We start from the raw sequence: 91,691 nt of genomic DNA on the forward strand, positions 1-91,691 counted from the left end.
TGAGCTCGCCAGCGATGTTGCTCATTTAACCCACGGCCATCCTACGGGTTATTTAGCCTCTGGTGCATTTGCTGTGATCATTCAAGCGCTTCTCGAAAACCAATCCCTTGAGCAGGCTTGTCAGCTAGCGCTCTTTTTGCTTGCTGGTTACCCTGAGCATCAAGAAACCACAGCGGCCATTAACCTCGCCTTAACACTCAGTAAAACCAATATTCCTCCTCACCAAGCCATTATCACCCTCGGTGAAGGCTGGATTGCCGAAGAAGCGCTAGCTATTGGCATTTATTGCGCCTTGGTGGCGGATAACTTTAAAGACTTGATGTCCATAAGCGTATCCCACAGCGGTGATTCCGACTCCACCGGCTCAATCGCTGGTAATCTTTGGGGGGCGCAATACGGTTTAGTTGACTGCCCTAGCGAATGGCTTGAACAGCTTGAGCTGAAATCACTGATTGAAACTATAGCCACCGATTTAGCTGAATTTAGCGAGTGGAATATTGGGATGTATAGTAAAGATCAAGAGCTCGATGAGCGCATTTGGGAAACTTATCCTGGGCATTAAAACTGTTATTCGCACGTGAGTGGCTCGAAAAAAGGTGAGCGCTTCCAGACCACTAGAAGCGCTCGTTTTATTCTTACTTAACTTTTATTGTGTTATAGCTTGATACTGAGTTAAACAAGGGTTCACTTTGATAGCTCACTTGCTCGAAATCGATGCTATCTAGATCCACTTTGCGAACATTCATGTTGTCGTACGTTCTAAAGTAGTAGTCTTTATTGGCGATATCCACGACGTTAGAGTATGAAGTGAATTGCGGCGTATTTTCCGCAGCAAAGCGCCAGTATAAAGCTCCTTGTGGAATATCAACGGCGTTTATCATACTCCAAGCACGATTAACCGCATCAAAGTCCGACTTCACTAGCGATAAGTCCATTGTGTAGTTAAATGCCACCATTTTTTGGAAGCGTCCGATGGACGAATAATCAAAAGCGGCAAAATTCTCTTCCGACAATTGCGTCTTTGCATTGTCATAATCAGTGCCATCAATAAAGCTGTTAGCAAGCGCTACTTGAGTGTCGTAGCTTGGGTCATTCGTCATTACGCCTAACGTATTTTCGGTTATCACTGGGTAACCCGTGCCATCTAAATACTCCACTACAATGGCTTTGTTACCGTCGTTGAAGGCGTAGTGCATGCCAAGGTGCATACCGTCTACCACATCGTAGGCCGCAACCGCGACTTTTGTTGATTCCAGTATCTCAATGACTTCATCTACGGTTTTAGCTTGGCCAAGAACAAAACCGACAAGGTCTCCAGAGCGAATGTCGCCACTGCCTTCTGCTGCAAATTGCGCAGTAGCTAACGCTAGCGCTTCACCGCTTACGCCGTGCTCATTCAGCGCAGAGCTAAAAAGCTCTTCACCGTGGCTTATTCCAACGAATCCATATTCGCTCGTGAATTTACTAAAAGCGTGATTGCGCGGGACGATGGTCATTTGACCATTAAGCTCACCCGGCCACTCCATGGTGCGTCCAATAAAGGTGTCACCCTGTTCTGATTGAAAGTGAAAGTTGGTACAGGCCTGAGCTGCTGATATCGACATGGCTGCAATGGTTGTTGCAATACATAATTGAGCGATACTTTTCTTCATGGCTATCTCCTAGAGTCGTTCATAAACGGGTATTGGTTAATTCGGAGACTATTTTAAATGGGTTTTTAACTTTCTATGAATCGTATAGAATGGAAATAATCCTTCCATATGAAATTGCTTTGACGATGAATTATTCCTTTGATCAGCTGCAAGCCTTTATCACCAGTGTGGAACAAGGAAGCTTTAAAAAAGCCGCAATGCTTTTAGGTAAACACGCCACCACAGTTAGCCAGCAAGTCGCTATGTTAGAAATCGATACCGACCTTACTTTATTCGACCGCAAGGTACGAAAATTGGTATTAACAGAAAGTGGGGCTGGTTTTTATAAATATGCTAAACCGGTGCTAAACGAGCTAGAGCAGCTGCATGCCAAAGTCACCAGTATGACAGCTCTGGCGCCACAACAGCTGCGAGTAGGTATTGAAAATACGGTGCGTCACAACGACCTGCTAAATTGCGCCAAGCTCACCCAAGCCGCTTTTCCCGGCTTACAATTGTCGATTCATTCCGGCGATCCTTTGCAACTGGTTGAGCAACTAACACAACACCAAATAGACGTTGCCGTAAGCAACACCGTATTTCAGCAGTTTAGTGGCGTTGACAACAACCCAACATTTAATTTTGAGTTGGCCTGGATTGCTAGCAAAAGTTGGCTAGGTGGCGAGAGCACGATTGATTCCAATCAACTGCGTCAGCATACACAGCTTGTATATCAATATGTGAACCAATCCCCACAGCTTGCAGGACATATTTACAGTAATCACACCATGTCAGTGCAAACATTAGAAGATATCGTTGAGTTAGTAGGGCTCGATTGTGGATGGGCAATTGTACCAAAATACAGAGTACAACCATGGTTAGAACGCGGCGAAGTCTCTATATTCCAACCGAGTGACATTAAGCCTGTGTATTGGTATGCCGAGGTATTCACACTTCCTAATAGCGAACAAAACCCCGCAATTCAGCATTTTGTAGAGCACGTTAAAGAGCTTGCTGACCGATAGCCTTCAGCAAATGGGGACGTACCCCACTTATCCACAGGGGTACGTCCCTAGTCCATAATTAACTAGCAACCTGGTGCACAGGTTTTAACGCAGTCGCTATAGCGGCCTTTTTATCTAATTGGCCAGTAATAAAAGTCGCCATTAACGCACCAAGGATTACCAAAGCCCCAACCCAAGGTGTGGTCATAACTCCAGACTGAGCAACAATATGACCGCCTCCCCAAGAGCCTAGTGCAATGCCAACGTTGAAAGCTGCGATATTAAGGCCTGACGCTACATCTACAGCCTTGGGAGAATGCTTCTCTGCAATTCGAACCACGTACAACTGTAATGCTGGAACATTACCGAAAGCGAACGCTCCCCAAATCAAAATGGTGAGTACCGCTGCGATGGGACTATAAGCGGTAAAATTAAACGCTACCAATACCGCAGCCAAACCGACAAAAATGACCTTTAACGCGTTTACCGGCCCCATTTTGTCAGCCATCTTACCACCCCAGATATTGCCAATAGCAACGGATACGCCGTAAACCAGCATGATCAAACCGATAGCGCTTTCCCCAAAGCCAGTAACGGTTTGTAAGATAGGCGCTAGGTAGGTGAAGGTTACAAAAGTACCGCCATACCCTAACGCGGTAATGGCATATACGAGGAGTAATCTCGGCTGAGTGAGCACGCTAAGTTGTGATGACAAACTTGCGACTGGCGGTTGTTTAAGGTTATTTGGCACCAATAATGCGCTTCCAATTAAAGCGACTAACCCCAAGCCGGCAACAATCAAGAAAGTGGTTTGCCAGCCAAAGTGCTGCCCAATATAGGTTCCTAAAGGTACACCGGTCACCAATGCTACGGTGAGCCCGGTAAACATAATAGCAATGGCGCTGGCGGCTTTATCTTTAGCCACTAACCCTGTTGCTATGGTTGAGCCGATGGAGAAAAAGACACCATGGGCTAAACCGGTTAGGGTGCGGGCAATGATCAAGCTTGAGTAACTGGGCGCTTGCCATGCCATAAGATTACCAAGCACAAACAAAGTCATCACGGCTAAAAGTAGCTGTTTGCGTTTCCATTTACCGGTGAGCGCAGTTAATAACGGCGCTCCAATAGCCACCCCTAATGCGTATAGACTTACCAGCAAACCCGCTGAAGGTAGGGATACACCCAAATCTGACGCCATCGTAGGCAAAAGGCCTACAATAACGAATTCTGTGGTCCCTATTGCAAACGCACTCAAGGTTAACGCGAATAATGCTAACGGCATAAATAAGTCATCCAATTTTGAATATAAGAAAGTTGAAGCTCTGAACATTAAGTGGACGCATTATTCCTAAATTTAATCTTGTTAAAAACAGTGAAAATAACAAATAATTTTTGTAAATTATGCAAAGATATGTCGGGTAATTTTGGAGAATGATTGAATGAGAACTCGCTCTGATGATCTCGAAATCTTCTTAGCTGTTGCGGATCTTGGCAGCTTTTCCGCCGCGGCTAACATCCTGAACATTCAGGTCGCAAAAGTATCACGCTCCGTAAGCAAGTTAGAGATTCAGCTTAATACCTCGCTGTTCAATAGAACCACAAGGCGCGTTGAGCTTACCAATGAAGGCCGACTATTTGTGGATAAAATTCGGCAAGGAATTCAAATAATTGAGCACGCAGAGGAAGATATCGCTGCTTTGCAAACAAAGCCAAAAGGAAAGCTTAGGGTCGATGCAGCCAGTCCATTTGTACTGCATCAGTTAGTGCCATTGGTAGCTGAGTTTGGCTGCCAATATCCTGAAATCGAGTTAGAGCTTACTTCAAACGAAGGTTTTGTCGATCTCATCGAGAAGCGCACGGATGTCGCGATTAGAATAGGGCCTCTAGCAGATTCCACGTTACATGCAAAACCCTTAGGTACAAGCCGTTTGCATATTGTTGCGTCTCCAGACTATCTGGCTAAGCATGGAACCCCTTTGTTGGAGTCTGACTTAATACGCCACAAGTTGATTGGCTTTACCGAGCCCAAAACGCTGAATTATTGGCCGCTATCAGGCAAAAAAGAAATACAACCAAGTATCTCCTCGAGTAGCGGAGAGACGGTAAGAAAGCTCGCTTTGCTGGGCAACGGGATTGCGTGTTTATCCGGCTTTATGATCAATAAAGATATAGCCAAAGGGACACTCGTATCATTGCTCGAAGATCGTAAACTGCACAACACTGACCGAGAGAAAGTAAGTGCTGTATATTATCGTTCCTCTAATATTTCAAGTCGCATTGCAGTGTTCATCAACTTTATCGAATCCAGGCTAACGCTATAGCTAAATAATGAAGAACTGTGCCACACAAAGACAACACAAACTTGTTGCATCGACACACATCAACAAGTGAAGACTTATCAGATACTAAATTCATCGGATAACGGACTCGTTATCCAACCAAATCTCCCTTGCTAATGTGATTAGATTTATTTAGGCCTCAATTATTGAGGCCATTTTTTTGCCTGCGATTTATCCACAGGGGTACGTCCCCTCCGCAAACGGAGCAAGCGAAAAAGGGTACGTCCCCCAGCATTGATAGGCGCCACAAATCTTTAACAGTAGTTACAATCCAGTTAACAACTGCATCCTGATCACAGCAATTTTTGTTAAGCCAGATCACACCAAAAGTAAATTCTTGCAACTCGTCACTAACGTAACCCTTAACATTCGATGCTGTTCAAATATCCGCTCTAAAATTGCTCTGCCTTGACCGCGAGCCGCTTGTAATAAAGCCTGCCGCGACAATATTTTTCAGCATAAAAGCACTCGTTTGAACGGGTTTCAAACCAAAGTGCAAAAAATGAAATGATCATTTCCTATAAAGGGTAGAGAGTAATGAAGTCAACTCTAACTAAGTTATCCGTTGCGATCAGCGCAACCCTGTTATCCACCTCTGCATTAGCTAACTTCGATTTCGATCTTGGCAACGACCGTTCATTAAGCTTTGGCGGGTACGTAAAAGCCGATGCTCGCTATGTATCTGGTGACGTAGCCTATGGCGACCAATGGCTTGGTAACGGCACTGTACTTGCTGAAGATGCATCTCAGTTCCGTATTTTCGCTAACGAAACTCGACTGAACACCAAGTACACTGACGGTGACGTGAGCGGCTTTGTTGAAATGGACTTTTTCGGCGCGGGCGGCAACGAAGTCATTTCTAACTCTAAAGGGCCACGTTTACGTCATGCGTTCGTGAGCTATAAAGGCTTATTGGCTGGTCAAACTTGGACCACCTACATGAACACGAGTGCTATTGCTGAAACCGCTGATTTCGGTACCACCATGATGGGCATTTCTTTTGTTCGTCAAGGCCAAATCCGTTACACCATGGGCGCGTTCCAAGTCGCTTTGGAGAACCCTGAAAGCTACGGCGTTAACACCGACGCTTCTACACCAAAGCCTGATCCTAAGAACGACGGCCTGCCAGACGTTATTGGTAAATACACCTTAAACGCTGACTGGGGTAACATCTCGATTTCTGGTGTTGCGCGTCAGCTAAACACTGATGATGGCAAATCGCATACCACCATTGGCGGTGGTATTGCAGGTAAAATCAATACCTTCGGTAAAGATGACGTTCGCTTCCAGGCTCACTACGGCGAGCTAGGCCGCTATGTAGGTACAACGGTAGCACCGGATCTTTACAACGGTAAAGCAGAAACAACAACGGCCTTTAACGTTGCTTATCGCCATTTCTGGACCGAAACCATGCGCTCTACTGCCATCTACGGTTACGGTAAAACGGATGAAAGCAATCGCAAAAACACCCATTGGGCCGTTAACGTATTTGACAACCTAACGCCTAAACTCGCGGTTGGCTTTGAAGTTGGTGAAATGAACGTGAACGATCCGACTCAAGCGGTAAATAACGGCAAAGGCAGTTCATACTACGGTCAGTTCTCTATGAAGTACGCCTTCTAAGCGAACTTAGAAACCGTATGTACCAAAAAGCCTTTGCACAGTAGCAAAGGCTTTTTTATTGGCGGCAAGCGTAAACATTACGAGCTGGCAATTACCGCTTCTTTTTTATTTGCAATGGCAATCAAGACTAAACCAAATAAAGGAACAACAATCGCAGCGAACGGAATCATACCGGCGCCATATTGACTGTCCAGCACCGCACCACCTAAAAACCCACCAAATGCATTGGCTAGGTTAAACGCTGAGATATTAGCGGTACCCGCCAATTCTTGACCGTCACCGCCGTGATTCATTACCCGAAGCTGCATCGACGGAACGTTCGCAAACGCCGCAACACCAAACACAAATACCGCGGCCACAAAGGCGTAAGAATTACCTTCTAGCAAGCCCACCAAGACCAATGAAGCGATCATGGCACTCGCCCAAAACATGGAAGCTTTCGCTAGATTTTTATCGGCAGAGCGAGCCCCTAAACTGTTACCGAGAATTAACCCCAACCCAGCTACCACTAAAATCCAAGTCACAGCATTGCCTTCAAAGCCCGCAATGTGACTCGCAATCGGTGCGATATAGCCGTATAGGGTCATGAAGCCAGACCAAGCCAAAGCAGTAATAGCAAGACTCAATATTAACAACGGGTTTTTAAACGCCGCCAGTTGCTGCTTGACGTTTTTAGCTTCGGAGTGGCTATCACTGCGAATAGCGGTCAAAATAAATCCAAAAGCAATGATACCCAACACGGCTACAGTAATAAAAGTGCTGTGCCAACCGTACTGCAAACCCACCCAAGTGCCTGCAGGAACGCCCAGCACGTTGGCAAGCGTTAAGCCCGCGAACATTTGCCCAACAGCACGTCCTGCCATTTTTTCAGATACTAAACCGGTGGCGACCACGGCTCCAATGCCGTAGAACGGCCCTTGCACCAAACCGGTTATCGCTCGACTTAGCAGCAAGATTTCGTAGTTCGGAGCAAATACCGACATTAAATTGCCAACAATAAATAGCACCATCAATCCAAGGAGAATGCTTTTCTTGTTAAAGCGCGCCAAGTAGATGGTCAAGATGGGGCCCCCAATTACGATGGCGAGCGCATAGGCACTAATTAAGTAACCTGCTTGGCCTTCGGTAATGGTAAAAGCGTGGGCAATTTGAGGTAGTAGACCGGCTATCACAAACTCGGCGGTACCAATGGCGAAAGCTGATAAGGTCAAAATCCAGACCTGTAAAGGCATACGTTCGCTAGTCATAATTCATACTCATTCAATTCAAACTAATGAATCCAGTATATTATTTTTACTTTTTAAGATAATTACCCTATAAATAAAATAATTATTCCGAAAAAAGAAACAATGCACATGAACAAACTGGCGGATATGGCGCTATTTGTCACCATCATTAATCAAGGATCACTGGCAGCAGCCGGTAAAGAGCTGAATTTATCTCCTGCCCGAATGACTGCTCGCCTCCAAGCGCTCGAGCGCACACTAGGAGTTAAGCTAGTAAACCGCACTACTCGCCAACTCGCCATTACCGATGCCGGCAATATGTACTACCAGAGCTGTGTCGAGATACTCGAGCGCGTCTCTATGGCTGAGAGTCAATTACAACAAAACGTACAACAAGCTAAAGGAAGTTTGAAAATTGCAGCTCCCAAGGACTTAGGAAAGCAGTACATATTACCCTTATTGGATGCATTCGTTGAGAAGCATCCCCAAGTAATCCCTCACCTCTATTTCGACGATCACATCGACAACATAGCCAATGCGGGGGTTGACGTGCTGATTCGATACGGTGAAATGCCCGATAGCTCTTTTATTTCTAGAACCCTAGCGAAGAGCCAGCGATTGCTGTGTGCTTCGCCTAAATATTTAGCAAAGTATGGCACTCCAAAGCATCCTGTAGACTTGCACTCTCATCAGTGTATTGCCATGCTGCGAAGCCACGAAGAGTTGAGTAACTGGCATTTTCACAGCAGCGACAACAGCAGTCGGGTCACGCTGCAGCCCAATCGTTTTAGCGACGACGGTGAAATTGTTCGATTGTGGGCATTGCAAGGAAAAGGCATTGCACTTAAATCTAAACTCGATGTACAACAGGACATAGAACAAGGCCGCTTGCTTACCATTCTTGATGATTATATGACTGACTTTGACTTGTCCAAATCACAGTCCAGTGCCGATTTACACTTAGTGTACTTGAATCGTCAGTACCAACCCTACCGGATACAATTGTTCATACAATTCTTGGTAAAAGAGTTTCAACAAAGGTTTAAGATAAACAAATAGAACGGCGCAGCGATAAATATCATAACTCCGATAACGTTTCTCTAATCACTTTTACATGTGCTATGCACTTTGTGTGATCAATGGCGGGCAAATTAGACAATATTGAGCATTTTGCGAACTTTCATGGCACTATCTATGCAGAACAATACATTCATAATAAGCAACATCAACACTAGCAACGGAAAATAACAATGAGCGCTAATCAACAACCTCAGGCTAACGCCAATAGCGGTTTAGCACGAGTACTCGACGGCATTGAAAAAGTCGGTAATAAACTGCCCGATCCAGCCATTCTATTCTTAAGCCTAATGGTGGTAGTTTGGATTGTCTCCGCCTTACTTTCCTTCGTCTCGTTCAGCGAAATCGACCCAAGAACGGGTGAAGCGGTGGTTATTCACAATCAGCTTACCGCTGAGAGCTTAACCAACTTTTTAACCGGCATGGTAACGACCTTTACCTCATTCGCACCATTAGGTGTGGTGCTAGTTGCTATGCTTGGTGTTGGTGTCGCCGAGCATTCCGGTTTTATTAATACCGCCCTTAAAAAAATGCTCAAAGTAACTCCGCTTAAGCTGCTGACTCCTGCAGTTGTGATTGTGGGCATTCTTTCGCACACTGCAACCGATGCTGGCTACGTGGTTGTAATTCCACTATCTGGGGTAATTTTTTATGCCGTTGGTCGACACCCAATAGCCGGTATTATGGCGGCGTTCGCAGGCGTTTCAGGTGGTTTCTGTGCTAACTTCATTCCATCGGCAATTGATCCCTTGCTGCAGTCATTCACCCAAGCCGCTGCCCAAACACTTGATCCAACGGTACAGCTTAACCCGCTAAATAACTGGTTCTTCGCGGCGTCATCCACATTACCGATTGTGGCCATCATTTGGTACTTGACCGACAAAATCGTTGAGCCTCGCCTTAATAAAACCACACCATTAAATGACGATATTGATGCTCCAGCGTTTGAAGAAATATCGGAAAAAGAAAATAAAGCGTTCCGTTTAGCCAGTTTAGCCATGCTTGCCGCTATGGGGCTGGTGGTAGGTTTAGCATTGCCTGAAGGCTCGACATTGCGCGACGAAACCGGCTCATTGACCAACTTTACGTCACCCTTGATGCAAGCCATTGTGCCGCTTATCTTCATTTTCTTTGTTATTCCTGGCGTCGTATTTGGCTACGCCAACGGCACCTTTAAGTCGTCGGCGGACATCATTACCTCAATGAGCAAAGCAATGGAAGGCATGGCCGCATACATTGTCATGGCCTTCTTCTGCGCCCTCTTTATCGCAGCCTTCGCTCAATCGGATCTTGGGGTGTTATTGGCTGTAAAAGGCGCGAACTTCCTGCAATCTTTAGGTATGCCTGCTGGCGTAACGATTGTCGGTTTGGTCTTCTTGGTGGGCTTCGTTAACCTGTTTATGGGGTCAGCCTCCGCCAAATGGGCGCTTATTGGGCCGGTGCTTGTGCCAATGCTTATGGCACTGAACATTTCTCCGGATTTAGCACAGGCGGCTTATCGCATCGGTGACTCCTCCACCAACATTATTACTCCTCTAATGCCGTACTTCCCATTAGTGGTGGTTTATTGCCAGAAATACGTTAAGAGCACCGGCATTGGTACTTTGATTGCCGCAATGCTTCCTTACTCAATCGCCTTACTGATTGCTTGGACGGCTTGGCTACTTATCTACTGGACCATTGGTTTGCCACTTGGTCTCGGTGCAAGTTATACCTATGGCTTATAAATAGCCGCACAAAAAAGCGCCAATTGGCGCTTTTTTTATCGCTTTGCTAGGGCGTCAATGCTATTCCGTTTATACTGGCGCTCATTACCCGCTCCTCCATGAGTTGTTATGCAAGCTGCCATTCGCCAATATCCGCATTTTTTTGTAATCGCACTCATTTGCTTGATCCCTATCGTATCATCGCCGGTGGCGTTAATAGTGGGCATGGTGCTGGCACATTTGGGTTGGGCCCCGAAATCGGCGCAACTGGCAAAGCCAACGAAACTGTTATTATCAGTGTCTATTGTTGGCTTAGGTTTTGGTATCCATTTAGACAGCGCAATTGAGATGACGCAAACTCACCTTGGGTTAATCATCAGCTCGATTGTCGCGACCTTACTGTTGGCTTTTATACTGACTAAAACAATGAAAATAGACCCTAAAAGTGGCTATCTCATTGGCGCTGGCACGGCCATTTGCGGAGGTAGCGCTATCGCAGCAGTTGCACCCGCAATCGATGCTAAACAACAGCAAACAGCATTAGCATTAGCTACCGTATTTATTCTGAACTCCATTGCCTTATTTGTATTTCCGGTTGTTGGGCACTTGCTGGATCTATCGCAGCAACAATTTGGCATTTGGGCGGCTATCGCTATACACGACACTTCTTCGGTTGTAGGAGCGGCTTCTTCCTATGGCTCTGAAGCTCTGACAACCGCAACCACTGTCAAACTCGCCCGAGCATTGTGGATCATTCCATTGGCCTTTATCAGCGCATTATTATTTGGTGGCAGCAGAAATAAAATAAAAGTGCCGTGGTTCATTGGCTTCTACTGCCTAGCAATCGCCATTAGCTACTATTTCCCAGCAGCCGAGCAGGCATATCAATGGATATTCGAACTGTCAAAACGCTTATTAGTGGTGTGCTTAATGCTGATAGGCGCTGCAATTACCGTGCAACAGATGCGTCAAGCGGGTGGAAAAACCTTATTACTCGGGGTGATGTTATGGTTGGCCATCAGTTGCGGCTCACTCCTGTATATCATGCATCATTAACTCAGCTTGTCGCCACGGCTTTTCGCAGCCCTTAACCACAACAAATAGACCACACCGATAAAGCCCACCAGCTCGATAACGGCGCGAGTGAGATCCTGAGTAAAGTAGGCGGCAATAACCACGAACAACACCCAAGCTAACAATAAATAATCTAAGCTTTTGAGCAAAACGCCCTCGAACATATACCCTATTTAGCCAACATTATTAGCCCATGTTCTTAGGCTGCTCCAATAGTATTTTGCTCTAAGAAATAATGGATGGGTCTAAACAAGGCTTTCAGAACGATGGGTTGAGCTAGGTTGCTGCTTAGTAAACTGCATTACCGCAGCCCCATTTCAACGTCTTTAATCACAAAGTTGCCGCTGTAATCCGGGTGCGATTCTCCGTGTTTGTCGATTGCAAAATAAGCTTGTTCCGATAAGGTAAGCCCTTCGTAACCGGCGATCACCTGATAGAGCCACAGTTCACCGTCAAAAGGGTAGTTTTTCTGTTCTAAGAACGCCAGTGCAGAGGTGTTTTGGCCCGACTCAATGACATGGCAAAAATAATCGTCCACGGCCTGTTTTATGGGCTCGGCCTGCACGTTAATCAGCTGCTGTTGCTCGAGTTCAAAGGTTTGGGCTTTGCGTTTTTCCGACGAGTTTGCCAGCTCTGAAACCCGTTTTAATTTAGCGACAATCTCCAACAGTGATTGCTGATGATCGATTTCATTTACGTTGATCGCCGCTGGTTGTATAAATGACGTCGCTTGATTGAAAAGATCATTCGGTATGGGTTCAGCGGTATAATCTCGAATGCGGTAATCCGGATTTTGGCTCACAAACAGGGTGAATCCTTTCAGTAACTGGCTTCGTTCCAGATGTTCTCTAAACTGCCCTAATAACACCAACAGTCGACTTTGGGCCGAATTCAATTCATGGCTGACTTTAGCGTGACTGCGCTGCAAAGATACAATCAATAAACGGCGCAGCTCTCTATCGCTTCCGGCAAGCTCAGCCATTTCATCAAATCGAATCAACTCCAACTGATCAAGCAATTCGTCCACTTGGCTCTGAGCCAATTGGTTTTCACGGATTTTCGCTGAAACCGTCGCCACATAGCCAAACTCATTGTGAATTCGGTTCCATAAGCCTCGCACCGAGCGTTGCAAACTCTCCGTTAACCCGTAGCGAGCTTCCGCCAATTCTTCTAGAAAAATATCCGCTTCTCGATAACTGCTGCGATGAAGCGCCTCTTTATAGTTAGCCACTAAGGTGCGAATAACTGCCAATCGACTGCCAATATTCGCGTCAACCTGACGCCCTCGCTCATCCGCCAGTCCCGATTCCAGCAACTGTCGAACACTCCGGCGCAAGCGCAAATCTTCACCCGCTTCTGGGCGCCATAATATTTGCGCATCCATGAGTTTTTTTAGCTGAGACGGCGTTAATTCAAGCTCGGAAATATGACCATTAAGATAAGCCTTCATAATCACTTCAGCGTGATTACTCAGTATCTTAAGCAGTTGCACGCCGGCACCGTGAAGTGGGTGGCTCACAACAAATCTCCTTGAGTGGCTGAGGTTTCGGCTTGCTGGCTTAGCGCTAAGTGTTCATTTTCATCAATGTATTTAATGACATCGAACACATAATCAACTTTGCCGGTGGCGACAAAAATCTGCTTGTCATCATTGGGTTTGAGCAGATACCCCAGCTCAACTAAGCGCTTAAAAATCAGCTTTAACTGGGCATCGATGCTGGTCGCAGTGGAATTGAATAATGGATATCGGGCAATTTTAGCCAATGCTTCATTGAAGGCTGGGGTGTCCTCAATAACACCTTGCAGTTCATTCAGTCGGACCAGATCTCCTTCGCTCAGTGGTGCATTATGACCCAAGCTTTCTTGGACTAACACCAACCACTCCACCAGCGGCAGCAAGCTTGCCGAAATGTCTTTAAACTGCTGATTCAACGCTCGGCGCTCCGAACTGCCGATTTGCTGATAAGCGCAAAATAGCACATCGCCACTGCTACTCGAGGCAAGGGTCCGATTAAACAGGTTCAGCTGAGTCTCTATGTCCCGCTCATTAGCCGCAACTTGCAGATATTCAAACGACTCCTCGTCACTGGTACGACATATAAACTGCCCCGCTAATAGAGCTTCTAATACTTTGCCTTTGACGCTTTTCAATTTAGCGCTCCTTGCTCTTTCAATGCTCGCTTGGCCGCAATTCGTTGGCTGAGCTCACTCACAACAGGCTCCACCGTTTGCAATCGACGCGTTTGCTTATCGATAAGATAGCGATTATCAAACAAGTTCAGTACTTCAGATTCGGGGTTCGGGAAGGCACCGACAACGGTGATATTGTTGTTTTTACAAGCGTCGAATATCTTTTTAACGTTGTGATTAGCCAAGGTCCCTATTTCGTCAATGGGCCAATGAATGATCACTTGCGAGTCGCCTCTTAACAATCGAGTAAACGCCAGCAAGAACTTACATAAAATAAGATACGCCATACCATGACTGGAAGATTCGTTTAACTGCTTATCGGTGCGAATAAGCAGTTGGCTGTTACCCTCGGTCAAATGAAGCTCTACATCCAGTAATTGGCTAATGCCCGCTTGCGTTACCGCTCGACCTAATATGTCCAACACTCGCTTAATGCAATCGCCGTATTCTTGATCCGGCAATTGAGACTCGCTATGTAACAACCAATGCTCATGCAGCTTAGAGAATCGCTGCAACTCTGGCCAGAATTCGAGTTCGCTAATGCGTGAGCGGATGTTAACTGACGAATCGGAAACGCCCTCTAAGTACAACTCTTGCTCCACCGCTTGAGAAATTCTGCGGCTTTGCTGAGCAATCGCTTTATCAATATTCTGCAGAACAGAGTAATACTGACTTAAGGTATTCCCGAGATTTCGACCTTGAGTCCGCAAGGCTTCCCGTTTTTGTGGAATCAACTCATTAATAAGCTGCTCGAGGCGCGTGACCATAACTTCAATTTTAAGTCGTAACACCCCTAGCTCGTCGGTTTCATAGCAATCGCTGCGGCTGCGTTCCCAAAAATCAGCAAGGCTGGTGCCGGCTTTTAGACCAATTCGATTGTCAAAATTTCTCAAACTTTGCTCGAGCATATCGGTTAATTGCTGGTGCTCTCGATGCAACTGCTGAGCTTCAGAAATTCGCTGCGTTACGGTTTGCTTCTCAACATGCGCATCCTGAGCCAAATCCAATTTGCCTAACTTAGCGAGCAATTCATTAATCTGCAGCAAGGTTTCTTGAATGTGGGATATACGAGATTCCCATTGTGCAATGTTGCTTTTGGCAGTTGTCTGAGCGGCTTTGAATGCGGCCATACCTTGTTGTTGTTCGCTGTCGCATTGAGCGACTCGTTGTTTTGACTGAGCAAACGCTTGTTGCAACTCAGACTTTTGCTCGACAAAGGTATGTTGATACCAGCGGTTGAACTCAAAAACCGCTTCTCTGTATTGAATCGTGATATCGATATTTGCTTTAACTTCGGCGATTTGCTGCTTAAGTTCGGATATTGCGTTAGCATCCACATCTTTAGCCGCTAACTCTGCTTCAAACCACTGACTGATTTTTTTCCGTTGAGATTTGGCATTACTATTGTTCTCTTGATGCTGGCTTTCTAAATTATCAAGTTGAGCCTGAATGTCGCCACACACTTGCTGCCAATGTAACTGCAGGTCTAATTTCTGCTCGCCAAATTCTTGGGTTAATTGCTCTATTCGCTGTTGCTTTTGCTGCTCTACTTTAGACAAGGTCAGTTTCTGCGCATCAAACAAGGCTTCTGCTTGACGCTTACGCTGACGCAGCGCTTCACTGAGCTCGTGCTGCAGTTGCCGTTGAGCTTCTTGCAAACGTTGTCGTTCAGAGGTTTTCATCTGCAACGAGCTGCCAACTTTAGTGACCGCTTGTTGTTGCTGTCGTACCTCATCATTTAACTGTACAAGTGTCTGCTCCACTTCCTTTTGCGCATTTTCAGCCGCTTGCAGATCTTGGTTGGCAACCTCTAATTGCTGTGCCAGCTCTGCTTCCGAACGGGCAAAGGAGGGCTCCTCAATGTGCCCTAACTCCAGATGAACCCCGCCAAATGCAGCGACCTGCGGGCTATCACTATCAATCAGTACTGGACTAAGATCTTTGCGCTGCAACAACCTAGGATCGATGGCTTTTCCAAGTTGCTGTTGCCAACCAGGCGCTTGCTGACGTAAAAACTCCAACAAGGTACCATCACCTGGATACAACAAACTTTGAACCTGCTGTTGTTTGACGAGCGCTTGCTGGCTCTTATCTCGAGCAAAGTCCAGCTCCCGTTGTTGCAGCTGCTGTTTATCTTTTAATGTGCGCAAATCGGATTCTGCTTGATCAAACTCTTGTCGCAGTGCGTCCTCGTCAATACCGGCTTGGTCAACATTAGCTTGCATGACCTTGGCCTCGGTTTGCTCACTGGCAGTTGGTCCGGCAAGGCTGATTCCTGAACGCAGCCGTTCGAGCTCTAACTTGCTATTATGCAGCTGCTCGTCAAATTCTTGGTGGCAGGTTTGTAAGTGCTCACCTTGCTTGCTTAACAGCTCTTGTTGAGCATCAGCTGCTAACCCTTGTTGTTTGGTTAACTGCTGTTGAAAGCAATTTCGGTCTTTATTTAGCTTGTCCTGTTGCCGATTTAGCCGTTCGGCAACTTCCGCGACTCTCTGGTTATACGCGGCTTCAATGTCTTGATGCTGTTCGGTCAATAACGAGTAGTTTTGTTGCAAACCCTCAAGTTCACTCTGCCATTGGCCCAATTTATCTAAGTTCAGCTTATGGGTTTCTATGTCTTGATCTTGCCAATGGTCGTACTCAGCTTCGATTCGGTCCAGCGCCTTGTCGATGCTATGCTCGTCGGCTTTTGCGTCCGATAGGTTTTGCGACAGCTGGTTACGCTGCTCGTCCCAACTCTGCTCAAGCTGCTTTAATTGCGTTTTCGCGTCAGTATTTTGAGTCTCAGACTCGGTTTTATCGGTGATAAGCTGTTGTTTGTCTAACTCCAACTGATGGTATAGCTGTGCCAGTCGAGTTCGAGTTTGTAGGCGCTGCTGATTCTGCTGCTGAACATGAGTAAACTCTTGATTTAACACATCGAAGTCGCGAATGAGCTGGCACTCATTGATCCAACTATCCACTTGATTTCGGCTGAGTGTAGATACCGGAGTCTGCACCCCATCCTCTTCCAAAATAGCGGCAATCATTGCCTTGATGGTTTCCATCTTACCTTCACGACTATGGACGGCTCTTATGAGCTTTTCGATGTGTCGCAACGAATGATGGTTTTCGCTTAAACTGAAGGTTCGAGCCTGAGCTAATAAGTGGCGCTTATCAGAGCTGCGATTAAGGGTGGCGCGATCATTCTGAATAACACCGCGATACTCTTTATTATTGAGTAAGTTAGAACACTCAATTTTATTCGCTCTAAATCGCCTTACTACCTCGGCTGCTGCGATAGATTGAGCGCTACCAGTGATGTCTTTTTCAACAAAGTCCTCGAGTACAAAAGCACTGTCGACAAATCGATAGGCAACGCCATTACCCGATGCTGTAAGCACCGCCATACAGGTTTGCTCTGAACCTCGCTGATATTCATAAATGATAAAACTGGATTCGCGAGGCAAATACCAAGCTTGAAAGCTGTCTCGTGTGGCTGGCACGACTCGACTTGGAGCTTCACCATAAAACACCGGCAGCAAGCGTTGCAAAGTGGTTTTTCCTGAGGCGTTTGTACCACAAATATTGGTGTGACCGTTGACCTTGAGTTCGACCACGCCAGGCAAATGCGTATCGATGAGCAATATCCGTTTAAGACTAAGCATGTTGTCCATTCGTTATCATATGTTCTTTGTTTATCATACCGCGACCGACTAAATTTACTAGCAACAAGTGTGAGACCTTTGATCTTGGCTTGAGCTATCAAGTATCATCGAAACCATGGGTGACGACTGAGCGACCTGCAGTTAACAAAAAGTATAATAATGAACCTCAAATTTCTCTCAATGTTAGTAGTTGCAACCGCACTTATTCACCTCAGTGGATGTCGAGTGGTGCCTAAGCAAAAAGAATCGCCATTTGAATCCAGTTTTTCCACCAAAATACTGAGTAACGATGCCAAGTTATTTACGTACTCCATGTCGCTCATGAAACCCAAAAAAATCGTCAGTCGAACCGATTATTTTCTTTATCACCCTTCGCTCGAGTCCGTTGAAGAGCTGTTAGATACCAAAGTTGAGCGCATGCTCAGATTCAACCGATACTGTCGCAGTGGCTTTGTTGAAAATGATCGAGTAGTACTAAGTGATTACGCCTCCATTAAAGGCGAATGCAACGAAGCGGCTAATGAAGAAGATCGGAAGCGCTTTCCAAACATCAACAAACCAAGACGCTAGGTAAGTTAACGAAGTTTCGCCCATTTAGGTGATGGTTAAGCGAGGGTTCGCCCTCTACGCTTAATGTCTTTACCTTGGGGCGCTGCATGTCTCTTGCAACAATTATTACTCGCACGAATCAGGGCCTAGATGCCATCGCCGTTAAAGTCGAAGTCCATTTAAATAACGGTTTGCCCAGTTTCCACTTGGTAGGCTTACCTCAAACCACGGTGCGCGAGGCTAAAGAGCGGGTTCGTTCGGCAATATGCAATTCCGGTTTCAAGTTCCCACAACGACGAATTACGGTCAACTTGGCGCCGGCCGATATTCCCAAACAGGGCGGACGCTTTGATTTAGCCATAGCCATTGCCATATTGGTTGCATCTGAACAAATCACTGAAATTAAACACAACAATCTAGAATTCATTGGCGAGCTTGCATTAAGCGGCCTGTTACGAGGAACACCACACATTCTTCCCAGTGTTTTGGCGGCCCAATCCAGCAACAGTACCTTAGTGTTACCAGCGGCTAATCGAGGTGACGCCGAGTTAATCGGGTACTCAAAAGCACTGATGGCGGATAGTTTGCACAGTGTCGCCGAGTTTCTTCGCGGTGAGGCGAACTTGATTAAGCCTTCTCGCCGACAATCTGGAGTTCAGAATGCATCTAACTACCCAGATTTCAAAGACGTTATTGGGCAGCAAGTTGCTAAGTTCGCTCTGACCGTGGCTGCAGCTGGAGGGCATAACCTACTCATGTGCGGCTCCCCCGGTACTGGCAAAACCTTGATGGCTCATTGTCTAGCCGGAATATTGCCGCCTTTAGCGCTCCCCCGAGCACAGGAGGTAGCGGCAATTCATTCCATCGCCGATTTAGAACGGCAACCGCAGCAACTGTTGCAAGCACCTTTTCGGAGTCCGCACCACAACAGCTCTGCAGCGGCGCTGATTGGCGGAAGCAGTCCGCCAAAGCCCGGAGAAATATCGCTCGCCCATGGTGGTGTGTTGTTCTTAGATGAGTTGCCAGAGTTTCCACGGCGGGTGTTAGATTGCTTACGAGAGCCGTTAGAGTCTGGCGAAGTATTGATATCTAGAGCGCGCCACAAAGTAACTTATCCGGCTCAATTCCAACTGATTGCAGCCATGAACCCTAGCCCTTGTGGGCACACAGGTCAACACAGCCGCACCACCGACGATCAAATTCGCCGATATCTCAATCGACTTTCGGGCCCTTTACTCGATCGTTTTGACATTAGTGTCATGGTTAACAACCTCCCCAAAGGACAACTACTAGAAGCTCTAAAAGCTAATCAATCCCAAACAAGTAAAGAAATCGCAGAGCAAGTAGCATCTTGTCGCGCTCACCAGGTAAATCGCCAAGGTAAACTCAATGCCCAGCTTTCTAATAACGAGTTATTAGATTCGACTCACGTGTCCAATGCGGATTTAAAATTCTTAGAGGCCACCATGGACCAATTGCAGTTGTCTCTGCGCGCTTTTCACCGAATTTTGCGAGTAGCCAGAACCATCGCCGATCTGGAGCAACAACCGTCCATAAGCCGTCAACACATCATACAAGCGTTAAGCTTTCGGGCCATCGATAAATTAATGACAGACCTAATAACGTAAAAAAGGCAGCGATTTCGCTGCCTTTTTTCATGAAATAAGCTAAATCGCTTAGAATCGGTGGTTGTACTGAAGACCAGCAATAACTGCGGTAGTCTTAGTGGTTGCGGAAAGCGTACCTAAACTTCCGCCAGCAATTGGCTCAACCACATCGGTTGCTTCGCCGTTAATGTAAGTAATACCGAAGTCTAGGCTTGAGCTGTCGCTAAAGTGATAGCTCGCACCGGCAGAGTACCACCAGCGATTTGAATCAGGAATGCTGATAATGCGCTTGTCTTCTGGAATTGGGCTTGAGTCATAAGCAATACCGGCACGCAATACAACTTTTTGGTTCAACTCATAAGTACCACCAATGGCGTAACGCATGGCGTTATCCCAACCGTACTCGTTTTGATAAACAACGGCACCGTTATCACCAATGAAATCGATGGTTTTGAAGTCACTCCAACCGGTCCAGTTTACAGAGTAGTGCATTGCAAACTTGTCTGTTAGTTTGTGGTAACCAGCAAACTCTGCCATATCCGGTAGATTCAATTTAATTGAATTAACATCAATGGTGATTGGGCCCGCTTGTGGGTGCAGGGTTGAAATTTGTGCATCACCGTCGGCGGTGAAGTCGCTGCCTGTGCGGTACGTCAACGCGAAACGGTGGTTTTCGTTCACTTCATAAAGTGCGCCGAAATCGAACGCATAATCCCAACCTTCGCCTTTAAAGTCGACATCAAATGCATATACACCGTCAATGTCGGTCGGCGCGCTGCGCTTAAATTCGCCTTCACCATAAATCGCATTAACGCCCAAACCTAAGCTCAAACGCTCGGTCAACTTATAAGCAACTGAGGTATTCAAGTTAATGGTGTAAACACGGGTTTTTCCGCCAGTAAGACCTAGAGGCTTACCTAAACCTGGAAGCTCAACCGCGTTGTGGAAATCTTCAGAAAACTCAGTAGTGGTACCGAAGTTTGTATTCGCCGCGAAACCAACGGCTAAACGATCATTGATTGGCTGGATGTAATACAGATTAGGAACCGGAGTGGTTTGAGTTACATCGTTTTGATCAGCAACAGGGACTGCTTGAACTGGCACTGGCGCTTGATAGCTAATGCCCGTGACATCAGTAGTTGGCGCAATCACGTTAATACCGCCAGAAATTTCTGCCGATTCGAAACGAGTCATCGCCGCGGGGTTACGAGCAAGTACAGATGCGTTATCAGCGATAGCCGCTTCACCCGCGTTAGCACGGCCATTACCGGTGGCAGAATGGGTGGTCACTTGGAAGCCTGCCGCAGATGCGGTGAAGGTTGGTGCAGCAATCATAGCTACGCTTAACGCACTTAGTGCAAATAGTTTTCTCATCTTGTTAACGCCTCAAACAAATAAAGGTAGTAATTATTCTGTTGTAGTTTTATTGAGGCGCATACTACTGAGATTTCCTGACGGACTGGTACGATGAGCCACTTTTCGGCCAACAATGTATCGAAATAATGAGCAATGTCAACTTTTGGCGATATTTAGCAACATATTTACAACATTTAGTTGCGTTTTTGCTCAATACTTAGGCTTTAACACGACGTATCGCCCGATGAATTTTGCTGCTGAAGCATCCTTCGACAGCAAATTCACTTCAATGGTCAGTTCGAGTTTGCTTGGCAGTGGGGTGGAAATTGAAGAGAGCCCAGACGCTTTTACTGATGCAGCAGCCAGCGGTTTGGCGTCAGTAACTGGGCGTAAATATCGAATGTCTCCGTGAGCGAGAACAATATCGCCCTGCAGGTGCTGTTGCTTTAACTGCATCCACACCAACCCCCACCCTGTTAGCGTACATTGCGTATAAATACTGCCCGCAAACATGGTTTGGTGGAGATTCAGATTATTTGGGGCTAACTCAGCCTCGGTCGTTAAGCAGCTACCATCAAAGTTAAGAGTTCTCAGCCCCATAAAGCGGGACATAGGTATGGTATCGTGCCAAGTTGTTTGCAAACTTTGCAGCCATTGTTGGTAATCGTTTTGCATCGCTCTTAGCCGTAGGTTTTATGCTGTGAGTTGAAAAGTAACTGGCCCATCGTTTACCAGCGAAACTTTCATATCAGCCCCAAACTCGCCTGTGGCCACCTCGACCCCTTGCAATCGACAAAGCTCAACAAAATCTTGATAAGCCTGCATAGCTTGCTCCGGTTGCGCCGCTGACGAAAAGCTAGGGCGGAGCCCTTTGCGTGTATCGGCTGCCAACGTAAATTGCGAGACCACGAGTAGCTTGCCTGAAATTTGCTGCAGGTTGAGATTCATTTTGCCAGCATCATCTTCAAAAATTCGATAGTGCAGCACTTTATGGACTAACTTAGTCAAATTAGTCTGGTCGTCGTGCTTCTCTACACCTAGCAACACTAACAGCCCTTTATCGATTTCACCGATAACTTGCCCATCAACCATAACGGAGGCTTCTGATACCCGTTGGATTAACGCTATCATGCGCTTGTCTCTGTGTTTGACTCTGTGTTTGACTCTGTGTTTGACTCTGTGTTTGACTCTGTGTTTGACTCTGTGTTTGACTCTTGAGGCTCTTGTTCGCGCAATTCCTTTTTGAGGGTTTGCTCTCTAAAAAATGCTGGTAATGATGCCGTTATTTCACCACCAAAGAGTACGATAAGCCAAGAAATATAGACCCAAACAAATAGAATCGGGATGGCTGCCAAGGCGCCATAAATGGCCTCATAACTGGGGAAGTGGGTTACGTATAATGCAAACCCTTTCTTACCCAGCTCAAATAAAGTTGCCGCCACCGTTGCTCCAACTAAAGCATGCCAAAACTTCACTTTCATATTCGGCACCGCCATGTACAGCAAGATAAATGCCGCCACTGAAAACATGACCGGCACCTGCTTAACGGCAAAAGCGAACAACCCAGACAACTGCGTATCAGTGAACAGGTTGAGCGAAACCAAGTAACTGGTCGCCGCTAAACTCGAACCCATCAAAATAGGCCCAAGTGTCAGCACCATCCAATACATGGAAAAGGACACCACTATGGTTCTGGGCTTCTCGCTTCGAAAGATTTCATTCAGGGTTTTATCGATGGCAGAAATCAACAACAACGCAATGATCATTAAAGCCACGATACCAACCATACCGCCTTTGGTGGCGTTGGCGACAAACTGGCCAACGTGCAACTGTACGGTATCGCCTGATGCGGGAACGAAATTACCATAAATGAAGTCTTCAATAGAGCTTCGCACACCGGCAAAAACCGGAAAGGCTGATAACACTGACATGGTTACCGCGACCATCGGCACTAACGACAGTAGGGTTACGTAGGCCAGGTTGCCGGCGCGTACTTTAACCTGATCCCTAACCATTCGCTTCACCACATATACAGCAAACAAAGCAACGGATTCCAAGTTTTCTTTTACTACATCTAGGCTGATATTTTTCACAACGTTCCATCGAGTTGTCAGTTACCTAGTCCTAGAGTACCCTTGTTAACCAACACGTTACAATTATCAAGGAAGGTTTTTTATGTCGTCTCCTTCAAAACAAGGCTCAGCAGGCAATGTGATAGCGGCAATCGCGAGCTTTTTCATCCCGGGGCTGGGGCAGCTCGTTCAAGGTCGACTTCTGTCTGCGATCCTGTTCGCCGTCATCGCTTTTGGTGGATATGCTCTATATTGGATGTTATTTATACCGGCTATCATTGGTTTTATAGCCCATGTTTGGTCCATTATTGATGCTGCGCGTTATAAGGGGTAGTTATGAAACGTCAAGTGTTCGTTGGGTTAGTATTAGCCGTTGCCGCTACCGGCGTGCTCACTGGCTGCCAAAGCGCCTATTATGGCGCTTGGGAAAAAGTAGGGGTTCACAAGCGTGACATCATGGTGGATAGAGTTGAAGACGCCAGAGAAGCGCAACAAGACGCTCAAGAGGAATTCAATTCGGCTTTAGAAGAACTGCAAACCCTTCTTGGTAGTGATGGCGGTGATTTGCAGCGTGCTTACGAAAAAGCCGCTGACGAATATGAATCGGCCTACGACGCGGCCGAAAAAGTACGAGATCGCGTTGACGGCGTTGAAAGTGTCGCCACTGCTTTATTTGAAGAATGGCAGCAAGAAATCGGCGAAATCAGCAAAGCCTCATTGCGCTCAAGCAGCCAAAAACAACTCAGGGAAACGGAACGCAACTACCAACAAATGATCCGCAGCATGCGCCGCGCCGAATCAAAAATGGATCCGGTATTGACGACCATGAAAGACAACATGCTGTTTCTAAAGCATAACTTGAATGCTCGTACCGTTGGCTCAATTCAAGCCGAGTTTGATTCATTGAAACAAGACATCAACGGACTCATAAAGGAGATGAATGTCTCGATTGAAGAATCAAATCGCTTTATCGAATCAATGAAACAATAAAAACAGCAAGCGTTTACGATCAGCTATGATAAACTGCGCGACTTGTTTTAAGTGAGAGGCTCTCATGTCGGCAATTGGCACCCTTTACATAATGTCTGCTCCAAGTGGAGCTGGAAAATCGTCTTTGATTTCCGCCCTGTTATCATCGGACATCGGCAACGCATCGGTATCGGTATCCCATACCACTCGAGCGCCTCGCCCTGGTGAAATTGATGGCCAACATTATCACTTTGTTGACGTAGACACTTTTAAACAGCTCATCGAAGCCAACGAGTTTTTTGAATGGGCCGAAGTGTTCGGAAATTTCTATGGCACCTCTAAGGCGGCCATCGAAGTTCAGTTAGCATCTGGTACCGATGTGTTTTTGGATATCGATTGGCAGGGGGCGCAGCAGGTTAAAAAGCTGATGCCAGAAGCTCAAGGTGTCTTTATTCTGCCACCATCACGGGCAGAGCTAGAACGCCGTTTAATTGGTCGCGGTCAAGACTCCGACGAAGTCATCGCAGGTCGTATGGCTCAAGCAATTTCCGAAATGTCCCATTACAACGAGTACGATTTTATTTTGGTTAACGATGATTTTGATACCACGTTGAACCAACTTAGCGCAATTGTTATCGGACAAAGACAGCGAAAAGCTAGTCAAGTCGCAGCTTACAGTGATATGCTTAAGGATCTGTTGGCAGAGTAGCTAACATCGTGTACAATTTTGCGTCATTTTTACCCCCGATAATAGGAGTTCCCTATCCATGGCTCGCGTAACCGTTGAAGATGCAGTCGAAAAAATTGGTAACCGTTTTGATTTAATCTTGGTCGCCTCTCGTCGTGCTCGCCAAATTGCCGTTCAAGGCAAAGACCCAATGGTAGAGGAAGAAAACGATAAGCCAACCGTTTTGGCTTTACGTGAAATTGAAGAAGGCTTGGTAACAGCACAAACGCTGGATACCGATGAGCGTCAAGCGCTTCGTGAGAAAGAAGCCGCTGAGATTGCAGCCGTAGCAGCAATCGCAGAGGGGCGCACTCTGTAGTTTCAAAATAGGAGTATTATTGTTTGTACCTGTTTGAAAGCCTGAAGGAAACGGCAGCCAGCTACCTTGAACCTCAACAGGTTGAACTACTCCAACGCGCCTTCGTGGTTGCACGAGATGCCCACGAAGGACAAATGCGTTCCAGCGGTGACCCATACATTACCCATCCTGTCGCCGTTTCGCGAATACTCGCAGATATGAGACTCGACCATGAAACCCTCATGGCCGCGCTCTTGCACGACGTCATCGAAGACACCCCTGTTACTTTTGAAGAACTGGCAGACGACTTTGGACAAACCGTAGCGGAACTGGTTGAAGGGGTCTCCAAGCTCGACAAGCTCAAGTTTCGGGATCGGGAAGAAGCGCAAGCTGAAAATTTCCGCAAAATGATGATGGCCATGGTGCAAGACATCCGGGTCATTCTGATTAAGCTCGCCGATCGCACCCACAACATGCGCACTCTTGGTTCCTTGAGACCTGATAAACGTCGTCGTATCGCGCGTGAAACCATGGAAATCTACGCCCCAGTAGCCAATCGACTTGGTATTCATAACATCAAAAGTGAGCTGGAAGATTTGGGTTTTCAAGCGCATTACCCGATGCGCTATCGCGTATTAAAGGAAGTGGTGCAACGAGCTCGAGGCAACCGCAAAGAGCTGATGCAAAATATCAGTGATGAAGTGCGCGGAAGACTGGCTGAAAGCGGTATCGACGCAGAGGTGCTCGGTCGCGAGAAAAACTTGTTCTCCATTTATAAAAAAATGAAGAATAAAGAGCTGCAATTCCAAGAAGTCATGGATATCTATGCATTTCGCATCATAGTTAAGGATTTAGATACCTGTTATCGAGTCTTGGGTGCAATGCACGGTCTCTTCAAACCTCGTCCAGGTCGTTTTAAAGATTACATCGCCATACCAAAAACCAACGGCTATCAATCACTGCATACCTCTCTGTTAGGTCCACACGGTGTTCCGGTAGAGATCCAAATCCGAACGGAAGATATGGATCAAATGGCCGACAAAGGTGTTGCCGCGCATTGGTTATATAAAGACGGTGGCGAGCAAAGCAGTACCACATCGCAAATTCGCGCTCGCCAATGGATGCAAAGTTTGATTGATTTGCAGCAAAGTGCTGGTAACTCCTTCGAATTTGTCGAGAACGTGAAAACAGACTTGTTCCCTGACGAAATCTATGTTTTCACTCCGAACGGTCGAATCCTCGAATTACCAGTCGGTGCCACCGCGGTGGACTTTGCCTACCACGTTCACACCGATGTTGGAAATACCGCTGTTGGCGCAAAGGTTAATCGCATGGCCTATCCATTAAGCCAGCCTTTGATTTCAGGTCAAACCGTGGAAATCATTACCGCCAAAGGTGCTCGCCCTAACGCGGCTTGGCTAAACTTCGTGGTAACGGCAAAAGCGCGCGCTCGCATCCGCCAAGTTTTAAAAAGCGTCGAAGAGAAAGATGCCATTTCACTTGGCCGTCGTCTGCTCAATCATGCACTGGGTGATGCACACCTCGATGACATTGACCCGCAAATTTTACAACAAGTGATAGAGGATACTCGTCACGACAATTTCGACCATCTACTGGCCGATATTGGCTTGGGCAATGCCATGAGCATTTTAGTGGCGCAGCGTCTGCTTGGTGAGCACATCGATAGCAGCATTGAAGACGTGGAAGACAGCGGCAACTCGCTACCCATTCGCGGTGCCGAAGGCATGCTGGTTAGCTTCGCTAAGTGCTGTCGCCCCATACCCGGCGACCCGATTATGGCCCACGTTAGCCCCGGAAAAGGGCTGGTGGTGCATATGGAGTCTTGCGCCAACATTCGTGGCTACGAAGGTGAGCCCGATAAGTACACTCCGGTGCAATGGGCGCCAGGCGATCATGACATTGGTTATCAAGCCAATATGCGCATCGAAATCGTTAACCACCAAGGTACCTTAGCCAAAATAACTAAGATCATTGCCGAAGGTGAAGCCAACATTCACAGCCTAAATACCGAAGAAAAAGACAGTCGGGTGTATTTAATCAACGTGTTGGTAACCGTTAAGAACCGCATTCATTTGGCCAACGTTATGCGCCGCATCAGAATTCAACCCGAAGTGTTACGCATTTCTAGAAATAAGAGTTAAACCGGGCAAAAAAGCATGACTCCAGAACGTTTAGCGCGCATTAATTCCATGTTAGACAAGCGCCAAATCGACCTGACCGTGTGCATGGAGATGGTGCATAAATCAAATAATCTAGCAGCGGTATTACGTACTGCCGATGCCGTGGGGCTGTCTCAGATACACGCCGTGTGGCCAGAACAAGGTTATTACGTGTCTCGCAACACCTCCGGCGGTTCGTCCATGTGGGTTGATCTAAAAACCCACACAACCACGACCTCTGCAATCGAAAACTTGCGCGGCCAAGGAATGCAAATACTGGCAACCAATCTATCCGATAGCGCTGTGGACTTTCGTGAAATTGATTACACCAAACCCACTGCCATTTTAATGGGTAATGAGAAGGACGGTATCAGCGATGAAGCTTTAGCCTTGGCCGATCAAGATATCATCATCCCGATGGAAGGTATGGTGCAGTCTCTTAATGTCTCTGTTGCCACCGCTTTAATTTTGTATGAAGCTCAATTGCAACGCAAAAAAGCGGGCTTATACGAACAGCGCACCATCGACCAAGACACATGTCAGCGACTTCTTTTTGAAGGTGGTCACCCCATCTTTGCTAAAGCGTGTCGTCGTAAAGGACTTCCCTACCCCAAAGTCGATGAAAATGGGCAAATCGTAGCAAGTGAAGACTGGTGGCAAAAAATGCAAATGAGCCAGGATTCTTGGCAACACTTAGACGACGACAGTAGCGACTGACAGAGGTTAGACCTCTAACCTCCGAATTTATGCGGCTTTCAAGGCCTTTTATCTCTGTTTATTAACAACTTGCTAACGGACACATAACTGCATTATCCTTACAATTCGCCTCTATAATTAAGAATTTGTCTGTAGGTTGAGCTTTCAACTGTTGCGACAAACCAAAAAATTGCAAGGTATGAAGTGATGCAAGAAACTGTCAAGACTCCACTCGAAATGCTCGACCATTGGGTCGATGTTCAGGGCGATAAGATCTATTTACGCCAACCCATTAACGGTCAATATGTCGACTTTACTTGGCAGCAAGTAAAGCAAAAAGCACAACAACTCGCTGGCGGTTTGCGCCATTTAGGGTTAAAGCCCGGCGATAAAGTCGCCATACTTTCGAAAAACTGTGCCGAATGGTTCATCACAGATTTTGCCCTCATGATGGGCGGTTATGTGAGCGTGCCGATTTACCCCACCGCCAATGCATCCACCATTAGCTATGTCATCAAACACAGTGAAGCAAAAGCTGTGTTCGTTGGTAAGCTCGATTACTGGAAAGATCAGGAGCCTGGCGTCGGCGGCGATATTTTACGCTTGGCCATGCCTTACGACACCATGCCAGCACAATATCAATGGGATGCCCTGCTCTCGGTTGGCGAGCCGTTGACAGACTACCCATACCCCGAGCTCGACTCGCTGATGACATTGATTTACACCTCTGGCAGCACCGGTAACCCCAAAGGGGTGATGCACAGCTACGCAGGTTTTTGCCAAACGGCGGAGCAAGTGGGCAAACACCTAAACGGAAGCTCTGACGATCGCGTTCTTAGCTACCTGCCTTTGGCACATATCACTGAACGCACCTACATCCAAGGATCTTCGTTTTATATCGGCGGTACTGTTTCATTCGCCGAGTCATTAGATACTTTTGTTGACGATGTAAAGCGTGCTAAACCGACCCTGTTCTTATCGGTGCCTCGTCTGTGGACGGTCTTCCAACAAAATGTCATCGCCAAAATTGGCGCCACTAAGTTGAATGTTTTGCTGAGCATTCCAATTCTAGGCGGTATTGTTGCCAAAAAGATTAGAACGGAATTAGGGCTTAACCACGCTCGTGTTTTAGGTTGTGGCTCAGCGCCGGTTTCACCGCTGCTGCTGCAATGGTATCGACGCATCGGGATGAACATTACCGAAGCTTGGGGCATGTCTGAAAACTGCGCCTACGCCACGCTAAACTACCCGTTCCAAGCTAATAAGATTGGCACCGTAGGTAAAGCTGGTTTGAACTGCGACGTTAAAATCGGTGAAGGTGACGAGTTATTGTTTAAATCTCCGGGCAATATGCTTGGTTATTACAAACAACCGGAAGCGACTGCAGAGACCTTTACAGAAGACGGCTATTTGCGCACGGGCGATTGCGCGTCTATCGATGCAGATGGATACGTAAACATAACCGGACGAGTTAAAGATAACTTTAAGTCGGCTAAAGGAAAATACATCGCACCGGTTCCTATTGAGCGTAAACTCGCCCAAAACACCAACATTGAATTAATGTGTGTAATTGGCTCTGGACTGCCGCATCCGGTGGCATTGATTCAATTGTCGGATGCTGCTGCAAGTGCTGATCGAGAGACAATTCGTGCCTCGTTAAAAGAAACCATGGATTTGGTTAATCCAACCTTAGAATCCCACGAAATTCTCGATGCCATGGTGGTGGTTAGTGAGAAATGGGAAATTGAAAACGACGTGCTCACCCCAACCTTAAAGATTAAGCGTCACGTACTCGAGCAGCGATTCAATGAGCTTGTAGACGGCCAACGCAAAGCCGTAGTTAAGTGGCAAGATGAGCTTTAAATCTTAGCGCCACTAGCCATACCACCAAAGTCTGGTTAATATATGTATATGTTTACAGTGCTTTGGTGGTAACTACTTGCAGAGTTTAGATAATGTCGCCGTAACCGAACTCAAAGGGGTCGGCAATAAATTAGCTGAGAAACTCGAAAAGTTGGGCGTGAAAAGCGTCCAAGACCTGTTATTTCACCTGCCTTTACGCTATCAAGATCGCACCCGCATTACCCCGATTAATGATTTAATCAGTGGCAGCTACACCAGCATTGAAGGGGAGATCATTGGCTCCAATCTAAGCTATGGCCGTCGGCGTATGTTAACCGTGCAAGTCGCCGACGCTTCTGGGCGTATCACGCTGCGCTTTTTTAATTTTTCAAATGCCCAAAGAGAAGGACTCAAAAATGGGCTAACCATCCGCGCGTTTGGAGAAATCCGACGGGGCATGTCGAGCTTAGAGATCATTCATCCTGAGTATCGCTTACAACAAGAGCCTGCCGCCGACACATTAGAAGAAACCCTCACACCGGTATACCCTACTACAGAAGGCTTAAAGCAACTCAATTTAAGGAAGCTAACCGACCAAGCGTTAGCCCTGCTCACCGAAGAAAATTTGCATGAGTGGCTACCGCAAGCTTACCGGCCTAACTCATTATCTTTGGCTGCAGCGCTGCGATTGTTGCACCGACCTTTACCAGACGTGTCACTAGAGCAACTTGAAGCGGGAACACATCCGGCTCAGCATCGATTAGTACTTGAGGAGCTAACGGCTCATAGCTTAAGTATGATGCAACTGAAGCAAAAATCTCGTGCCCACCAAGCGGCGGTATTAACGCAAAACCAACAGCTGAGCCAAAGCCTGTTAAAACAACTCAGTTTTACCCCAACCAATGCTCAGCAGCGCGTGGTCAAAGAAATCAATAACGACCTTGCACAAGCCAATCCAATGATGCGTCTTGTTCAAGGTGACGTGGGTTCGGGGAAAACCTTAGTAGCGGCACTCGCAGCACTTACCTGTATTGGGTCAGGCAAGCAGGTCGCGCTTATGGCACCAACCGAGTTGTTGGCCGAACAACATGCGATTAACTTTCAACAATGGTTTGATGAGCTGGGCATCTCCATCGCTTGGCTCGCAGGCAAGCTTAAAACCAAACAACGCAATCAAGCGCTTGCCGATATCGCCAGCGGCGATGCTCGAATGGTGGTCGGTACCCACGCCATATTTCAAGAACAAGTGACGTTTAACGAATTGGGGCTTATTATCATCGATGAACAGCACCGCTTCGGTGTCCATCAGCGTTTGAGCCTAATCGATAAGGGAGCAAACCACGGTTACGTACCTCATCAACTGATTATGACCGCAACACCGATTCCGAGAACCCTAGCCATGACGGCTTACGCCGACTTGGATACCTCAATCATCGATGAGCTTCCTCCCGGTCGTACCCCGATAACCACCGTCGCCATCCCTAATACTCGGCGCCAGCAAATTATTGACCGCGTCCGTCAAGTAGCGCTTGAAGACAAGCGCCAAGTGTATTGGGTGTGCACGTTAATCGATGAATCCGAAGTGTTGTCATGCGAAGCCGCCGAAGATACCCACCAAGCTTTAATGGAAGCATTGCCAGAGCTTAACGTTGGTTTAGTCCATGGCCGAATGAAAGCCGCTGAAAAGCAGCAGGTTATGGAGAAATTTAAATCGGGAGAGCTGGACCTTTTAGTCGCAACTACTGTCATAGAAGTAGGTGTTGATGTTCCAAACGCCAGTTTAATGATTATTGAAAACCCAGAACGCTTAGGTTTAGCTCAACTGCATCAGCTTCGCGGACGAGTGGGGCGAGGCTCAGTAGCCAGCCATTGCGTACTCTTATATCAAGCCCCACTCTCACAAACAGCCACTAAACGGCTGGGGGTTCTAAGAGACAGTAACGATGGTTTTGTTATTGCGCAAAAAGATTTAGAGATTAGAGGTCCCGGCGAAGTGCTTGGAACCAAGCAAACCGGATTGGCCACCATGAAAGTGGCCGACTTGGTGCGAGACCAAGACCTAATACCAAACGCCCAAGAATTGGCGCAACGCTTAATTCAGGAGTACCCTGAGGTAGTAGCGCCATTGATCAAACGATGGTTGGGCAATCGTCAAATATACAGCCAAGCTTAGTTGCATAAATCAGGAGTATTCATGCAAACCAACCCAGAAGATCGATTAATACCACAAGCTGCCGGCCGTGGAGCCAATCAAATCGCAATCGTGGTGATTATCGCAGTAATCGCACTGTCTATTGCGGCTTACATATACTTTAGCAAAGACCAATCCACTCAAAATGAACCTGAGCCCATCATAGTCGAAACCACACTACCGCAAGAGCCCTTGCCTGTAGAAGCCGATATTACAGAGCCTGAAGAGCTCACAATTGAAGAGCCGGTGCAGCTGCCAGAAATCGCGCCTGAGGTGGAGCCACAACCGATTGAGCCGGTTAATCCTCTGCCGCCATTATCTGATAGCGATCAGTTCACCAAAGAAACCATTGAGTCTGTCGCAGACGGCATGACCTTCGATAGCTACTTGACCGACAATGCCGTGCTCAGAAAATTTGTGGTATTTGTTGATAACGTAGCCCAAGGCGAGCTTAATCATAAGGTTTCCCCCGTCAACGGACCTAAAGACAGCTTTAATGCCGTTGAGGTAAACAATCGAATTTACTTGGATCCCGATAGCTATCATCGTTATGATTTTTATGCGGAATTTCTCAATCAATTGGATGAGCAAGAAATAGGACAAGCCTTAATAGAGCTTAAACCTCTTATCAACGAAGCCTTTACAGAACTGGGGTACCAAGACGTTAGCTTTGATCAGCGTTTAGATAACGCCATCGAACAAATGTTAGCAGCTCCTGTCATAACAGGGGCCATAGAGCTCACCTCTGTGAGCGTCAATTATCAGTTCGCCGATCCCGAGCTAGAAGCCTTGCCGCCGGCCCAAAAATTAATGATTCGGATGGGTCCAGAAAACAGCGCTAAAGTAAAAGCCGCTCTAAAACGCTTAAAAGCACAGTTATAAGCGCCTCCCATTAATCATCGCCGCCAAACCATTTTTGAGCGGCGATGTTGCCTCTGAAACCCTTGTTAACAACTTTATATTTGACTTATTTTTCAATCTGGTGAATAAAGTTACAGACATTTAGCAAGGTAGAAAAAAATAATGAAAAAATCTTTTTTAGCAATTGCAGTAGCGTCGTTGCTCGCAGTAGGTTGCAGCACCGACAAACAAGTTTCTAACGACAGTGAAACCGTTTCTGCAGCAATCCCAGCAAAAGCAGAGTTGGGTAGCTTTGGGGTAGATTTAAGCGCTCGTAACTTGGCCGTTAAGCCGGGTGATGACTTCTTTATGTACGCCAGCGGTACTTGGTATGACAACTTTGAGATGCCGGCAGATAAAACCCGTTACGGAGCGTTCACCGCACTTGGCGAGCGCAGCGAAAAACGCGTTAAAGAAATCATTGACGATATCGCCTCGCGCAGCGATTTAAATGCCGAAGAGCAGCTGATAGCGGATTTTTATCAATCCTACATGGATACGGATACCATTAACGCTTTGGGGCTAAAACCTATCCAAGCGACGCTTGATCAAATTCAACAAGCCAATAATACCGATGATTTAACCAAACTTTTTGGTCAAGCTTGGTTAACCGGTACCAACTCGCCAATAGCCGGTGGTATGTGGTTCAACCGTCTTGATCCAAATAAATACGAATTATCCCTCGGCGCAAGTGGCCTAGGCTTACCTGATCGCTCCTACTATCTAGAAGAAGGTGAGCGTTTCGCCGGCATTCGAGATGCATATCTTGCCCATATGGCTACTATGTTAGCTTTTGCTGGCGAAAAAGACGCTGAGTCCAAAGCGAAAGCAATTTTGGATCTTGAAACTAAGATAGCTCAAGCGCAATGGCCTCGTGAAAAACGTCGTAACCGCGATCTCACCTTAAACCAAATAAAACGCGAAGATTTAGCTAACGAATATCCAAACTTTAATTGGGATTTGTTCTTCGCTCAAACCGGTTACAAGGTCCCTCAGCTTAACATGACCCAACCTGAGCCAATTAATGCCATGATCGGTTTAGTGAACAACGAGTCATTAGATACTTGGAAAGCTTACCTAACCTATCACACCATCAGTGGTAACGCGGGTTATTTAGCGGAAGATGTCTATCAGGCGAACTTCGACTTCTACGGCAAAACCTTAAGTGGTCAAGAACAGCCTCAGCCTCGCTGGAAACGTGCTGTGGCTGAAATGTCAGGCACTCAATCTCTAGGCTTCGCCATAGGCAAAGTATACGTCAACCGTTACTTCCCAGAGTCCTCGAAGAAGCAGATGGCGGAGTTGGTTGAGAATTTACGTAAAGCTTTGGGCGAACGCATCGATGGCTTAGACTGGATGAGTGCTGAGACTAAGGTGAATGCTCAAGCTAAGCTTGCCGCCTTTAACCCTAAAATTGGCTACCCGGATGTTTGGCAATCGTTTGATGGCTTAGAGCTGACCAACAAGGACTTACTCGGTAATGTTCAAAACATGCGTCAATTCTTCATGGCAGACAGTGTGGCTAAAGAGTTACAGAAAACCGACCGCAATCGTTGGGGCATGACACCGCAACGAGTGAATGCTTATTACAATAGCTCCTTTAATGAAATCGTATTTCCAGCCGCCATTTTACAACCGCCGTTTTTCGATCCTAATGCCGATCCGGCAGTGAACTATGGTGGCATTGGTGCTGTAATCGGTCATGAGATGGGACATGGCTTTGATGATCAAGGCTCTAAGTCTGACGCCAACGGTATTCAACGCAATTGGTGGACCGATGATGACAGAGCTGCTTTTGAAGCAAAAGCCGACGCGTTAGCCGCACAATACAGTAAGTACGAGCCTATTCCGGGCAACTTCGTTAACGGCCGCAATAGTTTAGGTGAGAACATTGGCGATGTAGGTGGTATTGCCATGGCCTACCATGCCTACCAACTAAGCCTTAACGGGAAAGAAGCGCCAATTATCGATGGTTTAACCGGTGACCAACGCTTCTTCCTTGCTTGGGCTCAAGTATGGAAAGAAAAGCGCACCGAGCAAAGCATGCTAAATCAGCTTCGTGCGGGTACTCATGCACCTGGCCGCTACCGCGCTTTAGCCCCTCGAAATCACGATGCTTGGTATAAAGCATTTGATGTGAAACCGGGCGACAAGCTTTATCTTCCAGAAGAAGAACGAGTCCGTATTTGGTAACTTAAATACGCACTAAAAAACCGCCATTGAGCCCAGCTTAATGGCGGTTTTTTTATACCTTATCAACCTCTAGAAAGCCATTTCCGGCACATGATCAGGTACTACGAGTTGCGCTTCTGTTTTCGCGATGATTTCTTCAACACTCACACCCGGCGCTCGCTCCACTAAATGAAACGCCCCTTCTTTAATTTCAAGATAAGCTAGGTCAGTAACCACTTTCTTAATACAGCCTGCACCGGTTAGAGGCAAAGTACACTGCGGCAGTATTTTTGAGTTACCCTTTTTATCCGCATGCATCATGGTGACAATGATGTTATCTGCACCAGCAACCAGATCCATTGCACCGCCCATGCCTTTAATGAGCTTTCCAGGTATCATCCACGAGGCAATATTGCCCTGTACATCCACTTCAAACGCACCTAACACGGTAAGGTCAACGTGACCTCCGCGGATCATGGCGAAACTCTCTGCGCTTGAAAAGAATGAGGCCCCCGTAACTGCCGTTACCGTTTGCTTGCCTGCATTGATTAAGTCCGGGTCTAACGTTTCCTCTGTCGGAAATTCACCCATGCCAAGCAAACCATTTTCAGACTGCAGCATCACTTCCATTCCCTCTGGAATGTAGTTGGCCACCAGTGTTGGAATACCAATGCCCAGATTTACGTAGTAACCGTCTTGCAGCTCCTGCGCCACCCGTTGCGCCAACTGTTCTCTTGATAATGCCATGTCTGTTACCCTGCCTTAATCGTGCGTTGCTCAATGCGTTTTTCAAACTGACCTTGGATCACTCGGTCAACGTAAATACCAGGCGTATGAATGTGGTTTGGATCCAACTCACCCGCAGCGACAATTTCTTCCACTTCCACCACAGTGACTTTTCCTGCTGTTGCCATCATGGGGTTAAAATTGGCAGCGGTATGACGAAATACTAGATTACCCATGGTATCGGCTTTCCAAGCCTTTACTAAGGCAAAATCCGCGCTAAGCGAAGGTTCGAGTACATAGTTACGACCATCAATTGTGCGAGTCTCTTTACCCTCAGCAACCGGAGTACCAAAGCCGGTTGCTGTGAAAAATGCGGGAATACCCGCGCCACCCGCTCGAATTTTCTCAGCAAGTGTTCCTTGAGGCGTCAAAATCACTTCCAGCTCACCGGATAGCATTTGTCGCTCAAATTCGGCATTTTCGCCGACGTAGGATGCAATCATGGTTTTAATTTGTCGATTTTGAAGCAATAGCCCCAATCCGAAATCATCAACGCCCGCATTATTTGAGATTGCGGTTAACCCTTTAATGGGCATTTGCGTCATGGTGTTAATAAGCCCTTCAGGAATACCGCATAACCCAAACCCGCCAACCATGATAGTCATGTCACTGCTGAGTCCTGCCAATGCTTCCTGATAATTGTTCACCACTTTATTTAAACCGGCCATTATCATTTCCTATTTTTTGTTGTTATTTGTTCGTCTTAGCCAACACTGCTTGGGCGACTTTGGAGCCATTTGAGCGGCCTAACGTTTTACAAATGCTGTCACCAGCTTTCGCCACCGCCAACAAATCGATGCCGGTTTGGTAGCCCTGTCCGTGCAACATGTAAAGCAAGTCTTCGGTAGCAAGGTTGCCACTGGCGCCCGCCGCGTATGGACACCCACCTAACCCGGCGACCGCTGAGTCAAAGCAGCGTATGCCCAAAGGCAAACAGGCATTGATATTGGCAAGGGCTTGTCCATAGGTATCGTGAAAGTGCAACGCAAGCGCCTCTACCGGCACCTGCTTGGCAACCGCGCTTACCATGGCGGCCGCCTTGTCCGGAGTACCCACGCCTATGGTGTCTCCAAGCGATATTTGATAGCAGCCTAGCTGATATAGCTGCGCCGCAACTCGAGCCACAGCTTCCAGCTCGACCTCACCTTCGTAAGGGCAGCCCAAGACACAAGATACGTATCCTCGAACGGGTAAATTGTGCTGCTTAGCTAAAGCCATTACCTCGCTGAACCTCTGAATGGATTCATCGATGCTGCAGTTGATGTTTTTTTGTGAAAAGCTCTCTGACGCGGAGGCAAAAATGGCCACTTCCGACGCTTTGGCATCAATGGCTGCTTGTAACCCCTTTAAATTAGGAGTGAGCGCCATGTAGTCAACCCCGTCAACCCGACATAACTGTTGAAACAGTGCGCCACTGTCCGCCATTTGCGGAACCCACTTAGGTGAAACAAAACTGCCCACTTCAATGTTTTTTATTCCGGCATCAACTAAAGACTCCACAAGCTCTTGTTTGGCCGCTAGCGGAACCGGCACTTCATTTTGCAGTCCATCTCGCGCGCCAACCTCAACTATGCGTACCTCGTTATTGGTCACGACTCACTCTCCTGCTCATAATCAACAGCAACCAATTGGGTGCCATCGTTTACCATATCGCCGACATTGCAATAGTACGCATTCACCACGCCCTCTCGTGCCGCAGTTATCGTATATTCCATCTTCATCGCTTCCATAATGACTAAACCATCACCGGCGGCAACCCGTTCTCCTGGAGCGCTCAGCAAGGTGACAATGGTTCCGTTCATCGGGGCGTTAAGGTGTTCATCGAAGCCGTCATCACCTCCTAGCGCGTCCCGATTGGGTTCGCAGAAGGTGAACGTCTGGTTGCCAACAAACAGCTGCAATTGGCCGTTCTTATAAAAAGCATCTGCTTTTACTTGGAAGCCGTCGATTTCACCCTGTAACTGATGTTGCTTAAGGGAGCCCGTTACCTGTACAACGCCGTCTTCAAGCACTAACTGCCATCCATCGTCCCTTTGAGTGAGTTGCAACCTATGCGTCTTGTTATCACTATCCACTACGGTTAACCACTGAGTCGCGGCATCGTTAAGCTGCCAACCCGTCAAACCTGACCAAGGAGAGTCCGAATCCTGTCCTTGCGCACTCATCGCTCTCGTTTGTTGTTGCTGCTTTAACGAAAAATATAACGCCGCCAATGGTAGCCCTAAGCTTTGATTCGCAATAGCGCAGCCGGCAAGCGTTGGCAGACCGTGCTCTTCGATAAAGGCGGTGGTCAGCTCTACCTCTGCAAAGCTCGGATGCTCAATAATTTCAGCTAGAAAGCTCAGGTTATTTGCCAAGCCACCAATTCGATATTGCTGCAACGCTTGACGCATACGAGCCAGAGCTTGGGGCCTGTCGGCACCGCTGGTAATTAATTTGGCAATCATAGGATCGTAAAATCGACTGATTTCATCCCCTTGTCGAACACCGGTATCCAGGCGAACATGCTCACTGGTGGTAGGCTCTACAAGAAGCTCGATGGTTCCAGTGCAAGGGAGAAACTCATGCTTTGGATCTTCAGCGTATACTCGAACTTCAATAGCGTGGCCGTTACAGCGAATTTGCGATTGTTGCAGCGGCAGAGTCTGTCCATTGGCGACTCTCAATTGCCACTCTACTAAATCTTGGCCGGAAGTCATTTCGGTGACCGGATGCTCCACCTGCAAGCGCGTATTCATTTCCATGAAATAGAATTCACCCCGACTGTCCAGCAGAAACTCCACCGTTCCCGCACCCCGGTAGTCAATGGCTAACGCAGCTTTAACCGCGGCTTCGCCCATGGCCTTGCGCAGTTCTGCTGATAGTCCCGGCGCAGGGGCTTCCTCGACCACCTTTTGATGCCTGCGCTGAATAGAGCAGTCTCGATCGCCTAAATAGACGGCATTACCAAAATTATCCGCAAATACTTGCACCTCAACGTGTCGAGGCTGCTTAATGAAGGCTTCCAGCAATAAGGTATCGTCACCAAAGCTTTGCATCGCTTCTCGTCGTGCGGCACTGATGCCATCGCTTAACTGAGCCGCATCATTGACCAGCCGCATGCCTTTACCGCCGCCTCCTAAAGCGGCCTTAACCATTAATGGGTAACCAATACCCGTTGCTTGCTCAAGCAAAACATCATCGCTTTGATCAGCACCATGGTATCCCGGAACCAAAGGAACGCCGGCATCGGCCATAATCGCTTTCGCCGCCGACTTACTGCCCATTAATTCTATGGATTTAGCACTGGGGCCAATAAATTGTATACCCGCTTGTTCGCAGGCCCGCGCAAACCCTGCATGCTCCGATAAAAAGCCATAGCCGGGATGAATGGCTTCAACGCCGCAGCGCTGTGCGCAGTCAATAATGGTTTGATATTGCAAATACGATTCACTGCTAGGGGCTGGGCCTATGCAAAAGGCTTCATCGGCCATGGCTACATGCTTGGCGCTTCGGTCCGCCTCCGAGAATACGGCTACCGTTGCAATTCCCATAGCGTTAGCCGTTTTAATGACCCGACAGGCAATCTCTCCGCGGTTGGCAATCAATATCTTAGAAAACATGCTAACACTCCTTGTTAGAGGTGAGTTCACCCCAGTTAGCTTGGCGACGCTCAAAAAATGCATTTAAGCCCATTTGACCTTCAGCGGATACTCGCGCACGGGCTATGGTTTCGGCGGTACGCAAAATTAGCCTATCGTCGAGCGGCTTGGTTTCTACGTCTTGCAGCAGAAGCTTAGTGGTGTGCATGGCCTGAGGGCCGTTGTTAATAAACGCATTTATAAAAGGCTTGGCTGCTTGCTCTAAGTCGTCATCAATCAGGTGAACCAACCCCAGCTCTAAAGCCATTTGGGCGTCGAACAGCTCTGCTGTTAGCATATAGCGCCGCGCAGCTCGCATTCCCATAGCGCGCACCACATAAGGACTAATAACCGCCGGAACAATGCCTAGTTTGACTTCGCTAAGGCAGAATTTGGCTTGAGAATTCGCAATCGCGACATCGCAACATGCTATCAAACCTAACGCACCACCGTAGGCAGGTCCTTGAACTAAGGCCAAAGTTGGTCTAGGAAAGCGGTCCAGCGCTTTCATCAATTGAGCGAGTTGCATCGAATCCGCCAAGTTCTCAGATTGACTCATCGCGGCTTGGCTTCGCATCCAATTTAAGTCGGCGCCAGAACTAAAACATTTGCCTTTAGCGCGCAAAACCAGTGCCTTACAGGTTTGAACTTGAACGTCATTTAACGCCTCAAGCAATTCAGAAATGGTGTTTGCATCAAACGCGTTGTGGGTCGCTTGCTTGGAGAGTACAAGCTCAACTAGGTTATCGTCACGCCAGCAAACTTCAATATCTTTATAAGCCATGATTACATCCTAAATACGCCAAATTGAGTGTCTTCAATCGGCGCATTCAAAGCTGCCGATAGCGCCAAGCCAACAACGCTTCTCGTCTGAGCCGGATCGATAACGCCGTCATCCCAAAGCCGAGCGCTGGCATAATATGGGTGACCTTCTTTTTCATACTGTTCGATGATGGTTTTTTTGAAAGCCTGTTGCTCTTCCAAGGTCCATTCAATGCCTTTGCGAGCATAACCATCGGCCTTAACCTGAGCTAACACATTGGCGGCTTGCTCGCCTCCCATAACGGAAACGCGGGCGTTAGGCCACATCCACATCATGGTTGGGTCGTACGCTCGACCGCACATTCCATAGTTTCCTGCTCCATAACTGCCACCAATGATGACAGTGAACTTAGGCACTTTAGCGCACGCCACTGCCGTTACCATTTTAGCTCCGTGCTTGGCGATGCCCTCATGCTCGTATTTTTGTCCGACCATAAATCCAGTGATGTTTTGCAAAAATAACAATGGAATATTGCGTTGGCAGCACAGCTCTATAAAGTGCGCGCCTTTTTGAGCGCTTTCGGAGAATAAAATGCCGTTATTAGCGACGATACCGATGGGGTATCCGTGTAAATTTGCGAACCCGGTTACTAACGTAGTGCCGTAGTGTTGTTTGAATTCATCGAACTGAGAATCATCAACGATGCGAGCGATAACTTCCTTAACGTCAAAAGGCTTTTTCAAATCGGTACCAACAATCCCATACAACTCCTGCGCATCAAACTTAGGCTCTTTGCTCGGAATTACTGGGATATTGGGTTGCTTGCTCTTATTCAGTCGAGCAATGCAACGGCGGGCAATGTGCAGCGCGTGTTCGTCGTTATCGGCATAATGATCTGCAACCCCTGATATTTTCGTATGCACGTCAGCACCGCCTAACGCTTCGGCGGAGACCTCTTCACCGGTCGCCGCTTTTACTAAAGGAGGTCCTGCTAGAAAAATACAGCCCTGCTCTTTAACGATAATCGATTCATCGCACATGGCCGGAACATAAGCCCCACCAGCGGTACAAAGGCCCATAACCACAGCTATTTGGGGGATGCCCATCGCAGACATGCGCGCCTGATTGAAGAAGATACGGCCAAAGTGGTCTTTGTCAGGAAAAACCTCATCCTGTCTCGGTAAGTTTGCACCACCAGAATCCACTAAGTAAATACAGGGTAAATGGCATTTCTGTGCAATTTCTTGAGCTCTAAGATGTTTTTTTACCGTCAATGGATAATAGGTACCGCCTTTTACCGTGGCATCATTGACCACAATCATGCATTCAACACCGCTCACACGACCAATACCGGCGATGACACCGGCGGCGGGCACCGCTTCATCATAAACCTCGTGAGCGGCAAATTGACCGATTTCTAAAAACGGCGAGCCGGGATCAATGAGCTCCGCTAATCGCTGTCGGGGTAACAGCTTACCTTTGCTTAGATGTCTCGCTTGGGCGGCTTCACCACCCCCTTGACAAATTTGAGCAACCGTAGCTTTCAATTGATTCACCACTAATTGCATATGCTCTTGTTTTTCTTGAAATTCTGGCGAGCTAGGTCGCACCTGACTGTTGAGTACGCTCAAACCAATACCTCTGAGTCTGTATTTTCATTATTTTTTTGATACGCATCACACTAACGGAAGTTTACGTAAAGGTAAAGCAGGCGCGAGTAATTGACGCGACAGCTCGTCGAAAAATAGTCTATGATGAGGAGGAATGGAGAGGATAACCCTATGCAACTGCTGTTTTGCCCCGAGGACATGCACTCGCAAAAAGTGCTGATAGCTTTGTATGAAAAGCTCGCTCAATTTGACAGCCAAGCTGTTGATATTCACGACCCAAGCGACATGCGTTTTCTTGCTCAAATCGATCCCTTTGCCAGCGTTCCATTATTGCAATTAAAACCAAACACTGTGGTGGCTCAAGCGACCATTATTATTGAGTTTTTAGATGAAGAGTTGCAGCAAGGCAGTCAATTAATTCCTCACGAGCCTAACCTTGCTAGAGAAGTGCGCTACCTTGACAGCATCATCCAGCAACATTTGTATGAGCCATTGCTGGAGCTAAAACGACAGCATCAACTCAAATTGCCACAGCAAAACCGCAGCACCATTCAGCAGTGCGAACACGCCATCAATTCCTGCCTTAGCGTTTTAGAGAACAGATTTGAAGCTAATTATTGGTCGGTTGCAGATGGCTTCAGCTTGGCCGATTGTACCCTCATACCAGCGCTGAGTTTAGCATGCAGCGTGTACCCTTTTAGTCACATGCATCAACTGAATCGGTACTGGCAACAAGTGAAGTTTCGCGGCTCTTATCAATTGCTGCAACAGCAGCTAAATGACATGAAGGGGTTCGAAAACCCCTTCATCGCCAGTTAGGTCCGTTACTACATATTGCTGTAGTTGGGGCCGCTTCCTCCCTCAGGCGTTACCCAAGTAATGTTCTGACTTGGATCCTTAATGTCACAGGTTTTGCAGTGAATGCAATTTTGACTGTTAATGACCAGTTGAGACTCACCGTTGTTTTCAACAATTTCGTAAACCCCCGCAGGGCAATACCGTTGCGCTGGCTCATCGAATTTCGCCAAATTGACGACAATGGGTATTTCGTTGTCCGCGAGTTTTAGATGATTAGGCTGATCTTCTTCGTGATAGGCGTTGGTTAAGTACACCGACGATAGCTTATCGAAACTCACTTTGCCATCGTACTTTGGGTAGTTAATGGGCTGAGCTTCAGAAGCGGTGAGCATGTTCGCGTGATCCGCCGAGTCATCCTTTAAGGTTAAGGGTAACTTGCCGCCAAACCAGTTTTGTTCCACGTAATTGAACGCACCGCCAAGTTTGGTTCCAAATTTATGTAAAGCGGCACCAAAATTTCGTGAGCGATACAATTCATCAAACAACCAACTGCTTTCGAACGCTTGCTGGTAGTCGAGGGGTGACTGGCTATCTTGCAAGGTCTTAAAAATACTTTCCGCTGCAATCATGCCACTTTTCATGGCCGTGTGGCTGCCTTTAATTTTCGAGAAGTTTAGCGTGCCGGCATTACAACCCACTAAGACACCACCTGGGAACTGCAATTGAGGCAAGGAGCTCAAGCCGCCTTTTGCGATAGCACGAGCGCCGTAACTGAGTCGCTCGCCGCCCTCTAGCACGGATTTTATCAAAGCGTGGCTTTTAAAGCGTTGAAACTCATCATAAGGGCTGACATGAGGATTGCGATAATTTAGATCTACGATTAAGCCCATCACAACTTGATTGTTTTCAATGTGATACAAATAGCCTCCACCAGATGCTTCACCTTCCAGTGGCCAACCGCCGGTATGAACGACCTTACCCAATTCGTGGTGAGCGCTATCAATGCTCCAAATCTCTTTGAATCCCAGACCATAGTGCTGCGGCATTTTTCCTTTATCGAGTTCAAATTGGGCGATTAATTGCTTGCCAAGATGGCCTCGACAGCCTTCTGCAAATACCGTTTGTTTTGCCAGTAATTCCATTCCAGCCATGAATCCGTCTTTTTCAGTGCCATCAGCGGCGATGCCCATATCGCCGGTTAGAATGCCGCGAACATGGCCGTGCTCATCTAACAGCAGCTCGCTGGCGGTAAACCCCGGAAAGATTTCGACACCAAGGGCTTCAGCTTGCTCCGCTAGCCAGCGACAAACGTTACCTAAACTAACAATGTAATTACCGTGGTTATGCATGGTTTTTGGAACCAGGCTATTACTAAATTTGGTGGCGTTGGTTTGAGAGTTGAGCAAATAGATTTCATCGCGAGTAACTTGAGTCGTTATCGGGGCCGATAGCTCCTGCCAGTTGGGAATGAGCTCATCCAGCGCTTTGGTTTCGAATACAGCCCCGGATAAAATGTGAGCCCCAACCTCAGAGCCTTTTTCAACAACACAAACGGACAGTTCTGTTTTTTGTTGTTGGGCTAATTGCATTAACCGAATCGCAGTTGATAAGCCGGAAGGACCTGCTCCGACAACAACAACATCAAACTCCATCGATTCCCTTTCCATGACCTTCTACCTCTTTTATACCCTGCTTTTACAGGTGTTCTATTTTTGTCGCTATACCATACCTGATTTCGCTGATTGTTACACTAAAGCAACAAGCGCCGACGACAAACAACGTCAAAACTGAAAAACCGTTTAAACGGTTTGGAACTGTGGGACGTATCAAAAATCAAAACAATTACCGCTGGTTCTAATTTAGCATTTCGCTATAATGAAACTATGACAGCTCTCCGAGCCTGCCCACCTAAGTCGACTCGATACGGTTCGCAGGCCGTGGCAACTAGCCACCAGGGATAGACAAGAAATGGTCTTTCCTCCCGGATAAATTGGAAAGGTGAACATGTCGCAACAACTACAAGATGGCTTTGGTCGTCGATTCCATTATCTTCGGTTATCCATTACCGACGTATGCAACTTTCGTTGCAGCTACTGCCTACCTGATGGCTACCGGCCAGAAGGTAAGTCAAAATTCCTCAGCTTTGACGAATTGCAGCGGGTGATGACCGCCTTTGCCAGCCTAGGTACGGAAAAAATTCGTATCACGGGTGGCGAGCCAACCATGCGCAGAGACTTCCTTGATATCGTTAAAGCGGCCGCCGCAACGCCGGGTATTAAAACGGTAGCGACAACCACAAACGGCTATCGTTTGAGCCAGAATGCACAACAATGGCGTGATGCAGGGTTAACCCAAATAAATATTTCGGTGGACAGTTTAGATCCGCGACAGTTTTACCAAATCACTGGTGAAAACAAATTAGATTCCATTATTCAAGGAATCGATGCCGCCCTTGCTGCCGGTTTTGAGCGCATCAAGCTCAACGCCGTATTACTGAAAGATCTGAATCACGATCAGTTGCCTCACTTTATTAATTGGATAAAGAGGCGACCCATTGATATTCGCTTTATTGAGCTCATGGAAACGGGATTGGGCAAAAGCTACTTTGAAAAACACCACATCAGTGGTGACGTTCTCAAACAGCAATTATTAGAACTTGGTTGGACGTTAGATCCAAGAGAAAAAACCGCAGGGCCCGCGGACAACTACTCACATCCAGAATACCAAGGCCGTATCGGCCTAATTATGCCCTACTCTGATGATTTTTGTGCCACCTGTAATCGACTAAGAGTGTCGGCTAAGGGGCAACTGCATTTATGCTTATTTACCGAGCACGGGATCGATTTACGGGATTTACTGCAAGACGATTTGCAGCAGCCACAGTTGATTCAACGTCTCGAAAATGCTTTGCAAACTAAGAAAGCAACCCATGACTTGCACTCAGGTGTGACTGGCGTTCGCCAGCATCTTGCCTCTATCGGCGGTTAGTAAATGGGATCTAATTAGCAGAATTTGATTTCTCTATACTTATAATTGACACGTTCTGTGCAGGAACAACTGCACCTTACCAGAAACCATAAGGACGACTGATGGCTCATTTATCTCAAGCCAATTTTGTACCGTTAAACATTGCCGTACTTACTCTATCGGACACCCGTACCCTAGAAACCGACAAATCCGGCCAGTTTTTGGTGGACTCATTACAGGCGGCGGGACATAAGCTCGCTGATCGTAAAATCATAAAAGACGACAAGTACGATATTCGTGCGGTACTGTCTCAATGGATAGCGTCCAACAACATTCAAGTAGTAATCACTACCGGCGGTACTGGTTTCACCCTTAGAGACAGCACTCCTGAAGCTGTCGCCCCTTTATTCGACAAGCAAATTGAAGGTTTTGGCGAACTGTTCCGCCACATTACCTTCACCGAATTAGGCACTTCTACGGTTCAATCCCGAGCCATCGGCGGAATGGCCAACGGCACTGCAGTATTCTGTCTGCCTGGGTCAACCGGTGCCTGCCGCACTGGCTGGAACAAGATTCTGGTTGAGCAGCTCGACTCCACCCACAAACCATGCAACTTTGTCACTCATCTGAAAACGGTAGCGGAATAATGGAACAAGCATTTACCCATTTAAATGCCGACGGCAATGCACACATGGTTGACGTTACCGAAAAGTCGGTAACCGAACGAGTAGCCATCGCCGAAGCGTCCATTACCATGTCGGCGCAAACCTTAGCCATGATAATGGAAGGCAGCCATCATAAAGGTGATGTGTTCGCAACCGCTCGCATCGCAGGTATTCAGGCCGCCAAGAAAACATCGGATTTAATTCCCTTATGTCATCCGTTGATGTTGACTAAAGTTGAAGTGGATTTATATCCAGACGTAGAAAACAACTCAGTTCGCATTGAAAGCCTATGCAAGCTATCGGGCAAGACCGGTGTTGAAATGGAAGCCTTAACTGCTGCATCAGTAGCGGCGCTTACCATCTACGACATGTGTAAGGCCGTTCAAAAAGATATGGTGATTGGTCCGGTTCGATTATTAGAAAAACGTGGCGGAAAATCCGGCCACTTTAAGGTGTAACATGATTAAGGTTTTATTTTTTGCGCAAGTTCGTGAGCGTTTAGGGCAAGCCAGCGTCGAAGTGGACGCTAGCCAAGTAAGCACCACGGAAGACCTGCGCCAACACTTGGCGAGCCAAAGTGAAAAATGGCAACTAGTTCTCGCTAACGATCAGTTGCTCGTGGCAGTAAATCAAGCGATTAGCAATTGGCAGAGCCCGGTTGCAGATGGTGACGAAGTGGCTTTCTTCCCGCCGGTGACCGGAGGTTAATATGATCCGTGTTCAGATCCAAGACTTCGATATTACTGCCGAATACAATCAACTTTCGGGCAACAACAGTGCTGGCGCTATCGTAACCTTCGTAGGCAAGGTACGTGATATGAACGATGGCAAGCCTGTCTCTACGCTAACCCTTGAACACTACCCGGGTATGACTGAAGCGGTACTGCAACAAATTGAGACCGAGGCCAGAGAACGCTGGCCATTGCTGGATGTAACCATCATTCACCGCGTGGGACCGTTAGAGCTTGGGGATCAAATTGTTTATATTGGTGTCAGTAGCGCCCATCGTGGTGCTGCGTTCGATGCTTGTGAGTACCTTATTGACTTTCTAAAAACTCGCGCCCCGTTTTGGAAGCTTGAAGGCAGCGAACATGAAAAGCACTGGGTTGAAGCAAAAGACGCTGACCAACAAAGGGCCGAAATGTGGCAGGAGTAATGGCAAAGTTAGCTAAACCGCTGGCCGCTTTAGCGTTACTGTTTAGCCTAACCACCAGCGCTCACGCAGAGAAGCTCACAATCGCCGTAGCAGCCAATTTTAAGCACACCATGGACGAGCTGGTTGCTCAATTTGAGGCCGACACGGGCCACCAAGTTACGGTAGCTACCGGATCAACGGGGGGCTTGTATACTCAAATATTGCATGGCGCTCCTTACGACCTGTTTTTCGCCGCAGATGCTGAGCGGCCGCAGCTGCTCGAACAACGCCAATTAATCGAACCGAATAGCCGTTTTACCTACGCTATTGGAATCTTAACCCTGTGGCAACCGCAACAGGAACCGAGTTTAGCCCTTTTAACCGATTGGTCTAAAAAGGTATCCATTGCTAACCCTAAAACAGCGCCTTACGGAGAAGCTGCGGCGCAAGTTCTGACCAAGCTCGGCTTGTTTCAGCAATATCAGCGTCGTTTAGTGAAAGGAAATAATATAGTTCAGGCGTATCAATATGTGGACAGCGGCAACGTTGAGCTTGGGTTTGTTTCTCTTTCGCAACTTACAGCAGCCGGTGTACGTGAGCATTACTATGTGATTCCCCAGCAATATTACCATCCGATTGAGCAACAGGCTGTCGTTCTTAAGCGCAGCAATCAATTAGCGCTTGCGACCCAATTTGCACACTTTGTTCAGCAAAATAAGGCCACAGTCATCGCTGCAGGCTACCGATTACCGGAGGGCAATTAATGTCCGCTGACTTTCAAGCACTCTACATCACGGTAAAATTGGCATTGGTCACGACCGTGCTGCTGCTTTTAGTTAGCCCGCCCATTGCTTGGTGGTTGGCCCACAGTAAAAATCGTTATAGAACCATCGCTGAGGCACTGGTGGCCTTGCCTTTAGTTCTGCCTCCCACCGTTTTAGGTTTTTATTTGTTGTTAGCCTTTTCTCCACAATATTTCCCCGGCGCCCTGTGGCAAGACATTAGCGGTCAATCTCTTGCGTTTTCTTTCACGGGCCTGGTTATTGGCTCAATGATTTACTCGTTGCCCTTTGTGGTTCAGCCTTTACAGTCCGGCTTTGCCACTCTGGGCGTAAAAGAATTAGAAGCCGGCGCAACCATGGGCATGAGCCGCTTGCAACGGTTTCGATACATAGTGGTCCCCATGACTAAGCGCAGCTTTATGCTGGCAGCGACGTTAGGGTTTGCCCATACCATGGGCGAGTTCGGTGTGGTGTTGATGATTGGTGGTAACATTCCCGGCGAAACCCAGGTTATTTCCATCGCCTTATTTGAACACGTTGAGGCGTTAGAGTATCAGCAGGCCCACATCATGGCCGGTGGCTTAATGGTGTTTAGCATGGTCTTACTCTTGTTTATATACGGCTACCTTAACCGCAGCCAAGGCAAACATCAGCAAACGAGGTTTTGGTAATGCAGCTGACTGTACACCTAGATCAATATTTTGGTCAGTTCCGGATAGAGCTGCAACTATGTATTAAGCTGCGAGGGATTATTGGCGTATTTGGCACCTCCGGTGCCGGTAAAACCAGCCTTTTTCGAGCCATTGCAGGCTTAAATCAAAGCGCTCCGAATCAACTCAGCCTGATCAAACTTGATGGCAACACATTAGAAGACAGTCAAAAGAAGGTCTTTGTAGAAGCCGAGCATCGTAATATCGGATTCGTTTTTCAAGACAGTCGTTTATTTAACCACCTAACGGTAGAGCAAAATCTGAGCTTGGCCATTAAAATCAGTCAACGCAAAGAGCCATTAATTTCGTATCAGGATGTGGTTCAAGGATGTGGCATCGAACCCTTATTAACCCAGTCTGCAGAAGGATTATCCGCCGGACAACGGCAGCGAGTCGCCATTGCTAGGGCGCTGCTTGGCTCTCCTAAATTGCTGCTGTTAGATGAGCCATTAGCTGCGCTCGATCACGACTCAAGGCAACACCTCGTCGCCTTTTTAAACCAAGTGAGCGAGCTCATACCTATGCTCTTTATTAGTCATTCGGTTTCCGAAACGCTTACGCTTTGTGATCCGTTAATCTTACTAGAAGGCGGGCGCATTAAAGCCATTGGTAGTCGAGAGCAGCTTGCAGAAACCTTGCCTAAACGTCGAGCTTCCGCGGTAGTTACTGAGTTTGATCCTGAAACCGGCAAGCTATGCTTGGATACCATTCCGGATTTATTGCCAGAGTTTAAACCCGGCCAGCGCATCGGCATAGTGGCTGAGCCATCGTGGCTCAAATCCCGCGAACTCACTCGCGACGATTAAGCATGCTCACCGTACTGCTGGATCACACCGATTTTGTGGTTATCAACAAACCCGCCAATGTTCATTTTCACAGTCAAGATGGCAACGCCGGCGTAGTCGCCCAGCTTTCTCAACAACTGAATTGCGCTTTGTATCCGGTCCATCGCCTCGACACCATGACCTCAGGGGTACTGTTAATTGCAAAGAGTTCGGAGGCAGCAGCTCATTTGGCAAGTCAGTTCGCAGAACAATCCACGAGCAAAATTTATATTGCACTTGCAATGGGTAAGCCAAAGAAAAAACAGGGACTCATTCAAGGCGATATGGTAAAAGCTCGGCGCAGCCAATGGAAACTCACCACTGGCAAGCAAAACCCTGCTGTTACTCAATTTTTCAGCCAAAGCGTGGCGCCAAAACTGCGCTGTTACCTACTTAAACCCCATACTGGAAAGACGCATCAACTTCGAGTCATGATGAAAAGCTTAGGGTGCGCCATCGTTGGTGATAGCCTTTATGGCAAAGCGTCGCACGACCGAGGTTATTTACACGCCTGGCAACTGAGTTTTAGCTACCACAACCAGCCATTTCGGGTGGTGGCGCCAATTGAAGTGACGAATGACCAATCGCTGTTTGCTTTAGACACCATCAAACAGCAAATGCAGCTTTGGTTAGACGAGCCACCGAAGTGGCCAAGCCTTTAGCGGTTTGAGCATACCGGACAATTGGCTTGCGGCGACAGCTTAAACTCGTTGAACTGCATGGTCATGGCATCAAGCATAATCACTCGCCCAGCCAAACTGGTGCCCATTTTGGTTATCAGCTTGATGGTTTCCAATGCTTGAAGACAACCGATGGTTCCCACAACGGGCGCCAAGATTCCTGACTCCACACACGTTAGATGTTGCTCACCAAACAAAGAGCTAAAGCACTGATAGCAAGGGCTTCCTTCGCTGTAATCAAACACAGTGATTAAGCCTTCCATTCGAATGGCGGCCGCAGAAACCAAAGGTTTTTTGGCGTCGAAGCACAGTCGGTTTAGCGTTTCTCGAACGCTCACGTTATCGGTGCAATCCACAACCAAATCGTGCTCAGCAACCAGCGTTGTAAAGCCGGCGTCATCCAATTGTTGATTAATGGCTTGAATCTCAATAAGCGGATTTAAGGTCTGCAGTGATTGTCGCGCCGATTCGACTTTCGCCATACCCACTCGAGCATCATGGTGCAATACTTGACGTTGCAGATTAGAAACCTCTACTGTGTCAAAATCGACCAAAGTTAATTGGCCTACGCCGGCGACCGCTAGATATTGGGCTGCGGGACAGCCAAGCCCTCCTAACCCCACAATGGCTACCCGAGCTTGCTTTAACGCCTCTTGACCGTCAATGTCCATGGCTTGTATGGAGATTTGTCGAGAATAGCGAACCAGCTCGTTATCGCTAAGAATTTCGTCTTGCACGTCGATTACTCCAATACTTGCTGATACGGTTCAATGGTGACGGTTTCACCTGCAGCAACGTTGCCCTGATCCATATCCAGAACAATAAAGCAGTTTGATACACTCATGGAGGTCAGCATTCCAGAGCCTTGGGCTCCGGTTGTCATTACTTGCAGTTTTCCCTGAGCATCGTAGCTGTATATGCCACGCTGATATTCCATACGCCCAGGCCGTTTACGAATGGCACAGGTAAGTGTGGCTGGCACCTTCAATACCGGTGGCGTTGGCAGACCTGCACGCTTCGCCAATATGGGTTGAACCAGTTTGTAATAAGTCACCATAGAAGACACGGGGTTACCAGGTAAGCCGCAAAACAACGCCTTGCCTATTTGACCAAAGGCAAAAGGCTTACCCGGTTTTATGGCAAGCTTCCAGAAGTTAATTTGTCCTACTTCGTCAAGAATCTGTTTGACGAAATCGGCATCGCCCACCGATACGCCACCGGAAGTAATGACAACGTCTGCCACCTCAGCTGCCTCTAGAAAAGCACTGCGAATTTTATCCGGATCATCGCTGATGACCCCGAGGTCGATGTAGTCGACATACGAGCGGCTCAACAGACCTTTGATGGCGTAGCGATTGGAGTCATAGATATCGCCGGGGTTCAGCTCGCTACCCACTGGCTTTAATTCGTCACCGGTGGAGAAAAAGGCTACGGTTAATCGACGGTAAACCGTAACCTTAGCGGCACCCACGGTGGCCAACACACCCATTTCAGGCGCGCCAATACGCACACCAGGCTGATAAATTACCTGGCCTTGACTTGCCTCTTCGCCTTTCGGGCGCACGTGGGCGCCTTGTGCATACGGTTGCTGCAACACAACACTGTTGCCATTCGCCTGTGCGTTCTCTTGCATCTGTACCGTATCGTATTGCTTAGGAATTTGCCCGCCCGTCATAATGCGAACGCAACTGCCCTTTGGCGTATCTCCCTCAAATGGGTGCCCCGCTAACGAGGTTCCTACCAAAGTTAATGGTTGTCCAGATTGCAAGTCTTGCCAACGACAAGCGTAACCATCCATTGCCGAATTATCGAAAGGAGGCAAGTCAATCAAGGAAACCACTGGCTGCGCTAAAATGCGCCCCATTGCGTCATCAAGACCAACTTGCTCTGTATCAGTGACCGCCGATACATGGGCTAAGATTTTCTCAAGCGCGAGATCCGGGCGCATCAGCCCCGGTTGCGAGCAACAATCAACACTGGCTTTAGGCATTTACTTTCCTACTTTGTCGTTGAGAATTCAGTTCAATGAACCATTATGCCAGTTTTGCTCATAGAGACTATGATCCGCTTGGCAACTTTCTCTATTAACGGTTTGCAAAATTAGCCTTGAATTCCACTGTGCCTTAATAAAGCATCAATTTGAGGCTCGCGACCTCTAAAGCCAACAAACAAATCCATGGCCTCTTCAGAGCCGCCTTTTTGCAAGATATTGGTTAAAAAGGCCTGTCCCGTCTCTTGGTTAAAAATGCCGTCTTCTTCGAATTTTGCGAAGGCATCTGCGGATAAAACTTCAGCCCATTTATAGCTGTAATAGCCTGCCGCATAGCCGCCAGCAAATATGTGGGAAAAGCTGGTCTGGAAGCGATTAAAATCCGGCGCTTTAATCACAGCAGTTTGTTCTCGGACGTCATTAAGTAACGCTTGAACATCCACTTTGGCGGCATGACTAAATTCATGGTGCAGTCGGAAATCAAATAAGGAAAATTCCAGTTGGCGCAACATCATCATGCCCGATTGGAAGTTTTTTGCCGCCAACATATTGTCTAATAACGCTTTTGGCAAAGGTTCCTTGGTTTCATAATGGCCAGAGATTATGGCTAATGCCTCTTCTTGGTAACACCAATTTTCTAGGAATTGACTGGGCAACTCTACCGCATCCCAGGCAACGCCGTTAATTCCAGACACACCGCTAACATCGATTTCAGACAACATGTGATGCAAACCATGGCCAAACTCATGGAATAAAGTGGTGACTTCATCGTGTGTAAATAAGGCAGGTTTACCATCTACTGGGCCATTAAAGTTGCAAGTTAAATAAGCCACGGGCTTTTGCAGCTTATTGTTGTATCGTAACCGGTCTCGGCAAACATCCATCCAAGCGCCGCCGCGCTTGTTTTGGCGGGCGTATAAGTCTAAGTAAAAGCTGCCTTTGAGTTGCTGGCTACTGTCGAAGATATCGAAAAAGCGAACGTCTTCATGCCAAACATCAACACCTGCACGCTCGGTAATCGTTAACCCAAACAGTTTATTGACGATGCTAAACATACCCTCAACCACGGTGTTCTCCGGGAAATACGGTCGCAGTTGTTCTTGATTAATTTGGTATCGATGCTGCTTCAACTTCTCGCCATAATAGGCGAAGTCCCACGGCTTAAGCTTAGAAGCTTGAAAGTGCTCTGCTGCGAATTCAGTGAGCTCGCTAAGCTCCTGTTGACCTTGGGGCAAGGATTTAGCGGCTAACTCATCGAGAAAACCAAGCACTTGTGCCGGTGACTGGGCCATCTTGGTTGCCAAGGACTTCTCGGCGTAATTAGTAAACCCGAGCAACTGAGCCAGTTCATTGCGTAATACAAGGGTCTCATCAATCAGTGGGCCGTTATCAAACTCATTAGCGTTAGGCCCTTGATCCGATGCTCTGGTAACGAAGGCTCGGTACATACGTTCACGCAAGTCAGTGTCATCGGCGTACATCATCACCGGCAAATAGCTTGGAAATTCTAAAGTAAATAACCAACCATCTTGTTCTCTCGATTGCGCTTGCGCTTTTGCTGCCGCGACGGCGGACTCAGGCAAGCCAGCCAATCGAGATTCGTCTGCAATCGACAAAGTAAAGGCTTGAGTAGCGTCTAATACATTGTTACTAAACTGACTCGACAACTCCGATAGACGCGTGACAATTTCGCCGTATCGCCGTTGCTGGCTTGCTGGTAGGCCTATGCCCGATAACTCAAAGTCGCGCAGCGCATTAGTAATGACTTTTTGTTGGGCGGTATTCAGCGTTGTAAATTCGGCACTGTTTTTAAGCTTTACATAGGCTTGGTACAAGCCCTGATGTTGACCGACAAAGGTCGAATATTCCGACAGCATGGGTAGACAAGCATCGTGGGCTTGACGCAATTCATCACTGCTAATTACCGAATTCATGTGGGAAATGGGTGACCATGCTTTTGATAACACATCATCAACAGCTTCTAACGGTGCAACGAGATTATCCCACGTAGGGTTTTGGTGAGAAACCACCTGCTCAATAACCGCTTTGCCTTGGGCAATGGCGTCCTCAACCGCTGGCTGAACGTGCTCTGGCTTAATGAGAGAAAAGAGGGGTAATGAATTTGCTTCAAGCAGTGGGTTGGCCATATAAGAGGTCTCTATAGTGTAGTTCGATTAACTTTAATAATGGGGTCAATCTCCCTTTTTTCAACGCTCGGCTTACAATTATTGATCCAGCCCAAAAAAACATCATTTATCTAAGCGTTAATAAGAATTGTTATTGATTGCATTTATTTACTCTTTTACCATCCACCCATACTGATAGAGAAGAGTTTTTTCGGAGTTCAAAATGCGCAATCAATTAGCATTTTCGATGGTTAGCGCTGCGCTGCTGCTAAGTCCTACTGCCAATGCATCACAGTGGCAACTTGACGCCGGTCTAGGTTGGGAAAGCAAATACGTATCCGAGGGTCGCAACAATTTAGATAAAGGCGGCATTGGCTGGGCCCACATCGGTGCAAATAAGGACGGGCTTAGCTTATTCGCTGACGTTGGTCGCGGCGATCAAACCAACTACACAGAATACAACTTAGGCATTGCTTACGGCATATCCGTTAGCGATCTTGATATCGAAGTGGGTTTTACCCGAATCGAAGAATATCCAGAGCGAGCAAATTCCTACAACGAACTGTCCGCAATCGCCAGTTATGGTCGCTACCATTGGTTAGTGCCTACCGTAGAATATCTGTATAACGCCAAAGAGGACGGCAGCTTCTTAACTCTAGGCTTAGAAAGCTATTGGGAGCTGTCTGAAAACTTAAGCATAACGCCTTATCTGTTTCAATCTTGGGATTACGGTTACGCCACCAAAGATCATAACGGCGATAACAACGTTCAATTCGGTGTAAACCTAGACTACGCTATTAGTGAACAATGGACGGTTAACGCTAACCTAAACCGCTCCATTGCCGGTGATGACATTAAAATCGAGCGCATCGATGAAGGCGAGACTTTGGACAATATCAATCAGACCTTTGGTGGTATATCCATTAGTTATTCGTTTTGATTGCAGTCACAGTGTAAATCTCTACAATGCAAGTTAAACAAGCGTTATGGAGTAACAACAACAAATGGCTAAACATTTTGACTATATCTGCCTCGGCGCAGGCAGTGGCGGTATCGCGTCGGCAAATCGAGCGGCGATGCGCGGCGCTAAAGTGGCTCTGATTGAAGCAAAGCACTTGGGCGGAACCTGCGTTAACGTTGGTTGCGTTCCTAAAAAAGTCATGTGGTATGGCGCTCAAGTTGCTGAAGCCATTAACTTATTTTCCAAAGACTATGGCTTTGACGTAAGCGTAAATGGCTTCAACTGGCAGACACTGGTGGATAACCGAGAAGCTTACATTGAGCGCATTCATGGTGCCTATGAACGTGGCCTGGCCAGCAACAAGATCACCCTCATTGAAGGCTATGGCAAATTTGTTAATAGCAATACCATTGAAGTTAATGGTGAACACTACAGCGCCGATCACATTACCATTGCAGTTGGCGGCACACCGGTCATCCCGTCAATCCCAGGCGCTGAACACGGTATCGATTCCAACGGCTTTTTTGAGCTAACAGAACAACCAAAACGTGTCGCGGTTGTTGGTGCCGGCTACATTGCGGTTGAGCTTGCTGGGGTGCTGCATTCGCTCGGCAGCGACACCCACTTAGTAGTTCGCAAACATTCACCGCTGCGTGATTTTGACCCTATGCTCAGCGAAACCTTAGTGGAATTAATGGCGGAGCATGGGCCGCAGTTGCATACCCACAGCGTTCCCGAATCGGTTGTTAAAAATAGCGACGGCTCGCTCACACTCAAACTGCAAAATGGCAACAGCCTTGACGTTGATTGCTTGATTTGGGCAATTGGACGACGTCCTTTGACCCAAGAAATCAACATTGAAGCGGCCAATGTAAAGCTGGATGACAAAGGCTTTGTTGAAGTAGATGCCTATCAGCAAACCTCACAACCGGGCGTGTATGCTGTTGGGGATATCATTCAAGGCGGCATTGAGCTTACGCCAGTGGCCGTAAAAGCCGGCCGTTTGCTGTCAGAACGTTTGTTCGGTGGTATGACCGATGCCAAAATGGATTACAGCCTCGTGCCTACAGTGGTCTTTAGCCATCCCGCCATTGGCACCATGGGATTAACGGAACCTCAGGCGGTGGAACAGTATGGAGAGGATAATATCAAAGTATATAACTCTTCCTTTGCCGCCATGTATAACGCCGTTACCGCTCACCGCCAATTAACGCGGATGAAGCTGATTTGTGCCGGACCTGATGAAAAAGTCGTAGGTATTCACGGCATCGGGTTTGGTATGGATGAAATATTACAAGGCTTCGGCGTGGCCATGAAAATGGGCGCAACCAAAGCCGATTTCGATGCCTGTGTTGCGATTCACCCCACCAGTGCTGAAGAGTTTGTAACCTTAAGATAATTAACAACAAAGGCCTTCGCCTCAGTGTTTCGGTTACCCGATAAAGTCGACCTCACGGTCGACTTTTTTGTATCACAAAATTGAATTGTTGAATTAGAGCTCAATACACATCTCAAAGTGTTTTTGACATATTTATTAGCGCTTACTAATATTTGGCGCAATCACAACCAATAAAATTATTACTAAGGAAGGTAGCAATGGAAACTATGGACAATTCTCTGGTTCCATATCTTCAAAAATGGCCGGTAATCGCAGCGTTATTATTATTGGCTTTTTCCAATCAAGTCAGGGCAACATTAGGGCCTGCGCCTGTCAATAATCCTAACCATACTGATGAGTTTTTCGAGATGTGTGAGTCTGCACGAGTGCCCCCACATAACGATTGCCTCCAATACTATGATTATCATGTTGAAGCACTAACTTATGGCGGTGAAACAAAAAACCAAGTAAGGCTATTCACCACAACTAAAAATTTTGGAACCGGTGTAATCATTGTAAGGTTCGAGATGGATTACCTAACCACCGGAATCAATACCGCCAATGAAAACTCTCCCAGTTCAATCAATATCGCTATCGATAAAACGGTACGCGATGTAACTCAAGCAATGCTTGATGGCTCAATGGTTAGCACAGCCAGTAACCTTCCTCAAACACCCGTCGCTCTATCTGCCTTTGGTGTTGCCGATCGTCTAAGAGACTTCTTAGACGACGTAGGCCGATTGAAAAACGCTCATGATTTCATGAAGTTGTTCAACTTTACTGCAGATAAAAGTATTCAATCGTTAATTATTATACCTTGCCCCAAGCTCGACTGTTTTATTTTACTGTATAACGGAGTCAATATAGATGGTGAACCGATGGTAACGATCCTTACCACGGTTAGCGAGTTTAACCCTGTCGTTGAAATTATTACCCAAAGTGCTGAGGTTAGAGAATCCATAGAGGATTCTCATTTTAATCTTTTTATGAGAGGAAATACCGATTGGATTTGCACGTCTAGAGTTCGATCAGAAGTCATTCCTTGCGAAAACAAAAAAATACAGAAGTGCTATAAGGTAACCTTGACATGGACCTGTTACGAGCAGGAATAATCACTTGCAACGACAATGTCTAAGCCATCGCTGACAATGTGACAGGTCAGCGATGGCTATACTTGATTTGAGCGATTCGCAGCTTAGCCTAAAAAGCGGTTCGCTTATAGCTGCGATATTCCGGCGTCCAAAAGTTATCTTCGATGGACTGTGCAAGTTCATCATCGCTCATTTGCTTGGCCACGCCTTGTTGCATGGCTACTTTAGCCACCGCGCTGGCAATGTGTTTGCTCACCGTATGAATATCTTCCAGGGGCGGCAACAGTGCGCCGGCACCATCTATTGCTAACGGCGAGCATTCCGCCAAAGCGCGACTCGAAGCCATCAGCATTTCATCGGTAACCCGAGACGCATTGACCGCCAATACACCCAGCCCAATGCCTGGGAAAATATAGCTATTATTACACTGAGCAATCGGCCGAATTTCGTCACCTAAAACCACCGGAGCAAAGGGGCTACCTGTGGCCACAAGCGCTTTACCTTCGGTCCAGTTGAGGATGTTTTCAGGCGTAGCTTCCACTCGACTGGTTGGATTGGATAACGGGAACACAATGGGGTGTTCGCAATGGCTGGCCATCGATTTAATTATGGTTTCGCTGAATAAACCGGGCGCCCCAGACACACCGATAAGTACCGTCGGCTTAGCGTTATTAACCACATCCAGTAGCGAAATATTGTCTTCCGACAATTGCCACTCTTTTAGAGCCTCAGTGGCTTGAGTAAGTTTTTGCTGAAAGTCCAAAAGGTTAGGCATGCCTTGTTGCAAAAGTCCCCAGCGATCCACCATAAAGATTTGACTGCGAGCTTGCGCATCCGTGATTCCCTCAGAAACCATTTGAGCGATAATAGCCTCAGCAATACCGCAACCGGCCGAACCCGCTCCAAGAAACGTAATGCGTTGCTGAGATAACTTGGTATCCGCCGCTTTACAAGCCGCCAGTAACGAGCCAACCGTAACCGCAGCAGTGCCTTGAATGTCATCGTTAAAGCAGCAAATTCTGTTCTTATAACGGTTTAGCAATGGCATGGCATTTTTCTGCGCAAAGTCTTCAAATTGAATAAGCGCCTCGGGCCAACGACGTTTGACCGCTTGAATGAATAGCTCAACAAATTCATCGTAATCTTCGCCACTGACGCGGTTGTTACGCCATCCCATGTACATAGGGTCTTGCAGTCGCTGTGGGTTATCGGTCCCCACATCAAGAACCACTGGCAAGGTGTAAGCCGGGCTAATGCCTCCGCAACCGGTATACAAGCTCAGCTTACCGATGGGAATCCCCATGCCACCAATGCCCTGATCACCCAGTCCGAGAATGCGTTCACCGTCGGTTACCACGATAATCTTGACGTTATGTCGATTAGAGTTATTCAATAAATCATCGATGCGGTGCCGATCAGGATAGGAGATAAACAAACCGCGATTACGACGATAAATTTCAGAAAATTGCTCACAAGCCGACCCTACTGTCGGAGTATAGATAATAGGCATCATCTCGGTTATGTGATTTTGCACTAATCGATAAAACAGGGTTTCGTTGGTGTCTTGAATATTCCGCAAATAGATGTGCTTATCGATGTCAGACGAAAAAGAAGTGAATTGCTGATAGGCTCGCGTTGCTTGTTCTTCAATAGTTTCAATGGCTTGTGGCAATAAACCTTCTAGGTTAAAAGAGTTACGCTCTTCAGCAGTAAAGGCACTGCCTTTATTTAACAACGAGGTTTCGAGTAACGCGGGGCCTGCGTAGGGAATATAAATCGGACGCTTAGTTTCCACAGCAATTTTCCTGTCCTGACAATAGTAAAGGCCAGTGTCATCACTGGCCAATAAGCAATGAGTAACCTAGAGATTAAGGCTACTCAGCGGTTTCCTGCATAATGGAAGTCGACTCTTCAGTGGCCATTGCCGCTAAATCTTTGTCTATCATGTATAAAGCGTGACCGTTGTCGCCGACCATTTCGATTTTATCGACAATGGATTTGAACAGTTTTTCTTCTTCGTGCTGCTCTGATACGTACCATTGTAAGAAGTTAAAGGTTGAATAATCTTGATTTGCAAACGCCTCATGCGCCAAGCCGTTGATGCACTTAGTGATCATTTGCTCATGTTCATAAGTAAAGGTGAACAAACCAAGCAAAGAATCGTACTCGGCTTGCGGCGCTTCAATAGCGCCTAGGATTGGCATTGCGCCAGTTTCACTGACATAAGTAAATAAACGGTGCATGTGCTCCATTTCTTCAGTGGCATGAGCTCGCAAGAACTCCGCCGCACCTTCATAACCTTTATCTTCGCACCAAGCACTCATTTGCAAATACAGGTTCGATGAGAAGAACTCAAGATTGATTTGCTCGTTAAGGCGGTTGACCATATTCTCTGACAGCATGAGATTTTGTCCTTGTTTAGTTTTAATGTTTAAAGTCGAACTAGCCGCATTGTTGATAATCGCTTTATTAAGATCAACCATTACATAGGCTCGCTCATTGCTTTAGGCTTACACAGTACTTTCTTTTTGGCGGCAGCCCGACCGCACTTAGTACAGATATACTTTGGATCAGACACAAGCGTAAGTAACAGTTCAAACTTGGTTTGATAGGCACTTTTACTCCACTTACAAATCGCCTTATCGCTCATTTAGGTACCTGACAATATTAATTACGTACGTATAAATCAAAACGGTTTTTCTTCGTCAAAATTTGTGTCGACGGCGGACAGTTTGCCATGGGTTCGGCATAATCCGGTCGTTTAACGACCACTCGCTTTGCCGCTACCGCCTTAGCGCTGGCTAATAATAAATCGGCATCGGTATCGGCTCCAACCAAATCTTGAAAAATCGCCATTTCTTTTTTGACTTGAGCCGATTTAGCACGGTGTGGGTACATTGGGTCTAAGTATACAACGTCGGCACTAGGCTGAGATAGCAAGAAATCAGTGGTTGATTGGACAACTAATCGTAAGCGCTGTTCAACCCAAACACCGATTTCTGGGTCCTCAATGGCCCGCATAAGACCATCGCTTAACAGCGCCGCAACCACAGGGTGTCGTTCCACCATAGTGACAAAGCAACCTAGGCTCGCCAGTACAAAGCTGTCGCGCCCTAAACCCGCCGTGCCATCAATGACCGAGGGAGTAGCCCCTTTTTTAAGCCCCACAGCTTTGGCGATCGCTTGGCCTCGACCGCCGCCAAACTTGCGCCGATGAGCTTGTGCTCCGCCAACAAAATCCACCAGCACCGGCGTCATCTTAGGTCGCAAACTGTGAGTCAAACCTAGTGCCTTGTTGTCGTATGCCAAGGTAAACGCTGAGCTGCCATCGTGCTCTAGCGAAAATTGATTGCACAAACGTTGCCTTTGGTCGTTTTCCATCGCCAGATTGACGCGAACTTTACTCACTAAGCACCTTCATTTTGAGAATTCTGTTGCGATAGTTTTGCCACAAACTACCATGAAACGGTTGTGGCTGGCATACTTGCTCCACGAATAATCGCTATGATAACAAATCAATGACATCAAAGTATTCTTTGTGGCTCGTGGCACTGTTGGTGGCCTTAGTGGAAACCATGCTGTTTGGCTTGGTGCAGAAATATCAACTGGACCTAGGCGAATGGCTCACTTTATTCCGCTTTATTAATCTGCTGGCGCTTTTTGCTGTGTTGGCGGCCATCTTAGTGGATGGAAAGGTTGCCAAAGTCACCGCCACCGTTATTGCTGCCATGTGCAGCGGCATTGGTCAGTTCTTTATTCATCTGCAGCAACGCACTAATCAACAAATCGTCCAGTTCCAACAAGCAACAAAGGTTGAAAGCGCAAGTTGCCCGCTCGACTTTGGCCAGCCTATCTACCCAAGTTGGCTAAGCTACAGTGGTGATTGCAGCAGCATTATTCGTGTTTTTGAAGTGAATATCACTTACTGGCTGATGCCTCTAAATGCATTAGCCATTCTTATTAGTCTAACTTTGCTTATTAGAGAATTTCGCCGCGCTCAGTAATGGAGTATTAATTCAGTTTCAGTTCAGGAAGGCTGAACTATAGTTAAAGCCAAGCAACCGTAAGACTATTCAATTGCTACTTTATGGCCCCTACCTTTGGGGCCATTTTTTTGGTCAATCACAAAATTAGAGTTTTCACTCAAAAAATTAGAGTTTTTACTTTAAATTTGAAAAAGACAGCTATATAATCGCCCTTGAGTCTTGTTATCCAGTCCTCAAATCTTGACTGGTATTAAATTATTCGCCGAAACCTTAGGTTTCGGCTTTTTTTTGGCTAACTGTCGGTGAGAGGCTCATCAGATTCGGGCTCTGATTCATACTCAGGTAGCTGATAATGTTGGTTTAACCACGAAATCAGTTGCGGCAGACCAAACTTCTTTAGCGATGAAAACACTTCGACTTGAACCAGATCTCCTACTTCTTCAAACTCTTTGCGAACCTTTAATAAGGTCGCCTTTCTAGCACCTTGCTTTAACTTGTCGCCTTTTGTGAGCAGCGCTAAAACAGGCAGTTGATTATGAATCGCCCAATCGATCATTTGTCTGTCCAGATCTTTTAAAGGATGCCGAATGTCCATTAACACCACGATACCGCCAAGAGACTCTCTATCCTGAAGGTACTCTGACAATGCCGCCTGCCATTTCTTCTTCAGATGAAGCGGTACTTGCGCAAAACCATAGCCTGGAAGGTCTATCAAGCGACGTTCAGCGTCCAGTTCGAAGACGTTTATCAATTGGGTTCGTCCCGGGGTTTTACTGGTTCGAGCCAAACTCTTTTGCTGGGTCAAGGTATTCAAAGCACTGGATTTACCGGCATTAGAGCGTCCAGCGAACGCAATTTCGATACCGGAGTCAGCGCCTAAATGGCGAATGTCTGGAGCACTGGTTAGAAATTTGGCTTGACGGAAGTCTATAGAATTGTCGACCACGGCGGACTCCAACTTAAATTTGTTTGAACAATGCTAAATCTGCGTTTCAGATGCTTACTTTTGACAAATTTAGTGTAAAATATGCCGCAGATCACGAAAATCCTATATTAACACGCTTACTAGCAAGCACGGTAAGCTCAAGATAATAATCTTAAGAAGAAGTTGGAAAGCAATGAAAAAGTTAGCCCTTACTTTATCAGTGATAGCAGCCATGTCTGCTCCAGTTATGGCTGCTGGCGATGCCGAAGCCGGTAAAACCAAGTCTGCCGTTTGCGCAGCTTGCCACGGACCTGATGGCAATAGCCCAATCAACATGTACCCTAAAATCGCCGGTCAACAAGAAGCGTACCTAAACAAGCAGTTGACTGAATTTCGCCTAGCCGGCAAAACCGGCGGCGCCCAAGGCCGCATGGATCCAATCATGCTGGGCATGGCCATGAACCTATCCGACCAAGACATTGCCGATCTATCGGCGTTTTATGCATCTCAAACCCAAAACGCTAACACCACAGCAACGGCTAACGAACATGGCCAAAACCTTTACATGGGTGGCGACGTCAATCGCGGCATTACCGCTTGTATTGCTTGCCACGGTCCTAAAGGCGAAGGTGTGCCATTAGCTGGGTTCCCTGCAGTTGCCGGTCAGCATGAAGCCTACACCAAAGCTCAACTCACCAAGTTCCGCGATGGTCAGCGCAACAACGATATTAATGGTATGATGCAAGATACCTCGAAGAAATTGACCGACGAAGACATCGATGCGTTGGCCAGTTACCTAGGTTCTTTAAACTAAGGTTAAAGCCATTAAATTCAATGGATAAAGCGGCTCATTCAGCCGCTTTATTTTTAGGAACAATTGTAGCTAGCCAACTTACCAAGTTTCGCTAATTTTTCATTAACATTCCCGCCCGCATAACGTGACCCGAATCACATCCTCAATTTCATGTGTAGTTTGTTTAAAGATGCGCACAACATTTACCACACAAGACTTACCCCCAAAGGGATAAGCTTGATCCAGATCACACGTGAATTTTAGACACCCTTGATATTATCCACAGTAGATTGGTGGCTTCTAGATTGAAGCAGACACCAACAAAACTAAAATTACATATGCAGGGTAAATCCTATGAACAAAAAACTATTATGGGCAGCAATGTTCTCCGCAGTGGCACTAGCCGGCTGTAACGGAAAAGACGGCGCACAAGGTCCTCAAGGACCTGAAGGTCCTGAAGGCCCAGAAGGCCCAGGTACAAATCCACCAGTTGCTGAGACTTTCGAAGTTGTTAATGCACAATTTGCGAACTTAGAGCTTGGCGACAACCAGTTAAGTGTTGAGTTCGAATTAACGAATGAAAACGATCACGTAATCACTCAGCTTAAGCGTGTAAGAGCTTATGTTGCACGAGTACAAGACGGTGGTCTTGGTGCATCTCATAATGGCGGTTATGGCTACGTGAATGGTGATGACACTACTGAAGGCGCGTCTTTAGAACAAACCGAAGACGGCATGTACAAGTTTACCACTCCTATTGCTTTAAGCGATAGCCAAGACCCACAAATCATTGTTCGCCTAGGTGGCGGCACTGATGGCATTCCATCGCAACGCCCTCTAGTACTGCGTACCTCATTCCATCGCAACGCCCTCTAGTACTGCGTACCTCAGAGATGCTCGCTAAATCAACTGATGATAAAGCTTGTATGACCTGTCACGTAGATTATGCAACAACCAGTGCTAAGCATGCTGGCTTTGTCGGTAGCTACTCAAACCTTATCGATGGCATGGCTGGCGAAATGGCGTTTGTAGACAGCTGTTTAGGTTGTCATAACCAAGTAACTAAGGGCGATGAAGCGTCTGAAGGTGGTTATGCTACCAACACCATGCAAAAAATTGGTCACATAAACCATCAGAAATTTTCTGTCGGTTTTGAAGTAACTAATTGTACCAGTTGTCATACAGCACCAATTACAAATACCGACCGTGGTTGTGTTGACTGTCACGGCGATAGCATGGCTACCGTTGCAACAAGCATGGATTGGGCGCAAGTTCATAGTGAAGTTGCAGAGCGTAAAGCGTTTATTGAGAATCACCCAATGACTGCGTCTTTGCGTGAAGAAGGTATCGATGGCGCTAATGGCTTCCCACGCTACTGCGTAGATATCGCTGTTAAAGACTTCGATATCAAACAAGCCGTAGACGAAGGCCGTTTAGAAAGCCCATCGTATCCTGGTGATCCAGAAAGTGGTATCTCTGCATACATTCATGGCTTCTATGAGCCAACAGGCATCATCAACTACCGTTACAGTCGTATGCGTGCTGGCACAACCTACGAGAATGCTATTAAGACTTATAATGCAGATGGCTCTGTAAGTATCTGTGCAGATACCGCTGAAATTCCTAGTAACATTAACGCTATGGGTTCTATTCGTTTAACGATTGATGGCGCTATTGGTGTGACTGGTTACACTGAAGCCTACAAACGTAAAATCGTAGTGAGCGATGACACCTGTATTACTTGCCACAATGCTGTTGATCACTATCATCGTGGAGGCTTTTTCGCTGAAGGCGGCCAAAGCTGTATAGCCTGTCACAATGCTGGCTATGCTAGAAATGCAGGCGCAGGATATGGGCCGATGGTTCACAGCCATCACTTCGGAGCCAAAGCTGCGGAAAAACAAGCAAATGGTCAAGCGACGTCACTAACAAAGCTCAACGGTGCTAATTGCGTAGCTTGTCATGCTGACGGTACTTTAAAACTGAATGAAGTTTCTTCGGCAATGCTTTTACGCCGCAATGATGTTCAAGACTCTAACATTACGGCTAACTGCCAAGGCTGTCATACTTCCGATGCTGCTGCGAGCCACATGACTTCTCAAGGAGGCCTGATTAGTGAACCTATATCTGGCTCTGCTCCAAGTTGGGAAGCAAGTTACAGCGAAAGCTGTGCGGTATGTCACGACCAAGGTAAAACCTACGGTATCGATAAATACCACAACCTTTAATCTCTTCGATTAAATGATGCTTAAGCCCCTCAAATGAGGGGCTTTTTTGTTGCTAAAACCTTTGTGTGAAAAGAACCATTCAATGTGTGTTCGATACTACTTAGTAGGTAACTGTCACAGTCTATTTTTTTCACCTTAATTAGAATCCGCGCAGGTTTAACTCCCACTACTTAAGTGTCGGAGTAAAACATTTTTTAATAACCAATTGCAGGGTTAAACGTTATGATGAAGAAAACACTACTGTGGGTAGCGCTGGCTACCGCTGTCGGCCTCGCTGGCTGTGGCGGCAAAGACGGTGCAGCCGGTCCCGCTGGACCACAAGGGCCTCAAGGACCTCAAGGACCAGAAGGTCCAGGTGCTCAGCCGCCTGCGGCTGAAGTAATTAACGACGTAAACGTCAATATTGTCAGCTATGACATGGGCGATCACGTTATTAGCTTCGACTTCCAAGTGACCAACGAGGAAGGTTTACCAATCACCACTCTTGATCGCGCATATGCAAAAGTTGCTAGCGATCAAGACGGCGGTTTGGGTACACCTCGTGATGGCGGTACTGGCTACTACAGTCACCTAAGCGGTCGCCATGGTCCTGAAATGACTGAAGGTGCTACCTTAGAGCAAGTTGCTCCTGGTGAGTATCAATTCTCAACACCAATCACCGTAACTCCGGATAGCGACCCATTGATCTCACTTCGTGTTGGTGGTGATAAAGTTCCAGCGTCTAAATTCCAAATTGTTCGTACATCGCAAACGTTTGCAAAAACCACCGCCGATGCTCAGTGTAATGCTTGCCACGTTGACTACACGTCAACCAACGCTAAACACGCCAGCTACGTAGGTGAATATTCGAACTTAATTGAAGATAAAGCCGGCCAACAAGCGTTTGTAGAAAGCTGCATGAATTGCCATAACCAGCTTCCTAAAAACAATGACGACCCAACTAAGGGCGGCTACGCCAGCAATACCATCCAACACCTAGCTCACACCAAGCATTTAGGTTTTGGTGCGGCATTTGATATCACTAACTGTTCAACTTGTCACGCTGCGCCCGTTGTTCAAACTGAACGCGGTTGTTCGGATTGCCACGACAATCAAGCGGCAGCAGTTAACACAGATATGGACTGGCGTTTGGTACACAAGTCAGTAGCTGCTCGCAAGGCGCTCTTGGCTGACAATGCGCTTACTGTAGTTACTGAAAACAACGCCGCTGGCGATTTTTGTAACGTGGTAACCGCACCCGATACCACCGATCTTGAAGCGCTATATGGTGACGGTTCTCACGATGGTGTGAACAGCTTCGTATACTTGAGCACTTATCTGCACAACTACGATGCGGCTAACAAGCGTTTCGTTGATCGCGCGCTAACCAGCCATAATGCACCTAAAACCGTTACCTTCCCGCAAAGCAATGTCATGAGCGTTTGTTGGAATCCACAGTACGTTACTAAGCGTGATGGTTATAGCATCGAAGGTTCGGTACGTATCTCATTAATGGACCCTCTAGGCGATGGCAAAGCGGTCATGCTGCACGCAAACTCTGCGGATGTTCGCAACGTTATGCCTGAAGGTGCTTGTACTAACTGTCATAATGGCTTTAATACCCTTGAAGACATTTTCCAGCAAGACAATGGCGACGGTACTGCGAAAGTAAAACCGCACAAGTTCTACGGTGGTGTTGATGATGGTGGTACCGGCTGTATCGCTTGTCACAATAACGGTATGACTCGCGGTGTTTCAGCAGGCTTTGGCCCAATGATCCATGATTTCCACTTTGGCGCTAAAGCCAAGGAACGTGCCGATTTCGAACGTTCAAGCGGTCAAATCTCTTCTCGCAGTCTCGCCTCAGCTGAAAAGCTAAACGGCGCTAATTGTAAGGCTTGTCACTCAAACGGTTCCATTGACCTAGACCAAGTGCCAGCCTTCACTATGATGACCAAAGCAGGCAATGGTAAATCGCCAATTTCTGCCAACTGCCAATCTTGTCACAGTTCAGATCAAGCACAGGCTCACATGCAAAGCCAAGGTGGGTTCTTCGATGGAACTAACGACAGCACGGTAAAAGCTGCAGAAAGTTGTGCGGTTTGTCATAGCGAAGGTTCAAGCTATGGCATCGAGAAGTACCACAACATCAAATAAGCTTGTCATCAGGCTTTAAGCGTAAAACCCTCCTATATTAGGAGGGTTTTTTATTTCCGCCTTAACGTCACGAATCATCAAAAAGATCAAATTTGTGATTCACTTAACAGTTGACTCTGAGTTTGTGATCGGATAAAACTAGTGCAACTCAAGTAAAGACACCGCTGTCTCGAATAATGATGAACAAGCTGTGCGGTATGTTTTACTCGGTAGTAAATATAAAAACAATAAACAACAATAAGATATAAATTAGGAACCTTAATTCCTCGAAAAGTGTGAAGCTTGTCGATTGATTATTTATCCTAAATCTATATAGTGAGGCCCATAGCTTTTGGCTATAAGAATGATGAATGGCCTCATTGCCATCATGGACGGACTTCAAAAAGGATAGTAATTTTCGGGAGTGAGAATTACGGCATAGGAAGCTAATAGCTAAGGATGCACCGGCAGGAAGCTCGTTATCATTGGATGGTATTGCTTTAATACGGATGGTTGTTTCGGCGTTAGGATGACGATTTATACTGAAGTGGTAAACTTCACGTTGTACCTATACCTGTTTGAGGTATATGGGAAATAATAAAGGCCATTAGGCCAATAACAAAAAAGCAGCACGGATAGCTAATAATAACAAGTTGGATTTAGGTGAGGATTGCCTAAGAAGATTAGACGGACTTTTGAATAGCTTATGATGTTAGCAAGCATCTAAATTACGAAGGCGACAGTTTATGAACTGTCGCCTTTTTTATATTTTACGCTTGAGTATAATGGGTTATCGATGGCCCGCTTAATGGATGGTTATGCCCAATTGCCCGCTTTGCCTGTATTCAGGTACTTTGCCTTATCACCAAGACAAAAAGCGCCATTTTTTTCAATGCCAACAATGTCGATTGGTCTTCGCTGACCCCAACAGTTTATTGCCTCCTCAGGCAGAAAAAAGTGTTTATCAGAACCATCAGAATACGCCAGAAGACAAAGGCTATCGCAAGTTTCTGTCGCGCCTTGCAGAGCCTCTCAAGGAGCGCTTACCGCTTTACCAAAATGGACTGGATTTTGGCTGTGGCCCCGGACCAACATTACATTTGATGTTAGAAGAGGCTCAACATACCGTATCAATCTATGACCCTTACTTTGCTCCTGACCGCCAAGTTTTGCGTCACAAATACGATTTTGTAACCTGCACTGAAGCCATCGAGCACTTTTACCGGCCAGGGCGAGAATGGCAACTCTTGTGTCAATTGTTAAAAGACAATGGTTGGTTAGCCATTATGACGAAGCTGGTTATAAACGAGGCGGCGTTTGCCAATTGGCACTATAAAAACGATCCTACCCACGTAAGCTTTTTCAGCCGTGAAACCTTTGAATATCTCGCAAAACGAGACGGTTTCTCTCTAGAATTTATTGGACAGGACGTTATTTTGATGCAAAAAACGTCTATTTCTGATATAAAGCGCCTCCCAAATTGAGAGTATTGCTATGTCACGTTCTAAAAAGTCACGTAAAATTAACGCTAATGGTCCTCGCCTTCAAGCTAAGGTGAAAGGAAAGAGCGCTCCAGAGTCAAAGAAGAAAGGACGCGGCCTTAAAGCGGGCAGCCGGGTTTCGAGCGCCGCCAAATCGACCGCGACCCAAAAAACCGCTGGCGCACTATCAGACCCAATGCATGGCAGTAAAAAGCCGGTATCGCTAGTGGCATCGAAACCAATCACGCAATCAAAGCTTCCGTTACAAGAGCGGCTAAACGAAACACCGCCAGAAACACGACTCATTCAGTTAGAAAACGACCCACGCCTTAATCGCTTATTAGACAAAGTGGATGCGGGTGCCAAGCTGTCAACCTTAGATAGAAAGTGGATGAACGAGCAATTAGATATCATCGCTGCCTTAATGGACCAACTTGGCATTGAAGTGGATGATGAAGAGCCACAAAATCCATCACTCAGCGACGAAGACCGTATGCTTTCAGAGTTCGATAGCGGCTTGGATGCATTGAATCAATTTCGCGAAGACAAACACGAATAATAATTCCCATAGCTAAGCTCGGTGATGTGCGCTAAAGCACAACTCCGAGCGACAATGCTGGTCATTTTCTTCGTTTTCTAACAAACTCCTCCTCAACTAAATGATTGTCGGTTTTGATACCTTGCTCAAAGATCATTGAGCAAAAATTCGGCATAATTTACCCATTGCTAAAACTACCAATATTTTAACGGAGGCAGGCCTTGCCTAGTTCGACACAGATTAGTTGGGATCAAGCCATGATCCAAAAGTACAACTACAGCGGACCACGATACACGTCTTACCCTACAGCGCTTGAATTCAATGAAGAGTTCACTGAGAACGATCTTCTCACTGCGATTGAAGGAAGTGACAGCCGCAAGTTGTCCATTTACCTGCACGTTCCGTTTTGCCATAAGCTTTGCTACTACTGCGGCTGTAATAAGATCGTTACTCGCCACCAGCACAAAGCGGACCAATACATTGAGTACTTGGCACAAGAAATCATCAAGCGCGCGCCTTTGTTTAAAGACTACACCGTAACCCAAATGCATTGGGGCGGCGGCACGCCAACCTTCTTAAGCGAAGAGCAGGTTGCTCGAGTAACTAAATTGCTTAAGCAAAACTTCCATTTCGCGGATGTGGGCGAATTCTCAATTGAGATTGATCCTCGCGAAATAGAAATGTCGATGCTAGACACGCTTAAAGCCGCGGGCTTTAATCGCATCTCTGTTGGTGTACAGGATTTCAATAAAGAAGTTCAAATTGCCACCAATCGTGAGCAAGATGAGCAATTCATCTTTGACTTAATCGGTAAAGCACGCGAGCTTGGGTTCGTGTCTACTAACGTCGATTTAATCTACGGTTTACCTCATCAAACGCCAGAAACGTTCGCAAAAACCATTGAGCGCATACTAGAGTTGTCGCCTGACCGCTTGTCCGTATTTAACTACGCTCACTTGCCGGATCGTTTTGCTGCACAGCGCAAAATAAAAGATGAGCATTTACCTTCTCCTCAGCAAAAGCTGGAAATTTTGCGTCAAACCATCGAAACATTAACCGGAGCCGGTTATCAGTTCATTGGTATGGACCACTTTGCGAAACCTGATGACGAGTTAGCCAAACTGCAGCGTGCCGGCAAGTTACACCGTAACTTCCAAGGCTACACCACTCAAGAAGAGTGTGACTTGCTTGGTTTAGGCGTATCGTCCATTAGTCAGATTGGCAATTGTTATGCGCAAAACCAGAAAGATTTACGCCCATACTACGAGTCAATCGATGAGCAAGGTCATGCATTGTGGAAAGGTTGCTCGCTAAATCAAGACGACAAAATACGTAGAAAAGTCATCAAGCAGTTGATTTGTCACTTTGAGCTAGATATGGCGGAAATTGATGAGCTATTCGGCTTAACCTTTGAAGAGTATTTTGCCGAAGATCTGAAATTGCTACAGACCTTTATTGATGACGAGTTAGTCACCTTAACCAATCGCAAACTAGCCATCAGCGAAACGGGACACCTGTTAATTCGCAATATTTGTATCTGTTTTGATGTCTACTACCGAGAAAAAGCTCGTCAACAACAGTTCTCTCGAGTGATTTAAACCTCTAGAAAACCGTATCCAAGGAAAAGCTCAGCAATAACGCTGAGCTTTTTTATGCAAAAAAACAATTCCTTCTGAAACACATTTAAACACCTAAATTTTTAATAAATATAAAGTTAAACATTTTCATCATGTTTTCAATGGACATATTTAAGCTAATAAAATGAATAAAATTGCCTTTTAAACAGGTGTTGGCATGGCGTAAAGACTTTACTTTGGGGTAAGCAACTTTTGCTTCACATCTAAGGAGAACGACCATGAATATCCGCCCACTTGCACTTGTCACCACCTTGGTTATTACCGCCCCTAACGCATTGGCTCAAGATCAAACCGCCCCAGCGTTATCACCGTATATTGAAACCGCGTTGATTGACGTTTGTAAAGCCGCCATGAGTGATAACGTATTACGTATGAATCGCACCATTCGCGGCTATCGACTTAAAACCAAAACCGTTGCTCTTAAGGTCATGTGTAATGGGGAGGACATTTCAACATTTGCATCTAACCAAGGCGCTTATCGCACATCAGAGCGATTAGAAAAAAGTGTCGGCCAAGTGGGCATTCAAGATATTGCCATGACCCAAAAGTATCAGGTGAATTTTGAACTTGATTAAGGTGTATAAATGGATTGCAACTGGAGTCGCTTACGCTGCTGGCTAAGCGACTCTTCGATATAATTCTGCCATTGTGAAAATCGGCTAGATTGTTGTAATTGCTGCAACGCTGGATGCGGACCACCATAGTTGACGTCGTGCCAGCATAACCAACCATCGGCCAAAGCTTGTTCAAAGGCTTGCTCCGCCGCAGCCGATTGTTGTAGTACAGTTAACGCTATCACATCTAAAACACCATACCCTGAGACCCCAACTCGATTAAATGGCTTAATTCGTTCTAATAGCCGTCGAGCTAATCGATGCGCTAATGCGTCATTGCCCAATTGATATTCGGTCCAGGCTAAATCCGCCATCACATAAGGCTTACGACCCAGTTGATGGCTAGCTTCGTCCTCTGTTAGCTCTAACGCCTGCGCCAACACCTGTTTAGCCGCCTTGAATTGGCCAGCAAGCATTAATAACCTTCCGTGCAAATATAAGGCTTCAAAACTGTGATTAAGTGCGGCATACATTTGAGCGATGTCTACCGCTTGATGATATTGCCCTTGCAGCAGCAACACCATGGCTCGGCGATAATAGTTTGCTTCCGATGATTCAATATTGGTATTGGCTAAATAGGTCTCAATGGCCCGCTCGGGTTGATTCAACGCGAATTGGCTATCGCCCATGAGGTATCGCCAGGGCTCAAAATTATCAGCCTCAGTCATCAACATAACAGCTTGATCGAACTGCCCTTGCCAAAAGTAAAGTCGTGTTAGCAGTTGTCTCCCGATATCGTAGTGCGGCAACATCGAAACCAAGTACTCAAGTTGGCGAATAGCATCTCCATTCTGGCCCATTTGGCTAGTCAAGCGAGCCTGTTGAAAGTTCGCTAACGGATAGCTAATGTTCGCATCTGTAGCTCGTCGATATTGTTGTAACGCCTCTTCAAATTTTCCTTGGGCGCGAAACATGTTGCCTAATACAACTCGAATTTCAGGGTCGTTCTCTCTTACCGCCAGCGCATTATTAAATGCCTCCAATGCCAAGTCATACTGCCTGAGGCGTCGATAATGCAACGCTTGTAGAAACTGAAAGCTGGTGCTTTGACCGTCCTCTACTTTCGCCTGTTGATAAATTTCACCCAGATTGGGTAACTGGAAGCTGGTTTCATAACTGCTTAATCGGTAATAGGTTATGGCTAATTCAGATAGCACTTCTCCTGATTGTGGGTAAGTAGAGCGGGCTCGCTGTAACAACTCTGCCGCATTAATAAGACTTAGGACAGGGTCAGTATCCATCGCCCGACGAGTACTGCGAGCTTGATTAAGCAGTGCCAGAACCTGAATTTCTGATACCGATAAACTGGCCATATCGAGGCTGCTTTCACTGCTTACTTGAATAAAACGGGCCACGGTTCGGCTCACTGAGTTAACCAATTGAGGCCAATCTTTTTCCTCACTTTCAAACGCCTGACTCCAAATAACTTCGCCGCTGTCGTACCGAGAAAAATGCACATTGATTACTATGCTTTGCTGCCCTCGAGTAACACTACCACTAATAGCAAAGCTTTGGTTTGCCGTAATCAGCGCGGTAGAGCGTTGCGATGTTTCAGAAACAATAACCGGTATTCTGCTGCCTCGTAGTTTCGCCAATTGAGTGAGCACTTGCTCTGACAACACATTAGCAATCGTTTGACTGTTATCGGCATCATCCATTCCAGAGAAGGGTTGCACAATCAAATTAATACTCTTATTGACGCTGACTTGCGGACTGGCTTCACTGCTTGCCCACCACCACACACCCGCAAAAATCATTGAGACCACCAGCAACACAAATACCGCCATGAGCCCCACTCTTAGCCGGTTGGTGGTTAACGGTGCGGCTGAAACAACGGGAGACTCAAACGGCAGTCGTTCCACCTGCAACATATAACCTTTTTTAGGCACGGTTTTTATGAGTTGATGCTGCTTGTCATCATCTTGCAATTGCTTTCTGAGAACTGAAATTGCTCGAGTAAGGCCTTCGTCACTGGCATAGGGGCGCGCCCATACCGCATCCAGCAATTGCTCTCGAGACACAACGTGATTGGCGTGTTTCGCTAGGAATACCAGTACATCCATAACCTTAGGTTCAAGATGTATCTCGGCTTGAGGCTCGGTCATATCGACCGGTGAAATCACAGAACGTTCGGGGTCGACACGCCATTGAGCTACGGTAAACGGGTCAGTCTGAAGCCCCATGATTCGCTCTATTGAAAGGTTAAGATTTAATTTTAGAACAGACTCAGGGTTTTGGTTGAAACAAGTGCAACGAATTGTGTTTGCAGTCGCCCATCAAAAAGCCTCATCGGCAATGGTCAATCAAGGCTGGATCGACCCTCAACGATGAGGCTTATATTATCACTCGATTAGAAGCTCGCTAATATCGCTTGAGGCATATATCGATTGTAACTTCCACTGCCAATCAAGTCGGCAGCGGCCTCTATATCAGGGGCAAAATAACGGTCTTTATCGTAGTAACTTACCAAAGTTCTCAACTCTGCTTTTGCTTCAGCAACTGCCTGACTCGGCTGCAATGGCTTTCTAAAATCAAGCCCTTGAGCAGCAGCAAGTAATTCGACAGCCAATACACCACGAGTATTTTGGGCCATATCGAATAAACGACGAGCTGCAAACGTTGCCATAGAAACATGATCTTCTTGGTTGGCGGACGTTGGCAGACTATCAACGGATCCAGGGTGCGCTAGGGTTTTGTTTTCAGAAGCCAGCGCCGCAGCGGTGACTTGAGCAATCATGAACCCTGAGTTCACGCCACCATTCTCAACCAGAAACGGTGGCAATTTCGACAAATTAGAATCGATCAGTAACGCGATTCGACGCTCCGCAAGAGCGCCAATTTCCGCGATGGCTAACGCTAAATTATCAGCGGCCATGGCAACCGGCTCTGCATGGAAGTTTCCGCCCGAAATAAAATCCTGTTCGGTATGGAACACTAATGGATTGTCTGTAACCCCGTTGGACTCAATCGCAAGCACTTCTGCCGCTTGCCTAATTTGTGTCAGGCACGCTCCCATCACTTGAGGTTGGCATCGCAGCGAATAAGGATCTTGAACTTTTTCGCAATCAAGGTGGCTGTCACAAATTTCGCTGCTATCACTCAACAGATGGCGAAACACAGCGGCGGCATCGATTTGCCCTTTTTGTCCACGAATGGCATGCACGCGGGCATCAAAAGGAGAACGCGAGCCCATGGCAGCTTCAACGCTCATAGCACCAATGACCGAACCGGCTGCATACAAGTCTTCGGCAAAGAACAGACCTTGCAGTGCTAACGCCGTCGATGCTTGAGTTCCATTAAGTAACGCAAGCCCTTCTTTGGCGGCAAGCTCGATTGGCTCTAAACCGGCAATGGCAAGACCTTCCTCGGCGGAAATGATCTCACCTTGGTAACTCACCTCTCCTTCTCCCAGCATGGGTAAGCACATGTGAGATAAGGGCGCTAGATCACCCGATGCCCCCACCGACCCTTTTTCCGGAATGCACGGGTAAACTTCCGCATTAAGCAGAGCAATCAAGAACTCTATCACTTGCAAACGAATGCCAGAAAAGCCGCGAGCTAATGAGTTAATTTTTAGCAACATCATTAGGCGTACAGTGGAGTCTTGCATGTAGTTGCCGATTCCTGCTGCGTGAGACAAAACGATGGAGCGTTGCAGCAGTTTTAGATCGTCATTGGCGATACGAGTATTGGCAAGCAAGCCAAAACCCGTATTGATACCATAGACAACCTGATCCTGTTGAATGACTTGCTGAACCATTTGCGCACTTGCTTCAATGTCTTTAAGAGCGCCTTCGTCTAACTTGATGCGAACTGGACCATGGTTGGCTTGACGCAGTTGGGCCAAACTTAGCTGTCCTGGAATTAACGTGAGTTGCAACATATTACTTATCTCCTAACATCGGCAGATCCAGGCCTTGCTCTTTGGCGCAATTTTTTGCAATGTCATAACCCGCATCAGCATGGCGCATTACGCCGGTTGCAGGGTCATTCCATAGCACTCTACTTACGCGTTTGGCTGCGGCTTCGGAACCGTCACAAACAATAACGACTCCAGAGTGCTGGCTATAACCCATGCCCACGCCACCGCCGTGGTGCAAGCTTACCCAAGTAGCGCCACCCGCAGTGTTAAGCAGCGCATTTAGCAATGGCCAGTCTGAAACAGCATCCGAGCCATCGAGCATAGCTTCTGTTTCTCGATTTGGACTCGCCACAGAGCCAGAGTCTAAGTGGTCGCGACCAATCACCACGGGTGCCGATAGTTCACCATCAGCAACCATTTGGTTGAATGCCTGTGCTAAACGAGCGCGATCCTTTAATCCAACCCAACAAATTCGTGCTGGCAGCCCTTGAAACGCTATTCGCTCACGGGCCATATCCAGCCAATTGTGCAGATGCGGGTCATCGGGAATTAATTCTTTTACTTTGGCATCGGTTTTATAAATGTCTTCTGGGTCGCCAGAGAGCGCAGCCCAACGAAACGGCCCAATACCTTCACAAAATAGCGGTCTAATATAAGCCGGTACGAACCCAGGGAAGTCAAAGGCATTAGTTACGCCTTCATCTAACGCCATCTGACGAATGTTATTACCATAGTCGGTGGTCGCCGAGCCGGCTTTCTGTAAATCAAGCATGGCTTGAACCTGTACTGCCATTGATTGCTTTGCGGCTTTAATTACCGCCGCTTCATCGCTGGCACGCATTTGCGTTGCTTTTTCAAGCGACCACCCCTGAGGCAAATAGCCATTTAATGGATCGTGTGCTGAGGTTTGGTCGGTCACTACATCCGGCACTATCCCACGACGCACAATTTCAGGGAACACATCAGCGGCGTTAGCCAGCAAGCCTACCGAAATGGCCTTGCCTTGCTTAGCAGCATCGTCTATCAATGACAGAGCTTCATCCAAGCTTTTCGCTTTTACGTCTACGTAGCGGGTACGTAAACGAAAATCGATGCGAGTCTCGTCGCATTCAACAGCTATGCAGCTAAAGCCGGCCATGGTAGCTGCTAGCGGCTGAGCGCCGCCCATGCCACCGAGTCCGCCCGTTAAAATCCAACGCCCTTTGGCATCACCGTTGAAATGTTTTTTGGCCATTGCCACAAAGGTTTCGTAAGTACCTTGAACAATGCCTTGAGTACCGATATAGATCCAAGAACCCGCCGTCATTTGACCGTACATCGCCAAACCGGCTTTATCCAGCTCATTAAAGTGTTCCCAATTCGCCCACGATGGAACCAAATTTGAGTTGGCAATCAGGACTCGAGGAGCATCGCTGTGAGTCTTAAACACGCCAACCGGCTTACCCGACTGCACAAGTAACGTTTCGTCGTCTTCCATGCGCTGCAACGTTGCCACAATTTTATCGTAGCATTCCCAATCTCTTGCGGCGCGACCAATGCCACCGTATACCACCAAATCTTCCGGACGCTCCGCCACATCGGGATGCAAATTGTTCATTAACATTCGCATTGGCGCTTCAGTTAGCCAAGATTTACAACTCAACTGGCTGCCGGTGGGAGCCTTTATCACACGCGATGGGTCGTGACGCTTATCTTTGGAAGCTGTGTTCATGCTACTACTCCAATTAAAATTATTCGTTAATATGCAACTCACCACCGACTCGGTAGCGGCTGCCAGGATGGGTTAATAGAGCAAAACTCACGACACCTTGAGAACTCCAAGTGCGGCGAGCGATTTGCAAGCAAGGTTCGTTTAACTTGATCGTTAAGTGTTGGGCCATTTCGTTATCAGCGGCAATGGCTTCAATGGTATGAGTAGCCTGAGTCAATGGTGCTACTCGAGAAAGATAGTGATGTGGCGTTTGTATGCGAAAATCTTGTTCCGTGTACTGTGGGACTAGGCGCGCGTTGACGTAACGTTGTTCAAGCTGAATAGGGTAGCCGTCTTCGCAATGAACCAGTTCACTGTATCCAACCAAACTCTCAGGCTCCACACCCAGCACTACGGCAATTTTAGCACTCGCAGGTCGCGTTTCTAAACTGAGCTGAAGCACGCTGTAGCCATGGCCTCGCTCGTTAATTTCATCCGCAATATTACGAATTTCAAGTAACGACGACTGGCTTTTCAATTCAGCGACAAAGGTACCCAAGCCTTGCGTTCGTACCAAGGTTCCTTGCTGACACAGTTCTGTTAACGCCCGTCGAGCCGTCATGCGGCTGCAAGCAAATTGTTTTGCCAACTGGTTTTCCGAAGGTACTTGGCAATATTCCAACCACTTACCCGCTTCAATCTGGCTGCAAATGTATTGCTTAATTTCGATAAATTTAGGCAAACTCATGCTATTGTTTCTCTGCTTTGATATGCTCAATCACATTGCTTGTATATACAACCACGTTCGCAGAAGGAAATCAAATGGACTGGGACCAACTCTGGATAGACGTTAACTTAGCCACGATGGATCCAAATCAACCCAATCGTTATGGTGCAATTTACAACGGAGCTATTGCCATAAAAGACGGCAAGATAGCTTGGCTAGGAGAGCGCAAAGATTTACCGGCATTTGATATGCATAAAGTGGCCATCCATAAGGGGAATAATCAATGGATGACCCCCGGGCTCATCGATTGCCATACCCACTTAGTGTTCGCAGGGAACCGTGCAGACGAATTTGAGCAGCGACTACTGGGCGCCAGCTACCAAGAATTAGCTCAACAAGGAGCTGGCATCCTCTCCACTGTGCGGGCAACACGAGCTGCTGAAGAAGAGGAACTGTTCGACGTTTCTCGAAAACGCTTGAATACCCTAATGCAAGAAGGGGTTACTCATGTGGAAATTAAGTCAGGCTATGGCTTAGATTTAGCATCGGAACTTAAGACTCTTAAAGTTGCTCGTTATTTAGGCGAAGTGCATCCTGTAACGGTTTCTACGACGTTTCTAGGTGCCCACGCGTTGCCGCCAGAATATGCAGGCAAACCTCAAAAATACATCGATTTCGTGTGCCAAGCGATGCTACCGGAGGTCGCTAAACAACAACTTGCCGATGCTGTAGACGTGTTTTGCGAAAACGTTGGGTTTGACTTAGCACAGAGCAAGCAAGTACTGGAGGCTGCCAAAGCCCTTGGCTTGCAAACCAAAATTCACGCGGAGCAACTCTCGAATATGGGGGCAAGCGCAATGGCGGCCAATTTAGGAGCGCTGTCGAGCGACCATATTGAGTTTCTCGACGAAACAGGTGTCAAAGCACTCGCTGATAACGCCAGTGTTGCAGTGCTGTTACCCGGGGCGTTTTACTTCTTACGCGAAACACAGCTGCCGCCCATTGACTTGCTTCGCCGGCACAAGGTGCCAATGGCATTGGCTTCAGATTTTAACCCCGGAACCAGCCCGTTATGCTCACTTAAACTCATGCTTAACCTAGGGTGCACTTTGTTTCGATTAACGCCAGAAGAAGCACTTGCAGGCATCACTCGCAACGCCGCTCAAGCGCTCGGTGTTGGTGAGCGAAAAGGTATGCTGCGAGTTGGCATGGAGGCGGATCTGGCAATGTGGGATATCGATAGCCCCGCCGATTTGAGCTACAGCTACGGGGTTAATCCGTTAACCCAATTATGCATCCAAGGCCAATTGCAAATTAGCTAAGCTGCTGTAATTGCGCTCTTATTGCCACTGGAATTGGAGCGCTTTTATTAGCCTGATAATCAAAATGGACCATAGTCGTTTTTTGTAACGCGAATTGCTTGTCATCCTGAAATAATGCTTGGCTGACTTCAAATGACGCGTTTCCTAATTTACTGACCCAGGTTTCAACTCTAATTTCTCGACCAAAATAACTGGGTGCGTTCAGTTGCACCTCGTAACCCGCAACAATTAGATTCCATTGTTCGATGTTCATGCCTGGATTAAAAATCTCGAATATAGGTTCGCGAGCCGCCTCACACCATACTGGTATTACCGTATTGTTAATGTGGGCTAGCGCATCGGTATCATTGAATCTTGGTTTTATTTTTTCTATTAAACGACTCACAGGCTTGTCCTTGTTATCTAAACGCGATGAGGTTACCACAGCAACATCAGCTCACCAACTCTCAAGCATTTTGCTAAGCTAGTGCAAGAAAAAGTAATTGTTACAACTGTAATTTTACTTAAAGTCTGTGTGTGTCATGATAGAAACTAATAACAACCCGTCATAAAGTGACCTAGAGGATTTCATGGAATGAGAGCCATAATTCTGCCATTACTACTGCTGTTACCGTCTCTAGCTGTTGCGGAGAATATTGATACGCAGTCGTGTTACGTTGATGGCCTGTCAGAGAAGCTCGAATGCGGTTCAGTGTCGGTGCCGTTGGACTACCAAAACCCCGACGAGCAGCAGATCGACATTCACTACCTTATTTTGCCCGCCATCAAACCACAAGCTGGACAACCGCCGTTGTTGGCGATATCTGGCGGGCCAGGACAGTCAGCAATTGATAGTGCGAGACTGTTTAATCAAGTGTTTAGCCGAGTGCGTCAAACCCGAGACATACTGCTAATCGATCAACGCGGTACCGGCCGCTCTGCCCATATGGGCTGTTCCGACTCAACGTTAGCGCAAGCCTTGGCGATTGATGACCGCAAACAAGACCTTGTTCTAGAAACTCAAAAATGCTTTGAGCAATTACCTTATCCAACTCAATTTTTTGATACGGAGAGCGGTGTCAGAGACTTTGAGAAAGTTCGCTTAGCATTAGGCTACCCCAGTGTTCATTTATACGGTATTTCCTATGGCACCCGTGTTGCTCAGGTGTATCTGACTCTGTTTCCACAAAGCGTATTAACCACGACCTTAGATGGTGTGGTGCCAATGCAACAATCAGTCATTGCCATTGGGCACTCCATTGAACGCGGTTTTAATTTGGTCATGCAAGATTGCCAAGAAAATTTAGACTGTAATCGCCAATACCCCAATTTAGCGGGTCAGTTTAAAGCTCTGAAAGCCCAATTGGCAAAGAAGCCAGCCACGCTCAAAGTAGCTGACCCATTAACGGCAGAGCCGCGTTCACTGATTCTTACTCAAGCTAAGTTGCTCGGAGCGCTGCGAATTGGCATGTATAGTCCGAGCACTCGTGCACTTATACCTTACGTCATCGATCAAGCCGCCCAAGGAAACTACAACCCGATTACTGGTTTTATTAGTATGACCTTCGGTGCTGGCGAATTGGCAATGGGCATGCACACAGCTGTTATTTGTGGAGAGGATTACCCTCGCCTCGACGACGCCCTAAAAGCGAGCATGAGCGACAGTTACATTGCTTCAGAAATGATAAAAATGTTTGATGTCGCTTGCCCAATGTGGGACATGCCAAAGGCTGACCCTCAATATTCCAATGCCGTTGCGACCGATAAGCCGGTATTGTTACTCTCTGGCGAACTTGACCCGGCAACCCCGCCTAGTTGGGGTGAAATGGCTAAGGAACGTTTAACCAATGGTCGCCACATTATCAGCCCCTACGCAAGTCACGGAGTGGCGATGCAAACCTGTGCCGGTCGTATAATCGCAGACTTTATTGAAACTCAATCCCACTCTGGCTTAGATACCGAGTGCATGGATAATGACACCCGCCGCAGCTTTTATTTAAACGCCAACAGCACCGAACCCAACTCCACCAAGGAAGAACAATAACATGATAGAAATCAATGACCTTTCGAAAAAGATTGGTGATGTTCAGGCCTTAGACAAGCTAACGTTCACCGCTCAGGATGGACACATCACTGGCATACTCGGCCCCAATGGTGCGGGCAAAACAACGTGTTTGCGGGTACTTTTTGACCTACTCAAAGCAGACTCTGGACAAGCCTTGGTTGATAGCATTGATGTGGCAAAGAGCCCTATAAAAGCCAAACGAGCATTGGGGTTATTTCCCGATCCTTTTGGTTTATATGAGCGGTTAACGCCACGAGAGTACATCTCCTTTTTTGCCGGTATCAACGGTTTGTCCTCCAAACAAGCTAAACAAGCGACGCAAGAGGTAATCGAATCACTTAAACTTGAAGACATCGCCGACCGCCGATGCAAAGGGTTCTCTCAAGGCCAGAGAATGAAAACCGCGCTGGCACAAGCCATCGTTCACAAACCGAAAAACATCGTTCTCGACGAACCCACTCGAGGGTTAGATGTCATGAGTACTCGCGTTCTTCGGCGAATACTGGCGGACTTAAGAGAACAGGGGCATTGCGTCGTGTTTTCAAGTCACGTCATGCAGGAAGTGGCGGCGCTGTGCGATAACGTCATCCTAATGTCTAAAGGCAGAGTGGTCGCTCAAGGATCGCCGCAACAGCTTATCGAGCAATCGGGAGAGCAGAACTTAGAGGACGCCTTTATCAAACTGATAGGCAGTGACGAAGGAATTGCCGCATGAGACAACTATTGATCATCCTTAAAAAGGAATTGGTGGATGCCATCCGAGATAAACGGTCGGTCATGGCTGGGCTTTACTATTCCATTGGTACCCCCCTCATTATTAGCCTTTTGTTTATGGTGCTTATCGGTAAGGTGACTGCGCCTGATACATTAAGACTAACGATTATCGAGCCTGAAAGAGCTCCTGATTTGGTGCGCTATTTGACAGCACATAACATTGAGCATTCTTCCGATAGCACCAAAAAGGACATCGAGATCAGTTTTTCAGAAAACTATGCACAACAGTTGAATCAAGGGCTACCTGCAGAAGTGTTTGTGAAGGCCGACTTTTCGGACAATGAATTGCAACAAGCTTTGAGTCGTATTAGGCGCACAATGGATGGATATGCCCACGAAATTGGACGGCTACGACTGGTGGCTCGGGGAGTCGACCCCAGAGTCACCCAAGTGCTCGATGTGCAACAGCAAGATACTGCCAAAGCGGTTGCCAGAGGTGGTTTCATCTTAGGTATGGCCATATTCATCATGATTTATTCGGTGTTTATATCCGGAATGAACCTGGCGATTGACACCAGTGCCGGAGAGCGCGAACGTGACTCGTTAGGACTTATGCTCAGTCAACCTGTGACGCCAATGACCATTACTTGGGCGAAAGTCTTGTGTGTTACCTTGTTCGCGATGCTGGGACTGGTGTTGACGATAGTATGCTCCAAAATTGCCTATACCTTTGTTCCTTGGCACGAATTGGGGTTCGACGTGAATATTAATTCCGATTTAGTCATCGCAATGTTCATTGTTGGTATCCCCATTTCGCTCATGGCTGCGAGCATGCAACTGTTTGTATCCTTTATGGCCAAAACATTTAAAGAAGCTCAAAGCTATTTAACCATCGTGTTATTTGTCCCTCTTGCTTTGGCCATGACAGCGAACTACGAGATAGCGCCGCACGTATTGAAATGGTTGCCGGTATCAGGACAGCAACAAGCATTAATGGCACTGGTAAAAGGTCAAGAGCTGCCCATCCTGGAATTGGCCGTCGCCTCAGGCATCACATTGGTGATAGCTTTGGTGCTAACGTTCGCCATCAATCGGCTGCTTAAAAGCGAAAAAGTAGTCTTCGGACTTTGACGAAAGTCCACTCCTTGCCTAGGGTTATAGCGTTACGTTCTAAAGTGTTATAACCCGCTCCCAGAAGTATGCTGTTGGGAAGAAACCCTTAAGGAGTCGGATATGTCTAACCTATCCCGTGCATTAGGGTTAACGATGGCTGTTTCGTTAACCTTAATCAGTTTTCTAAGTATCGCAGAAGAGTCATCACTTGCTCGGGTGTACACCCTTCAAGTCAGCTATGACCAGCAACCTGATTTCGAAAAAGCGTTCAAAGATCACATTGCTTGGCGCAAAAAAGCTGAAGATCCTTGGCAATGGATGGCGTATCAAGTCATTGACGGCGAAGGTATTGGTAACTACATCGTGCGCAGTGGCAACCACAAATGGGCCGATTTTTCTGCCAGTGACGAATTTGGCAAAAAAAGTGCTAAACAATGGCGAGAAGGCCCAGCTAAATATGTCGCGCGGGTAAGTAGCCACACGACCACCACATGGCAAGATACCATTAATTGGCCAGAAGAAAATTTTGATCCTCAATTTTTCCAGATTAACGAGTATCGAGTCAAAATTGGCAAAATGGAGCAGCTACACCAAGCAGCCAGAGAAATGCATAAAGCCATTATGGAGCACAAATGGCCAGTAAATTATGCCTTTGTGCAAATAGACTCCGGCGGCCCAGCAAATCAAGTGACTTTGGTGCTACCGTATCTGTCTTGGAGTGCTATGGAACAGCCAGAAGTGAAACTGCAAGAGGTGCTAGTGAAGACGTATGGAGAAGAGAAAGCTGCTGATATTCTCGGTCGTTGGAGTGATGCGGTCTTAGAAATTAATACTTTTATGCTTAGGAAGCGTGGCGACTTAGTGGAGTAAATTTGTTTGGGCGGAGAACATACTCCGCCCTTAACTGATTATTTACCCTGATAGAAAATTCGGTAAATAACCCCGGCAGCGTCATCGGAGACCAGCAAAGCACCATCTGGCATTTGCATAATATCGGCTGGACGTCCCCAGGCTTCTTCTCCTTGCAACCAGCCGCTGGCAAACTCATCCACACTGACCACTTTATCGCCCTCTAAAACGACATTGCGCACTCGGTAACCGACTTTGCTGGAACGATTCCACGAGCCATGCTCAGCGATAAAAATGCTATGTTGGTACTGCTTAGGAAAGTGCTCAGATCGATAAAAGGTCATTCCAAGCGGCGCTACGTGTGCTCCGAGCTTAACTTTAGGTGCGACAAACTCACTGGCTTCGCGCCCCTTGCCAAACTCAGGATCTTTAACATCCCCTGCGTGGTAAAAAGGGTAGCCAAAGTGCTGACCCGGCTTACTCAGTTGGTTCAGTTCGCAATCAGGGATATCGTCTCCCATATGATCACGGCCATTATCAGTAAACCACAACTGACCGGTAACTGGGTGAAAGTCAAAACCGACACTGTTGCGCACGCCTAAGGCTAGGTCCGTGGTAGTGTTGTTGGTTAAATCAAGACTCATAATTTTAGAATAGCGCTCTCCAGCATCACAAATATTGCACGGAGCGCCTATCGGTATTATCAGGTGCCCTTGTGAATCAAATTTTAGGTATTTCCATCCATGATGGACATCATCTGGCAGTTCATCGAAAACCACCGTTGGCTCAGGTATGCGTGGCCAGTTTTTTTCTATAGCTTCATATTTTAAAATTTTGCTGATATCGGCTACGTAAAGATCACCTTTGTAAAAAGCAATTCCGGAAGGCATGGTCAATCCCGAATCAATAACCGTAACCTGTTTTGCCATTCGGCTATCCACACCGGCCAAACCACCGCCAGTCACCCCGTAGACTTTGCCCGTACGACGACTGCCAACAAACAGCATGCCTTCATCACCTAAAGCCATTTGCCGAGCGTTTTCAATGTCATCGACAAACACTTCTATTTTGAAGCCATCTGGCAAAGTTATTGTGTCTAATGGCAAATCAGATGCAGCAAGCGCAGAACTATAAGTGAGTACAAAAATAAGCAGAAATCGGGTCATAACAGTTTTCCTTAACAAGTAATCTCAACAGAATATCGTTAATATCGATTGCTTTCTAGTCAGCTATCGCTGAAGCCAAAAGATTGCCTTCGCTCACTAAAATCGATAGTTTGCAAAGTAATTAGATATTATTAGTTGGCCATACATGATCATAACAACTGAGCGATTACATTATTTATGGGCAGTGGCAGAAACAGGATCTTTTTCGGCCGCTGGCAGAAAGTTAGGCTACAGCCCTGCGGCAGTCCAACAAGCTATTCAAGCTTTTGAATACGATATTGACGCCAAACTGTTTGAACGAGACCCGGGGAAAAAGCCAACGCTGACCGAACTGGGAAAAAAGTTCTACCTGCAAGCGCTTGATATATTGCCAAAACTTGAGGGCTTGGAAAAATTTGCTCTCGATGTAGCTCAGGGGCAGGAAGCACAGCTACGAGTTGCACTTCATAGCTTCACCCTCTGTGGACAGTATCAAGATGCTATTGTCGCCCTGCAAAAACACTTTCCTACGCTCGAATTAATCCTGCTAGATGCGGATTATGCTGTTTTATCATGCGACAAAACTCGCATCACCAATTACCCTCACCTTCCCTTAGCCGATATCATCCTTTCCCCTGGAAGACTGCGCAGCGATCACGGCGGCTATGATCATATTATCGGTAGAATTCACTGGCGAATTGTTGCTTCAAACAAACATCCACTGAGTCACATAGCATCGACGTTGTCGATAGACGACCTCAACTTACATACTCAGCTTTTTCCTTCTCCCGGAGTTATCTTTACCGAAGAGCTAAATGAAGGCATTCGCCTAAGTAACAAACTCATTCGCTATAGCCATTTTTACCAATTACAATCGTTTTTGTTGTCAGGTTTGGGGTTTGCCGTGATACCAGACCAACTTGCGCGCCCTCTAGCCGAACAAGGCCAACTAACGATTCTTGAGTTGGATTTTGATGACGGAGCCATCAATTGGGGAATCGAACTTGCTTGGGCTCCTAATTTAGGAAAAGCCGGCAGCTGGCTGGTAGAGCAACTGCAAAAGCCCCCCCAAACCTCAAACCTTAAACCTTAAACTTTAAACTTTAGCTATAAGGTATTAAAAATCCTCACTTGTATGATTTATGGATAATGTCCTTAAACCAGAGCATTAACCATAAATACAGGTGATTACTATGAAAAAATCGATTATCAGTTTTGCGCTAAGCGCAATCTTGTTATCTCAAACCGCGACCTTGGCACAGGCACAAATACAGCCGTCCAACCCTTATGCGACGGCCGCTGAATTGGGCTTGATGGAAGGCTTTCCAGTTCCAGCTGACAAACAAGTGACAAAAGCCAACGCATTGCAAACAGCGCCATTTAACCGTTGGTCTTATCAGCACATGCGAATGTTTTACCCCAGTGCTGACATTCCTGCATCCCAGAAGCCGGTGGATCTTGAACATGTCATCGATACCAACCTTGCCAAGCAAGTATCTGTGCAAAATGCAGCGGGAGAAACTAGAAGTTTTGACGAGTATATGACCGAAACTTGGGGAGATGCGATTGTTGTCATTAAAGGCGACAGAGTAATCTTCGAGGACTACCGTAACGGCATGACAGCAAACCAGCCCCACCAAATGATGTCAGTAACCAAATCTTTTGGTGGGCTGTTAGCATTAATGAATATACATGAGGGGCAGTATAGTGAATCACAGTATGTAGGTGACATTATCCCTGAATTACGCAATTCATCTGCGTTTGGTAGTGCAACTGTTGGGCAAGTACTTGATATGACCAACTCTATGGACTTCAGGGAAGATTATGCCGACCCAACATCTGGCATTAGGACATATGGCGCCGTTTTAGGTTGGACTGAGAAGATGGAGGGCGTAGATTATCCCACAAGCTTATACAGCTATTTGCCCACTCTTAACGCTGAGCAGGAACACCAACATGGGGAAGTATTTCACTACCAAACCGCAAAAACAGACGTGGTGAATTGGATAAATAACCGAGTAACTCAACAGTCATTTCAAGTAGACATGCACGACAAGCTATGGAGCAAGTTGGGCACAGAAGGAGAAACCTATGTTCTGCTTGATAATAACGCTACTTTAGTGGCCGGAGGCGGTTTGAATGCCACTACGGAAAACCTAGCAAAGTTTGCAACCATGATGCTAAACGATGGTCGCTTTAACGGTCAGGAAGTGGTTGCTAAATCGGTGATCGACTCTATTGCCGCCGGTGGTGATAAATCAGCCTACGCTAAAGGCCCTAATGCTTCGGAAAACATGCCTGGTGGCGAGTGGAGCTACCGAGCACAGTGGTGGGTAAGCCATACACCTGGCCATGAAGCGTTTATGGCCATTGGTATCCATGGACAGTGGGTGTACATAGATCGTGAACGTGACGTCGCTATTGTTAAAGTATCATCGGCACCAGAGTCCTACTCTAAAGCACAAGAGCTTTATGACTTGAATGCCCTTAGAGCCATCGTCGATTACGTTAGCGCTAACTAATAACCATAATAGGTAAACAATGAGCCTCATCCGAGCTATCGATGAGGCTTTTCTTTGCGAGACTGTTTGGATAATTTTGACAGGTAAACGGTTACTTTTTGCTTTGGTAGCGTCGATAATTTCAAAAGTTCATTAAAGCTAGGTTGTTCGACTCCACTTTGAAGAGTGACCTCTTCCAACAGCTTCATCCAGAGGTGAGCGGTCATTTGTGCATCGGCAAGAGCTCGGTGAAAGACGCCATCAGAGGGCAGGCCTTTAAAACGAACCAGTGTACTTAACTTGTGATTCGGAGCATCTTGAAACAATCTCCGCGAAGTAAGCAAGGTACAGCCAATCGAACCGGTATAATCATAGTTTATTCGAGCAAACTCCGCCTCTAAAAATTTGCGATCAAAACTCGCATTATGCGCCAACAGGTTGTAGCCAGCTATGAACTCAGCGAATTCCGCCATCACCACCTCACAGGGTGGTGCATTGACTAACATACTGTTACTGATGCCGGTAAAGCTTTCGATAAACGATGATACCGCCCGTCCGGGATTCATTAACCCTTGGAAGGTGTCAACCACTTCTCCTTCCACCAGTTTGACGGCTCCAATTTCAATGGCTCGATCGCCTTGTTCGGGAGATAGTCCGGTAGTTTCAAAATCGAATACCACCACTGTGGCCGCTTTCTGATTGTTTAGTGGTGGCGTTGCCTTCATCGAATTAAAACGATTTTGGGGCATAGCCTGTAACCGCTTCTAACTTCAGCTCACGGCCAAGGGCTGTTAACGGATGGACAACGACCAAGCCTTTCACTCGCTTTTTCAATGCCCCCATATCTGCTTGTTCCGCTTTGGTTAATTCACGATGAAACTTTAACTATGATATTTGCTCGCCTTTAGCGCCGAGTTGTTTACCTTGCTTCTGTTTTAATGACGTAATCTTTTTATTAAGCTTTTTTATGTCCTGCTCGACACGCGCGCTTACGTCTAGCGCTTCAGCACGATTGGCGGCGGTCAATTTATGACGTAATTTGTCTAACTGATTGTGAGCTTTTTGCAGCTCGTCTTTGACGCTCATAGTAAGCCTTATATAATCGATAGGTAAGCTAGAATATTAGCAGTTAAACCAAACAGCTACTTGCTAAAATGCCAGAGAACAGAAGTGAAACATTTTTTACAACATGTTAGCAGCTGCAGGAATCGTACTGCCTAAAAGCCATCCATTATACCTATTCCAACCTTAACCTTCCGTGATTGACATCATAATAAAACAATCGTTTTTCCCGATAATTCCAATCGAATTAATCAGTTATAAGTCAAACAGGTAAGTCAGTACACTGACGCCAGAAGAATAAACCTACTTTTTATACGTATTTAAACACTAAGGTGTCTCATGACTAAACTGCACTCAATCGCAATTGTTATCAGCGCGGTATTGGCCGCTCCTTTATCCGCTGCACAAGAGCCCATTCAAGTAATAGAGCCTGCAAAAATTACCGCCCCTGAAAAAGTTGAGCTCGGCAAGATGTTGTTCTTTGAACCCCGCCTGTCTAAATCTGGCTTTATCTCCTGTAATTCTTGCCACAACCTATCTTTAGGCGGCGTTGATGCTCTTACTACTTCTATTGGCCATGAATGGCAGGAAGGTCCAATCAACTCTCCTACCGTATTGAATGCCGAATACCAACTGGCGCAGTTTTGGGATGGTCGCGCCAAAGATTTACAAGAGCAAGCGGCGGGCCCTATTGCTAATCCAAAAGAGATGGGCTTTACTCATGAGCTAGCGGTAACCACCATTGCCTCAATGCCAGCATATCAGGCTCGTTTTGAAGCTATCTACGGTAAAGACTCAGTAAATATTGATAATATTACTAATGCCATTGCCGAATTTGAGAAAACCTTAGTAACCCCTAACAGCCCATTCGACTTGTACTTGAAAGGCGATAGCAACGCAATCAGTGCCAGCGCGAAAGCGGGTTACCAGTTGTTCAAAGATAAAGGTTGTTCAACCTGTCACAACGGACCAGCTGTCGGTGGAACCATGTATATGAAAATGGGCCTAATCAAGCCATTTCATACCGATAACCCTGCTGAAGGTCGTGTCGCTGTAACGGGTAATGAAGCTGATAGAAATGTATTTAAAGTACCAACACTGCGCAATATCGAACTCACCTATCCGTACTTCCATGATGGACAAACTTGGACACTAGAAGAGGCTGTAAATACAATGGCTGATATCCAACTTGCTAAGTCATTAACTGATGAGCAAACAGCTGACCTTGTTGAGTTTTTGAAGTCTCTTACGGGAGAGCAACCGCAGATCACCCTGCCGATTTTGCCGCCATCTAATGCAAATACACCACGTCCGGTGCCTTTTACAAAGTAATCTCGTAGTCGCAACAATAGCTAACTAGCAGCCTTCGGGCTGCTTTTTTGATCCAACGATTTAGATCTTGTCTGCTAGGCTTAACGTATAGAGGTTACATACCTACGAGAGGTCGACAAGATGAGATGTACTACCAAACATGCTATTCAATTGTTATCTGGTTGCCTACTTGTCACTTCTTTGAGCGCATTGAGCTACCCTGAATATCAACAAGATTCAGCGCATCGCAGCCTCATTTATTTTGCCCCGAGCTACGATGAGTCCGTGGCTGAGTTTGAACATCAAGCTGAGATCCATAAATGCGTATTAACGGCTCGCAACACTCGCGTATTAATTGTCACCCCAGAAACCAATGAAAGGCTCTACAACAGTTACCATAATTTTGACTGGAACCAACTGAAAGCCTCTTACCAAATTCAAGAAGATGATTACACCTTAATTCTTGTTGGATCGAACGGCAACGAAACACAAAGATGGCAGCAGCCGGATTGGGAAGAGTTGTTTTCCTTATTGGATTCAACCAGTACTGAAGTTGCAAAAGACGTTCAACGTCTAAAGCGTTGCAGCGCTTGATACTGTGCACTTGACGCTTCCTAGGACTTTGACATTGATTCACTGGACAGAGGTTAGGCCTAGCAAGGAATGACCGCGAGGGCAGGTCGAGGACGGTGCCCTAGGCGGTCACCAGTAACGAAAAAGGGCCTCCCTTTCGGGAAGCCCTTATTCATTATTTAAAGCCTGGCGGTGTCCAGGACAACATCATAGATGTTGTCCGTTCCGACCTGAGATTGCTCAGCCGCAATCTCCGAGCGGTCTCCACCCTACTATCACATGATATGTGGCGCCTACGGCGCACTATTTATTTTCCCATGTGAGAGCACATCATCAAATTTGAAGCATAAAAAAACCCCCGTCAAAGACGGGGGCATTTTTATATTTAAAGCCTGGCGGTGACCTACTCTCACATGGGGAAACCCCACACTACCATCGGCGCTATTGCGTTTCACTGCTGAGTTCGGAATGGGATCAGGTGGGTCCACAACGCTATGGC

Annotated in this window: 85 protein-coding genes, 1 rRNA gene and 1 riboswitch (1 of these 87 only partly in view); of the genes, 50 read left to right on the plus strand and 36 right to left on the minus strand. The window is 46.8% G+C overall.

What is annotated here, in order from left to right; genetic code table 11:
• A protein-coding gene (locus tag CLC91_RS13305) for an ADP-ribosylglycohydrolase family protein (RefSeq protein WP_095499391.1) crosses the window boundary here: on the plus strand, positions 1-562 show its 3' portion. Its footprint begins 533 nt before the window's first position; 562 of the gene's 1,095 nt are visible here — the last part of the coding sequence; its start codon lies off the left edge, out of view; the stop codon is at positions 560-562.
• 73 nt (positions 563-635) lie between these two features.
• Here CLC91_RS13305 and CLC91_RS13310 read toward each other — a convergent pair whose 3' ends face one another.
• Positions 636-1,652 carry a linear amide C-N hydrolase gene (locus CLC91_RS13310; protein ID WP_095499392.1) on the minus strand — a complete coding sequence of 339 codons (1,017 nt, stop codon included), beginning with the start codon at positions 1,650-1,652 and terminating at the stop codon, positions 636-638.
• Positions 1,653-1,777: 125 nt separating this feature from the next.
• On the opposite strand from CLC91_RS13310, the gene CLC91_RS13315 reads away from it, so the two are divergent.
• Positions 1,778-2,656, plus strand: coding sequence for a LysR family transcriptional regulator (locus CLC91_RS13315; RefSeq protein WP_158220747.1), 879 nt, complete (start codon positions 1,778-1,780; stop codon positions 2,654-2,656).
• Between the two features lie 58 nt (positions 2,657-2,714).
• Here the strand turns inward: CLC91_RS13315 and CLC91_RS13320 are convergent, their stop codons facing one another.
• The gene (locus tag CLC91_RS13320) at positions 2,715-3,917 is read right to left on the minus strand and encodes an MFS transporter (RefSeq protein WP_095499471.1); all 1,203 of its coding nucleotides are present in this window, start codon (positions 3,915-3,917) and stop codon (positions 2,715-2,717) included.
• A 157-nt stretch (positions 3,918-4,074) separates the two neighbouring features.
• On the opposite strand from CLC91_RS13320, the gene CLC91_RS13325 reads away from it, so the two are divergent.
• The gene (locus CLC91_RS13325) at positions 4,075-4,956 is read left to right on the plus strand and encodes a LysR family transcriptional regulator (protein WP_095499394.1); all 882 of its coding nucleotides are present in this window, start codon (positions 4,075-4,077) and stop codon (positions 4,954-4,956) included.
• A gap of 555 nt (positions 4,957-5,511) precedes the next feature.
• Entirely contained in the window at positions 5,512-6,597 is a 1,086-nt protein-coding gene (locus CLC91_RS13330) for a DcaP family trimeric outer membrane transporter (protein ID WP_095499395.1), read from the plus strand.
• Positions 6,598-6,674: 77 nt separating this feature from the next.
• Here CLC91_RS13330 and CLC91_RS13335 read toward each other — a convergent pair whose 3' ends face one another.
• Entirely contained in the window at positions 6,675-7,844 is a 1,170-nt protein-coding gene (locus CLC91_RS13335; RefSeq protein ID WP_095499396.1) for an MFS transporter, read from the minus strand.
• A gap of 108 nt (positions 7,845-7,952) precedes the next feature.
• Here CLC91_RS13335 and CLC91_RS13340 point away from each other — a divergent pair, with 108 nt between their 5' ends.
• The 3 genes from CLC91_RS13340 (at position 7,953) to CLC91_RS13350 (ending at position 11,662) form a co-directional block, all read left to right on the plus strand.
• Positions 7,953-8,882, plus strand: a complete 930-nt coding sequence (locus CLC91_RS13340) for a LysR family transcriptional regulator (protein WP_095499397.1) — start codon at positions 7,953-7,955, stop codon at positions 8,880-8,882.
• Positions 8,883-9,073: 191 nt separating this feature from the next.
• A complete protein-coding gene (locus CLC91_RS13345; RefSeq protein ID WP_095499398.1) occupies positions 9,074-10,627 on the plus strand; it encodes an AbgT family transporter in 1,554 nt (517 codons plus the stop codon).
• A gap of 108 nt (positions 10,628-10,735) precedes the next feature.
• Positions 10,736-11,662, plus strand: coding sequence for a YeiH family protein (locus CLC91_RS13350; RefSeq protein WP_095499399.1), 927 nt, complete (start codon positions 10,736-10,738; stop codon positions 11,660-11,662).
• On the opposite strand, the gene CLC91_RS15000 is transcribed toward CLC91_RS13350, so the two are convergent.
• The 4 genes from CLC91_RS15000 to CLC91_RS13370 form a co-directional block, all read right to left on the minus strand.
• Positions 11,659-11,829, minus strand: a complete 171-nt coding sequence (locus tag CLC91_RS15000) for a hypothetical protein (RefSeq protein WP_158220748.1) — start codon at positions 11,827-11,829, stop codon at positions 11,659-11,661. The two genes, CLC91_RS13350 and CLC91_RS15000, sit on opposite strands and share 4 nt — an antisense overlap.
• A gap of 152 nt (positions 11,830-11,981) precedes the next feature.
• On the minus strand, positions 11,982-13,199 hold the full coding sequence (locus CLC91_RS13360) for a phosphoenolpyruvate carboxylase (RefSeq protein WP_095499401.1): 1,218 nt from the start codon (positions 13,197-13,199) through the stop codon (positions 11,982-11,984).
• Positions 13,196-13,831, minus strand: a complete 636-nt coding sequence (locus CLC91_RS13365; RefSeq protein ID WP_179287582.1) for a hypothetical protein — start codon at positions 13,829-13,831, stop codon at positions 13,196-13,198. Before CLC91_RS13365 ends, CLC91_RS13360 begins: the two co-directional genes overlap by 4 nt.
• Positions 13,828-17,517 carry an ATP-binding protein gene (locus tag CLC91_RS13370; protein WP_158220749.1) on the minus strand — a complete coding sequence of 1,230 codons (3,690 nt, stop codon included), beginning with the start codon at positions 17,515-17,517 and terminating at the stop codon, positions 13,828-13,830. Before CLC91_RS13370 ends, CLC91_RS13365 begins: the two co-directional genes overlap by 4 nt.
• A gap of 159 nt (positions 17,518-17,676) precedes the next feature.
• On the opposite strand from CLC91_RS13370, the gene CLC91_RS13375 reads away from it, so the two are divergent.
• Complete coding sequence (locus CLC91_RS13375) at positions 17,677-18,087, plus strand: hypothetical protein (RefSeq protein ID WP_095499404.1); 411 nt, start codon at positions 17,677-17,679, stop codon at positions 18,085-18,087.
• A gap of 86 nt (positions 18,088-18,173) precedes the next feature.
• A complete protein-coding gene (locus CLC91_RS13380) occupies positions 18,174-19,694 on the plus strand; it encodes a YifB family Mg chelatase-like AAA ATPase (RefSeq protein WP_095499405.1) in 1,521 nt (506 codons plus the stop codon).
• A gap of 48 nt (positions 19,695-19,742) precedes the next feature.
• Here the strand turns inward: CLC91_RS13380 and CLC91_RS13385 are convergent, their stop codons facing one another.
• The 4 genes from CLC91_RS13385 to CLC91_RS13400 all read right to left on the minus strand — a co-directional run bounded on the left by CLC91_RS13385 (position 19,743) and on the right by CLC91_RS13400 (position 23,143).
• Positions 19,743-21,047, minus strand: a complete 1,305-nt coding sequence (locus CLC91_RS13385) for an OmpP1/FadL family transporter (protein WP_095499406.1) — start codon at positions 21,045-21,047, stop codon at positions 19,743-19,745.
• A 192-nt stretch (positions 21,048-21,239) separates the two neighbouring features.
• The gene (locus CLC91_RS13390; protein ID WP_095499407.1) at positions 21,240-21,704 is read right to left on the minus strand and encodes a YiiD C-terminal domain-containing protein; all 465 of its coding nucleotides are present in this window, start codon (positions 21,702-21,704) and stop codon (positions 21,240-21,242) included.
• Positions 21,705-21,722: 18 nt separating this feature from the next.
• Positions 21,723-22,160, minus strand: coding sequence for a D-aminoacyl-tRNA deacylase (dtd, locus tag CLC91_RS13395; protein WP_095499408.1), 438 nt, complete (start codon positions 22,158-22,160; stop codon positions 21,723-21,725).
• Complete coding sequence (locus CLC91_RS13400; protein WP_456299451.1) at positions 22,157-23,143, minus strand: virulence factor BrkB family protein; 987 nt, start codon at positions 23,141-23,143, stop codon at positions 22,157-22,159. Before CLC91_RS13400 ends, dtd begins: the two co-directional genes overlap by 4 nt.
• 61 nt (positions 23,144-23,204) lie before the next feature.
• On the opposite strand from CLC91_RS13400, the gene CLC91_RS13405 reads away from it, so the two are divergent.
• The 10 genes from CLC91_RS13405 to CLC91_RS13450 all read left to right on the plus strand — a co-directional run bounded on the left by CLC91_RS13405 (position 23,205) and on the right by CLC91_RS13450 (position 35,097).
• Positions 23,205-23,435, plus strand: coding sequence for a hypothetical protein (locus tag CLC91_RS13405; protein ID WP_095499410.1), 231 nt, complete (start codon positions 23,205-23,207; stop codon positions 23,433-23,435).
• A 2-nt stretch (positions 23,436-23,437) separates the two neighbouring features.
• Positions 23,438-24,091 (plus strand): DUF2959 domain-containing protein, encoded by a 654-nt coding sequence (locus tag CLC91_RS13410; RefSeq protein ID WP_095499411.1) that lies wholly within the window; start codon positions 23,438-23,440, stop codon positions 24,089-24,091.
• Between the two features lie 64 nt (positions 24,092-24,155).
• On the plus strand, positions 24,156-24,779 hold the full coding sequence (gmk, locus tag CLC91_RS13415; protein WP_095500553.1) for a guanylate kinase: 624 nt from the start codon (positions 24,156-24,158) through the stop codon (positions 24,777-24,779).
• Positions 24,780-24,837: 58 nt separating this feature from the next.
• A complete protein-coding gene (rpoZ, locus tag CLC91_RS13420) occupies positions 24,838-25,116 on the plus strand; it encodes a DNA-directed RNA polymerase subunit omega (RefSeq protein ID WP_095499413.1) in 279 nt (92 codons plus the stop codon).
• Between the two features lie 23 nt (positions 25,117-25,139).
• The gene (spoT, locus tag CLC91_RS13425) at positions 25,140-27,257 is read left to right on the plus strand and encodes a bifunctional GTP diphosphokinase/guanosine-3',5'-bis pyrophosphate 3'-pyrophosphohydrolase (RefSeq protein ID WP_095499414.1); all 2,118 of its coding nucleotides are present in this window, start codon (positions 25,140-25,142) and stop codon (positions 27,255-27,257) included.
• Positions 27,258-27,272: 15 nt separating this feature from the next.
• Positions 27,273-27,992: a tRNA (guanosine(18)-2'-O)-methyltransferase TrmH gene (trmH, locus tag CLC91_RS13430; protein ID WP_095499415.1), complete on the plus strand. Its 720-nt coding sequence runs from the start codon at positions 27,273-27,275 to the stop codon at positions 27,990-27,992.
• Positions 27,993-28,178: 186 nt separating this feature from the next.
• Positions 28,179-29,834 carry an AMP-binding protein gene (locus CLC91_RS13435; protein WP_095499416.1) on the plus strand — a complete coding sequence of 552 codons (1,656 nt, stop codon included), beginning with the start codon at positions 28,179-28,181 and terminating at the stop codon, positions 29,832-29,834.
• 76 nt (positions 29,835-29,910) lie between these two features.
• Positions 29,911-31,986: an ATP-dependent DNA helicase RecG gene (gene recG / locus CLC91_RS13440; protein WP_095499417.1), complete on the plus strand. Its 2,076-nt coding sequence runs from the start codon at positions 29,911-29,913 to the stop codon at positions 31,984-31,986.
• A gap of 21 nt (positions 31,987-32,007) precedes the next feature.
• Positions 32,008-32,886: a DUF3014 domain-containing protein gene (locus tag CLC91_RS13445; RefSeq protein ID WP_095499418.1), complete on the plus strand. Its 879-nt coding sequence runs from the start codon at positions 32,008-32,010 to the stop codon at positions 32,884-32,886.
• A 141-nt stretch (positions 32,887-33,027) separates the two neighbouring features.
• Positions 33,028-35,097 (plus strand): M13 family metallopeptidase, encoded by a 2,070-nt coding sequence (locus tag CLC91_RS13450; protein WP_095499419.1) that lies wholly within the window; start codon positions 33,028-33,030, stop codon positions 35,095-35,097.
• Positions 35,098-35,166: 69 nt separating this feature from the next.
• Here the strand turns inward: CLC91_RS13450 and CLC91_RS13455 are convergent, their stop codons facing one another.
• From CLC91_RS13455 to CLC91_RS13480, 6 genes are read right to left on the minus strand one after another with little or no spacing between them, the layout of a single operon-like run.
• Positions 35,167-35,823 carry a CoA transferase subunit B gene (locus CLC91_RS13455; protein WP_095499420.1) on the minus strand — a complete coding sequence of 219 codons (657 nt, stop codon included), beginning with the start codon at positions 35,821-35,823 and terminating at the stop codon, positions 35,167-35,169.
• Between the two features lie 5 nt (positions 35,824-35,828).
• Positions 35,829-36,530, minus strand: a complete 702-nt coding sequence (locus CLC91_RS13460; RefSeq protein ID WP_095500554.1) for a CoA transferase subunit A — start codon at positions 36,528-36,530, stop codon at positions 35,829-35,831.
• A gap of 22 nt (positions 36,531-36,552) precedes the next feature.
• Positions 36,553-37,455 (minus strand): hydroxymethylglutaryl-CoA lyase, encoded by a 903-nt coding sequence (locus CLC91_RS13465; protein WP_095500555.1) that lies wholly within the window; start codon positions 37,453-37,455, stop codon positions 36,553-36,555.
• Positions 37,452-39,464: an acetyl/propionyl/methylcrotonyl-CoA carboxylase subunit alpha gene (locus CLC91_RS13470; RefSeq protein WP_095499423.1), complete on the minus strand. Its 2,013-nt coding sequence runs from the start codon at positions 39,462-39,464 to the stop codon at positions 37,452-37,454. The genes CLC91_RS13465 and CLC91_RS13470 overlap by 4 nt, the downstream gene beginning before the upstream one ends.
• A 1-nt stretch (position 39,465) precedes the next feature.
• Positions 39,466-40,266, minus strand: a complete 801-nt coding sequence (locus tag CLC91_RS13475; RefSeq protein ID WP_095499424.1) for an enoyl-CoA hydratase-related protein — start codon at positions 40,264-40,266, stop codon at positions 39,466-39,468.
• A gap of 2 nt (positions 40,267-40,268) precedes the next feature.
• Entirely contained in the window at positions 40,269-41,876 is a 1,608-nt protein-coding gene (locus tag CLC91_RS13480) for a carboxyl transferase domain-containing protein (RefSeq protein WP_095499425.1), read from the minus strand.
• Between the two features lie 150 nt (positions 41,877-42,026).
• Between CLC91_RS13480 and CLC91_RS13485 the strand changes: the two genes are divergently transcribed.
• The gene (locus tag CLC91_RS13485) at positions 42,027-42,674 is read left to right on the plus strand and encodes a glutathione S-transferase family protein (protein ID WP_095499426.1); all 648 of its coding nucleotides are present in this window, start codon (positions 42,027-42,029) and stop codon (positions 42,672-42,674) included.
• An 8-nt stretch (positions 42,675-42,682) separates the two neighbouring features.
• On the opposite strand, the gene CLC91_RS13490 is transcribed toward CLC91_RS13485, so the two are convergent.
• Positions 42,683-44,320: an electron transfer flavoprotein-ubiquinone oxidoreductase gene (locus CLC91_RS13490; protein WP_095499427.1), complete on the minus strand. Its 1,638-nt coding sequence runs from the start codon at positions 44,318-44,320 to the stop codon at positions 42,683-42,685.
• A gap of 213 nt (positions 44,321-44,533) precedes the next feature.
• A riboswitch (molybdenum cofactor riboswitch) is annotated at positions 44,534-44,670 on the plus strand.
• On the opposite strand from CLC91_RS13490, the gene moaA reads away from it, so the two are divergent.
• From moaA to CLC91_RS13535, 9 genes are all read left to right on the plus strand, one after another.
• Complete coding sequence (moaA, locus tag CLC91_RS13495) at positions 44,658-45,641, plus strand: GTP 3',8-cyclase MoaA (protein ID WP_095499428.1); 984 nt, start codon at positions 44,658-44,660, stop codon at positions 45,639-45,641. (Overlaps the previous riboswitch by 13 nt.)
• A 101-nt stretch (positions 45,642-45,742) precedes the next feature.
• Positions 45,743-46,267: a molybdenum cofactor biosynthesis protein B gene (moaB, locus tag CLC91_RS13500; protein ID WP_095499429.1), complete on the plus strand. Its 525-nt coding sequence runs from the start codon at positions 45,743-45,745 to the stop codon at positions 46,265-46,267.
• Positions 46,267-46,743 carry a cyclic pyranopterin monophosphate synthase MoaC gene (gene moaC / locus CLC91_RS13505; protein WP_095499430.1) on the plus strand — a complete coding sequence of 159 codons (477 nt, stop codon included), beginning with the start codon at positions 46,267-46,269 and terminating at the stop codon, positions 46,741-46,743. Before moaB ends, moaC begins: the two co-directional genes overlap by 1 nt.
• Position 46,744: 1 nt before the next feature.
• Positions 46,745-46,993: a molybdopterin synthase sulfur carrier subunit gene (gene moaD, locus CLC91_RS13510; RefSeq protein WP_095499431.1), complete on the plus strand. Its 249-nt coding sequence runs from the start codon at positions 46,745-46,747 to the stop codon at positions 46,991-46,993.
• Between the two features lies 1 nt (position 46,994).
• On the plus strand, positions 46,995-47,441 hold the full coding sequence (gene moaE / locus CLC91_RS13515; RefSeq protein ID WP_095499432.1) for a molybdopterin synthase catalytic subunit MoaE: 447 nt from the start codon (positions 46,995-46,997) through the stop codon (positions 47,439-47,441).
• Positions 47,441-48,184 carry a molybdate ABC transporter substrate-binding protein gene (modA, locus tag CLC91_RS13520; RefSeq protein WP_095499433.1) on the plus strand — a complete coding sequence of 248 codons (744 nt, stop codon included), beginning with the start codon at positions 47,441-47,443 and terminating at the stop codon, positions 48,182-48,184. The genes moaE and modA overlap by 1 nt, the downstream gene beginning before the upstream one ends.
• Positions 48,184-48,873, plus strand: a complete 690-nt coding sequence (gene modB, locus CLC91_RS13525; RefSeq protein WP_095499434.1) for a molybdate ABC transporter permease subunit — start codon at positions 48,184-48,186, stop codon at positions 48,871-48,873. Before modA ends, modB begins: the two co-directional genes overlap by 1 nt.
• Positions 48,873-49,718, plus strand: coding sequence for an ATP-binding cassette domain-containing protein (locus tag CLC91_RS13530; RefSeq protein ID WP_095500556.1), 846 nt, complete (start codon positions 48,873-48,875; stop codon positions 49,716-49,718). Before modB ends, CLC91_RS13530 begins: the two co-directional genes overlap by 1 nt.
• Before the next feature lie 2 nt (positions 49,719-49,720).
• Positions 49,721-50,398, plus strand: a complete 678-nt coding sequence (locus tag CLC91_RS13535; RefSeq protein WP_095499436.1) for a TIGR01621 family pseudouridine synthase — start codon at positions 49,721-49,723, stop codon at positions 50,396-50,398.
• On the opposite strand, the gene moeB is transcribed toward CLC91_RS13535, so the two are convergent.
• The 3 genes from moeB to prlC form a co-directional block, all read right to left on the minus strand.
• Positions 50,395-51,159, minus strand: coding sequence for a molybdopterin-synthase adenylyltransferase MoeB (moeB, locus tag CLC91_RS13540; RefSeq protein ID WP_095499437.1), 765 nt, complete (start codon positions 51,157-51,159; stop codon positions 50,395-50,397). The genes CLC91_RS13535 and moeB overlap by 4 nt on opposite strands.
• On the minus strand, positions 51,159-52,406 hold the full coding sequence (gene moeA / locus CLC91_RS13545) for a molybdopterin molybdotransferase MoeA (protein WP_095499438.1): 1,248 nt from the start codon (positions 52,404-52,406) through the stop codon (positions 51,159-51,161). Before moeA ends, moeB begins: the two co-directional genes overlap by 1 nt.
• A gap of 110 nt (positions 52,407-52,516) precedes the next feature.
• Positions 52,517-54,553, minus strand: coding sequence for an oligopeptidase A (gene prlC, locus CLC91_RS13550; RefSeq protein WP_095499439.1), 2,037 nt, complete (start codon positions 54,551-54,553; stop codon positions 52,517-52,519).
• Between the two features lie 202 nt (positions 54,554-54,755).
• On the opposite strand from prlC, the gene CLC91_RS13555 reads away from it, so the two are divergent.
• The 3 genes from CLC91_RS13555 to CLC91_RS13565 all read left to right on the plus strand — a co-directional run bounded on the left by CLC91_RS13555 (position 54,756) and on the right by CLC91_RS13565 (position 57,983).
• Entirely contained in the window at positions 54,756-55,472 is a 717-nt protein-coding gene (locus tag CLC91_RS13555; RefSeq protein ID WP_095499440.1) for a hypothetical protein, read from the plus strand.
• Between the two features lie 64 nt (positions 55,473-55,536).
• Entirely contained in the window at positions 55,537-56,892 is a 1,356-nt protein-coding gene (gene gorA / locus CLC91_RS13560) for a glutathione-disulfide reductase (protein ID WP_095499441.1), read from the plus strand.
• A gap of 197 nt (positions 56,893-57,089) precedes the next feature.
• Entirely contained in the window at positions 57,090-57,983 is an 894-nt protein-coding gene (locus CLC91_RS13565; protein WP_095499442.1) for a hypothetical protein, read from the plus strand.
• An 88-nt stretch (positions 57,984-58,071) separates the two neighbouring features.
• Here CLC91_RS13565 and CLC91_RS13570 read toward each other — a convergent pair whose 3' ends face one another.
• From CLC91_RS13570 to CLC91_RS13580, 4 genes are all read right to left on the minus strand, one after another.
• A complete protein-coding gene (locus CLC91_RS13570; protein ID WP_095499443.1) occupies positions 58,072-59,757 on the minus strand; it encodes an NAD-dependent malic enzyme in 1,686 nt (561 codons plus the stop codon).
• A gap of 79 nt (positions 59,758-59,836) precedes the next feature.
• Positions 59,837-60,364: a non-heme ferritin gene (gene ftnA / locus CLC91_RS13575; RefSeq protein WP_095499472.1), complete on the minus strand. Its 528-nt coding sequence runs from the start codon at positions 60,362-60,364 to the stop codon at positions 59,837-59,839.
• Positions 60,365-60,444: 80 nt separating this feature from the next.
• Positions 60,445-60,612 (minus strand): hypothetical protein, encoded by a 168-nt coding sequence (locus tag CLC91_RS15050; protein WP_179287583.1) that lies wholly within the window; start codon positions 60,610-60,612, stop codon positions 60,445-60,447.
• 17 nt (positions 60,613-60,629) lie between these two features.
• Positions 60,630-61,343 (minus strand): class I SAM-dependent methyltransferase, encoded by a 714-nt coding sequence (locus CLC91_RS13580; RefSeq protein ID WP_095499473.1) that lies wholly within the window; start codon positions 61,341-61,343, stop codon positions 60,630-60,632.
• A 137-nt stretch (positions 61,344-61,480) separates the two neighbouring features.
• On the opposite strand from CLC91_RS13580, the gene CLC91_RS13585 reads away from it, so the two are divergent.
• The gene (locus CLC91_RS13585) at positions 61,481-61,966 is read left to right on the plus strand and encodes a hypothetical protein (RefSeq protein ID WP_095499444.1); all 486 of its coding nucleotides are present in this window, start codon (positions 61,481-61,483) and stop codon (positions 61,964-61,966) included.
• A 274-nt stretch (positions 61,967-62,240) separates the two neighbouring features.
• Here CLC91_RS13585 and yihA read toward each other — a convergent pair whose 3' ends face one another.
• Positions 62,241-62,894, minus strand: coding sequence for a ribosome biogenesis GTP-binding protein YihA/YsxC (gene yihA, locus CLC91_RS13590; RefSeq protein ID WP_095499445.1), 654 nt, complete (start codon positions 62,892-62,894; stop codon positions 62,241-62,243).
• A gap of 172 nt (positions 62,895-63,066) precedes the next feature.
• On the opposite strand from yihA, the gene CLC91_RS13595 reads away from it, so the two are divergent.
• The 8 genes from CLC91_RS13595 (at position 63,067) to CLC91_RS13630 (ending at position 72,240) form a co-directional block, all read left to right on the plus strand.
• Positions 63,067-63,687 carry a c-type cytochrome gene (locus CLC91_RS13595; RefSeq protein WP_095499446.1) on the plus strand — a complete coding sequence of 207 codons (621 nt, stop codon included), beginning with the start codon at positions 63,067-63,069 and terminating at the stop codon, positions 63,685-63,687.
• Between the two features lie 333 nt (positions 63,688-64,020).
• Entirely contained in the window at positions 64,021-64,542 is a 522-nt protein-coding gene (locus CLC91_RS13600; RefSeq protein ID WP_095499447.1) for a hypothetical protein, read from the plus strand.
• A 50-nt stretch (positions 64,543-64,592) separates the two neighbouring features.
• Positions 64,593-65,894 carry a multiheme c-type cytochrome gene (locus tag CLC91_RS13605; RefSeq protein WP_125828503.1) on the plus strand — a complete coding sequence of 434 codons (1,302 nt, stop codon included), beginning with the start codon at positions 64,593-64,595 and terminating at the stop codon, positions 65,892-65,894.
• A 222-nt stretch (positions 65,895-66,116) separates the two neighbouring features.
• Positions 66,117-68,030, plus strand: a complete 1,914-nt coding sequence (locus CLC91_RS13610) for a multiheme c-type cytochrome (RefSeq protein WP_095499449.1) — start codon at positions 66,117-66,119, stop codon at positions 68,028-68,030.
• Between the two features lie 797 nt (positions 68,031-68,827).
• Positions 68,828-69,493, plus strand: a complete 666-nt coding sequence (locus CLC91_RS13615; RefSeq protein ID WP_095499450.1) for a class I SAM-dependent methyltransferase — start codon at positions 68,828-68,830, stop codon at positions 69,491-69,493.
• 10 nt (positions 69,494-69,503) lie between these two features.
• On the plus strand, positions 69,504-70,049 hold the full coding sequence (gene yihI / locus CLC91_RS13620) for a Der GTPase-activating protein YihI (RefSeq protein ID WP_095499451.1): 546 nt from the start codon (positions 69,504-69,506) through the stop codon (positions 70,047-70,049).
• Positions 70,050-70,249: 200 nt separating this feature from the next.
• The gene (gene hemN / locus CLC91_RS13625) at positions 70,250-71,626 is read left to right on the plus strand and encodes an oxygen-independent coproporphyrinogen III oxidase (protein ID WP_095499452.1); all 1,377 of its coding nucleotides are present in this window, start codon (positions 70,250-70,252) and stop codon (positions 71,624-71,626) included.
• A 257-nt stretch (positions 71,627-71,883) separates the two neighbouring features.
• On the plus strand, positions 71,884-72,240 hold the full coding sequence (locus CLC91_RS13630; protein ID WP_095499453.1) for a DUF3718 domain-containing protein: 357 nt from the start codon (positions 71,884-71,886) through the stop codon (positions 72,238-72,240).
• On the opposite strand, the gene CLC91_RS13635 is transcribed toward CLC91_RS13630, so the two are convergent.
• From CLC91_RS13635 to hutC, 4 genes are all read right to left on the minus strand, one after another.
• Entirely contained in the window at positions 72,237-74,462 is a 2,226-nt protein-coding gene (locus CLC91_RS13635; RefSeq protein ID WP_095499454.1) for a winged helix-turn-helix domain-containing protein, read from the minus strand. The two genes, CLC91_RS13630 and CLC91_RS13635, sit on opposite strands and share 4 nt — an antisense overlap.
• A gap of 167 nt (positions 74,463-74,629) precedes the next feature.
• Positions 74,630-76,162, minus strand: coding sequence for a histidine ammonia-lyase (hutH, locus tag CLC91_RS13640; protein ID WP_095499455.1), 1,533 nt, complete (start codon positions 76,160-76,162; stop codon positions 74,630-74,632).
• Between the two features lies 1 nt (position 76,163).
• A complete protein-coding gene (gene hutU / locus CLC91_RS13645) occupies positions 76,164-77,852 on the minus strand; it encodes a urocanate hydratase (RefSeq protein WP_095499456.1) in 1,689 nt (562 codons plus the stop codon).
• 19 nt (positions 77,853-77,871) lie between these two features.
• The gene (gene hutC / locus CLC91_RS13650) at positions 77,872-78,579 is read right to left on the minus strand and encodes a histidine utilization repressor (RefSeq protein ID WP_095499457.1); all 708 of its coding nucleotides are present in this window, start codon (positions 78,577-78,579) and stop codon (positions 77,872-77,874) included.
• Between the two features lie 74 nt (positions 78,580-78,653).
• Here hutC and hutI point away from each other — a divergent pair, with 74 nt between their 5' ends.
• The gene (gene hutI, locus CLC91_RS13655; RefSeq protein ID WP_095499458.1) at positions 78,654-79,880 is read left to right on the plus strand and encodes an imidazolonepropionase; all 1,227 of its coding nucleotides are present in this window, start codon (positions 78,654-78,656) and stop codon (positions 79,878-79,880) included.
• Here the strand turns inward: hutI and CLC91_RS13660 are convergent.
• On the minus strand, positions 79,873-80,265 hold the full coding sequence (locus tag CLC91_RS13660; RefSeq protein ID WP_095499459.1) for an acyl-CoA thioesterase: 393 nt from the start codon (positions 80,263-80,265) through the stop codon (positions 79,873-79,875). The two genes, hutI and CLC91_RS13660, sit on opposite strands and share 8 nt — an antisense overlap.
• A 189-nt stretch (positions 80,266-80,454) precedes the next feature.
• On the opposite strand from CLC91_RS13660, the gene CLC91_RS13665 reads away from it, so the two are divergent.
• The 4 genes from CLC91_RS13665 (at position 80,455) to CLC91_RS13680 (ending at position 84,621) form a co-directional block, all read left to right on the plus strand.
• Positions 80,455-81,903: an alpha/beta hydrolase gene (locus CLC91_RS13665; protein WP_095499460.1), complete on the plus strand. Its 1,449-nt coding sequence runs from the start codon at positions 80,455-80,457 to the stop codon at positions 81,901-81,903.
• A gap of 1 nt (position 81,904) precedes the next feature.
• Positions 81,905-82,639 (plus strand): ABC transporter ATP-binding protein, encoded by a 735-nt coding sequence (locus tag CLC91_RS13670; RefSeq protein WP_095499461.1) that lies wholly within the window; start codon positions 81,905-81,907, stop codon positions 82,637-82,639.
• Positions 82,636-83,769, plus strand: a complete 1,134-nt coding sequence (locus tag CLC91_RS13675; RefSeq protein WP_095499462.1) for an ABC transporter permease — start codon at positions 82,636-82,638, stop codon at positions 83,767-83,769. The genes CLC91_RS13670 and CLC91_RS13675 overlap by 4 nt, the downstream gene beginning before the upstream one ends.
• A gap of 102 nt (positions 83,770-83,871) precedes the next feature.
• Entirely contained in the window at positions 83,872-84,621 is a 750-nt protein-coding gene (locus tag CLC91_RS13680) for a hypothetical protein (protein ID WP_095499463.1), read from the plus strand.
• 38 nt (positions 84,622-84,659) lie between these two features.
• Here CLC91_RS13680 and CLC91_RS13685 read toward each other — a convergent pair whose 3' ends face one another.
• On the minus strand, positions 84,660-85,766 hold the full coding sequence (locus CLC91_RS13685) for a PQQ-dependent sugar dehydrogenase (protein WP_095499464.1): 1,107 nt from the start codon (positions 85,764-85,766) through the stop codon (positions 84,660-84,662).
• Positions 85,767-85,911: 145 nt separating this feature from the next.
• Here CLC91_RS13685 and CLC91_RS13690 point away from each other — a divergent pair, with 145 nt between their 5' ends.
• Both CLC91_RS13690 and CLC91_RS13695 read left to right on the plus strand, forming a co-directional pair.
• Positions 85,912-86,838 (plus strand): LysR family transcriptional regulator, encoded by a 927-nt coding sequence (locus CLC91_RS13690; protein WP_095499465.1) that lies wholly within the window; start codon positions 85,912-85,914, stop codon positions 86,836-86,838.
• Between the two features lie 100 nt (positions 86,839-86,938).
• Complete coding sequence (locus CLC91_RS13695; protein WP_095499466.1) at positions 86,939-88,267, plus strand: serine hydrolase domain-containing protein; 1,329 nt, start codon at positions 86,939-86,941, stop codon at positions 88,265-88,267.
• A 35-nt stretch (positions 88,268-88,302) separates the two neighbouring features.
• Here CLC91_RS13695 and CLC91_RS13700 read toward each other — a convergent pair whose 3' ends face one another.
• From CLC91_RS13700 to CLC91_RS15205, 3 genes are read right to left on the minus strand one after another with little or no spacing between them, the layout of a single operon-like run.
• A complete protein-coding gene (locus CLC91_RS13700) occupies positions 88,303-88,995 on the minus strand; it encodes a 3'-5' exonuclease (RefSeq protein WP_233132633.1) in 693 nt (230 codons plus the stop codon).
• The gene (locus CLC91_RS15200) at positions 88,976-89,089 is read right to left on the minus strand and encodes a DUF2810 domain-containing protein (RefSeq protein ID WP_332889018.1); all 114 of its coding nucleotides are present in this window, start codon (positions 89,087-89,089) and stop codon (positions 88,976-88,978) included. The genes CLC91_RS13700 and CLC91_RS15200 overlap by 20 nt, the downstream gene beginning before the upstream one ends.
• Positions 89,090-89,131: 42 nt before the next feature.
• Entirely contained in the window at positions 89,132-89,332 is a 201-nt protein-coding gene (locus tag CLC91_RS15205; protein ID WP_332889019.1) for a hypothetical protein, read from the minus strand.
• Positions 89,333-89,647: 315 nt separating this feature from the next.
• Here CLC91_RS15205 and CLC91_RS13710 point away from each other — a divergent pair, with 315 nt between their 5' ends.
• Both CLC91_RS13710 and CLC91_RS13715 read left to right on the plus strand, forming a co-directional pair.
• Complete coding sequence (locus CLC91_RS13710) at positions 89,648-90,640, plus strand: cytochrome-c peroxidase (RefSeq protein WP_095499468.1); 993 nt, start codon at positions 89,648-89,650, stop codon at positions 90,638-90,640.
• A 120-nt stretch (positions 90,641-90,760) separates the two neighbouring features.
• Positions 90,761-91,213, plus strand: coding sequence for a DUF4174 domain-containing protein (locus tag CLC91_RS13715; protein ID WP_095499469.1), 453 nt, complete (start codon positions 90,761-90,763; stop codon positions 91,211-91,213).
• 369 nt (positions 91,214-91,582) lie between these two features.
• Here the strand turns inward: CLC91_RS13715 and rrf are convergent.
• Positions 91,583-91,691 (minus strand): 5S ribosomal RNA (rrf, locus tag CLC91_RS13720); the annotation flags it as partial.

It is taken from the genome of Paraferrimonas haliotis, from assembly GCF_002282895.1.
Taxonomy (GTDB): Bacteria; Pseudomonadota; Gammaproteobacteria; order Enterobacterales; family Shewanellaceae; genus Paraferrimonas; species Paraferrimonas haliotis.

Excerpts from the sequence above, each read along its gene's own strand:
- CLC91_RS13310 (WP_095499392.1), bottom strand. The coding sequence starts at position 1,652 with ATGAAGAAAAGTATCGCTCAATTATGTATTGCAACAACCATTGCAGCC.
- CLC91_RS13315 (WP_158220747.1), top strand. The coding sequence starts at position 1,778 with ATGAATTATTCCTTTGATCAGCTGCAAGCCTTTATCACCAGTGTGGAA.
- CLC91_RS13320 (WP_095499471.1), bottom strand. The coding sequence starts at position 3,917 with ATGCCGTTAGCATTATTCGCGTTAACCTTGAGTGCGTTTGCAATAGGG.
- CLC91_RS13325 (WP_095499394.1), top strand. The coding sequence starts at position 4,075 with ATGAGAACTCGCTCTGATGATCTCGAAATCTTCTTAGCTGTTGCGGAT.
- CLC91_RS13330 (WP_095499395.1), top strand. The coding sequence starts at position 5,512 with ATGAAGTCAACTCTAACTAAGTTATCCGTTGCGATCAGCGCAACCCTG.
- CLC91_RS13335 (WP_095499396.1), bottom strand. The coding sequence starts at position 7,844 with ATGACTAGCGAACGTATGCCTTTACAGGTCTGGATTTTGACCTTATCA.
- CLC91_RS13340 (WP_095499397.1), top strand. The coding sequence starts at position 7,953 with ATGAACAAACTGGCGGATATGGCGCTATTTGTCACCATCATTAATCAA.
- CLC91_RS13345 (WP_095499398.1), top strand. The coding sequence starts at position 9,074 with ATGAGCGCTAATCAACAACCTCAGGCTAACGCCAATAGCGGTTTAGCA.
- CLC91_RS13350 (WP_095499399.1), top strand. The coding sequence starts at position 10,736 with ATGCAAGCTGCCATTCGCCAATATCCGCATTTTTTTGTAATCGCACTC.
- CLC91_RS13370 (WP_158220749.1), bottom strand. The coding sequence starts at position 17,517 with ATGCTTAGTCTTAAACGGATATTGCTCATCGATACGCATTTGCCTGGC.
- CLC91_RS13375 (WP_095499404.1), top strand. The coding sequence starts at position 17,677 with ATGAACCTCAAATTTCTCTCAATGTTAGTAGTTGCAACCGCACTTATT.
- CLC91_RS13380 (WP_095499405.1), top strand. The coding sequence starts at position 18,174 with ATGTCTCTTGCAACAATTATTACTCGCACGAATCAGGGCCTAGATGCC.
- CLC91_RS13385 (WP_095499406.1), bottom strand. The coding sequence starts at position 21,047 with ATGAGAAAACTATTTGCACTAAGTGCGTTAAGCGTAGCTATGATTGCT.
- CLC91_RS13390 (WP_095499407.1), bottom strand. The coding sequence starts at position 21,704 with ATGCAAAACGATTACCAACAATGGCTGCAAAGTTTGCAAACAACTTGG.
- dtd (WP_095499408.1), bottom strand. The coding sequence starts at position 22,160 with ATGATAGCGTTAATCCAACGGGTATCAGAAGCCTCCGTTATGGTTGAT.
- CLC91_RS13405 (WP_095499410.1), top strand. The coding sequence starts at position 23,205 with ATGTCGTCTCCTTCAAAACAAGGCTCAGCAGGCAATGTGATAGCGGCA.
- CLC91_RS13410 (WP_095499411.1), top strand. The coding sequence starts at position 23,438 with ATGAAACGTCAAGTGTTCGTTGGGTTAGTATTAGCCGTTGCCGCTACC.
- gmk (WP_095500553.1), top strand. The coding sequence starts at position 24,156 with ATGTCGGCAATTGGCACCCTTTACATAATGTCTGCTCCAAGTGGAGCT.
- rpoZ (WP_095499413.1), top strand. The coding sequence starts at position 24,838 with ATGGCTCGCGTAACCGTTGAAGATGCAGTCGAAAAAATTGGTAACCGT.
- trmH (WP_095499415.1), top strand. The coding sequence starts at position 27,273 with ATGACTCCAGAACGTTTAGCGCGCATTAATTCCATGTTAGACAAGCGC.
- CLC91_RS13435 (WP_095499416.1), top strand. The coding sequence starts at position 28,179 with ATGCAAGAAACTGTCAAGACTCCACTCGAAATGCTCGACCATTGGGTC.
- CLC91_RS13445 (WP_095499418.1), top strand. The coding sequence starts at position 32,008 with ATGCAAACCAACCCAGAAGATCGATTAATACCACAAGCTGCCGGCCGT.
- CLC91_RS13450 (WP_095499419.1), top strand. The coding sequence starts at position 33,028 with ATGAAAAAATCTTTTTTAGCAATTGCAGTAGCGTCGTTGCTCGCAGTA.
- CLC91_RS13455 (WP_095499420.1), bottom strand. The coding sequence starts at position 35,823 with ATGGCATTATCAAGAGAACAGTTGGCGCAACGGGTGGCGCAGGAGCTG.
- CLC91_RS13460 (WP_095500554.1), bottom strand. The coding sequence starts at position 36,530 with ATGGCCGGTTTAAATAAAGTGGTGAACAATTATCAGGAAGCATTGGCA.
- CLC91_RS13470 (WP_095499423.1), bottom strand. The coding sequence starts at position 39,464 with ATGTTTTCTAAGATATTGATTGCCAACCGCGGAGAGATTGCCTGTCGG.
- CLC91_RS13475 (WP_095499424.1), bottom strand. The coding sequence starts at position 40,266 with ATGGCTTATAAAGATATTGAAGTTTGCTGGCGTGACGATAACCTAGTT.
- CLC91_RS13485 (WP_095499426.1), top strand. The coding sequence starts at position 42,027 with ATGCAACTGCTGTTTTGCCCCGAGGACATGCACTCGCAAAAAGTGCTG.
- CLC91_RS13490 (WP_095499427.1), bottom strand. The coding sequence starts at position 44,320 with ATGGAAAGGGAATCGATGGAGTTTGATGTTGTTGTTGTCGGAGCAGGT.
- moaA (WP_095499428.1), top strand. The coding sequence starts at position 44,658 with ATGTCGCAACAACTACAAGATGGCTTTGGTCGTCGATTCCATTATCTT.
- moaB (WP_095499429.1), top strand. The coding sequence starts at position 45,743 with ATGGCTCATTTATCTCAAGCCAATTTTGTACCGTTAAACATTGCCGTA.
- moaC (WP_095499430.1), top strand. The coding sequence starts at position 46,267 with ATGGAACAAGCATTTACCCATTTAAATGCCGACGGCAATGCACACATG.
- moaD (WP_095499431.1), top strand. The coding sequence starts at position 46,745 with ATGATTAAGGTTTTATTTTTTGCGCAAGTTCGTGAGCGTTTAGGGCAA.
- moaE (WP_095499432.1), top strand. The coding sequence starts at position 46,995 with ATGATCCGTGTTCAGATCCAAGACTTCGATATTACTGCCGAATACAAT.
- modA (WP_095499433.1), top strand. The coding sequence starts at position 47,441 with ATGGCAAAGTTAGCTAAACCGCTGGCCGCTTTAGCGTTACTGTTTAGC.
- modB (WP_095499434.1), top strand. The coding sequence starts at position 48,184 with ATGTCCGCTGACTTTCAAGCACTCTACATCACGGTAAAATTGGCATTG.
- CLC91_RS13530 (WP_095500556.1), top strand. The coding sequence starts at position 48,873 with ATGCAGCTGACTGTACACCTAGATCAATATTTTGGTCAGTTCCGGATA.
- CLC91_RS13535 (WP_095499436.1), top strand. The coding sequence starts at position 49,721 with ATGCTCACCGTACTGCTGGATCACACCGATTTTGTGGTTATCAACAAA.
- moeA (WP_095499438.1), bottom strand. The coding sequence starts at position 52,406 with ATGCCTAAAGCCAGTGTTGATTGTTGCTCGCAACCGGGGCTGATGCGC.
- prlC (WP_095499439.1), bottom strand. The coding sequence starts at position 54,553 with ATGGCCAACCCACTGCTTGAAGCAAATTCATTACCCCTCTTTTCTCTC.
- CLC91_RS13555 (WP_095499440.1), top strand. The coding sequence starts at position 54,756 with ATGCGCAATCAATTAGCATTTTCGATGGTTAGCGCTGCGCTGCTGCTA.
- gorA (WP_095499441.1), top strand. The coding sequence starts at position 55,537 with ATGGCTAAACATTTTGACTATATCTGCCTCGGCGCAGGCAGTGGCGGT.
- CLC91_RS13565 (WP_095499442.1), top strand. The coding sequence starts at position 57,090 with ATGGAAACTATGGACAATTCTCTGGTTCCATATCTTCAAAAATGGCCG.
- ftnA (WP_095499472.1), bottom strand. The coding sequence starts at position 60,364 with ATGCTGTCAGAGAATATGGTCAACCGCCTTAACGAGCAAATCAATCTT.
- CLC91_RS15050 (WP_179287583.1), bottom strand. The coding sequence starts at position 60,612 with ATGAGCGATAAGGCGATTTGTAAGTGGAGTAAAAGTGCCTATCAAACC.
- CLC91_RS13580 (WP_095499473.1), bottom strand. The coding sequence starts at position 61,343 with ATGGAAAACGACCAAAGGCAACGTTTGTGCAATCAATTTTCGCTAGAG.
- CLC91_RS13585 (WP_095499444.1), top strand. The coding sequence starts at position 61,481 with ATGACATCAAAGTATTCTTTGTGGCTCGTGGCACTGTTGGTGGCCTTA.
- CLC91_RS13595 (WP_095499446.1), top strand. The coding sequence starts at position 63,067 with ATGAAAAAGTTAGCCCTTACTTTATCAGTGATAGCAGCCATGTCTGCT.
- CLC91_RS13600 (WP_095499447.1), top strand. The coding sequence starts at position 64,021 with ATGAACAAAAAACTATTATGGGCAGCAATGTTCTCCGCAGTGGCACTA.
- CLC91_RS13605 (WP_125828503.1), top strand. The coding sequence starts at position 64,593 with ATGACCTGTCACGTAGATTATGCAACAACCAGTGCTAAGCATGCTGGC.
- CLC91_RS13610 (WP_095499449.1), top strand. The coding sequence starts at position 66,117 with ATGATGAAGAAAACACTACTGTGGGTAGCGCTGGCTACCGCTGTCGGC.
- CLC91_RS13615 (WP_095499450.1), top strand. The coding sequence starts at position 68,828 with ATGCCCAATTGCCCGCTTTGCCTGTATTCAGGTACTTTGCCTTATCAC.
- yihI (WP_095499451.1), top strand. The coding sequence starts at position 69,504 with ATGTCACGTTCTAAAAAGTCACGTAAAATTAACGCTAATGGTCCTCGC.
- CLC91_RS13630 (WP_095499453.1), top strand. The coding sequence starts at position 71,884 with ATGAATATCCGCCCACTTGCACTTGTCACCACCTTGGTTATTACCGCC.
- CLC91_RS13635 (WP_095499454.1), bottom strand. The coding sequence starts at position 74,462 with ATGGGGCTTCAGACTGACCCGTTTACCGTAGCTCAATGGCGTGTCGAC.
- hutH (WP_095499455.1), bottom strand. The coding sequence starts at position 76,162 with ATGTTGCAACTCACGTTAATTCCAGGACAGCTAAGTTTGGCCCAACTG.
- hutU (WP_095499456.1), bottom strand. The coding sequence starts at position 77,852 with ATGAACACAGCTTCCAAAGATAAGCGTCACGACCCATCGCGTGTGATA.
- hutC (WP_095499457.1), bottom strand. The coding sequence starts at position 78,579 with ATGAGTTTGCCTAAATTTATCGAAATTAAGCAATACATTTGCAGCCAG.
- hutI (WP_095499458.1), top strand. The coding sequence starts at position 78,654 with ATGGACTGGGACCAACTCTGGATAGACGTTAACTTAGCCACGATGGAT.
- CLC91_RS13665 (WP_095499460.1), top strand. The coding sequence starts at position 80,455 with ATGAGAGCCATAATTCTGCCATTACTACTGCTGTTACCGTCTCTAGCT.
- CLC91_RS13670 (WP_095499461.1), top strand. The coding sequence starts at position 81,905 with ATGATAGAAATCAATGACCTTTCGAAAAAGATTGGTGATGTTCAGGCC.
- CLC91_RS13675 (WP_095499462.1), top strand. The coding sequence starts at position 82,636 with ATGAGACAACTATTGATCATCCTTAAAAAGGAATTGGTGGATGCCATC.
- CLC91_RS13680 (WP_095499463.1), top strand. The coding sequence starts at position 83,872 with ATGTCTAACCTATCCCGTGCATTAGGGTTAACGATGGCTGTTTCGTTA.
- CLC91_RS13685 (WP_095499464.1), bottom strand. The coding sequence starts at position 85,766 with ATGACCCGATTTCTGCTTATTTTTGTACTCACTTATAGTTCTGCGCTT.
- CLC91_RS13690 (WP_095499465.1), top strand. The coding sequence starts at position 85,912 with ATGATCATAACAACTGAGCGATTACATTATTTATGGGCAGTGGCAGAA.
- CLC91_RS13695 (WP_095499466.1), top strand. The coding sequence starts at position 86,939 with ATGAAAAAATCGATTATCAGTTTTGCGCTAAGCGCAATCTTGTTATCT.
- CLC91_RS13700 (WP_233132633.1), bottom strand. The coding sequence starts at position 88,995 with ATGCCCCAAAATCGTTTTAATTCGATGAAGGCAACGCCACCACTAAAC.
- CLC91_RS15200 (WP_332889018.1), bottom strand. The coding sequence starts at position 89,089 with ATGGGGGCATTGAAAAAGCGAGTGAAAGGCTTGGTCGTTGTCCATCCG.
- CLC91_RS15205 (WP_332889019.1), bottom strand. The coding sequence starts at position 89,332 with ATGAGCGTCAAAGACGAGCTGCAAAAAGCTCACAATCAGTTAGACAAA.
- CLC91_RS13710 (WP_095499468.1), top strand. The coding sequence starts at position 89,648 with ATGACTAAACTGCACTCAATCGCAATTGTTATCAGCGCGGTATTGGCC.
- CLC91_RS13715 (WP_095499469.1), top strand. The coding sequence starts at position 90,761 with ATGAGATGTACTACCAAACATGCTATTCAATTGTTATCTGGTTGCCTA.